The 109912-nt window shown below is 68.9% G+C and carries 112 protein-coding genes (2 of these 112 cut by a window edge); 53 read left to right on the top strand and 59 right to left on the bottom strand.

Annotated features, from left to right (window positions below; translation table 11 throughout):
- Positions 1-104 carry the 5' end (the start) of a sensor domain-containing protein gene (locus AB0E56_RS02135; protein ID WP_359796427.1) on the bottom strand. Its footprint begins 1129 nt before the window's first position, so only the first 104 of its 1233 coding nucleotides appear in the window; it begins with the start codon at positions 102-104; its stop codon lies off the left edge, out of view.
- Between the two features lie 108 nt (positions 105-212).
- On the opposite strand from AB0E56_RS02135, the gene AB0E56_RS02130 reads away from it, so the two are divergent.
- Together AB0E56_RS02130 and AB0E56_RS02125 are read left to right on the top strand one after the other, a co-directional pair.
- A complete protein-coding gene (locus AB0E56_RS02130) occupies positions 213-980 on the top strand; it encodes an ABC transporter ATP-binding protein (RefSeq protein WP_359796426.1) in 768 nt (255 codons plus the stop codon).
- Positions 980-3517: an FtsX-like permease family protein gene (locus AB0E56_RS02125; RefSeq protein WP_359796425.1), complete on the top strand. Its 2538-nt coding sequence runs from the start codon at positions 980-982 to the stop codon at positions 3515-3517. Before AB0E56_RS02130 ends, AB0E56_RS02125 begins: the two co-directional genes overlap by 1 nt.
- 10 nt (positions 3518-3527) lie before the next feature.
- Here the strand turns inward: AB0E56_RS02125 and AB0E56_RS02120 are convergent, their stop codons facing one another.
- The 4 genes from AB0E56_RS02120 to AB0E56_RS02105 form a co-directional block, all read right to left on the bottom strand.
- The gene (locus AB0E56_RS02120; protein ID WP_359796424.1) at positions 3528-4856 is read right to left on the bottom strand and encodes a threonine/serine exporter family protein; all 1329 of its coding nucleotides are present in this window, start codon (positions 4854-4856) and stop codon (positions 3528-3530) included.
- Positions 4857-4873: 17 nt separating this feature from the next.
- Positions 4874-6229, bottom strand: a complete 1356-nt coding sequence (locus AB0E56_RS02115) for an anaerobic C4-dicarboxylate transporter family protein (RefSeq protein ID WP_359796423.1) — start codon at positions 6227-6229, stop codon at positions 4874-4876.
- Positions 6226-6966 carry a peptidase E gene (locus AB0E56_RS02110; protein ID WP_183151514.1) on the bottom strand — a complete coding sequence of 247 codons (741 nt, stop codon included), beginning with the start codon at positions 6964-6966 and terminating at the stop codon, positions 6226-6228. Before AB0E56_RS02110 ends, AB0E56_RS02115 begins: the two co-directional genes overlap by 4 nt.
- A 412-nt stretch (positions 6967-7378) precedes the next feature.
- A complete protein-coding gene (locus AB0E56_RS02105; protein WP_359796422.1) occupies positions 7379-8116 on the bottom strand; it encodes an SGNH/GDSL hydrolase family protein in 738 nt (245 codons plus the stop codon).
- A gap of 183 nt (positions 8117-8299) precedes the next feature.
- Here AB0E56_RS02105 and AB0E56_RS02100 point away from each other — a divergent pair, with 183 nt between their 5' ends.
- Genes AB0E56_RS02100 through AB0E56_RS02090 form a run of 3 tightly spaced genes read left to right on the top strand, consistent with a single transcriptional unit; the run spans position 8300 to position 10461 of the window.
- Positions 8300-9433: an MFS transporter gene (locus tag AB0E56_RS02100; protein WP_359796421.1), complete on the top strand. Its 1134-nt coding sequence runs from the start codon at positions 8300-8302 to the stop codon at positions 9431-9433.
- A 37-nt stretch (positions 9434-9470) separates the two neighbouring features.
- Positions 9471-10010 carry a cytochrome C5 gene (locus tag AB0E56_RS02095; protein ID WP_359796420.1) on the top strand — a complete coding sequence of 180 codons (540 nt, stop codon included), beginning with the start codon at positions 9471-9473 and terminating at the stop codon, positions 10008-10010.
- Positions 10011-10041: 31 nt separating this feature from the next.
- Positions 10042-10461: a hypothetical protein gene (locus AB0E56_RS02090; protein WP_359796419.1), complete on the top strand. Its 420-nt coding sequence runs from the start codon at positions 10042-10044 to the stop codon at positions 10459-10461.
- Here AB0E56_RS02090 and AB0E56_RS02085 read toward each other — a convergent pair.
- On the bottom strand, positions 10409-10687 hold the full coding sequence (locus tag AB0E56_RS02085; protein ID WP_359796418.1) for a hypothetical protein: 279 nt from the start codon (positions 10685-10687) through the stop codon (positions 10409-10411). The genes AB0E56_RS02090 and AB0E56_RS02085 overlap by 53 nt on opposite strands.
- Positions 10688-10825: 138 nt before the next feature.
- The gene (locus tag AB0E56_RS02080; RefSeq protein ID WP_359796417.1) at positions 10826-11161 is read right to left on the bottom strand and encodes a hypothetical protein; all 336 of its coding nucleotides are present in this window, start codon (positions 11159-11161) and stop codon (positions 10826-10828) included.
- Between the two features lie 146 nt (positions 11162-11307).
- Between AB0E56_RS02080 and AB0E56_RS02075 the strand changes: the two genes are divergently transcribed.
- The 3 genes from AB0E56_RS02075 to AB0E56_RS02065 are packed head-to-tail and all read left to right on the top strand — an operon-like array spanning position 11308 to position 14327.
- Positions 11308-11601 (top strand): hypothetical protein, encoded by a 294-nt coding sequence (locus tag AB0E56_RS02075; protein WP_359796416.1) that lies wholly within the window; start codon positions 11308-11310, stop codon positions 11599-11601.
- A gap of 32 nt (positions 11602-11633) precedes the next feature.
- Positions 11634-13103: an FAD/NAD(P)-binding protein gene (locus AB0E56_RS02070; protein WP_359796415.1), complete on the top strand. Its 1470-nt coding sequence runs from the start codon at positions 11634-11636 to the stop codon at positions 13101-13103.
- Positions 13104-13136: 33 nt separating this feature from the next.
- Positions 13137-14327 (top strand): MFS transporter, encoded by a 1191-nt coding sequence (locus AB0E56_RS02065; protein ID WP_359796414.1) that lies wholly within the window; start codon positions 13137-13139, stop codon positions 14325-14327.
- On the opposite strand, the gene AB0E56_RS02060 is transcribed toward AB0E56_RS02065, so the two are convergent.
- From AB0E56_RS02060 to AB0E56_RS02025, 8 genes are all read right to left on the bottom strand, one after another.
- Complete coding sequence (locus tag AB0E56_RS02060) at positions 14305-15309, bottom strand: magnesium and cobalt transport protein CorA (protein WP_359796413.1); 1005 nt, start codon at positions 15307-15309, stop codon at positions 14305-14307. The two genes, AB0E56_RS02065 and AB0E56_RS02060, sit on opposite strands and share 23 nt — an antisense overlap.
- Positions 15310-15736: 427 nt before the next feature.
- A complete protein-coding gene (locus AB0E56_RS02055) occupies positions 15737-16531 on the bottom strand; it encodes an SDR family oxidoreductase (protein ID WP_359796412.1) in 795 nt (264 codons plus the stop codon).
- Positions 16532-16610: 79 nt separating this feature from the next.
- Entirely contained in the window at positions 16611-17411 is an 801-nt protein-coding gene (locus tag AB0E56_RS02050) for an amidohydrolase family protein (protein ID WP_359796411.1), read from the bottom strand.
- Positions 17408-18157 (bottom strand): amidohydrolase family protein, encoded by a 750-nt coding sequence (locus AB0E56_RS02045; protein WP_359796410.1) that lies wholly within the window; start codon positions 18155-18157, stop codon positions 17408-17410. Before AB0E56_RS02045 ends, AB0E56_RS02050 begins: the two co-directional genes overlap by 4 nt.
- Positions 18154-19371, bottom strand: coding sequence for an aminotransferase class III-fold pyridoxal phosphate-dependent enzyme (locus AB0E56_RS02040; RefSeq protein WP_359796409.1), 1218 nt, complete (start codon positions 19369-19371; stop codon positions 18154-18156). Before AB0E56_RS02040 ends, AB0E56_RS02045 begins: the two co-directional genes overlap by 4 nt.
- Before the next feature lie 38 nt (positions 19372-19409).
- Positions 19410-20435 carry a Gfo/Idh/MocA family oxidoreductase gene (locus AB0E56_RS02035; RefSeq protein ID WP_359796408.1) on the bottom strand — a complete coding sequence of 342 codons (1026 nt, stop codon included), beginning with the start codon at positions 20433-20435 and terminating at the stop codon, positions 19410-19412.
- Positions 20432-21451 (bottom strand): Gfo/Idh/MocA family oxidoreductase, encoded by a 1020-nt coding sequence (locus AB0E56_RS02030; protein ID WP_359796407.1) that lies wholly within the window; start codon positions 21449-21451, stop codon positions 20432-20434. Before AB0E56_RS02030 ends, AB0E56_RS02035 begins: the two co-directional genes overlap by 4 nt.
- Positions 21448-22623: an ROK family protein gene (locus tag AB0E56_RS02025; RefSeq protein ID WP_359796406.1), complete on the bottom strand. Its 1176-nt coding sequence runs from the start codon at positions 22621-22623 to the stop codon at positions 21448-21450. Before AB0E56_RS02025 ends, AB0E56_RS02030 begins: the two co-directional genes overlap by 4 nt.
- A gap of 189 nt (positions 22624-22812) precedes the next feature.
- Between AB0E56_RS02025 and AB0E56_RS02020 the strand changes: the two genes are divergently transcribed.
- The 8 genes from AB0E56_RS02020 to AB0E56_RS01985 all read left to right on the top strand — a co-directional run bounded on the left by AB0E56_RS02020 (position 22813) and on the right by AB0E56_RS01985 (position 32301).
- Positions 22813-24054 carry a sugar ABC transporter substrate-binding protein gene (locus AB0E56_RS02020; protein ID WP_359796405.1) on the top strand — a complete coding sequence of 414 codons (1242 nt, stop codon included), beginning with the start codon at positions 22813-22815 and terminating at the stop codon, positions 24052-24054.
- A gap of 74 nt (positions 24055-24128) precedes the next feature.
- Positions 24129-25034 (top strand): sugar ABC transporter permease, encoded by a 906-nt coding sequence (locus AB0E56_RS02015; RefSeq protein WP_359796404.1) that lies wholly within the window; start codon positions 24129-24131, stop codon positions 25032-25034.
- Positions 25031-25939, top strand: a complete 909-nt coding sequence (locus AB0E56_RS02010; protein ID WP_183151531.1) for a carbohydrate ABC transporter permease — start codon at positions 25031-25033, stop codon at positions 25937-25939. Before AB0E56_RS02015 ends, AB0E56_RS02010 begins: the two co-directional genes overlap by 4 nt.
- 19 nt (positions 25940-25958) lie before the next feature.
- On the top strand, positions 25959-27011 hold the full coding sequence (locus tag AB0E56_RS02005) for an epimerase (protein ID WP_359796403.1): 1053 nt from the start codon (positions 25959-25961) through the stop codon (positions 27009-27011).
- Entirely contained in the window at positions 27011-28096 is a 1086-nt protein-coding gene (locus AB0E56_RS02000) for a dihydrodipicolinate synthase family protein (RefSeq protein WP_359796402.1), read from the top strand. Before AB0E56_RS02005 ends, AB0E56_RS02000 begins: the two co-directional genes overlap by 1 nt.
- Positions 28093-29106: a hydroxyacid dehydrogenase gene (locus tag AB0E56_RS01995; RefSeq protein WP_359796401.1), complete on the top strand. Its 1014-nt coding sequence runs from the start codon at positions 28093-28095 to the stop codon at positions 29104-29106. The genes AB0E56_RS02000 and AB0E56_RS01995 overlap by 4 nt, the downstream gene beginning before the upstream one ends.
- Before the next feature lie 11 nt (positions 29107-29117).
- Complete coding sequence (locus tag AB0E56_RS01990; protein WP_359796400.1) at positions 29118-30044, top strand: GNAT family N-acetyltransferase; 927 nt, start codon at positions 29118-29120, stop codon at positions 30042-30044.
- Between the two features lie 103 nt (positions 30045-30147).
- The gene (locus AB0E56_RS01985; RefSeq protein ID WP_359796399.1) at positions 30148-32301 is read left to right on the top strand and encodes a peptidase C14; all 2154 of its coding nucleotides are present in this window, start codon (positions 30148-30150) and stop codon (positions 32299-32301) included.
- Positions 32302-32472: 171 nt separating this feature from the next.
- Here the strand turns inward: AB0E56_RS01985 and AB0E56_RS01980 are convergent, their stop codons facing one another.
- The 3 genes from AB0E56_RS01980 to AB0E56_RS01970 form a co-directional block, all read right to left on the bottom strand.
- Positions 32473-33906 carry an amino acid permease gene (locus AB0E56_RS01980; protein WP_359796398.1) on the bottom strand — a complete coding sequence of 478 codons (1434 nt, stop codon included), beginning with the start codon at positions 33904-33906 and terminating at the stop codon, positions 32473-32475.
- 215 nt (positions 33907-34121) lie between these two features.
- Entirely contained in the window at positions 34122-34955 is an 834-nt protein-coding gene (locus tag AB0E56_RS01975) for an SDR family NAD(P)-dependent oxidoreductase (RefSeq protein WP_359796397.1), read from the bottom strand.
- Positions 34956-34965: 10 nt separating this feature from the next.
- The gene (locus tag AB0E56_RS01970; protein WP_359796396.1) at positions 34966-35679 is read right to left on the bottom strand and encodes a GntR family transcriptional regulator; all 714 of its coding nucleotides are present in this window, start codon (positions 35677-35679) and stop codon (positions 34966-34968) included.
- 170 nt (positions 35680-35849) lie between these two features.
- Between AB0E56_RS01970 and AB0E56_RS01965 the strand changes: the two genes are divergently transcribed.
- The 7 genes from AB0E56_RS01965 to AB0E56_RS01935 are packed head-to-tail and all read left to right on the top strand — an operon-like array spanning position 35850 to position 45405.
- Entirely contained in the window at positions 35850-37388 is a 1539-nt protein-coding gene (locus AB0E56_RS01965) for an ABC transporter substrate-binding protein (RefSeq protein ID WP_359796395.1), read from the top strand.
- A gap of 1 nt (position 37389) precedes the next feature.
- Entirely contained in the window at positions 37390-38352 is a 963-nt protein-coding gene (locus AB0E56_RS01960; RefSeq protein ID WP_359796394.1) for an ABC transporter permease, read from the top strand.
- Complete coding sequence (locus tag AB0E56_RS01955; RefSeq protein WP_359796393.1) at positions 38345-39193, top strand: ABC transporter permease; 849 nt, start codon at positions 38345-38347, stop codon at positions 39191-39193. The genes AB0E56_RS01960 and AB0E56_RS01955 overlap by 8 nt, the downstream gene beginning before the upstream one ends.
- Positions 39190-40938, top strand: coding sequence for an ABC transporter ATP-binding protein (locus AB0E56_RS01950; RefSeq protein ID WP_359796392.1), 1749 nt, complete (start codon positions 39190-39192; stop codon positions 40936-40938). Before AB0E56_RS01955 ends, AB0E56_RS01950 begins: the two co-directional genes overlap by 4 nt.
- A 13-nt stretch (positions 40939-40951) precedes the next feature.
- A complete protein-coding gene (locus tag AB0E56_RS01945) occupies positions 40952-43171 on the top strand; it encodes a peptidase C14 (protein ID WP_359796391.1) in 2220 nt (739 codons plus the stop codon).
- A 34-nt stretch (positions 43172-43205) separates the two neighbouring features.
- Entirely contained in the window at positions 43206-44597 is a 1392-nt protein-coding gene (locus tag AB0E56_RS01940) for a hypothetical protein (protein WP_359796390.1), read from the top strand.
- Between the two features lie 52 nt (positions 44598-44649).
- On the top strand, positions 44650-45405 hold the full coding sequence (locus tag AB0E56_RS01935) for an SDR family oxidoreductase (RefSeq protein ID WP_359796389.1): 756 nt from the start codon (positions 44650-44652) through the stop codon (positions 45403-45405).
- Between the two features lie 37 nt (positions 45406-45442).
- Here the strand turns inward: AB0E56_RS01935 and AB0E56_RS01930 are convergent, their stop codons facing one another.
- On the bottom strand, positions 45443-46273 hold the full coding sequence (locus AB0E56_RS01930; protein WP_359796388.1) for a zinc-ribbon domain-containing protein: 831 nt from the start codon (positions 46271-46273) through the stop codon (positions 45443-45445).
- Positions 46274-46365: 92 nt separating this feature from the next.
- On the opposite strand from AB0E56_RS01930, the gene dinB reads away from it, so the two are divergent.
- Genes dinB through AB0E56_RS01915 form a run of 3 tightly spaced genes read left to right on the top strand, consistent with a single transcriptional unit; the run spans position 46366 to position 48165 of the window.
- The gene (gene dinB / locus AB0E56_RS01925; RefSeq protein ID WP_359798251.1) at positions 46366-47562 is read left to right on the top strand and encodes a DNA polymerase IV; all 1197 of its coding nucleotides are present in this window, start codon (positions 46366-46368) and stop codon (positions 47560-47562) included.
- A 52-nt stretch (positions 47563-47614) separates the two neighbouring features.
- Positions 47615-47890, top strand: coding sequence for a type II toxin-antitoxin system Phd/YefM family antitoxin (locus AB0E56_RS01920; protein ID WP_359796387.1), 276 nt, complete (start codon positions 47615-47617; stop codon positions 47888-47890).
- Positions 47887-48165 (top strand): type II toxin-antitoxin system RelE/ParE family toxin, encoded by a 279-nt coding sequence (locus AB0E56_RS01915; RefSeq protein ID WP_359796386.1) that lies wholly within the window; start codon positions 47887-47889, stop codon positions 48163-48165. The genes AB0E56_RS01920 and AB0E56_RS01915 overlap by 4 nt, the downstream gene beginning before the upstream one ends.
- A 16-nt stretch (positions 48166-48181) precedes the next feature.
- Here the strand turns inward: AB0E56_RS01915 and AB0E56_RS01910 are convergent, their stop codons facing one another.
- Both AB0E56_RS01910 and AB0E56_RS01905 read right to left on the bottom strand, forming a co-directional pair.
- Positions 48182-48532 carry a nuclear transport factor 2 family protein gene (locus tag AB0E56_RS01910; protein WP_359796385.1) on the bottom strand — a complete coding sequence of 117 codons (351 nt, stop codon included), beginning with the start codon at positions 48530-48532 and terminating at the stop codon, positions 48182-48184.
- On the bottom strand, positions 48525-49271 hold the full coding sequence (locus AB0E56_RS01905) for an SDR family oxidoreductase (RefSeq protein WP_359796384.1): 747 nt from the start codon (positions 49269-49271) through the stop codon (positions 48525-48527). The genes AB0E56_RS01910 and AB0E56_RS01905 overlap by 8 nt, the downstream gene beginning before the upstream one ends.
- A 67-nt stretch (positions 49272-49338) precedes the next feature.
- On the opposite strand from AB0E56_RS01905, the gene AB0E56_RS01900 reads away from it, so the two are divergent.
- On the top strand, positions 49339-50313 hold the full coding sequence (locus AB0E56_RS01900) for a C-terminal binding protein (protein ID WP_359796383.1): 975 nt from the start codon (positions 49339-49341) through the stop codon (positions 50311-50313).
- 199 nt (positions 50314-50512) lie between these two features.
- On the opposite strand, the gene AB0E56_RS01895 is transcribed toward AB0E56_RS01900, so the two are convergent.
- The 7 genes from AB0E56_RS01895 to AB0E56_RS01865 all read right to left on the bottom strand — a co-directional run bounded on the left by AB0E56_RS01895 (position 50513) and on the right by AB0E56_RS01865 (position 56942).
- A complete protein-coding gene (locus AB0E56_RS01895; protein ID WP_359796382.1) occupies positions 50513-51361 on the bottom strand; it encodes an SMP-30/gluconolactonase/LRE family protein in 849 nt (282 codons plus the stop codon).
- On the bottom strand, positions 51358-52233 hold the full coding sequence (locus AB0E56_RS01890; protein ID WP_359796381.1) for a hypothetical protein: 876 nt from the start codon (positions 52231-52233) through the stop codon (positions 51358-51360). The genes AB0E56_RS01895 and AB0E56_RS01890 overlap by 4 nt, the downstream gene beginning before the upstream one ends.
- A 102-nt stretch (positions 52234-52335) precedes the next feature.
- The gene (locus tag AB0E56_RS01885; protein ID WP_359796380.1) at positions 52336-53211 is read right to left on the bottom strand and encodes a haloalkane dehalogenase; all 876 of its coding nucleotides are present in this window, start codon (positions 53209-53211) and stop codon (positions 52336-52338) included.
- On the bottom strand, positions 53204-53686 hold the full coding sequence (locus tag AB0E56_RS01880; protein ID WP_359796379.1) for a MarR family transcriptional regulator: 483 nt from the start codon (positions 53684-53686) through the stop codon (positions 53204-53206). The genes AB0E56_RS01885 and AB0E56_RS01880 overlap by 8 nt, the downstream gene beginning before the upstream one ends.
- Positions 53687-53743: 57 nt before the next feature.
- Positions 53744-54982 (bottom strand): D-mannonate dehydratase ManD, encoded by a 1239-nt coding sequence (manD, locus tag AB0E56_RS01875; RefSeq protein ID WP_359796378.1) that lies wholly within the window; start codon positions 54980-54982, stop codon positions 53744-53746.
- Entirely contained in the window at positions 54979-56166 is a 1188-nt protein-coding gene (locus tag AB0E56_RS01870; RefSeq protein ID WP_359796377.1) for an amidohydrolase family protein, read from the bottom strand. The genes manD and AB0E56_RS01870 overlap by 4 nt, the downstream gene beginning before the upstream one ends.
- On the bottom strand, positions 56163-56942 hold the full coding sequence (locus AB0E56_RS01865; protein WP_359796376.1) for a 6-phosphogluconolactonase: 780 nt from the start codon (positions 56940-56942) through the stop codon (positions 56163-56165). The genes AB0E56_RS01870 and AB0E56_RS01865 overlap by 4 nt, the downstream gene beginning before the upstream one ends.
- A gap of 138 nt (positions 56943-57080) precedes the next feature.
- On the opposite strand from AB0E56_RS01865, the gene AB0E56_RS01860 reads away from it, so the two are divergent.
- From AB0E56_RS01860 to AB0E56_RS01830, 7 genes are all read left to right on the top strand, one after another.
- Positions 57081-58100, top strand: a complete 1020-nt coding sequence (locus tag AB0E56_RS01860) for a LacI family DNA-binding transcriptional regulator (protein WP_359796375.1) — start codon at positions 57081-57083, stop codon at positions 58098-58100.
- Between the two features lie 44 nt (positions 58101-58144).
- The gene (locus AB0E56_RS01855; protein ID WP_359796374.1) at positions 58145-59146 is read left to right on the top strand and encodes a Gfo/Idh/MocA family oxidoreductase; all 1002 of its coding nucleotides are present in this window, start codon (positions 58145-58147) and stop codon (positions 59144-59146) included.
- Positions 59147-59188: 42 nt separating this feature from the next.
- Complete coding sequence (locus AB0E56_RS01850) at positions 59189-60220, top strand: Gfo/Idh/MocA family oxidoreductase (RefSeq protein WP_359796373.1); 1032 nt, start codon at positions 59189-59191, stop codon at positions 60218-60220.
- 15 nt (positions 60221-60235) lie between these two features.
- Positions 60236-61099, top strand: coding sequence for a Gfo/Idh/MocA family oxidoreductase (locus AB0E56_RS01845; RefSeq protein WP_359796372.1), 864 nt, complete (start codon positions 60236-60238; stop codon positions 61097-61099).
- A gap of 233 nt (positions 61100-61332) precedes the next feature.
- Positions 61333-62613 carry an extracellular solute-binding protein gene (locus tag AB0E56_RS01840; protein ID WP_359796371.1) on the top strand — a complete coding sequence of 427 codons (1281 nt, stop codon included), beginning with the start codon at positions 61333-61335 and terminating at the stop codon, positions 62611-62613.
- Positions 62613-63593, top strand: a complete 981-nt coding sequence (locus AB0E56_RS01835; RefSeq protein ID WP_244632306.1) for a sugar ABC transporter permease — start codon at positions 62613-62615, stop codon at positions 63591-63593. The genes AB0E56_RS01840 and AB0E56_RS01835 overlap by 1 nt, the downstream gene beginning before the upstream one ends.
- Positions 63590-64495 (top strand): carbohydrate ABC transporter permease, encoded by a 906-nt coding sequence (locus AB0E56_RS01830; RefSeq protein ID WP_359796370.1) that lies wholly within the window; start codon positions 63590-63592, stop codon positions 64493-64495. Before AB0E56_RS01835 ends, AB0E56_RS01830 begins: the two co-directional genes overlap by 4 nt.
- 57 nt (positions 64496-64552) lie before the next feature.
- Here the strand turns inward: AB0E56_RS01830 and AB0E56_RS01825 are convergent, their stop codons facing one another.
- Both AB0E56_RS01825 and AB0E56_RS01820 read right to left on the bottom strand, forming a co-directional pair.
- Entirely contained in the window at positions 64553-65962 is a 1410-nt protein-coding gene (locus AB0E56_RS01825; protein ID WP_359796369.1) for a mannitol dehydrogenase family protein, read from the bottom strand.
- 66 nt (positions 65963-66028) lie between these two features.
- Positions 66029-67135: a substrate-binding domain-containing protein gene (locus AB0E56_RS01820; protein ID WP_359796368.1), complete on the bottom strand. Its 1107-nt coding sequence runs from the start codon at positions 67133-67135 to the stop codon at positions 66029-66031.
- Between the two features lie 222 nt (positions 67136-67357).
- Here AB0E56_RS01820 and AB0E56_RS01815 point away from each other — a divergent pair, with 222 nt between their 5' ends.
- The 4 genes from AB0E56_RS01815 to AB0E56_RS01800 all read left to right on the top strand — a co-directional run bounded on the left by AB0E56_RS01815 (position 67358) and on the right by AB0E56_RS01800 (position 69640).
- A complete protein-coding gene (locus AB0E56_RS01815) occupies positions 67358-68683 on the top strand; it encodes a hypothetical protein (RefSeq protein WP_359796367.1) in 1326 nt (441 codons plus the stop codon).
- Entirely contained in the window at positions 68640-69014 is a 375-nt protein-coding gene (locus tag AB0E56_RS01810; RefSeq protein ID WP_359796366.1) for a hypothetical protein, read from the top strand. The genes AB0E56_RS01815 and AB0E56_RS01810 overlap by 44 nt, the downstream gene beginning before the upstream one ends.
- A 102-nt stretch (positions 69015-69116) precedes the next feature.
- Complete coding sequence (locus AB0E56_RS01805; RefSeq protein WP_359796365.1) at positions 69117-69377, top strand: type II toxin-antitoxin system prevent-host-death family antitoxin; 261 nt, start codon at positions 69117-69119, stop codon at positions 69375-69377.
- Positions 69374-69640, top strand: a complete 267-nt coding sequence (locus AB0E56_RS01800; RefSeq protein ID WP_359796364.1) for a type II toxin-antitoxin system RelE/ParE family toxin — start codon at positions 69374-69376, stop codon at positions 69638-69640. Before AB0E56_RS01805 ends, AB0E56_RS01800 begins: the two co-directional genes overlap by 4 nt.
- A 14-nt stretch (positions 69641-69654) precedes the next feature.
- On the opposite strand, the gene AB0E56_RS01795 is transcribed toward AB0E56_RS01800, so the two are convergent.
- From AB0E56_RS01795 to AB0E56_RS01785, 3 genes are all read right to left on the bottom strand, one after another.
- Positions 69655-70092: a VOC family protein gene (locus AB0E56_RS01795; protein ID WP_359796363.1), complete on the bottom strand. Its 438-nt coding sequence runs from the start codon at positions 70090-70092 to the stop codon at positions 69655-69657.
- Between the two features lie 38 nt (positions 70093-70130).
- Positions 70131-70481, bottom strand: coding sequence for a TraR/DksA C4-type zinc finger protein (locus AB0E56_RS01790; RefSeq protein WP_359796362.1), 351 nt, complete (start codon positions 70479-70481; stop codon positions 70131-70133).
- Positions 70482-70586: 105 nt separating this feature from the next.
- Entirely contained in the window at positions 70587-73127 is a 2541-nt protein-coding gene (locus tag AB0E56_RS01785; RefSeq protein ID WP_359796361.1) for an MMPL family transporter, read from the bottom strand.
- Positions 73128-73197: 70 nt separating this feature from the next.
- On the opposite strand from AB0E56_RS01785, the gene AB0E56_RS01780 reads away from it, so the two are divergent.
- Positions 73198-73770, top strand: a complete 573-nt coding sequence (locus AB0E56_RS01780) for a TetR/AcrR family transcriptional regulator (RefSeq protein ID WP_359796360.1) — start codon at positions 73198-73200, stop codon at positions 73768-73770.
- A gap of 24 nt (positions 73771-73794) precedes the next feature.
- Here AB0E56_RS01780 and AB0E56_RS01775 read toward each other — a convergent pair whose 3' ends face one another.
- The 6 genes from AB0E56_RS01775 to AB0E56_RS01750 form a co-directional block, all read right to left on the bottom strand.
- Complete coding sequence (locus tag AB0E56_RS01775) at positions 73795-74118, bottom strand: cupin domain-containing protein (protein ID WP_359796359.1); 324 nt, start codon at positions 74116-74118, stop codon at positions 73795-73797.
- Positions 74119-74264: 146 nt separating this feature from the next.
- Entirely contained in the window at positions 74265-74408 is a 144-nt protein-coding gene (locus AB0E56_RS01770; RefSeq protein WP_017202962.1) for a hypothetical protein, read from the bottom strand.
- Positions 74408-76735: a phosphoribosylformylglycinamidine synthase subunit PurL gene (gene purL, locus AB0E56_RS01765; RefSeq protein WP_359796358.1), complete on the bottom strand. Its 2328-nt coding sequence runs from the start codon at positions 76733-76735 to the stop codon at positions 74408-74410. The genes AB0E56_RS01770 and purL overlap by 1 nt, the downstream gene beginning before the upstream one ends.
- A 102-nt stretch (positions 76736-76837) precedes the next feature.
- The gene (locus tag AB0E56_RS01760) at positions 76838-77218 is read right to left on the bottom strand and encodes a type II toxin-antitoxin system VapC family toxin (protein ID WP_359796357.1); all 381 of its coding nucleotides are present in this window, start codon (positions 77216-77218) and stop codon (positions 76838-76840) included.
- The gene (locus AB0E56_RS01755; RefSeq protein WP_359796356.1) at positions 77215-77478 is read right to left on the bottom strand and encodes a type II toxin-antitoxin system prevent-host-death family antitoxin; all 264 of its coding nucleotides are present in this window, start codon (positions 77476-77478) and stop codon (positions 77215-77217) included. Before AB0E56_RS01755 ends, AB0E56_RS01760 begins: the two co-directional genes overlap by 4 nt.
- Positions 77479-77667: 189 nt before the next feature.
- Positions 77668-78627 (bottom strand): WYL domain-containing protein, encoded by a 960-nt coding sequence (locus AB0E56_RS01750; protein WP_359796355.1) that lies wholly within the window; start codon positions 78625-78627, stop codon positions 77668-77670.
- A gap of 103 nt (positions 78628-78730) precedes the next feature.
- Between AB0E56_RS01750 and AB0E56_RS01745 the strand changes: the two genes are divergently transcribed.
- Positions 78731-79186: a VOC family protein gene (locus tag AB0E56_RS01745; RefSeq protein WP_359796354.1), complete on the top strand. Its 456-nt coding sequence runs from the start codon at positions 78731-78733 to the stop codon at positions 79184-79186.
- Between the two features lie 291 nt (positions 79187-79477).
- Here the strand turns inward: AB0E56_RS01745 and AB0E56_RS01740 are convergent, their stop codons facing one another.
- The 10 genes from AB0E56_RS01740 to AB0E56_RS01695 all read right to left on the bottom strand — a co-directional run bounded on the left by AB0E56_RS01740 (position 79478) and on the right by AB0E56_RS01695 (position 90995).
- Positions 79478-80206, bottom strand: a complete 729-nt coding sequence (locus tag AB0E56_RS01740; protein ID WP_359796353.1) for an SGNH/GDSL hydrolase family protein — start codon at positions 80204-80206, stop codon at positions 79478-79480.
- Positions 80203-81378 (bottom strand): DUF4185 domain-containing protein, encoded by a 1176-nt coding sequence (locus tag AB0E56_RS01735; protein WP_359796352.1) that lies wholly within the window; start codon positions 81376-81378, stop codon positions 80203-80205. The genes AB0E56_RS01740 and AB0E56_RS01735 overlap by 4 nt, the downstream gene beginning before the upstream one ends.
- Before the next feature lie 67 nt (positions 81379-81445).
- Positions 81446-83566, bottom strand: coding sequence for a hypothetical protein (locus tag AB0E56_RS01730; RefSeq protein WP_359796351.1), 2121 nt, complete (start codon positions 83564-83566; stop codon positions 81446-81448).
- Positions 83567-83604: 38 nt separating this feature from the next.
- Complete coding sequence (locus AB0E56_RS01725; RefSeq protein ID WP_359796350.1) at positions 83605-84417, bottom strand: carbohydrate ABC transporter permease; 813 nt, start codon at positions 84415-84417, stop codon at positions 83605-83607.
- Positions 84417-85292 (bottom strand): sugar ABC transporter permease, encoded by an 876-nt coding sequence (locus AB0E56_RS01720; protein ID WP_359796349.1) that lies wholly within the window; start codon positions 85290-85292, stop codon positions 84417-84419. Before AB0E56_RS01720 ends, AB0E56_RS01725 begins: the two co-directional genes overlap by 1 nt.
- An 8-nt stretch (positions 85293-85300) precedes the next feature.
- Positions 85301-86569 carry an extracellular solute-binding protein gene (locus AB0E56_RS01715; RefSeq protein ID WP_359796348.1) on the bottom strand — a complete coding sequence of 423 codons (1269 nt, stop codon included), beginning with the start codon at positions 86567-86569 and terminating at the stop codon, positions 85301-85303.
- 137 nt (positions 86570-86706) lie between these two features.
- Positions 86707-88545, bottom strand: coding sequence for a class I mannose-6-phosphate isomerase (locus tag AB0E56_RS01710; RefSeq protein WP_359796347.1), 1839 nt, complete (start codon positions 88543-88545; stop codon positions 86707-86709).
- Entirely contained in the window at positions 88542-89423 is an 882-nt protein-coding gene (locus AB0E56_RS01705) for an ROK family protein (protein ID WP_359796346.1), read from the bottom strand. The genes AB0E56_RS01710 and AB0E56_RS01705 overlap by 4 nt, the downstream gene beginning before the upstream one ends.
- 94 nt (positions 89424-89517) lie before the next feature.
- Complete coding sequence (locus AB0E56_RS01700; protein WP_359796345.1) at positions 89518-90540, bottom strand: LacI family DNA-binding transcriptional regulator; 1023 nt, start codon at positions 90538-90540, stop codon at positions 89518-89520.
- A 92-nt stretch (positions 90541-90632) separates the two neighbouring features.
- Positions 90633-90995 carry a hypothetical protein gene (locus tag AB0E56_RS01695; protein ID WP_359796344.1) on the bottom strand — a complete coding sequence of 121 codons (363 nt, stop codon included), beginning with the start codon at positions 90993-90995 and terminating at the stop codon, positions 90633-90635.
- A gap of 283 nt (positions 90996-91278) precedes the next feature.
- On the opposite strand from AB0E56_RS01695, the gene AB0E56_RS01690 reads away from it, so the two are divergent.
- The 4 genes from AB0E56_RS01690 to AB0E56_RS01675 all read left to right on the top strand — a co-directional run bounded on the left by AB0E56_RS01690 (position 91279) and on the right by AB0E56_RS01675 (position 93866).
- Positions 91279-92466 (top strand): aminotransferase class I/II-fold pyridoxal phosphate-dependent enzyme, encoded by a 1188-nt coding sequence (locus AB0E56_RS01690; protein WP_359796343.1) that lies wholly within the window; start codon positions 91279-91281, stop codon positions 92464-92466.
- A gap of 92 nt (positions 92467-92558) precedes the next feature.
- Positions 92559-92786: a hypothetical protein gene (locus AB0E56_RS01685; RefSeq protein ID WP_359796342.1), complete on the top strand. Its 228-nt coding sequence runs from the start codon at positions 92559-92561 to the stop codon at positions 92784-92786.
- On the top strand, positions 92783-93508 hold the full coding sequence (locus AB0E56_RS01680) for a 3-keto-5-aminohexanoate cleavage protein (protein ID WP_359796341.1): 726 nt from the start codon (positions 92783-92785) through the stop codon (positions 93506-93508). Before AB0E56_RS01685 ends, AB0E56_RS01680 begins: the two co-directional genes overlap by 4 nt.
- Before the next feature lie 67 nt (positions 93509-93575).
- Positions 93576-93866: a hypothetical protein gene (locus AB0E56_RS01675; protein ID WP_359796340.1), complete on the top strand. Its 291-nt coding sequence runs from the start codon at positions 93576-93578 to the stop codon at positions 93864-93866.
- A gap of 118 nt (positions 93867-93984) precedes the next feature.
- Here AB0E56_RS01675 and AB0E56_RS01670 read toward each other — a convergent pair whose 3' ends face one another.
- Entirely contained in the window at positions 93985-94986 is a 1002-nt protein-coding gene (locus AB0E56_RS01670; RefSeq protein WP_359796339.1) for an SDR family NAD(P)-dependent oxidoreductase, read from the bottom strand.
- Between the two features lie 75 nt (positions 94987-95061).
- On the opposite strand from AB0E56_RS01670, the gene AB0E56_RS01665 reads away from it, so the two are divergent.
- Positions 95062-95631: a TetR/AcrR family transcriptional regulator gene (locus AB0E56_RS01665; protein ID WP_359796338.1), complete on the top strand. Its 570-nt coding sequence runs from the start codon at positions 95062-95064 to the stop codon at positions 95629-95631.
- Positions 95632-95824: 193 nt separating this feature from the next.
- On the opposite strand, the gene AB0E56_RS01660 is transcribed toward AB0E56_RS01665, so the two are convergent.
- The 4 genes from AB0E56_RS01660 to AB0E56_RS01645 all read right to left on the bottom strand — a co-directional run bounded on the left by AB0E56_RS01660 (position 95825) and on the right by AB0E56_RS01645 (position 98504).
- Positions 95825-96061, bottom strand: coding sequence for a hypothetical protein (locus tag AB0E56_RS01660; RefSeq protein ID WP_359796337.1), 237 nt, complete (start codon positions 96059-96061; stop codon positions 95825-95827).
- A 400-nt stretch (positions 96062-96461) separates the two neighbouring features.
- Complete coding sequence (locus AB0E56_RS01655; RefSeq protein ID WP_359796336.1) at positions 96462-97196, bottom strand: hypothetical protein; 735 nt, start codon at positions 97194-97196, stop codon at positions 96462-96464.
- A gap of 44 nt (positions 97197-97240) precedes the next feature.
- The gene (locus tag AB0E56_RS01650; protein ID WP_359796335.1) at positions 97241-97837 is read right to left on the bottom strand and encodes a hypothetical protein; all 597 of its coding nucleotides are present in this window, start codon (positions 97835-97837) and stop codon (positions 97241-97243) included.
- Between the two features lie 157 nt (positions 97838-97994).
- Positions 97995-98504, bottom strand: a complete 510-nt coding sequence (locus tag AB0E56_RS01645) for a DUF4188 domain-containing protein (protein WP_359796334.1) — start codon at positions 98502-98504, stop codon at positions 97995-97997.
- 70 nt (positions 98505-98574) lie between these two features.
- Between AB0E56_RS01645 and AB0E56_RS01640 the strand changes: the two genes are divergently transcribed.
- Entirely contained in the window at positions 98575-99195 is a 621-nt protein-coding gene (locus tag AB0E56_RS01640; protein ID WP_359796333.1) for a MerR family transcriptional regulator, read from the top strand.
- Here AB0E56_RS01640 and AB0E56_RS01635 read toward each other — a convergent pair.
- Both AB0E56_RS01635 and AB0E56_RS01630 read right to left on the bottom strand, forming a co-directional pair.
- On the bottom strand, positions 99185-100924 hold the full coding sequence (locus AB0E56_RS01635) for a DNA/RNA helicase domain-containing protein (protein ID WP_359796332.1): 1740 nt from the start codon (positions 100922-100924) through the stop codon (positions 99185-99187). The two genes, AB0E56_RS01640 and AB0E56_RS01635, sit on opposite strands and share 11 nt — an antisense overlap.
- The gene (locus tag AB0E56_RS01630) at positions 100921-101256 is read right to left on the bottom strand and encodes a nucleotide pyrophosphohydrolase (protein WP_359796331.1); all 336 of its coding nucleotides are present in this window, start codon (positions 101254-101256) and stop codon (positions 100921-100923) included. The genes AB0E56_RS01635 and AB0E56_RS01630 overlap by 4 nt, the downstream gene beginning before the upstream one ends.
- Positions 101257-101325: 69 nt before the next feature.
- Between AB0E56_RS01630 and AB0E56_RS01625 the strand changes: the two genes are divergently transcribed.
- On the top strand, positions 101326-101736 hold the full coding sequence (locus AB0E56_RS01625; RefSeq protein WP_359796330.1) for a (deoxy)nucleoside triphosphate pyrophosphohydrolase: 411 nt from the start codon (positions 101326-101328) through the stop codon (positions 101734-101736).
- Here AB0E56_RS01625 and AB0E56_RS01620 read toward each other — a convergent pair.
- Positions 101726-102808: a hypothetical protein gene (locus AB0E56_RS01620; protein WP_359796329.1), complete on the bottom strand. Its 1083-nt coding sequence runs from the start codon at positions 102806-102808 to the stop codon at positions 101726-101728. The two genes, AB0E56_RS01625 and AB0E56_RS01620, sit on opposite strands and share 11 nt — an antisense overlap.
- A 96-nt stretch (positions 102809-102904) precedes the next feature.
- Here AB0E56_RS01620 and AB0E56_RS01615 point away from each other — a divergent pair, with 96 nt between their 5' ends.
- Positions 102905-103990, top strand: a complete 1086-nt coding sequence (locus tag AB0E56_RS01615; RefSeq protein WP_359796328.1) for a type I restriction endonuclease — start codon at positions 102905-102907, stop codon at positions 103988-103990.
- 79 nt (positions 103991-104069) lie between these two features.
- Here AB0E56_RS01615 and AB0E56_RS01610 read toward each other — a convergent pair whose 3' ends face one another.
- Positions 104070-105572, bottom strand: a complete 1503-nt coding sequence (locus AB0E56_RS01610; protein ID WP_359796327.1) for a SulP family inorganic anion transporter — start codon at positions 105570-105572, stop codon at positions 104070-104072.
- A gap of 145 nt (positions 105573-105717) precedes the next feature.
- Here AB0E56_RS01610 and AB0E56_RS01605 point away from each other — a divergent pair, with 145 nt between their 5' ends.
- Both AB0E56_RS01605 and AB0E56_RS01600 read left to right on the top strand, forming a co-directional pair.
- Entirely contained in the window at positions 105718-106227 is a 510-nt protein-coding gene (locus AB0E56_RS01605; protein WP_359796326.1) for a hypothetical protein, read from the top strand.
- A gap of 273 nt (positions 106228-106500) precedes the next feature.
- Positions 106501-107016 (top strand): hypothetical protein, encoded by a 516-nt coding sequence (locus tag AB0E56_RS01600; RefSeq protein ID WP_359796325.1) that lies wholly within the window; start codon positions 106501-106503, stop codon positions 107014-107016.
- 19 nt (positions 107017-107035) lie between these two features.
- On the opposite strand, the gene AB0E56_RS01595 is transcribed toward AB0E56_RS01600, so the two are convergent.
- Positions 107036-108265: an MFS transporter gene (locus AB0E56_RS01595; RefSeq protein WP_359796324.1), complete on the bottom strand. Its 1230-nt coding sequence runs from the start codon at positions 108263-108265 to the stop codon at positions 107036-107038.
- Positions 108266-108347: 82 nt separating this feature from the next.
- On the opposite strand from AB0E56_RS01595, the gene AB0E56_RS01590 reads away from it, so the two are divergent.
- The 3 genes from AB0E56_RS01590 to panC all read left to right on the top strand — a co-directional run.
- Positions 108348-108653, top strand: coding sequence for a transcriptional regulator (locus AB0E56_RS01590; RefSeq protein ID WP_359796323.1), 306 nt, complete (start codon positions 108348-108350; stop codon positions 108651-108653).
- 166 nt (positions 108654-108819) lie between these two features.
- On the top strand, positions 108820-109674 hold the full coding sequence (locus AB0E56_RS01585) for a DUF2520 domain-containing protein (RefSeq protein WP_359796322.1): 855 nt from the start codon (positions 108820-108822) through the stop codon (positions 109672-109674).
- Positions 109671-109912, top strand: partial view of a pantoate--beta-alanine ligase gene (panC, locus tag AB0E56_RS01580; RefSeq protein WP_359796321.1) — the 5' portion only. Its footprint extends 655 nt past the window's final position; the window shows 242 of its 897 coding nt (coding positions 1-242); its start codon is at positions 109671-109673; the stop codon falls past the right edge of the window. Before AB0E56_RS01585 ends, panC begins: the two co-directional genes overlap by 4 nt.

The raw sequence follows: 109912 nt of genomic DNA, 5'->3' as shown, positions 1-109912 counted from the left end.
ACGAGTCCGAGGCTGAGGAACACCACGGAGGCGATCGAGACGGCTGCCTCGACGGCCACGTATCCCCAAGCGCGCAGCCAGCGTCGCATCCGTCCGTCCCTCACTCTCACAGTCTGCCCGAGCGGTCGCAGCGGCACGGTATAGCCAGCACCACCATCGATGGAGCAGCGGGCGGGATGGGGCGGCGCGGCGGGCGTCCCTAGCGTCGAGTCATGACCTTCACACCACTCATCCGCGGTGGCGACGCTGGGCCCTCTGAAGCCCTGCGGCTGCACTCCGTCGTCAAGACCTACGGGTCGGGCACCAACCGCGTCTCGGCCCTCCGCGGCGTCGACCTCACCATCGCGAAGGGCTCATTCACCGCGATCATGGGCCCCTCCGGGTCGGGCAAGAGCACGCTGCTGCACAGCGCCGCCGGACTCGACCGACCGAACAGCGGCACCGTGCACCTCGGCGGCACCGAGATCTCGGGACTCACGTCGAAGAAGCTCACGGCGTTCCGCCGAGACCACGTCGGCTTCGTGTTCCAGGCCTACAACCTGCTGCCCGCCCTGAACGTCGAGGACAACGTCACCCTGCCCCTGCGTCTGGGTGGTCGTGCGCTCGAGGTTCGGTGGCTCGACTTCCTGCTCGATGCAGTGGGACTCGCCGATTTCCGTCACCGTCGTCCCTCCGAGCTCTCCGGAGGCCAGCAGCAGCGGGTCGCCATCGCGCGAGCTCTCATCACCCGGCCGCACGTCGTGTTCGGCGACGAGCCCACGGGCGCCCTCGACTCCCGCGCCGGCAAGCAGGTCCTCGATCTGCTCGCCCACACGACGAGGGAGCTGGATCAGACGGTCGTGGTCGTCACTCACGACCCGGTGGAGGCATCGCACGCCGACCGGGTGATCTTCCTGGCCGACGGCGCGTTCGCGGGTCACCTCGACGGCGCCGACCCTGCCCGGATCAACGAGCGCATGAGCGCATTGGGGGAATGGTGATGGCGACGGCACTCGGTCTCGGGAGGATCGTCCGTGCGGACCTGCGTCAACATCGCGGCAGTTTCGTCGGAGTCGCGGTCGCGGTGTTCGTCGCGAGCGCACTGGTGACGGGCCTCGGTGTGCTCGTCGAATCCGGGATGCGTGGCGGGCTGGCGCCGGAGCGCTACGTCGCGGCCGACGTGGTGGTCGGCGCCCCGCAGCAGGTGGACGTGCCGGAGGATCTTCCGGTGCCCCTGCGGGAGCGGGCGCCGCTGCGGGCTGACGCAGCGCGGGACATCGCCGGGCTTCCCGGGGTCGAGCGGGTCGTGGCCGACGTCACCGTTCCGCTCGCGCTGCAGGGTGCGGGTGCCGGGGCGGATGCGGTGGACGGCGGTGCTGCCGTCGTCGAGGCGCATCCCTGGGAGGCCACGGCGCTGACCGGCTTCGAGCTGCGCTCAGGGCGCGAGCCATCGGCCTCCGATGAGGTCGTCGTCTCCGCCGGCAGCGAGCGGGCCGTGGGTGACACCGTCGTCCTGGCCCACGGTGGCGTGCCATCGGAGTACCGCGTGGTCGGCGAGGTGTCGGCCCCGGTCGCACCGGAGCGCGGCACGCACGTGTTCCTCAGCGCGCAGCGCATCGACCAGCTCGACCCGCACGGCGGTGCCGCCCAGACGCTCGGCGTCTTCGTCTCGGGGACCGACCCCGAGCAGGCGGCCGCCGCGATCCGCGAGTCGTTCCCCGATCTGGTCGCCCGCACGGGCGATGCGCGAGGCGACGTCGAGTTCCTCGACTCGGGGGCGGCGCGTTCGATGCTCGTCGCCATCGGCAGCGCCTTCGTCGGCACGTGCATCCTGGTGGCCCTGTTCATCGTGGCGGGCACACTCTCGCTGTCGGTGCAGTCGCGACGGCGCGACTACGCGCTCCTCCGTGCCGTGGGCGCGAGTCCATCTCAGGTGCATGCGCTCGTGGCCCGCGAGGTGCTGTGGGTGGCTGCGGTCGCCGCGGTGCTGGGCATCGCGCCCGGGTACCTCCTGTCGACCGTTCTGCAGACGGCTTTCGTCGCCGGTGGTGTGATCCCGGGCGACTTCGCCCTCGCCTTCAGCCCGCTTCCCGCGGTCGGGGCGGTGCTGCTCGTGCTCGCGTCCGCCTGGGGTGCGGCGCGTATCGCGGCCTCTCGGGTCGCGAAGCTCGACCCGGTCGAGGCACTCCGAGAGTCCGCGACGGGTGCTCCGGCGATCGGTCTTCCGCGCATCATCACGGGCATCGTGCTCGCCGCTGCCGGCGTCTCGGTGTCGACGGTGCCGCTCGTGGTGCGCGGGCAGATCGCCGCCGGCGCCGCGGCAGGGGCCGCCATGCTGCTCATCATCGCGCTCGCCGTGCTCGGACCGTGGCTCGTGTCGCTGAGCGTCCGCCTGATCGGAAGCGTGCTGCGCCGGACGTCGTCGGCGGGGTTCCTCGCTTCGGCGAACGCCACGGCGAACAGCCGACGACTGGCCTCGGCGATCCTGCCGATCGCGCTCGGCATCGGGCTGGGACTCGTGCAGATCGGAGCTCCGTCGATCGTCGCCGCCGAGGCCGCGACGCAGGCCAGCGCCGGCGTCATCGCCGACCTGCGGGTGACGGCGCCGACCGGGCTCTCGCCCGCGGCGGTCGAGGCGATCCGCGAGACCCCTGGCGTGACCGAGGCCTCGGGCGTCGCGCTCAGCGCGGCGGTGGTCGACTCCCACGACATCGAAGGGAAGCTTCAGCGCGAAGAGCACGTGCTGCAGGGCATCGATCCTGAGCGGACCGCGAAGAGCCTCGACCTGCGCGTGCGGGAGGGGTCGCTCGCCGACCTCGACGGCGTCACGGCGGTGGCCGTGAGCACGGATGCCGCCCAGAGCCTCGGGGTCGACATCGGCGGCACGGTCTCCGGCCACCTCGGCGACGGTTCGCCGTGGGAGGCGACCGTGATCGCGGTGTATGAGCGCGGTCTCGGGTTCGGTGACCTGACGATGGCCGCCGACACAGTCAGGGCGCACACCACGGCGGGTCTCGATGCGTTCGCGCTCGCTTCGGTGGAGGCGGACGCCCTCGACGAGGTCCGTGCGGCACTGACAGCGCGTGGCTTCGTCGTGAGCGACGGATCGGGTCAGGAGGCGGCGGGTGCGGGTGCGCAGTCGCAGCAGGGATGGGTGAACCTCATCGCGCTGCTGGTGATCCTCGGCTACATCGCGATCGCCGTGATCAACACACTCGTGATGGCGACAGGGGAGCGCTCGAGGGAGTTCGCGCTGATGCAGCTGATCGGCTCGTCCCGCGGACAGGTGCGCTCGATGATGCGGATCGAAGCCGTGCTGGTGGCCGTCATCGGCATGGTGTTAGGCGTCGTGGTCGCCATACCGCCGCTCGTCGGCGTGAGCATGGGTATCTCGGGGCAGCCGGTGCCCGCGCTGCCGCTGCTCGGGTCCGTGGCGATCATCGGAGCGATGGGCGCGCTGGCCCTCGTCGCGCTGGGGATCGGGACGACCGCGACGATGCGGACCCGCCCGATCGACGAGATCGGGTCGCGCCAGTAGAGCCCGCGGATCAGGAGCGCCGCGTCCGTCGACGCCACGGCCCGGTGAGTCGTGCCCACAACCCCGGTCGATCCTCGGCGTCCGGGGCCTCGGGCGCGGCGACGGCGAACTGCACGAACTCCTCGGCGCCGTGATGCACGACACGGTAGAGCGCGGTGCCGATGAGCACTCCGAGGGCGATCGACATGACCGAGATGAGTGCTGAGGCGAAGTCGGCGAGTCCGCTGTCGGTCGCGACCGCTTCGGTGAGGCCCACGAGCCCTGCGGCGCCGGGCACGAGCAGCCAGAACGCGGGGAGGAAGGTCAGCTGCGAGGGGGCACCGTGACGGAGTCCCGCGATCCAGAACACGACGGGCGTCACGGCGACCGCGCCGACGAAGCCGCCGATCGTCGGGTCGATGAACTCGGTGCCCGCCCACTGTCCGACGTAGGCCACGACCAGGGCGAGCAGCACCCAGCCGAACGTCGACGCCGGCGCCGAGAAGTGGAGGTAGTTGCCGAGGGCGAACACGAGGATGCCGAGGGGTGCGACCCACCAGGGGAGGAAGGCGGAGGCGTCGAGAGCCTCGTATGAGCGCGACTCCACGCCGACGACGGCTCCGGCGGCCAGGATCCCGAACGCGAGGAGTGCGAGCTGGACGAAGCCGTACACCAGCCGTGCGGCCCCCGAGATCATCTGCCCTGCGGCGAGCTCGACGGTCGCCGTGGTCAGCACGCCGCCCGGCAGGAAGGTGACCAGCGGTGCGATCAGCAGGCGGATCGGGTCGCCGATCTCGATGCTCTCCGCGAGCAGGAACACCGCGGTCGCGCACACGAACGCCGCAGCTATGGGCAGGATCAGCTGCAGCGTGGGTGAGCGCACGAGTTTGAGCAGACCGATCCCGAAGCCGAGCACGAACGCGACGATCACCCCCTGCCAGGTCGGGGCGAGCAGGAGGGCGAGGCCCGTCGTGAGGATGGCATGCCCGAACGTCCGCGTGACCCAGCCGAGTCTCGGCCGCATGGCGCCGATCTCGTTCAGTCGGCGGATGCCGTCCAGCGGCGGGACCGATCCGGTCTTGGCCTGGTTGATCAGCTCGTACAGCGCCGCGATCTGGTCGAACCGGAACGAGGCGTTGGTCGCGGAGCGTATCGCGACTCGCGACTCGTCGCTCTCTCCCGTCTCGACGAGGATGATCGTGGGCAGCACGACGAAGTCCGTGTCGTCGCCGCCGTTCGCGACCGCGACCTCGGAGAGCGTGTCCCGGATACGGTCAACCGACTCGGCGGAGGCGTTCATCCCCTGGGCGAGCCCGAGGAGGAACTGCCGGAGCGCGGAACGATCGATGCCGTCTGTCATGGGGGACAGCGGTCAGGTCAGGTGAACAGGAACGAGAGCGGGACTCCGACGAGGATCGCGACGGCCACGTAGATCAGGTTCGGCAGCTGGAACGAGTGGTCGAAGACGAACTTGCCCATCTTGGTCGTGCCCGTCTGGTCGAACGCCACCGTCGCGACCTGGCTGCCGTTGGCGGGCAGCGTGTAGATGCCCATGGCGGACGGCCACAGTCCGACCAGCAGTGAGGCGGGCAGGCCGATCGTGATGCCGATGGGGACGATGGCGTTCGTGGCGCTGGACTGGCTCGTCGTGAGCATCGCGACGGCGAACAGGGCCAGCGCGAAGAGCAGCGCGCCGAGGAAGGCCGACGAGCCGGAGACGACGGATCCGAGCCCGTCGACGATGAGGGTCTGGTTCGCCGCGACGAACGTGTTGGCGAGCCAGGCGATTCCGAAGAGGGCGATGGCCCCGACGATGCCGGCGGGGAACGTGGGCTGCTTGGGGACGTCTGCGGCCTTCACCTTGCAGAACACGAAGATCAGGGCGGCGATGATGCCCATCGTGACCTCGATGATGACCGTGACGCTGAGGCGTACCGGGTCGCCGCCGTCATCGGTGCCGATGATCGGACGCAGATTCTCGAACAGGCCGAACAGCACGATGACACCGACGCCGGCGAGGAACAATGAGGCCGAGAGGACGGCGGTCGGAGACAGCTTGTTCTCGTGCGCGTCGGTGACCGGCGGCTTGATCTGCCCCTCGGCCAGTCGGCGCTGGAACTCCGGGTCGTCGTCGAGGTCCTTCCCGTGCCGCATCATGACGAGAGCGGCCACGAAGAGTCCGGCGATCGACGCCGGCCACATGATGAGCAGCAGGCCGCCGAGGTCGACACCCTGCGGGGCGAGCAGCACCACCATCGACGCGGTCGCCGCCGAGACGGGCGAGCAGAGGATGCCGACCTGGGAGGCCACGGCCGAGACCGACAGGGCGCGTTCCGGACGGATCTTCTGCTGATACGAGACGTCGTAGATCACGGGCAGCAGCGGGTAGAAGATGTTCCCCGTTCCGGCGCCGACCGTGAACAGGAACGACATGGCCGGCGCGAGGAACACCACGGACTTGGGCCTGCGCCTGATGACCTTCGCCGCGACCGACACCATCCAGTCGATGCCGCCTGCCGCCTGCATGGTGGACGCGGCGGTGATCACGGTGATGACGATGAAGACCGCGTCGACGGGGGCGTTGCCCGGTGCCTCGCCGAACAGGAACACCAGGACGGCGACGCCGACCAGACCCCAGACGCCGAGGCCGATCCCGCTCGTGCGGGTGCCCATGTAGATCGCCCCGATCACGACGATCAGCTGGGCGACGAGGATCCACACGTTGTCGTTCATGACGACGGCCCCTTCACGATCGGAGCGGAGCCGGTGAGCACGGTGGTCGACAGTGCGGTCTCGACGATCTTCCCGTCGATGGCCTCGACCTTGAGCGCGAGGGCATCCTCGACCGGGCTCACCGCGGTGACGAACTCGGAGTTCTCGAAGTGCAGGGACTGCAGGTTGCCCACGGCGTAGCCCGTCGAGAGCTCCCCGCTGAGAAGCGAGGCGTGGAACAGAGGACGACGCTGGTCTTCGGCGTCATAGTGCGGACAGAAGCTGCCGTGCAGGAAGCCGAGACCCTCGGGCAGCACCTGCAGTGTCGGGCCGTAGCTGTCGGTGGTGCCGCCCTCGAACCAGCAGATGCCGCCGGCGCTGCCCCCGGTGAAGACGACGTTCGAGTTGGGGTCCTCCCACATCTCGCGCATGATCTCGTCGAGTCCCTGTCGCTTCCATACATCGAGCATGTTCGCCGTGTTGCCGCCGCCGACGTGGATCACGTCGAAGCCCTTCACGAACCCGGCGAGGTCGTCCACGGCGCGGTGGAACAGCGGGAGGTGGTGGGGCGCGCACCTGTCGGAGTCGTAGGTCGAGTAGAAGCTCACGATGTACGCGGCATCGTCGCCGGTCGCCGTTCCGACGAAGAGGACCCGCGGTCGTTCTCTGCCGGTGAGTCCGAGGATGTACTCGTGCGTCGGATCGTTCCGACGCTCCATCATGGCCTTCCCGGCCCCTGTTGCGACGACGTGCGACATCGACTACCCCCCTCGACCACGGCAGATGCGCTCAACATACTGGCTCGTCATGCCCGGCGTCCACCGGTTCTGAGGGAGCAGAGAGACCGCTCTCACAGCAATCTCACATGACATGATGTAACATGTTAGCCGTCTGTTGGTTCGTCCGGTTCGCTGGGCGTGGACACTCCGCTCGTCTGGGTCGATGCGATCGATGCTGACGTCGGGCGGCGCAGGCGGCCGTGGTCTCTCCCCCTCCGCCTCGGTCGCCTGCGCTGAGAAGAGCACCCTTCTGGGGAGGGTGTGCCTCTGGGGAGGGCGTGCAGTGGGCCTGAAGGGGAAGGCCCCGCTTTCGGCATGGGGACGCGTTGCCGCGCGCCCCCATGCCGACGCACGAGACGACGCCGGCTCGGCAGCTCGGCCGTTCGGCAGCTCAGCCGTTCAGGCGCCCGCCGACGATGAGTCCTTCGAGCAGCGGCAGCGTGCGCGAGCGGGGCGCCTGCGGCCGCACACCGAGGGCGGTGGCGAGTTCGAGCGCGAGGGCAGCGTGGCCGGCGGCGTTCGGGTGGAACGGGTCGTTCATGAGTCCCCACGGGACTCCGCCTGCGCCGAGGTCGGCGAAGCGCGCGTACTGGTCGACCAGGATCACGTCCTCGCTTGCCGCGACCTGTCGCACGGCGTCCGCGAATTCGCCGATGCGGGCGCGCTCCGGGGCGTTCCGGATGTCGATCGCGGGCGGCGTCTGCAGCACCGGGACCGCGCCGAGCGCACGCACACGCGCGACGAACTCCCGCAGCGAGGCGGCGTAGTCGGCCGCGGAGATGACTTCGCGCGGCCCGCCGTCCGAGGCGTCGTTCGTACCGATCATGAGGGTGACCACATCGGGGTGCCATGAGGCGACGCGGCGGTCCCAGTCGTCGAGGAGGTCGACGATCCGGTTGCCGCTGATCGCCGTGTTGAGCACGACGTCGCGCACGCGCTCCAACTCGCCGCGGATGAGCTCGTGCAGGTGCTCCGGGTAGCTGCGGGCGCCCTGCGTGTGCACGAGTCCGTGCGTGATGGAGTCACCGGTGATGACCCAGTTCAGCGGCTCGGGAGCGGCGAGCGCGGCCGCGATCCGGCGACGGTCGGAGGTGGCGGATGCGGAGGCGGAGGAGTCGGCGTTCGGCACGGCTCCGAGCTTATCGGTCGCGCCCCGTGGGATACGGTGGACGCGTGAGCCCTGAGTCGGACAGACCGTAGATCGCGGGTCGAGCGCGCGTCGCGTGCTCCCCGCATCCTCGTCGACCCTTCCGCTCGTTCGCCGCCCGCACGCTCCCGCGTTGCCGACGGTGTCCCTTCGTCTGGATGCCTCATGCCTCTGCTCATCCCTGTCCTCGCTCTGGCGATCTTCGCCCAGGGCACCAGCGAGTTCATGCTCGCCGGTCTTCTCCTCCCCCTCTCGTTCGACCTCGGCGTCGAGCCGTCCGTCGCCGCACTGCTGACCTCGGCGTTCGCTGTCGGAATGGTGGTCGGCGCGCCGGTCATGGCGCTGTTCGGCAGCCGGTGGCGCCCGCGCCGGGCGCTGGTCTTGCTGCTCCTCCTCTTCATCGCGGCCCACGTGGTGGGGGCGCTCGCATCCTCGTTCTGGTTGCTCCTGCTCAGCCGCGTGCTCGCGGCATTGGCGAACGCCGGCTTCCTCGCGATCGCGCTCGCGACCGTGCGCGGCATCGTGGCTCCGGAACGTGTCACGCGCGCGGTCGCGGTGCTCCTCGCGGGGACGACACTCGCCACGATCGTCGGCGGTCCCGCCGGCGCCGCGCTCGCGAACGCCTTCGGCTGGCGGTCCACGTTCTGGGCGGTCGTGCTGCTGTGCCTCCCTGCGGTGATCGCGCTGCTCCTCGATCGGACGCTCGGTGCGACGCCCCATCCGCCGAAGATCCGGCTGCGGACGGAGGTCGCCGAACTGCGTCGTCCCCCGGTGCTTCTGGCCGTGGTGCTCGCCGTCCTCGTGAACGCCGCGACCTTCGGTGCGTTCACCTTTCTGGCCGTGATCGGCGCGGATGCCGGGGTGGAGGATGCGTGGATCCCGCTGCTCCTCGCCGTGTTCGGGATCGGAGCCTTCCTCGGTGTCGCCGCGACGGGGCGGTGGGCTGCGCGCGTCGGCCGCGCGTGGGTGTCGGTCGGCGCCGCGGCCGGGACGGTCGTGTGGGTGCTGTGCGCCCTGGGAGCGGGTTCTGTTCCTGCTGTCTTCCTTGGCGCGATGGTCGGTGGGATGGTGTCGTTCGCCGTCGGCGCCGCGCTGATCGCGCGCATCGTCGGCGAAGCCACGGGTGCGCCCGTGCTCGGTGGGGCCTATGCCACGGCGGCGTTGAACCTGGGTGCTGTCGCCGGACCCGCGGTCGCTGGCGTCGCGTATTCGAGCGTCGGCGCGCCCGGTGTGCTGTTCGTCTCGGCGATCCTCACGGCTGCGGCGGCGCTGCTCACGCCACTGCTGCGGGGCCGGTGATCGCCCGTGTCGTCGCCGGATGCGAAAGACTGGACGTATGACCTCGCCTGTGCTCGACAACCTCCTCGCCCGCATCGTCGAGACCGGGTTGCTCGAAGACCCGATCGCAGAGAACGGCCTCGTGTACGGCCGTGCCAGCATCGACGCGGCCGGCACCGTGGTGAACGTGAACGTCGATCCGGAACTCGAGGACGACGACGACGAGGCGGGTGAGGATGTCGATCACGAGGCGCTGATCGCGGCGCTGTCGCGCGTCCTGTCGGTCGGCGAGTCCCGGTGGCGCGCGGTGATCGATGAGGTGGCGACCGAGATCGACGACGCCGTGGACGATGAGCCCGTGATCGAGCAGATCGACCTGCGTGACGATCTGGAGGCGACGTCGGTGGTGGTGTTCGCGGATGCCGTGCTGCTGGCGTTCCTCGCCCCGAAGCAGTTCCCCGAGTCGCGGATCCTCGTGCAGCTCGACGAGGAGCTCGAGGTCGACGGCGTCGAGGTGCGCGAACTCGACGGGTCCGAGACCGTCGACTTCGACACCCTGGACGACCTGCTCGACGACATCAGCCGCGACGAGGACTGAGCGCGCCGAGCGCCCGACGCGACTGCACGGCATGCCTTCTCGATCCGTCGCCGAACCGGCACCCCGCCGCACCACGAGAGCGAACGCCTTCCTGGTCGCGCTCGCCTCGGCGGTGTTCGGCCTCGTGGGCACGTGGTGGATCACCGTCGTCCAGCGGGTTCCCGTGCACGCCGACGCCGACCTCGCCGCCGTGCGGTTCGGGTTCCCGCTCCCCTGGGTCACGCAGGATCATTCGTCGAACCCGTTCGCCGCGTATCCCAACGACGTGGTGCTGCGTCTGACCGGGCGCACCGGGATCAGCTACCCGACCGAGTACGACTGGGTGCCGTTCGTCGGCGACGTCGTCATCTGGGGCGCCGGCTTCTGGGTGGTCGCCGCGGTCGCTCTGCCCGCCGTCGTCAGGATGGCCCGGCCGACAGGCGGCGCTCGTAGTCCGCGCTCTCGTCTTTGAACTGCGCGAGGACGCGCGGTGTGAAACGCCTCACCTGCAGGCTGAGGATCGCGTCCGCTGCGACCTCGCTGACACCGAACGCCCGGCCGACTGCCGCTCTCAACTCGTCGGAGTCCCCCGAGCCGCGCGCGCAGACGCGAAGGAGCTCCTGGGGGTTCTCGAGCGCCGCGATGTATCCGTCGATGATCTCTTTGCGCATCAGCAGATTCTCTCGGTCCTCGTCCACGCGGCGATCCTATCCCGCGCCTCCCACCCCTTCATCCGTGTGAACACCCCGCGCAGTCGGGTCAACGGAAGCTGATCCCCGCGGCGGATCAGGCTGTCGCGCCGCGTGAAGACTGCGTGCTCTCGACGGCCGGTGTGCCTAACCGCGATTCAGCGCGCCGTTCATCACGAGATTCGTGATGAGAAGTGCGATCAGTGTGATGGTGATACCGGCTGCCGGGAGGATCCACGCCGAACGGAGTCGAGATCTTGTGAAGAGGTACGCGACCGTGGTGAGGGCGAAGACGATCAGGTCAGTCATCCAGAATCCGCGGGTTACGGTCTCGAGTGTCGGGTACTCGCATTGACCGGAGCAGCCCGCGATCTCGAGGGTCCGCGCCAGAACGAACAGAGCAGAGACGACCGCCACGAAGAGACTCACCCACGCCAGGTTGTCACCGATCCGCGGTGGTGCGCTGCGCTGGTCGTCCATCATGCTCCTGGGCCTAGTCTTGCGAGGTCAGCGTGTACTGGATCCAGCCGGCGACAGAGTTCGCATTCTGCGCGTGCGAGTTGTGGATAGCGTAAGTGCTGTCTGCTGCTACCAGCGAGCCATCCCCAGTCGCCGCGTACGCTGTGCGCATGGCCGGCGACGAGCGCGAAGAGATCCAGGATCTGCGACGTCGACTCGACGAGGTGCGACGACGGCAGCACGAGTCCTGGTTGAGCGGACTGAGTGTCGGAGGCGGTCTCGCCTTCCACGATCAACAGACCCGGCTGGAAGACGAGGCGCGTGCTCTCGAGTCCCGTCTGGTCGAACTCGGTGAGGGGCCGGTCAGTCGCGGCCGACCCTGGTCTTCCCCGGCGCACCCCGACGAGTCACAGCCACTTCTTGTACTTGAACACCCCGTAAAGGCCGACCGCGGACTGAATTGAAAACTACATCGTGAAATGTTACATATGACAGGGTGAGTTCTCCGAATGCCATTCGTGTCGCTGTCATCGGGGTCGGTGCCGCGGGCTTGGCGACAGCACTGACGCTGACAGATCGAAGTCCAGACACCCTGGACCTCACCCTGTTCGATCCCTCCTTCAGGGACCCAGAGCTTTCAGCGCGAGGGCTGGCATACACAGAGGATCACATCGAACCACTCCTCAATGCGCCCGCGACGATGATGTCTATCCGAGTGGAGGACGCAAGCGACTTCTCGCGATGGGTTCGACACAGCAGCATTCATCCGGGTCCGTACGTTCCTCGCTCCGTGTTCGGAGACTACCTGGCTGAGTGTTTCGAAATGCTCAAGCGTCGGTGGGTGGGTCGTGCAGGGACGCTGCATTGCGTTCCTTCACGCGTGATCTCTGTGACTCGAAATGAGCGCGACCTCTATTCGTTGAGCACCGAGACCGCACGATTCGACCAGTTCGATGTCGTCTCCCTCTGCGTCGGATGGGGCTGCCAAGACGAGACCGTCGGTGACGGGGCTCCTGCATATCCCCTGGCGGATACGATCCTTCACGCGATGGCTGCGTCTCATGTCGGCGTCATAGGCACCGGCCTGACGGCGATCGACGTTGTTCGAGGTCTTCTCTCCCACGGCTATCGCGGACGAATCACAATTGCGTCGCGCCGAGGAGTGCTTCCCGGCCCGCGAGTCACGGAGCCGATCGCCCCGGTGGTCCTGACCCGTGCGCTGCTCGCGCAGATGAAGTCCCTTGATCTGCGCCAACTCCTCCAGCTGGTTGAGCGTGAGGCGCAGGAACACGGCATCAGCCTTGAGGTTCCGATACGACTGTTGCGGCACGAGACGAGCCCAGAGGGCTCGCTCAGAACGGGGGGCGGGGCGGAAGATCGCTGGCGTGCACTGCTCGTTTCGCTGTGCGACGAGGCCATGGCGGACGCGTGGCACCTTCTCGACAACCTCAGTCGAAGAGTTTTCCGCAGGTGGCTGCATCCGTACTTCCAGGCGTGGTGCAACCCGATGCCTCCAACGACCGCCGCGATGATCGAACACGCATGGGAGTCGGGTCAAATCCAGGTTCGGTCGAGATTCCGACGCGTGGACGACGGCGCACTCGTGTTCGACAACGCTGAACGAGAAGAAGTCGACTTTCTCATTTCCGCACGGCTCGGAGCAGACGAATCGGTTGCGGACATGAACAGCCCGTTGATGCGGAGCTTGATCGAAGGTGGGCTCGCAATGTGCGACGACTTCGGCGGCCTGCGTGTGAATTACGGAAGCTGGCAAGTAGTCGGTGCGAGCGGAGCGCGCGTGTCGTTGTACGCCATCGGCAGCCTGGCGCAAGGCGCTCGATACTACGTGAACGCGCTCGACAGCATCCTCCGGACCATTCCCGAGGCGGTCGACGACGCGCTGCGACGTCATGACGCGGCGGTGCAGTCGATGTCGCCACCCGCACGCTCGTCGAATGGTCGGTGACGCGTGCGGGGCCGGAGGAAGAACCGCTGGGCCATGTTCGGTGTCGGCTTGTTCTCGCAGATGGTGTTCAGCGCGACGTTCCTCGGCTTGCCTGCTTCGTCGATCCTCCTTCGAAGTTCGCTCGATCTCTCCGCGGTCGGACTCGCTGTGGTGCTGGGTGGGGGCAGCATCGCGGTGGTGCTCACCGAGTTCCCGTGGGGGCTGGCTGCCGATCGCGTGGGCGAGCGTCGAGTTCTCCTCATCGGCGTCGTCGGCGCGGCCCTCGCTCTCGCAGCTCTCGCCGTCGTCTCCTCGAGCGCGCGACCAGCGGTATGGGTGCTCGCGAGCTTGCTGTTCATCGGCGCCGGTATGGGCGGTGCCGTCACGGGCCCCAGCGGTAGTGCCGTTCTCGGATGGTTCGGGACTCGACGTCACGGCACACTTCTGTCATTGCGGGTCGCCGCAGTCCCCGTCGGCGGCGCGGTCGGCACGCTCGCCTATTCCTGGTTGCTCACTGGGTGGGGACCCGCGGCGACCTTCGGTGTTTTCGCGGTCGCGTGCGTATCGTGTGCCCTTCTCGTCTGGGTCATCGTGTTCGACCCGCCGAAACGTGCGGAACCGACCGCCGTCGTCGCGCGGAATCCTGCGCGGTCTGCGCTTCGCAGGATCGGGGTCTGGCGGGTCGCCGCGAGCGGGCTGCTCCTCGACGTATCCCAGTTCTTCGTCTTGACGTTCGCGGCGGCGCTCCTCGCCGAGGAGCACGGGTATCCGCCGCTCGCGGGTGTGACAGCCGCCGCCATGATGCAGCTCGTCGGTGGCGCGCTCCGTGTTGCTGCGGGAGTCGGCACCGACGTCATTCGATGGATGAGCCGCGCTGCGGTTGTCCGGGCGTCGGCCATCGTGCAAGCTGTCTGCCTCGTCGTCGTCGCCCTAGGAAGCCGATTGCCCGCTTCGGCGTCGTTCACCGCTCTCGTGATCGCCGGCATCGCCAGCTGCGCGTGGCAGGGCGCTCATTTCGCCCACATCGCCACCCTCGCGGGCCCCGGCCAAGCGGGTACGGCACTCGGACTCAACAACGCAGCCACGTCGCTCGGTGCTTTCGTTCCCCAGGCGGCGGCGGGTGCGCTGGCGCTGCATCTCGGCTGGGGAAGCGCGACCCTGGTACTCGGGTTCATTCCAGCGGCGCTCGCCACACTGGTCTTCCCCGGCGCACCCCGGCGAGTCACAGCCACTTCTTGTACTTGAACACCCCGTAGAGGCCGACCGCGAAGACGGCCATCGCGCCGATGGCCATGGGGTATCCGAAGGCCCAGTGCAGCTCGGGCATCACGTCGAAGTTCATGCCGTACACCGTGCCGACCAGCGTCGGGGCGAAGATGATGGCGGCCCAGGAGGAGATCTTCTTGATCTCGTCGTTCTGAGCCAGCCCGGCCTCGGTCTGACGGCGGGCGACGAGTGCGGAGTGCACGGTCAGCGCGTTCTCGAGGATCGCGCGGAAGGAGTCGATCTTCTCGTTGACGCGGATCGTGTGGTCGAGCACGTCACGCAGCGACCGCTGGAGTTCCTCGTCGATGCGGTACTTCGCTGATCCCCGACGCAGCCACTCCAGCATCCCGGTGAGGGGGTGCACGGCCCGCTGGAAGTTGATGACCTCGCGCGAGAGCTCATAGATGCGGCGGGAGAGCGCGCTGTCGTCCGCACCGTCGCCGAAGAGCTGGTCCTCGATCTCGTCGATGTCGTTCAACAGCCCGGCGACGATCGGCTCGTAGCCGTCGACGACCTCATCGAGGATCGCGTACAGCACCGCCTCCGGTCCCATCGCGAGCAGTTCGGGGTGGGCCTCCATGCGGGCGCGCACGGCGGCGAGGTTCGGTGACTCGGCGTGCCGGATGGTCACCACGAAGTCAGGCCCGACGAAGAGGTGCAGCTCGCCGAACTCGATCGACTCCTCCTTGTCGCGGTACCGCGCCGGGCGCAGCACGGCGAACAGGGTGTCGCCGTAGCGCTCCACCTTCGAGCGCTGGTGCCCGGAGAGCGCATCCTCGACGGCGAGCGGATGCAGGTCGAATTCGCGAGCGACCGACGCCACCTCTTCGGGGCTGGGCCGATACAGGCCGATCCAGGCGATGCCGCCGGCGGCATCCAGCATCCGGTAGGTCTCGTCCAGGTTCTTGGGGGTCTCCACGCGACGTCCGTGGACGTACACGCCGTTGTCGATGAGCGCCATGATGCGGCTCCGTTCTCGCAGGTGCACGGCAGCAGAGAGCACCGTGCGCGGATTCGTCAGGGGGCGGATGACGCCGCCGACGGCTGCGGAGAAGGACGTGCGGATCGCGGACCGGGGGTCAACGCGAGAGCGCAGGGAGTCGCGACGCAGCGGTGGCGGCGTCGTTACTATCGTCGGACATCGCCATCACCGCCTTCCGGGACTCATTCGGACCGGGTCGCCCGACGTGCCAGCATACTCCCGTCGCCTGGGAGGTGCCCGCGCGAGTTCGGGGGCGGAGCACCTGTCGGACGGATGCACGCTTGCAGGCCCGACGAGCGGCGTGTCGCCCGACATCCGTCCGCTCTCCCGACATCCGTACAGCGGAGCCGGAGCGGGGGAGCCGGGGGCGGGAGGAGGGGCGCACCGGGCGGGTGTGCGCGTCCGTTCAGGGGACGATCGAGTCGATGTACCCGCCGTCGACGCGGACCGCGGCCCCGGTCGTCGCCGAGGCGAGGGGCGAGGCGAGGTAGGCGACCATGTTCGCGATCTCCTCCGGCTCGATCAGCCGTTGCAGGAGCGACTGCGGGCGGTGCAGCCGCATGAACTCGCGCTGTGCCTCGTCCCACGGGAGGTTCGGGTCGACCAGGGAGTAGACGAAGTCCTCGACCCCGCCGGTGTGCGTCGGACCGGCGAGCACCGAGTTCACGGTCACGCCCGTGCCGGCCGCCTCCTTCGCGAAGCCGCGCGACACCGCGAGGAGAGCGGTCTTTGACATGCCGTAGTGGATCATCTCCGCGGGGATCACGACCGCAGAGTCACTCGCGATGTCGAGCACCCGGCCCCAGCCGCGCTCCATCATCCCGGGCAGCGTCGCGCGGATGAGTCGGACCGCCGCGAGCACGTTCACGTCGAAGTAGCGGCGCCATTCGTCGTCGGTGATGTCCATGGCGGGGGTCGCGCCGAAGATGCCGAGGTTGTTGACGAGGATGTCGATGTCGCCGGTCGCCGCCAGCACCGTATCCGTCCCCGCCGGCGTCGTGACGTCTCCGGCAGCGGCGATCAGGTCGCGATCCGGGTTCTCGGCCCGCAGCTCGGCGATCACGGTCTCGACGGTGTCGCCTCGTCGACCGTTCACCGCGACGCGCGCACCGGCATCGGCCAGTGTCGTCGCGATCGCCCGTCCGATGCCCTGCGTCGAGCCGGTGACGAGTGCGGTCCTGCCTGTCAGATCGATGCGCATGGTGTTCCCTCCGTGACGGATGCTGCCTGCTGATGCAACCGTAACGGGGGAGTTTTCATGCCCGAGGCTCGAATGGACCTCAGGGGAGCAGGGCGGCGGCGTTGCCGGACGTGATCGCACGCAGCGTCTCGGCCGGGAGGGCGGAGGCCGCGAGCTGAAGGGCCGTCGCCTCGGGGGTCTGCACGGGGAATCCGCTGCCGAACACCCACCGCTGCGGGTCTTCGGCCAGGCGGTCGGCGACGTGGGTCGGGCCGTTCACATGCCACAGGTCGAGTCGCACCCGCTCCGGCGCGGCATCGCCGAGGTGCCGGTTCAGCTCGATCCAGTCCGCGCGGTTCAGTCCGCTGAGCAGCATCGGCAGCGTGGGGGCCTCGCGCACGAGGTCGGCGATCCGGTGCACCTCGATGTCGACCGCGGGGGAGAGCGGATGCCGAACTCTGGCATCGTCGAGCCGGGCGATCAGCTGCAGCGGGATGCCGTGTTCCCCGCAGGCTTCGAGCACGGGTCGCACGCCGGCGACGTCGTAGCGGTGGAATCCCGGGGCGACGCGCACTCCGCGCGCCCCGGAGCCGATCGCCTCGTCGAGCTGTGCGGTCCAGTCCGCATCCCGCGGATCGATCGTCACGACCACGCGGAAGAGCGGGTCGTCGGCGCAGGCGGCGAGCACGGCCTCGTTCCCCGTGCGCGTATCGAAGCCGAACAGCGACGCGAGGTGCGAGACCCAGATGGCGCGCAGCCCGAATCGCTCGGCGTGCGCGCGCAGGTCGTCGGCATCCGCGGCGGCGCCGAGCCGGTACGGCCACTGGCCAACGAAACAGGTGGTGTCGACCGCTCCGAGGTCGGCGAACGCACCGAGCATGCGCCGCGCCTGCCCGGTCATGCGGCGACCTCGGCGAGCCAGCGGGCCACGGTGCCCCCGAAGACGCGCTTCTCCGTGTCGGCGTCGAGCCCGGCCCCGAGCACCTTGCCCACGTTGGCCGCGAGGTCGATGTGGTGCAGGTCCGAACCGAAGACCACCCGGTCGGAACCGAGGCGCTGCACGGCGAGAGCGACCTCGCCAGCGCCGATGATCGTGCCCGAGGTGTCGACCGCGACGTTCGGACAAGAGCGCACCGTGTTCACCGCCGACTCCGGTTGCCCGCCCAGGTGCGCCATGAGGAATCGCACATCGGGGTGGCGGCGGGCGGCGGCGGCGATGTGGTCGGCCGTGGATTCGTAGGGGAAGCGTCCGACCGTCTTGCGCCACGCGTGCGCGAGCACGATGAGGCGGTGCTCGGCCGCGTACTCGAGGATCGGGTCGGTGACGGGGTCGTCGGCGAGCGTCGCGATCCAGAGCTTGATGCCGACCATCCCGCGGTCCTCGACGTTGCGCCGCAGATCGTCGAGGCTGTCGCGGCCGAAACGCGGGTTCACGTAGCAGTAGCCGCGCAGCCGCTCGGGGTGCTTCCGCAACTCGCCGGCCAGCACCGTGTTCATGTCCCGCACGTCGTCGAGGCTCGGGTGCGGTCGAAAGTCGCCGAGGTTGCTGCACAGGAACAGGTCGATGCCGAGCCGGTCACCGGCCACGAACACCTCGGGGTCGAAGCGACCGTCGTCGAGGTGGGTGTGGGCGTCGATGCCGATCACGCCGTCGTCTCCTGCACGACGCGCTCGACCCGGCGCAGCGTCTCGTCGATGTCGGCATCGGTGTGCGCGGCGTTGACGTACACCACGCGGTAGAACGAGAGCCCCTCCCGGAAGGATGCCCGCAGGAACTTCCGGATCTCGGCATCGGATCCCACGAACTGCGGACACGCCGGGTGGCCGACCAGTCGGAGCCCCCAGCCGCCGTGAGCGAAGAGCTCGTTCATCCCGACCTGCAATCGCATCCCCGTGGCGTGCAGCCGCGCGGTCACATCGCGGTCGCGGATCGCCGTCATCGTGGCGGTGGCCGCGGCGAGCGACAGGGTCTCGCCGCCGTAGGTCGAGGTGACGACGACGTCTCCCCGGTCGAGGACGCCCAGCACCTCGCGGCGACCGCAGTAGACGGAGAGAGGCATGCCGTTCGCGATCCCCTTGCCGAACACCGAGAGGTCGGGAAGCACCCCCGTGGCCTCGGCCATCCCTCCGATCGCCACCCGGAAGCCGGTGACCATCTCGTCGTAGGCCAGCAGGGTGCCGTGCTGGTCGGCGAGGTCGCGCAGGTACCGGTAGAAGTCCGCCGCCTCGGGGATGGACGGGTAGTCGGCGGCGACCAGGATGACCGCGATCTCGGATCCGCGTGTGAGGAACAGGCGGTCGAGGGCGCCCCGATCCTCCCAGTCGACCGCGTGATGCAGCGCCGCGAGAGCCGCCGGCACGCCCGGAACGGCATCCGAGGTCGCGCCGGGGAGCACGCGTGCGCCGGCGGCGAGGGAGTTGAGCCAGCCGTTGTAGCCGATCTGCACGACCCGGTCCCTGCCCGTGTGCGCGCGGGCGATGCGGATCACGGCGGCCAGCGCCTCGCCGCCCGTCTTGAGGAATCGCGCGGCCTCGGCGCCTGGTACGAGCGCGCAGAAGAGCTCGGCTGTCGTGGTCTCGAGCGGGTGTGGATGGCCGAAGAGGATGCCGTCGTCGAGCTGGGTGCGGATCGCCGCATCGACGGTCGGATCCGCGTATCCGAGCGTCACGGGTCCGAGCGCGCACCGGTAGTCGATGAACTCGCGCCCGCGGTCGTCCCAGACGCGGCAACCCCTCCCGCGGACGATGACCTCCGGTTCCTCCGGAAGCAGGGTCGGCGCCTTGGAGTTCGTGCTCGATCCGACCGGCATCACCGCCAGGGCGCGCTCGCGCCATCCGGTGCCCGCCGGGGGAGTGTGCATGCCTGGCCTCTCTGCCGTCGGCGTCTTCGGGGTGTGATCTAGGAGAGCGCGACGACCGCGCCGCCCCGAGCGACCGATGCCAGCGCGGCCGTGGCGATCTCGACCGTGCGGATGCCGACGCCGGCGTCGGGCTGCGGCTGCCGCCCCTCGCGCACGGCGCGGACGAACTCGGCGAGCAGCAGGGCGTCGAGATCGGCTCCCACCGGACTCCAGGTCTCGCCGTGCGCATCGTGCCCTGCCACGCCCTTGGCGAAGGGGCTGACCGTGACGGTGCCGCGCTCGGCCACGATCTGCAGCGTGAGACCGCCCCAGGTCGGTGAACTCGTCGGCCAGCTCCACGAGCAGTCGATCGTCGCGACGACGCCGCTCGGGTACTGGATCGTCACCAGGCCGCCGGTCTCGACCTCGAGCTCGCGCTGCCCGTACAGGATGCTGTTCGACACCGCGCGCACGGATCCGGCGCGCTCGCCGAGGAGCTCGTCGAGGATGTCGGCGCAGTGCACGACGTGGTCGACCAGTGCGCCGCCCCCGGCCAGCTCCGGGTCGGTGAACCAGGCGCGGTCCTGGGGGAGCGTGCCGTTGTTGATCCCGGTGACGCCGAGGATGCGCCCCAGCCGACCGCTGCGCAGCTCCGCCACCGCGTCGCGCACGCCCGGCGCGAAGCGCACGGGGTAGGCGACCATCAGGATGACGCCGGCACGCTCGCAGGCCTCGCGCATCGCGATCGCGTCGTCGACCGTCGTGGCCAGCGGCTTCTCGCACAGCACGTGCACCCCGGCGGCGGCCGCCCGCTCGACGAGACCGCGATGGCGGGAGTTCTCGGCCGCGATGACGACGGCATCCGGCTTCCAGGCGAACGCCTCGTCGTAGGTCTCGACGTACGCGACACCCAGCTCGGCGGCCAGCGCCGCACCGCGAGGGGCGTCGTCGGGCGCTGTGGCACCGTCGGGGTCGGCGGCGATCAGCTCGATCCCCGGCATCCCCTTCAGGGCGTGCACGTAGCTGAGAGCGTGCGTGTGCGCGAACGACAGCACGGCGATCCGCAGCGGGGCAGGAGCGGTCATCGGGTGGCCTCCTCGGCATCGGCGGCGGAGTCGACGGCTGCGGAGAGTGCGACCGGGGCGCCGGAGGCGATCGACGCGTACGCGGCCTCGGCGACGGCGACGGCCTCGATCCCGTCGTCAGGGCCGACCTTCGCCTCGCGTCCTTCACGGAGGGCGGCGACGAAGTCGGAGATCTCCGCGAAGTACGGACTTTCTTCGGGCGACATGGGCGGGAGGTAGTCGGTGGCGCCCGCATCGAGCACGGCATCCGTGCGAAGGGAGTGGTCCTCGGCGCTGTCGTAGCGCAGTCGCCCTTCGGTGCCCGACGCCTCGACGCTCGTGCGGAACGGCATGCCCGGAGCGACCCAGCTCGCGTGCAGATGGCTGATCACGCCGTTGCGGTGGGTCAGCACCACGTGCGCGGTGACGGGTGCGGGCACACGGTCGTCGACGGTCGGCGGGTTCTGCACGGCGTAGACCGTGGCCACGGGCCCGGCGAACCAGACCGCCTGGTCGATGTCGTGGATCATCAGATCGCGGATGACGCCGCCGCCCGTGCTCTCCCGGAAGAACCAGGGCGTCTGGGGTGCGGAGCCGGCGCGGCTGAACCGCTGCACCGCGAGCGTGCCGATGCGCCCGGCGTCGATGCCGGCCTTGATCTGCGCGTACTCGCCCATGTAGCGCACCACGTGGGCGGGGAACAGGCGGACACCGGCATCCTGCGCGGCGCGGGCGACGGCGGTCGCTGCCTCGGCGGTGGCGGCGAGGGGCTTCTCGCAGATCACGTCGCGTCCCTCGGCGATGGCTCGCAGGGCGAAGTCGGCGTGGGTGCTGCTGGGGGTCACGATGTCGACGAGGTCGACCAGCTCGATGAGCGCGTCGACGTCGGAGACGAGGTGGAAGCCGTACTCCTCGGCGATCTCCTCCGCACCCGCGAGGGACGTGACGTACCCTTCGGCGCCCAGCGCGCGCCAGGCATCGGCGTGCACGCGGGAGATGCCTCCGGCGCCGATGAGTCCGACCTTCAACGTGCTCACTGCTTCTCCTCGGTGTCTTCGTCGTCCGCTCCGGCCGATTCCAGCGGCAGGGGCGTGATGGGCGGGGCCGGCATGTCCGCGATCCCGTAGATCTCGCCGGAGTGGCGCTGGAACGCGTGGACCACGGCTCCGTGTGCCGCGGCCTCGGCCCCCAGGCGCGCCTCGGCGATCGGCACCTGGAACGGCAGTCCGAGGTGACCGGGCAGGGCGGCGCGGAGCGGGTCGAGCAGCTGTTCGTGCGCGGCGGAGAGTCCGCCCCCGATCACGATCATGGCCGGGTCGACCGTCATCGTCAGGGTCGCGATGCCGTGGGCGAGCTCGTCGATGAAGGCGTCGAGCTCCTGCTGGGCGGCCGGGTCGCCACCGCGTGCCTTCGCGAAGACCTCGGCGGCGGTCGGGGCGGTCTGCCACGAGATCTGACCGGTCTCGGTGTTCAACCCGCGGAATGCGAGGCGGCCGATGTCTCCGGCGGCGTTGTGGATGCCGCGACGTGGACGACCGCCGAGGATGAGGCCCATCGCGATGCGGTTGCCGACCGAGAGGTAGATGACGTCGTCGACGAGCTGAGCGACGCCGAGGTGGTGCTCGGCGACGGCCGCGAGCCGCACACCGTTGTCGACGGCGACCGGACAGCCGAACGCCTGGCGGAGCTGTGACCCGATGTCGATCCCCGACCACTCGGGGATAACGACCGAGGTGGTCACGCGCCCCGCATCGTCGACGATGCCGGGGAGCGAGACGCCGACGGCCCGGACCTTCGAGGGAGGTATCGAGACCGCGGCGAGGGTGCGGCGCACGTCGTCGATGACGGCGGCGAGCTTCGAGGCGCCGTCGGGCTGCGCGGCGACGCCCGAGTAGCTGCGCTGTGCGATGACGAGTCCGGCCAGGTCGGCGAGGACGACGCGCACGCTCGCCACGCCGATGTCGACGCCGACCACGGTGCCCGCGGCGGCATGGAACGAGTAGCGGCGGGCGGGACGCCCGGCGCCGCCGCCGTTCTGCACCGGTGCGTCGACGATCAATCCGGAGTCACCGAGAGCGGTCACCGCATTCTCGACCGAGGTGCGCGAGATCTCGAGGGACCGCGAGAGGTCGTTGACCGTCGCGGGACCCGCGTCGCGCAGGTGAAGCGCGGAGCGGGCGACGATCGAGAGCGGACTTGTCACGGCCATGTGCGGTCCCTTCCTCATCTCCGTCGTCGGGTGCGATCAAATTAGCACACCGGATTCTCAGATCAAGCTTTGATGTTGATCCGCAGGAAACACGCTGGAAACAACCGGCTGAGAACTTGTACTTGACGAATTATCCCATCGCAGTGTCATAATGAACCGTACTCAGCACGGTATAAGCAAAGGAGCACCATGCGCGTCAGCAAGATCACCGGCGTCGTCGCGGGAGTCGCGGCCGCCACCCTGTTGGCCGGATGTTCGGCCGGCGGAGGCAACACCGCAGAGGGTGAGCAGGACATCACGGTCTGGCTCTACCCGGTCATCGCCGACGAGGCGGTGCACAAGGACTTCTGGGACTCGACGATCGCCGACTTCGAGAAGAAGAACGAGAACATCAACGTCGACTACGAGATCTTCCCGTGGGCGAACCGCGACGAGGCCCTCCAGACCGCGATCGCGGCCGGCAAGGGACCCGACGTCGTCTACCTGATCCCCGACCAGCTCGCGGCGTACCAGAAGTCGATCGCACCGCTCAACGACCTGCTGAGCGAGGAGCGCCAGGAGGAGCTGCTGCCGAACGTCAAGGAGTCGGTCACCCTCGACGGCGACATCCTCGGCGCGCCGATCCTCACCAGCGCCCAGCCGCTCCTCTGCAACGCCGCGGCGTTCGAGGCGGCCGGCGTCACCGAGTACCCGGAGACCTGGGACGACATCGCCGAGATGGCGCCGAAGTTCGCCGAGAAGGGCATGTACGCCCTGAACTACCCGGCGTCGGCTGAGAACACCCTCAACCTCACCTACTACCCGTTGCTGTGGCAGGCGGGCGGCGAGGCCTACACGAAGGACGGCGACGTCGGCTTCGACAGCAAGGAAGGCGAGAAGGCGCTCACCTTCCTCACCGACCTGGCCGAGGCGGGAGCGCTCGACCCCGAGGCCCTCACCACCAACGTCCCGCTCGAGCAGACCGCCGTCGCTCAGGGCAAGGTCGCCTGCACGTGGAACAACGCCGTGCCCGAGGTCCTGCCCTTCTGGGGCGAGGAGAACGTCAAGGTCCTCGCGCCGCTGACCGAGAAGGAGTCCGTGGCGTACGGCACGGTCGGCTCGCTGTCGGTGCTCAAGGGATCCAAGGCGCAGGACGCCGCGGCGAAGTTCGCCGAGTACGCGACCGGTGCCGACGTGGTCGAGCCCTACCTGAAGGCCGCCGGCTTCTTCTCGGCGCTCAGCACCACCGAGCCCATGTACGCGGACGACCCGCTGCTCGGCGAGGTCGAGAAGTACGTCCCCGACACCACGGTGGGCGAACTCGACGCCTCGTCCCGTGCGCTGATGGGCGTGCTCGCGCCGGAGATCCAGGCCGCCCTCCTCGGGCAGAAGTCGCCTGAGGACGCGCTCAAGGATGCTGCGGCCGCCGCGGCACCGCTGATCAAGAAGTAACAGGATCGGGGGCGTGCGCTCACCGGCGCGCGCCCCCGGCATCCCCCTTCACTCCCCCACGTGAGGTACCACTGATGACGACGGCAACCACGGCGAAGAGGCCCGCAGGGCGGGTCACGCGGATCCTGGCACGGCGTGAGGCGCGCATCGCGTTCCTCTTCGTGCTCCCCGCGTTCCTCCTGTTCATCGCCTTCCGCTTCGGCCCGAGCATCGTCGGTGTCGCGCTGAGCTTCTTCGACTACGACATCACCGGCGAGATCGCCTGGCGTGGACTCGACCACTTCCAGCGCATGATCGCCGATCCGCTGTTCTGGCGTGCGATGGGCACCACCCTGATCTACACGGTGTTCGCGGTGCCGATCGCGCTCGTGCTCTCGACCGTGATGGCCCTCGGCGTGCGGCGCGCGTTCCGCGGTGCCCGCTTCTTCCGCTCGATCTTCTTCCTCCCCGTCATCACCTCGCTCGTGCTCGCCGGCTCGATCTTCGTCTGGATCTTCTCGGCGAACGGCCCCTGGTCGGCGCTGATGACCCCGCTCGGTCTCGGCGGATCCTGGCTCGGCAGCACCGTGCTCGTCATCCCGGCGATCGTGGTCGTCGGCGTCTGGTCCCGCTTCGGCTACGGGATGATGATCCTCATCGCCGCGCTGCAGGACGTGCCACGCGAGCTCGAGGAGGCCGCTCTGATGGACGGCGCCAACGCCTGGCAGCGCTTCCGCTACGTCATCCTCCCCGTGCTGCGGCCGACCTTCTTCTTCCTCGCGGTGATCGAGACGACCGCCGCGTTCCAGGTCTTCGACGTCATCTACGTCATGACCCAGGGCGGGCCGGCCAACGCCAGCTACTCGCTCGTCTACATGCTCTACGACCAGGGCTTCCGCTACTTCGACTACGGCTATGCCGCCGCGATCGGCGTCGCCCTGTTCATCATGACCCTCGTCGTCGCGCTCATCCAGCGCCTGGTGATCGGAAAGCAGAAATGACCGCTCTGATGCAGCCGCCGACGTCGACCGAGACGCCGAAGCCGCCGAAGACGTCGTCGAAGCAACGCCGCGCCTACCGTGCCCTTCAGCCGACCGGATGGGGCATCGTCGGGCGGTGGATCTGGCTGAGCCTCGCCGGCATCCTCAGCTTCTTCCCCTTCTACGCCATGGTCGTGCTGAGCCTGAAGCCCGGGATGGTCGTCGAACTGCCCGGGTCGCTGCTGCCGTGGACCGACATCTCCTTCGACGCCTACGAGCAGGTGCTCGCGGGACAGAACATCCTCGGATGGCTCGGCAACACGCTCATCTACTCGCTCGTCTCGGTCGTCGCGGTGCTGTTCTTCTCGGCACTGGCGGGCTACGCCTTCGCGAAGAAGCGCTTCCGTGGCAAAGAGGTGATGTTCTGGTCGTTCCTCGCGATGGTCATGGTGCCGTTCCATGTCACCCTGATCCCGACGTTCATCCTGATGGCGAACCTCGGCGGCGTCGACACCTACTGGGGCCTGATCCTGCCCTCGCTCGCGAACGCGCAGGCCGTGTTCCTGATGCGGCAGTTCATCTCGGGGCTGCCGGACGAGCTGTTCGAGGCCGCGCGCATCGACGGCGCCGGGGAGTTCCGCATCTTCCTGCGCATCGTGCTGCCGCTGTGCAAGCCGATCCTGGCGACGCTCGGCATCTTCGTCTTCCTGTGGCACTGGAACGACTTCCTGTGGCCGCTCATCATCGCGAAATCCAACTCGATGTTCACACTCACCGTCGGCATCTCGTCGCTGCAGCAGCAGAACGTCCCGCTGAGCACCATGCTCGCCGGATCCGTCGTCGCGCTGCTGCCCATCTTCCTCGCGTACCTCATCGCTCAGCGGTACGTGCAGGAGGGCGTGGCCGGTACGGGCATCAAGGGCTGAGAAGAAGGGAAAGCACCACGTGACTCAGCACCAGTTCACGACGCAGCGCCAATTCACGACGGAGGCGGAGCTCGAGGAGGCGCTCGCGACACCGAGCGCCGGCCTGATCGCCGACCTCTCCCGCGGGGCGGGAGACCTCGTGATCCTCGGGGCGGGCGGCAAGATGGGCCCGACCCTGGCGATGCTCGCGCGCCGCGGGATGGACGCCGCCGGCCGCACCGATGACGCGGTGTACGCGGTCTCGCGCTTCGGCGACGCCGCGATCCGCGAGCGCCTGGAGGCCGCGGGCGTGAAGGTCGTCTCGTTCGACCTGATCGAGAACGACGACTTCGCGTCCCTGCCGGACGCGCCCAACGTGGTCTTCATGGTCGGCGCGAAGTTCGGCGCCGCGACCAACGCGTCGTGGGCATGGGAGGTCAATGCCGCTCTGCCCGACCGTGTCGCCCGCCGCTACCGGGACAGCGCCATCTCGGTGCTCTCGACCGGCAACGTGTATCCGTTCCTTCCCGCCTCCTCGGGCGGGGCATCCGAAGAGGTCCAGCCCGCGCCGATCGGCGAGTACGCCCAGTCGTGCCTGGGCCGCGAGCGGGTGTTCGAGTTCGGCGCGCAGGAGCGCGGCACGAAGGTCGCGATCATCCGTCTGAACTACGCCGTCGATCTGCGCTACGGCGTGCTGGCCGACATCGGCAGCGCCGTGCACGCCGGGCAGCCCGTCTCGGTCGCCACGGCCAACGTGAACGTGATCTGGCAGGGCTACGCGAACGAGGTGGTGCTGCGCAGCCTCGTGCATGCGTCGACCGCGCCCTTCACGATCAACCTGACCGGTCCTGAGCTGCTGAGCGTCGAGTCGATCGCGCGTCGCTTCGGCGCGCTGTTCGACCGTGAGGTCGCGATCGTCGACGAGCCGCAGCCGACCGCTCTGCTCAGCGACGCCCGCCGGTGCATGGCGCTGTTCGGCTACCCGGCGGTCTCGGCCGAGACCCTGATCGGCATGCAGGCCGAGTGGATCACCGCCGAGCTCCCCATGATCGCGAAGCCGACCAAGTGGGCCGTGCGGGACGGGAAGTTCTGATGGCGATCTCCACAGCGCGCACCGCGACCGTGCCATCGCTGCGCCCCGAGGCCGCGGCGACCCTGGCCCGTGGCGCCGTGATCCCCGCGCATCCGCTCGCCCTCACCGCCGACCGCACACTCGACGAGCGTCGCCAGCGCGCCCTCTCGCGCTACTACCTCGACGCGGGAGCCGGTGGTCTCGCGGTCGGCGTCCACACGACCCAGTTCGAGATCCGCGACCCCGAGCACGCCCTCTTCGAGCCGGTGCTCGCGCTGGCCGCGGAGGAGATGGATGCCCGCGACGACGCGAGTCTCGTGCGCATCGCGGGCGTCGCCGGAGACACCGCACAGGCCGTGGCCGAGGCCGAGCTCGCCCGCTCGCTCGGCTACGACGCGGTGCTCGTGAGTCCTCGCGTCGCGGGCGCCGACGAGCGTGCCCTGCTCGAACGCGCCCGCGCCGTGGGCGAGGTGCTGCCGCTGGTCGGCTTCTACCTCCAGACGGCGATCGGCGGGCCGGTGCTCGACCGCGACTTCTGGCGCGAGTTCGCCGCGATCCCGTCGGTCGTCGCCGTCAAGGCCGCGCCCTTCGACCGCTACCGCACGCTCGAACTCGTGCGCGGGGTCGCCGCGTCGGGTCGGGCGGACGAGATCGCGCTCTACACCGGCAACGACGACGCGATCGTCGCAGATCTGCTCTCCGCGTTCCATGTGGACGCGCCGGACGGTCCTCGCACGCTCCGCTTCGTGGGCGGGCTGCTGGGCCAGTGGGCAGTCGGCACCAGGGCGGCGGTCGCGCTGCTGGACCGGGTCCGTCAGGCGATGGACGGCGATGCCGAGGCCTACCGTGAGCTCGGACTCCTCGCCTCCGACATGGTCGACGTCAACCAGGCCGTGTTCGATCCGGGGAACGACTTCCACGGGGTGATCGCCGGGGTGCACGAGATGCTGCGGCAACAGGGGCTGCTCGACGGCATCTGGTGCCTCGACCCGGCGGAGGGGCTCTCGGCAGGACAGGCCGAGGAGATCGAGCGGGTGCGCCACGCCTACCCCGCCCTCAACGACGACGCCTTCATCGCCGAGAACCTCGAGGACTGGCTGCGATGACCGTCTCGACGAGCGCACCGGCCGTGGTCGCGGTCGTCTCGGAAGAGCTTTTCGCTGAGTTCTTCTCTGTCGCGGACGCCGAGCGGCTCCGTGCCGCGGCCGAGCGTCTCGGCGGCGGTTTCGTGCGCGTCGACCGGCTCTCCGACGCCGAGCTCGGCGCGGCGCGCATCGTCATCACGAGCTGGGGTGTCGGGCCCTTCGACGCGGCCGTGCTCGCATCGCTGCCGAAGCTCGAGCTGATCGCGCACACCGGCGCGACGATCAAGCCCTTCGCGACCGACGAGCTTTTCGACCGCGGCGTCCTGGTCACTCAGGCCGGAGCGGGGATGGCGCGGTCGGTGGCAGAGGTGTCGCTGACCTTCACGCTCGCGCTGCTGCACCGCGTTCCCGAGATGCACGACGCGCTGCGTGCGGGCGACGGCTGGCACGACGCCGCTGCGGCGGGGGTGCAGCACGAGATCCTCGGTGCACCGATCGCCGTGATCGGGGCCTCGCGCACCGGACGGGCCTACCTGGAGCTGATCCGTGCCCTCGGGGCCGAGCCGCTGCTGGTCGACCCCACGATCGACGCCGCCGCTGCCGCCGCGCTCGGGGCCGAACTCCTCTCCCTCGACGACGCCCTCCGCCGTGCGCAGATCGTCGCCGTGCACGCCCCCACATTGCCGGAGACCCACCACCTGATCGGTCGGCGCGAGCTCGCGCTGATGCGCGACGGCGCGGGACTCGTCAACACGGCGCGCTCCTGGCTCGTCGACGAGGCCGCCCTGATCGAGGAACTGCGGCGCGGTCGGCTCAGCGCCGCGATCGACGTGTTCGACGAGGAGCCCCTCCCCGCGGACAGCCCCTTCCGTGCACTCCGCGGAGTCCTGGTCACCCCGCACCGCGCGGCCGGTACCCGAGAGGGACGACTGCGTCAGGGGCGGATCATCGCGGATGAGGTCGAAGCCTTCGTCGAGGGACGCCCGCTCGTGCACGCGGTCGACCGCGCCCAGCTGTCGTCGATGGCATGAGCCTCGAGCCGATGAGCGGGGCCACGATCCGTCCGGCCCGTGCCGAGGATCAGCCTGGGCTCACGGCTCTGTGGGCGACCGTGTTCACGCCCGCGCTGGCGCCGGATCAGTGGCTCGTCGACGCACAGCGCCTCGCGCACACGCTCGTGGCGCAAGACGACGCGGGCGTGTGCGGATCGATCTACGGCCTGCCCAAGCGGCTGCGCGAATCCGATGGCGGGGTCGCGGACGTGCACGCGATCGGCAGCGTCGCGGTCGCGGAGCGCGCTCGGGGGAAGGGACTCGCCCGCCGGCTCGTCGCCGCGACGCTGGAGACAGCGCGCGACGCCGACTGGGCCCTGCTGTTCACGGGTACGCCGGACGTGTACCGCTCCAGCGGGTTCGCGTCGTTCTCGATGCCGCGGACCCTGCGTGGCCCGTGGACCGCTCCCGCGTTCGCGGAGGCCGCGGGCCGCGTCGAGCGCGAGACCGTCGGTCTGGGAAGCCTCGGTTCTCTGGGCGGGGTCTACGAGCGCTCGCGCGCGGGTCGCGTCGTGCTCGCGCCGGTGCGCGACGACCGGGACTGGACGATGGCCGAGGTGCGGATGCGCGGGGCCCGCCTGTACCGCCGGGTCGAGGGCTCTGCGGTGCGGGGCTACGCGATCGCCGACACGGACGGCGATCTCGGCAGGCTGCTCGAGAGTGCCGTGCTCCCCGAACCCGGCGGATCTGCAGCCGTGTACCGCGAGCTGTACGCCGCGGTCGCCGCGGACTGGGCTGCGGCCGGCGTGCGTGCGTGCGAACTCGCCGTTCCCGCGCTGCCCGAGGAGGAACGGGTGGTCCACGACTTCGCGCCGCACGCCGTGCGACAGGAAGACCGCACCGGGATGGTGCGCCCGCTGCGACGCGAGGCCCGACTGCACGGCATCCGTCACTTCACGGCGGGCGACTACTTCTGAGCAGCTGCTCGGAGAGCTGGGGATGGGGAACGGATCGGAGAACGCGGTCCGGCCACAGGGCCGGACGCCTGACCGCGGCGAGGACGCCGCAAGGAGGAAGAGCATGACCCAGCTGGACAACATCGAGACCGACACCGCCGCGCTGCGCAGCCGACGCATGCTGCTCGCCGGTTTCGGCGCGGCGGCACTCGGCGGCGTCGTCGCGGTCGGTTCGCAGACCCCTGCCCAGGCGGCCGGCCCCGCGGCGCCGCTGAGCTCGTCGGGCGCGGCGAACGTCGCCAACGGCGGCACCGCGACCGAGCTCGCCACGCGCAAGGGCAAGGACGGCGACCTGGTGCGTACGACCGGGTACGCCGCGGCGGGCGACGGCGGCGACGGGCTCTATCGCTTCGTGAAGAAGGATGCCCCCGCGGCCAACGGCGGCACCGTCCTCGCGGCGCCCAAGGGTGGTGCATGGGTGCTGGTGCACGACGGCGTGGTCGACTTCCGGATGTTCGGGGTCATGGATGCGACCGTGAACGCCGACGACGCGCTCGACGCGATGGTGAAGGATGCGCGCATCCACCGGGTCGAGGCGCACAGCGACCTCAACTTCGTGCGCCGGCACACCTTCTCGCGGTCGAACATCGCGTTCGACTTCGGCGGGCACCTGATGACCACCGTCGGGATCGAGAACGCGGGCAAGGACGACCCGTTCGCCGCGGTCATGTTCTTCCGCGGTGAGGTGACGGATGCCGTGCACGAGGCGCGTCTGAACGAGGTCGTCCCCGATCTCGGCGACATCTTCCCCGTGGCCGACTCCTCGTTCTTCGCCGTCGGCTCCTGGTACGCGGCCGAGGTGAACGCGCTGTCGGGCCGGTGGGAGCGGGAACTGCAGCGGATGGTGCAGGTGACGCAGATCGTCGACGGCACGCACATCCGCATCAACTACAAGAACGGCTGGCCGCTGGGCAAGGACCGCACGATGACCTGGCGTCACGTGAAGCCGGTGCAGGACGTCACGGTGTCGAACCTCAAGTTCCTCGGCACCGGCACCGACGAGTACACGGGCTCGCACCCGCTGGCGTTCGAGTATGCGGTGCGCTGCGACGTCGACCACATCGACGGCACCGGTACGTTCTGGCCGCTCATCCAGCGACGGTGGAACACGTACTACTCGACCGTGAGTTGCACGCTGAAGAACCCGACCTCGGTCACCTGGGGCGGGGCGGGATACCTCACGCAGCAGATCTACTGCCTGTACGGATATGTGGCCAACTGCCACACCGCGAACTCCCGGCACCTGAACGACTTCACCGCGAGCGCCTACTGCCTGGTGGAGAACTGCCACGGCGACGGCGACGACCAGGGTCCGTTCGTCACCCACGGACAGTACGAGCACGACCTCACCTACACCGGCAACTCGGGGCTGATGACCTTCGCCAACTCGGGTGCGGCGTGGGGGTCGGCGGCCAAGCGCATCACGGTCCGCAAGCACGTGTGCTCGTGGTTCGTCGCGCGAGTGCGCATCACCGACCTCACGCTCGAAGACGTGCAGGTGATCGGCAAGCCGTCTCTCGCGGGCTCAGGCATGCTGTGGATCAACGCCGACGGCGCACAGTTGCGGGGGTGCACCGCATCGGACACGCTCATCATCACGCAGGCCTCGGACAACTCGGCGCGGCCGACCGTGATCGCCGACTCGCACTTCACGTTCGTCGCCCCTGGCGAGCTCACGAACGCCACCGTGAAGACCCCGGTCACCTTCGTCGACACCGTGCTCGACCGGGTCGGCGGCATGAAGATCGCGGGTTCGGGTGCGGTGACCTTCCGCGGGTCGACGTTGTCCGCTGCAGACGACGCGGCGCCCATCGCGACGTCGTCGGAGCGGTTGCGCATCGAGGGGTCGACGCTCCGGAACGCCCGTCTCGCCGCGGCCAGGAGCGAGCGTCAGGCGATCGAGATCGCCGGTTCGGATGTGGCTCTCAAGGGCGGCACCGGCGTGGCACGGACGGGTGACGGCGAACTGCACCTCACGCTGAGCGACAACACCTTCCGCGCGGACGGCGCGGCCACGCACGTCGCGGTCACGAAGGGCGTGACCCACTACCGCGCGACCGGGAACCGCTTCGAGGGTGGCGCGCTGGAGTTGGCGGATGCCGCGTTCGGCGCCTCGTCCACGCTGCTGCACACCGGCAACGTGGAGTCCGGCGTCACCCGCACGGCCTTCCCCGCCGAGGGCGACCGCGTGGTCGACACGGCCAACCTCGTGGTCTGACCCCCACCCGCCCCCGGCGCCCGTCGGGGCTGTCGGTATGCGGCATCCGTCGGGAGGATGTCCGGATGTCGGGCCGGAAACCGTGTTCCGGCCCGACATCCGTGAAGAGTCCCGACAGATGCGCGGGCGCCGGGGTGTCCGGGTGGCGGCGGACGCGAGGGAGGAGGGGGGTCAGCGTGAGTGCCGGGGGCTGTCGGGGTTCATGAGCGAGTGGTGGCGGCCGTACTCGAAGTACACGATCAGTCCGATGACGAGCCACACGCCGAAGCGCACCCACGTCTCCCAGTGCAGCTGCGAGATGAGGAAGAGCGAGAACGCGACACCGACCACCGGGACCAGCGGCATGAACGGCAGTCGGAACGTGCGCGGGGCGTCGGGCTTCGTGTAGCGGAACACGATCACAGCCACGCAGACGACGACGAAGGCTGCCAGGATGCCGATGTTGGTCAGGTCGGCGACGACCCTGATCGGGAAGACCCCCGCGAAGAACGCTGAACCGAGGCCGGCGATCCAGGTGACCCGCTGGGGCACTCCGCGCCGGTCGACCGCGGCGAACCACCCGGGCAGCAGGCCGTCGCGGCTCATGCTGAACCACACGCGCGTCGCGCCGAGCAGGAAGGTGAGCATGACGGTGAGGATCGACAGCACCGCGAACACCGAGATGATCGACGCGATCACCGGGAGTCCCACGCTGGAGAACGCCGAGGCGAACCCCGCCTTGGGGTCGATGTCCTCATAGTTCTGCATGCCGGTGAGCACAAGGGTCGCCGCGACGTAGAGCAGCATCGCGATGACGAGCGACAGGATGATCGCCTTCGGCATGTGCTTCCGGCCGTCCTTCGCCTCTTCGGCGGCCGTGCTCATGGCGTCGTAGCCGAACACCGCGAAGAAGACCGTCGCCGCACCCGTGAACACCGGGCCGAAGCCGCTCGGCATGAAGGGGTCGTAGTTGGCGGCGTCGATGTGGAACACGCCGAGTCCGACGATCGCCAGGATCAGGATGATCTTGACGGCGACAGCGACCAGCTCGAAGCGCCCGAACGTCTTCGTGCCGCGGCTGAGCAGGAACGTCACGAACAGGCAGACCACGATGGCGGGGACGTTGACCACCCCGCCGGCTTGATCGAAGGTCTCGGTGAGCGCGGTCGGAAGATGGATGCCGAACCCGGACAGGAACGCGTCGAGGTACCCCGAGATCCCGATGCCGACGACCGCGACGATCGCGACGTACTCGAGAAGGAGGTCCCACCCGATGAACCATCCGGCGAGCTCGCCGAGGGCGACGTAGCCGTAGCTGTAGGCGGAGCCCGCGCGGGGGATCATCCCGGCGAACTCGGCATACGAGAGCGCGGCCGCTGCGGACGCGAGCCCTGCGATGAGGAAGGACACCAGCACGGCCGGACCGACCGCGGGATTCTCGGCATCGCCGTGTGCGACGAGGCCCGCGAGCGAGAAGATCCCGACGCCGATGATGCCTCCGACCCCGATGGCCGTCAGCTGCCACAGCCCGAGCGACTTGAAGAGGCCGCTGTGCGCGGCATCCTCCGTCATCTCGTCGAGCGGCTTGCGCCTCCACACGGACCTGTTCTGCTTCGCTGCACTCATTCGCGGTCTCATCGCCCTTCTTGATGACAGTGACATGTTACACGTCACGAGGGTCGAGGGCTCACCCCGCCCGCCGAGTGCACGGTGTGTTCGCGAGAGCACGGGTTCTTCGCGTTGCGAAGTCGTGCACCCGACACGAAGCCGTGCGCTCGCCGGACGCGGAGCGGGAGCCGGGCGCGGGCGGGGACGGACGCGGGAGCGGGACCGCGCGAGGGCTACGGGCGGATGCCGGTGAGGGCGGCGCTGCGCTGCCAGAGCGCCTCGGCGAGCGCGGCGTCGTCCACCTGCGGGTTCACCTTCGTCGTGAGCACACGCTCGTCGTAGTACGCGCCCGAGAACCAGGTCTCATCCGGGGTCCCCTCGATGAACCACCGCAGCGTCGCCCCGCCCTTGTCCGCACCGATGAGCATGAGGTGCTTGAGCGGCGTGCGGTACAGCAGCCGCATGATGCTCGAGGAGTCCGAGGCGAAGTTGGTCTGCACGGTCCCGGGGTGGAACGCCACCGCACTGAGCCCGTCGGCGTGGAACTTCGTGTGCAGGCTCCTGGCGAACAGCACGTTGGCGAGCTTGGCATCGCCGTAGGCCTTGTTCGGGCTGAAGCGTCGAGCGTTGTCGAGGTCGTCGACGTCGAGGTGTCCGAAGAGGCGATGGGCGATGCTGGAGGTGTTGACGACCGCCCCGCGAGAGCGCAGCAGGGCGGGCAGCAGCAGGTGGGTGAGCAGGAACGGCGCCAGGTGATTGACCTGCATGGTCTTCTCGAATCCGTCGACGGTCGGCGTCGGATCCCCGAAGATGCCTCCGGCGTTGTTCGCGAGCACATCGATGCCGCTGTCGCCGACCGCATCCGTGATCTGCGCGGCGAGGGCTCGCACGTCGTCGAGGCGGGCGAAGTCGGCCGTGAACCAGGTGGCGCCGGTCTCCTCGGCGACAGCACGTGTCTTCTCGGCCGATCTGCCGACGAGGATGAGGCGGTTCGACGGTGCGGAGAGCTGGCGGGCGGCCGCTGCGCCGATGCCGTCGGATGCTCCGGTGAGGACGATGGTCTTCACGGTCGGGCGCTCACTCCGCAGGGACGGAGGGAGTGATGCGTCGGACGGCGCGCGTGACATGCTCGGCGATCACGGCGCGCGCCTGTTCCGGGTCGCCGCTGGCGATGGCGTCGACGATCTGCTGGTGACTGCGCACGTGCTCCTCCTGCTCGGTCGGATCGAGCGCGGAGTTGGCGGCCTGGATGAAACCGGTGATGCGCCCGCGAAGCTGACCGCTGAGCTCGTCGAGGAAACGGTGTTCGGCGAGGTCGGCGAGGGTCTCGTGGAAGAGGCGGTCCTGACGAAGCACCTCGGCGATGTCTCCCGGGGCGGCGTCGGACATGTCCTGGATGATCGCGCCGAGCCGGGCGGCCGACTCCTCGTTCCATCGTTCCTGCACCCGGATCGCCATGAACTGCTCGAGCACGATCCGCAGGCTCGAGATCTCCTCGAGGTCCTGTGCGCTGAGCTGCGCGACGCGCGCGCCACGACGGGGCTCTCGGGTGATCAGGCGCTCCTCTGCGAGACGGGTCAGCGCCTCGCGCACCGGGATGTGGCTGACGCCGAGCCGGTCGGCGAGCTTGCGTTCCACGAGGCGCTCCCCCGGGGCGAGCTCTCCGGAGTGGATGGCCGCGCGCAGCTCGTCCGTGACCTGTTCGGCGATGTTCTGATCCGAGACGCTGCGCACCGTGGCTCTCCTGTCTGTGCCGGAAGCCGCGGGCGGCTCTCGCACGAGTTCCTGCATCGACCGATGCTATGGCAAATCCCTCGGAGTGTCGGGATGACCGCCCGAGGGGCGTAACGAGAACGTAACCGCATTCGCCTCATTCGCACTAGACGCCGCCGCGCATTTGCTACATGCTATAGCGAAACCCTTCCTGACCCGAACGCATCACCCGACCCTTGGAGGCACCCATGTCGCGTCGTCGTGTATTGCTCGGCGGAGCAGCGCTGCTCACCGCCGTGCTCATCACCGCTGGCTGCAGCAGCACCCCTTCGTCCGACGGAGGCCAGGCGCAGGAAGGCGGCTCCCTCACCGTCGCCGCCGCGCAAGGCATCCCGCAGCTCAACCCGGCCATCCGCACGTTCGCCTGGGAGGAGGTGCTGTTCCCGCTGCTGTGGAACGGCCTCACCAAGACCGACGAGTCCGGTGAGATCGTCGGCGACCTCGCCGAGAAGTGGGAGGCATCGGAGGACCAGAAGACCTGGACCTTCACCCTGCGCGACGGCGTGACGTTCTCCAACGGCGACCCCTTCACGGCCGAGGATGCCGTGGCGTCGTTCGAGTACTACCTGGACCCGGAGACGGCGACCCAGGAGAAGAACAAGATCGACATGGTCACGGATGTCACGGCGTCCGACGAGAAGACCGTCGTCATCACCCTGTCCGAGCCGATCGCCACCTTCGCCGCCGGCATCGTGTGGGTCAAGATGCTCGACGTCGACGCGCTCGACACCATCGACAAGGAGCCGATCGGCACCGGCCCGTACATCGTCGACACCTTCACCCCCGACGACAGCCTGACCCTCGTGCCGAACCCCGAGTACTTCGGCGAGGCCCCGGCGCTCGACGAGATCACCCTCGTCAAGGCCGCGGAGTCGACAGCGGCCGTCACCGGCCTGCGCTCCGGCGACATCGACGTGCTGTGGTCCGTTCCCCAGGGCGACGTCGCCGGGCTCGAGGGCGGCGGGGACATCGCGCTCGTCAAGCCCGAGAACCCGAGCCAGTGGCCCTCGTGGGAGGTCGACACGCAGTCGGCGCCGTTCGATGACGTGCGTGCCCGTCAGGCGCTCGCCTACGCGACCGACCGTGAGGCCATCCTGGAGGCCGCGTACTACGGACAGGGCACCGTCTCGCCGACGAACAACGCGCTCGGCGAGGTCAACCCGTGGTTCGGCGGCGACCTGACCGACTACTCCTACGACCTCGACAAGGCCAAGGAGCTGTTCGCCGAAGCCGGTGTCACCGAGGGCAGCACGCTCACATGGTGGGGCGTCGCCGGGCAGTACCCCGAGTGGAACACGAGCGGTGAGATCCTGCAGGCGAGCCTGAAGGAGATCGGCATCACGCTCAAGATCGACAACAACGACATCGGCACCTGGGTCGACTCGTTCTACCCGGCGGGCAAGAGCTTCCCCGGCTACATCGTGCCGAACTTCCAGTCCACGCCTCCGGAGCCCGCGTACTCGCTGAACTTCTACCTCGAGGGCCGCTGCGAGTGCAACTGGGTCGATCCCGACTTCCAGACCGCGTTCGCCGACGCCGTCGCCGAGCCCGACGAGGCCGCACGCGCCGAGAAGTGGGGCACGGTGCAGACGATCATCAACCAGCAGGTCCCGCTGATCGTGCCGCTGCAGTCCACGGTCGTCACCGCGACCAGCACGAAGGTCGACGGCGTCTGGGTCGAGGGCGGCGGGCAGCTGCACCTCGAAGGCGCACAGCTCAAGGGCTGACGTGGCGCTGTCCATCCTTCGGCGGGTGGCGATCAGCATCGCGATGCTGATCGCCACCTCGCTTCTCGTGTTCGTCGTGCTCCGGCTGCTGCCGGGCGACCCCGTCATCACGCGCCTCGGCTCGACGCCGGGCGTGGATGCCGAGATGCTCCAGCGCCTCCGAGAGGAGGCCGGCCTCGACGCGCCGATCATCGAGCAGTACCTGCGGTGGATCGGCGGCGTGTTCACCGGCGACTTCGGCCAGTCGTACTTCAACCAGTACTCGGTGTCCGAGCTCATCGCACAGCGGCTCCCCGCCACCCTGGAGCTCACGCTGATCGGCATCCTCCTCGCGGTGATCATCGCGACACCGGCCGCCGTGATCGCCTCGCTGCGCCCGCTCGGTGTGGTCGACCGCATCCTCACCGCGATCTCGACCGCGGGCATGGCCCTGCCGCAGTTCCTGATCGGCATCGTGCTGATCGTGGTGTTCGCGGTGCAGCTCAAGGTGCTGCCCGCCCGCGGCTACACGCCCTTCAGCGAGGATCCCGGCGACAACCTCGTGCGCATGATCCTGCCGGCGCTCACGCTCGCGTTCGCCGCGGCGCCTCTGCTCATGCGGTTCCTCCGCGCTTCGATGGTCGAGGTGCTCGACGCCCCGTACATCCGCACGGCCCGCGGCAAGGGGCAGTCGGCGAGTGGCGTCGTGATCGGGCACGCACTGCGCAACGCGCTGATCCCCGGTCTCACGATGCTCGGCCTGATCGTCGGCTACACGCTCGGCGGCGTCGTGATCGTCGAGTACGTGTTCGGCGTGCCGGGCCTCGGCTCGCTCGCGATCGACGCGGTGTTCAAGCGCGACTACGCGGTGCTGCAGTCGGTCGTGCTGCTGATCTCCGCGATGTTCATCCTCACCACGCTCATCGTCGACCTCCTCTACGGCGTGCTCGACCCGCGTCTTCGTGCAAGGAGCAGCCGTGGCTGACACCCTCACCCTCGCCCTGCGCGCCGCCCGTCCGCGGCGGAGGCTCGCGCTCGCCTCGTGGATCCCGCTCGCGCTCCTCGCGGTGATCGTGCTGGCGTGCGTGCTCGCACCTGTGATCGCGCCGTTCGACCCCTCGGCACAGTCGCCCGACCGGTTCGCCGGACCGTCGGCCGTGCACCTGTTCGGCACCGACGAACTCGGCCGCGACCTGTTCAGCCGCGTGCTCTACGGCGGGCAGCTGACGATCTTCATCGCGGGCGGCGCCACCCTGGTCGCCATGGTCCTGGGTATCGCCTGGGGGATGGCGGCGGCGTTCGCCCGCGGCATCCTCGACGAGATCCTGATGCGCCTGGCCGACACGGTCATGGCGATCCCGCAGATCCTCTTCGCGCTGGTGTTCATCTCGGCGTTCGGCGCCGACCCGGTCAAGCTGGCCGTGATCATCGGCATCCTGCTCACTCCGACGACCGCGCGGCTGGTGCGTTCCTCGGTGCTGAGCGAACTGCAGGAGGACTACTTCACAGCCGCCGTGGCCTTCGGCTCGAAGCGCAGCAGGCTGCTGTTCGCCGAGGTGCTGCCGAACGCCCGAGGTCCGATCGTGGTGCAGGCGGCCATCAACGCGGCCAACGCGATCCTGCTCGAGGCGTCGATGAGCTTCGTCGGCCTCGGCATCGCGCCGCCGGAGGCGACCTGGGGCACCCTCGTGCAGCAGGGCTACCAGAAGATGTATCAGTCGATCGGGTACGTGCTCTTCCCCGCGCTGTTCATCTTCGTGACCATCTGGCTGCTCAACGTGCTCGCCGACCAGTTCGGCGGCGATCGGAAGGGGAAGGGCCGATGACGGACACCGCTCCCGTCCTGCAGGTACAGGACCTCACCGTCTCCTACGGCGATGCGATGCCGGTCAAGGGCATCTCGTTCTCGGTGCGCCCCGGTGAGCGGATCGGCCTGGTCGGCGAATCCGGCTCCGGCAAGTCGCTCACCGCCCTGTCGATCATGCGTCTGAACGACGGCGCGACGCTCGGCGGCAGCATCCGCCTGCGCGACCGCGAACTGCTCACGCTCAGCAAGCGCGAGATGACCAGGGTGCGCGGGGGCGAGATCGCGATGGTCTACCAGGACCCGATGTCGTCGCTGAACCCCGTGCGCACGATCGGTCATCAGCTCGTGGAGGCGATCCGCCTGCACGACAGGGTGTCGAAGGATGCGGCACGCGCCAGAGCCGTCGAGCTGCTGACCGAGGTCGGCGTGCCGCTGCCCGAGGAGCGCCTGACGCAGTACCCGCATGAGTTTTCGGGCGGCATGCGGCAGCGCGTCATGATCGCGATGGCCATGTCGTCGCGGCCAGCCGTGCTCATCGCCGACGAGCCCACCACGGCGCTCGACGTCGCCACACAGTCGCGCATCATCGACCTGCTCGACCGGCTGGCGGATGAGCACGGCACCGCCGTCGTGCTCATCACACACGACCTCGGCGTCGCGGCCGGCTTCTGCGAGCGCATCCATGTGATGCGGCGCGGGGCGATCATCGAGGAGCAGCCGGTCGACGCGCTGTACTCCGCCCCCGAGCACCCGTACACGAAGGCGCTGCTCGGAGCCGTGGTCGACCTCACGATCGACGTGCATCAGCCGATCCGCACCTCCGCCGAGGTGTTGGAGCGGGGCACGGAGCCGCTCGTCGAGGCCGGCTCCATCAGCGCGGTCGACCGCGCCCGCGAATCGGGGGATGTACTGGTCGACGTGCAGGGCGTGTCGAAGGTGTTCACGCTCGGCTCGGGCCGTCGGGTGACCGCGGTCGACGACGTGTCGTTCCAGATCCGCCGTGGAGAGACCGTCGGACTCGTCGGCGAGTCGGGATCGGGCAAGTCGACCGTGTCGAAGGCGGTGCTGGCCCTCGGCGGCATCGACGGCGGGACGGTCGTGTTCGACGGGCAGCGGCCGCACGAGATGCGCGGCGAGGAGCTGCGACACCTGCGTCGGCGGATGCAGATGGTGTTCCAGGATCCGTTCTCGGCGCTCAACCGGCGCCAGACCGTGTCGCAGATCATCGAGGCGCCCCTGCTCGCCCACGGCATCGGTACCAGGGCGACCCGTGCCGAGAAGGTGCGCGAGGCCATGCATCGCGTGCGGTTGGACGAGGAGTTCGCGCACCGGCTGCCCCGGTCGATGTCGGGCGGTCAGTGCCAGCGCGTGTCCATCGCACGGTCGCTCGTGCTCGAGCCGGAGTTCCTGGTGCTCGACGAGTCGGTCTCGGCTCTCGACGTGTCGATCCAGGCGCAGGTGCTCAACCTGCTGCGCGAACTGCAGGCCGAGCTGGGGCTGACGTACCTCTTCATCAGCCACGACCTCGCCGTGATCCGGTACATGTCGTCGACGGTGGCCGTGATGCAGCAGGGACGGATCGTCGAGATCGGCGCCCGCGACGCCCTGTTCGCGAATCCGCAGCACGAGTACACGCGCGGGCTCATGGCGGCGATCCCGGTGGCCGATCCGGTCTTGGAGCGCCGGCGTCGTGCCGAGGCTGCGGCGCTCTGGCAGGCGCGGGGAGCGGTCACGGGGGCCGTTCCGGCTGGAACCACCCGATGACGAAGGAGTTGTCATGACCGACCGATCGATCGCTGCGGCGGATCCGTACGCAGAGACAGTCGCACCGGAGGGCGGTGCGCGCTCCACGAGTCGGCGCGCGCTCATGGCCGGGCTCGGTGCTGTCGCGCTCGGCACGGCCGGCTCCCTCGCAGGTGCGGCATCCGCCCAGGCGGCGCCGGTCGCCATGGGCGCGAAGGACATCACCCGGGCGGAGTCCGTCGCCGAGCTGGCGAAGATCCGTGCGCGCGACGGTGAGGTGGCGATCGTCGCCGGGTACCGGAAGCCGGGCGATGCGGGGCTGCTCGTGTACGTCGGATCCGAAGATGCGAAGGTCGAGGCCAACGGCGGCACGGTGATCGCCGGCAAGCGCGACACCCGCTGGCTGCTGCAGCACGACGGCACGGTCGACTTCCGCGTCTTCGGCATCACCGGGCCGGAGACCCCCGCCGACGACGCGCTCGACGCCATGGTGAACGACACCCGTATCCGGCGCATCGAGGGGAACACGGACCTGCTGTTCCGGCGGCGGCATCGCTTCACGCGCTCGCACCTCGAGATCGACTTCGGCGGTCACCTCCTCACCACGGACGGGATCGAGGCGAACACCCACGACAACCCGTTCGGCGCCGTGATGTTCTTCACCGGGGTGTCGAAGGACGTCGTCGTCGAACATGCGCTGGCGGAGGCGTGGCCGGAGCTCACGGACGCAGTCGCCGTGCCCGACGCGTCGAAGTTCCCCGTCGGCTCCTGGTGGGCGGTGCAGTGCGATCCGGTCGCCGGGGGCGGCGCGGATGAGCGCGAGCTCCAGCGGTTCGTGCAGGTGACGCAACAGATCGACGGGAACCACATCCGGATCGACTACCTCAACGGCTGGCCGCTGGAGAAGGGCCGAAAGCTCAGCTGGCGGCAGATGGACCCGGTGGCCGGAGTGCGCATCTCGAACATGCGCTTCCTCGGCGCGGGGCCGTTCGACGGACCGACGGACGGCTCGTTCCCCGACTCCCGGGAGCTCACCGGCTCCCACCCGATCGCGTTCGAATACGCGATCCACTGCGACGTCGCGGATGTGCACGCCAGCCGCACCTGGTGGCCCGTGATCATGCGGCGCTGGAACACGCACTTCACGACCGAACGCTGCTCCGTCGAGAACCCGCCGACGGTGATGTACGGGGGCGCGGGGTATCTCACGCAGCAGATCTACAGCCTGTACGGGCGGGTGAGCGACTGCACATCCTCGAACGCACGGCACCTCAACGATCTGACCGCCAGCGCGTACTGCATCGTCGAGAACTGTCACGGCGACGGTGACGACCAGGGCGGCAACCCATTCACCACGCACGGGCAGTACGAGCACGACCTGACCTTCATCGGAAACTCGGGGCTGATGGACATCGCCAACTCCGGCGCGCAGTGGGGCACCTCCGCGAAGCGCATCACGGTGCGCGACCACGTCTGCTCGTGGTTCGTCGCCGGCACGAAGATCAGCGACCTGACGCTCGAGAACGTGCGGGTGATCGCGCGCTCGACCTTCGACCCGCAGGCGACGATGACGATCAACGCCGACGGCGCCCAGCTGCGGGGATGCACCGCCGGGCTGTTGGCCATCGGGCAGCGGTCGACTCGATCGTCGCGACCGACCGTCATCGAGGACTGCACCTTCGCCCTGCCCAAGGACCAGGTGCTCGTCCAGACGCCGGTCACCGCTCCGGTGAGCTTCGTGCGGTGCACGATCACGGGGATCGACGGAGCGAAGGCGCGCGGTTCCGGACCCGTCGAGTTCGTCGACTGCCGCCTGAGCGGTCCGGCGACGGGCGCGCCGGCGGAGTTCGGAGCCGCGAAGGTGACGATCCGCGGCGGTTCCGTGCGCGATGTGGTGCTGAGCGCGACGGCGGTGCGCGACCAGTCCGTCACGCTGGAGGGCGTCGAGCTCGGCACCGAGCGCACGGAGGGCGCCCTGCTGACCAGGGCCGCCGGTTCCGGGGTGGTCTCGTGGCGGGTGAATGGGGTGACGTCGACGGTGCCGAAGGGTGCGGCCCATATCGACATCGGTGCGGGCGTCAACCACGCCCGCGTCACCGGCAGCCAGTTCGTCGGAGGACGGCTGCGGATGGCCGGGGGGTTCGCGGAGCCGTCCACCCTGCTCTACAGCGACTGCGTCGAGCGCGGGGTCGAGGCAGACCTCTCCGAGCCCGGTGAACGCGTGCTTGTCGCCGACGTGCTCACGAGCGCGTGAGCGGCGGCATCATGGAGAACATGGAGGACCTGTCTTGAGCGACACGGTATCGACGACGCGCATCGGAGACCGCATCCGCGTCCCTCGCACTCGCGCGCGCATCGGCGTGGCCCGACGCGACATCACTCCGCCGATCGGCATCCGTGCGAAGAACTGGGGACCGGCGGACTGGGAGCGGTCGGAGGGCGCGCACCGTCCGTTCGAGCTCACCGCCCTCGCCGTGATCGCGCCCGACGACCGGCCGCGCGTGCTCCTCGCGGTCGACGGCACGTGGTGGCGTCGCGTCGCCGATGAGCAGGGTGTGCGCGGAGCGATCCTGTCAGGACTCGGACTCGAACCCGACCAGCTGATGCTCTCGCTCTCGCACACGCACGCGGGTGCGGTGCTCTGCGCGGCCGACGCGCACCTGCCGGGCGGGGAGCTCATCCCCGGATACCTCGAGGCGCTCGCCGCCGCGGGCGTCGCCGCAGGACGCGAGGCGCTCGACGGCGCGGTGCCCGGACTCATCGAATGGACGACGGGCACCTGCACGCTCGCTGCGGACCGTGAGCTCGACATCGACGGCCGGGCGCTCGTGGGGTACAACCCCGCAGCGACGGCGGACGACACCGTCACGATCGGCCGCCTCAGTGTGGATGGCGCCGTGCGGGGGACGCTCGTCAACTACGCCTGCCACCCGACCACCCTGGCCTGGCAGAACCGCGAGGTGTCGCCGGACTACGTCGGGGCGATGCGCGAGATCGTCGAAGCCGCCACCGCGGCGCCGTGCCTGTTCGTGCAGGGAGCGTCGGGCGAACTGGCCCCGCGCGAGCAGTACACCGGCGACGTCGGGGTGGCCGATCGCCACGGACGCTCTCTCGGACACGCGGTGCTCGCCGCGCTCGACGCCCTGCCCGTTCCTGGTGCGGAGCTGACGTTGAAGGGTGTCGTGGAGTCGGGCGCTCCGCTCGCGATCTGGGCCGGACGTGCCGCCTCGGGTGGGGAGGGCGCCGGGGGATCGGTGTCATCCGTGGACCTGCCGCTGCGCGACCTGCCGACGCTCGACGAGCTCGCCGAGGAGTGGAAGGACATCGACCCCCGCTCCCGCGAAGAGCGCCTCGGCCGCGCCCGCAACCTCCGCGACGGATACATCGACGGTCCGACGGTGCAGCACCCCGTGTGGGCCTGGCGGCTCGGCGACGCGGTGATCGTCGGTCACCCCGGCGAGGCGTACTCCCGCTTGCAGACCACGCTCCGCGCGCGGTTCCCCGACACGCCGATCGTGGTGATGAACCTGACGAACGGCCCCGGGTTCGTCTACCTGCCCACGCGCGACGCCTACGAACGCGGCGCGTATCAGGCGTGGCAGACCCCGCTCGCGCCCGGTGCGCTGGAGCTGCTCGAGGAGCATGCAGTCGCCGCCGTCGAGGCGCTGCTCGACCGGTGAGCCGCCCCCTACTAGACTTGCTATAGCAAAATTCCGAACCCTGAGGAGAGCAATGACCGCGCCCGTCGCCATCGTCACCGGAGGCTCCGCCGGCATCGGCTGGGAGATCGGTCAGCGCCTCGCCGCCGACGGCTACCGCGTCGTCGCCGCCGACCGCGTGCCAGGACTCACCGCGGGTGGCAACGCCGCCGGCATCCTGTGGCGCGAGCTCGACGTGACCGACCACGCCGGCGTCGACCGGGTGTTCGGCGAGATCGAGGCGGAGCTCGGTCCGATCGAGGTGCTCGTCAACAACGCGGGCATCCAGCGCCACCGCGGCATCGAAGACCTGACGTGGGACGAGTGGTCCGCCGTGGTTGATGTGAACCTGCACGGGGTGTTCGCAGCGCTGCAGGCGGCGGGCAAGCGGATGCTGGAGCGCGGCGATGGGCGCATCGTGAACATCTCGTCGATCTCCTCTCGTGGCTCCGCGGGGCGCGCGCCCTATGCCACGACCAAGGCCGCCGTGATCGGACTGACCTCGACGGCAGGTGCGGAGTGGGCGTCCCGTGGAGTGCGAGTCAACGCGGTCGCGCCCGGCTATGTCGACACGGGCGTCTTCCGTCAGGGTGTCGAGGCGGGAACCCTCAGCCTCGACACGATCCTCTCCCGCATCCCCGCGAAGCGCCTGGCCGAGGCGAGTGAGATCGCCGCCGCCGTGAGCTTCCTCGTCTCCGACCAGTCGCGCTACATGAACGGCCAGACGCTCTACGTCGACGGCGGGTTCATGGTCGACTACGGCGTGCCCCTGGCGAAGAAGCCCGACTGAGACCTGCCGCGACCTCGGGAGGCCTCCGGAGGAGGTCTCACCGCAGGTACGCGTCGACGAGGAGCGGGCCACGGATGGTGCGCAGCTCCTCAATGATGCGCGTGATGCTCGCTGCGCCGGTCGAGGAGAGCGCGAGGTCATGCGGCCCGAGGGGTTCGAGCTTCCCGGTGCGGACGCGGATGACCTCCCACCCGGCGGCGCGGAGGGCGCGGTCCTTCCGCAGGTCGGCGTCTTGCCGCTTGCCGACGTGCTCCAGGCCGTGGCGGCCGACCGTGTCGTACTCGAGCGCCACCCTGAGCTCCGGGAACACGATGTCGGGCCACACCTCGGTGTGGCGGAAGAACGGTCGAGACACCTTCACCGCGTTCACGGCCGTGTCGAACGCGATCCGCGCCGCGAGGGCGGCCCGGAGTCGACCCTCCGCCGCTGAGGCGGGGCGCGGCGCGCACGCGCTCACGAACGCGGTCCCGGTGGGCAGGTCGGGGGTCTTGGTGCAGAGCTCCGGTGCGGGGCGGCGGGGCTTCCGGGGCAGGGCCCGTGCTTCGCCGAGCACGACCGGCTGCGGACGGGCGAGCGCGGAGCAGTCCGGGCACCACGCCGAGCGGCGGCGCACCTGCCCCGGGCGTTCGCGCTGCTCCGTCGGGGTGGCGGCGAATCGGTGCCCGAGCGGGCACTCCCAGCACAGCAGCACGTCGGCCGCGAGTGGGACCTGCGACAGCGCGATCCCGTGGTTGAGCTCGGGGTGGTACTGGCGGATCAGTTCTGGGTACGCCGCCCAGCCCGCACGATACGTGCCCACCTCATACGGAACAGCGCGACCGCGGGAGAACTGCCGTCGCGCCCACCACTGCATCACCGGTTCCGGCACGCGCCGACCATACCTGCGGGCACGGACACCGCACTCGGCGGATCCCGATGTCCCCGGTCCGTGCGACGATCCGCACGTCGACGGGAGAACGGATGCGTGGGGAAGCCACGGTGCTGCACGCCGACCTCGATGCGTTCTACGCGTCGGTCGAGCAGCGTGACGCCCCCGAGCTGCGCGGTCGACCGGTCATCGTGGGCGGAGGCGTCGTGCTCGCCGCGAGCTACGAGGCGAAGGCGCGCGGGGTCCGCACGGCGATGGGCGGTCGACAGGCGCGGGAGCTGTGCCCCGACGCGATCGTCGTCCCGCCGCGGATGGAGGCCTACTCGGCCGCAAGTAAAGACGTGTTCGCGATCTTCCGAGACACGACACCGCTCGTCGAAGGGCTGTCGATCGACGAGGCCTTCCTCGAGGTCGGCGGTCTGCGGCGGATCGCCGGCACTCCGCACGAGATCGCGGTGCGATTGCGCGAACGGGTGCGGGCGGAGGCGGGGCTGGCGATCTCGGTCGGGGTCGCTCGCACCAAGTTCCTCGCCAAGGTCGCCAGCGCGGTGAGCAAACCCGACGGACTCCTGGTCGTCGAGCCCGACCGCGAGGAGCAGTTCCTCCTTCCCCTTCCCGTCGAACGGCTCTGGGGCGTGGGTGCGGTGACGGCCGAGAAACTGCACCGCTACGGCATCCGTACGGTCGGCGAGCTCGCCGAACTCGAGGCCGCGACCGCCGAGCGGATGCTGGGCAAGGCGACGGGCGCCCACGTGCACGCGCTTGCTCGGCTGCGGGATCCTCGGCCGGTCGACACCACCCGGCGACGCGGATCCATCGGGTCGCAGCGCGCGCTCGGCAGCCGTACCCGCTCGGCAGAAGAACTCGACCTCATCCTCACCCAGATCGTCGACCGGCTCGCTCGACGGCTCCGCGACGGCGGCCGCGTCTGCCGCACGGTCGTGCTGCGTCTGCGTTTCGGCGACTTCACGAGGGCCACCCGCTCGCGCACGCTTCGAGCGCCGACCGACCGCACCGCCGTCGTGCTCGCCGTGGCGCGTGCCCTGCTCGACGCCGCGCAGCCCGAGATCGCCGCGCGCGGCATCACGCTGATCGGCTTCTCACTGACGCAGCTCGACCGCGTCGGGAACGTGCAGCCCGAACTGCCGATCGACTGGGGTGACGAGGCGCGCCTCGACACCGTCCTCGACACCCTGCGCGACCGCTACGGCGCCACCTCCGTGTCGCGTGCGGCTCAGCTCGGACGCGACCCGGGGTGGTCGTCGCCCCTCCTGCCCGAGCACGAGTGAGCTTCAGGCCAGAATACTGGCCATAAATCACGCCAGACTTTAGCCTAAAATCATGGTCATGCAATCAGTGTCGGTCAGTGAAGCGAAGGACAGGTTCTCGCAGCTGGTGGAGTCGATCGACACCACACACGAGGCGGTGACGATCACGCGCCACGGACGCCCCGCGGTCGTGATGCTCAGCGTCGACGACCTGGAGGCGCTGCAGGAGACCCTCGCGCTGCTCCAGGATCCGCATCATCGCGATGAGGTGGCGGAAGCCGATGCGGACATCGCTGCGGGACGCACGCTGAGCCTTGCCGAGGTCCGCGACCAGCTGGGCCGCCGGTGACGTCGGGACCCTACGACGTCCAGCTCACCGGACCCGCCGTGCGAGCTCTGCAACGACTGGAGCCGAAGCTCGCCGACGCGGTGCTTCGCTTTCTCGATGGACCGCTGGCCGAGAACCCGATGCGCACGACCAAAGCGCTCGGCGCCGAGCTCGCGGGTCAGCGCAGTGGCTATGTCGGCATCGCGTACCGGGTCGTCGTCCGTGTCGACGAACCCGCACGGACGGTGTACGTGCTGCGTATCGCTCACCGCGCAGACGTGCACCGGAGGATGTGAGCGCCCCGACCTCGGCTCAGGCCTTGAGCATGGAGGCGCGCGCGATCAGGCCGTCCACGACGTCGAATGTCGCGATGGTCTCGGTGGCCACACCCGCGTTGATGACCTGCTCCTGCGCGACGACCCACCGCGCGCCGAAGAGCACACTCGTGTCGATGACGCACGACAACTCGGGATTCTGCAGCCGCGGCTCGTAGAACGCGCGGATCGCGGCCGACCCGACCACGGGCTCGGGTGCGACGCCGGTGATCACGGCATCCTCCGCGTAGGTCGCGACGAAGACGTCGAGGTCGTGCTCGTTGAAGGCGTCGAGCTGCGCCTGCACGGTCTCGAGAGCGGTGCGGTGGAAGACGGTGCGGTCAGTCAATGCGAACTCCTCCGTTGACGTCATACGTCGCTCCGGTGATGAAGCGCGCGCGCTCCGAGGCGAGCGATGCGATGATCCAGGCGACGTCCGCCGGCTGGCCGAACGCGCCGAGGGGGATCCCGGCCTCGAGCTTCGCGCGGCCCTCGCCCTGCAGCTGGTCGGTGATGGCGCTCGCGACCGGACCGGGGGTGACGGCGTTGACGCGGATGCCCTCCGCCGCGAGGTGGCGTGCGAAGCTGCGCGTGATCGCGAGGATCGCCCCCTTGCTCGCGGCGTAGTGGATGCCCGTCTGCAGCGCACCGACCTGACCGGCGATCGAGGCGATGTTGATCACGGAGCGGTCGCCCTCGGCGGCCCGGAGCAGGGGGAGTGCACCCCGGGTGAGGAAGAAGGTGCCGCGGGCGTTGGTCTCGAGGACCATGTCCCACTCGTCGAAGTCGATGTCGTCGTACGCGGTGTACGGGCACACGCCGCCGTTGTTGACGAGCACGTGCAGCGAACCCCAGGTGGTCGTGATCTCGCCGATCAGGGCGTCGATCGACTCGCGCTCGCGCAGATCGAGGCGGGAGACGTGCACCTCGGGCGCCCCGGCTTCGCGGCACTCCTCGGCGACGCGGGCGGCTTCGGCCTCGCGCCCCGTGTACGTGATCCAGAGGGAGACGCCCTCGCGGGCGAGGTCGAGGGCGGCGGCGGTTCCGATACCGGAACTGGCACCCGTGATCAGTGCGCGGCGAGTCATGTGCTCGATGCTATAGCAAGATTCCCATGCTGTACACGCATTTGCTAGATGCTATAGCATCGCTGTCATGACCGAGCCCTTCATCCTCGTCAGCGACTGCGACCTGCCAGGAACCGTCATCGAAGACACCCTCCGGCAGGCGGGACTCCGCGCCGACCGTGCGGCATCCGGCAGTCTCGACGACATCGCCGCCCGCGGAGCCGACGCCCAGGGGCTCGTCGTCCAGTGGGCGCAGATCACCGGTGAGGTGATGGACCGGATGCCGAACCTCCGCATCATCAGCCGCGTCGGCATCGGCTACGACATGGTGGACGTCGAGGCGGCGACCGCTCGCGGCATCGCCGTCGCGAACACCCCGAGCTACTGCATCGAAGAGGTCGCCGCCCACACGATCGCCATGATCATGACGCTGGCCCGCGGCCTCCCCGCCTACGACCGTGCGGTGCGCGGAGGCACGTGGAAGGCTGTCGACGCGCGCCCGATGGCGGTGCGCCCCTCGACGACCACCGTCTCGGTGCTCGGGTTCGGCCGCATCGGCTCGATCGTGGCCCGCGGCTGTCGCGCGCTGGGCTTCCGCGTCGTCGTCGCCGACCCGTACGCCTCCCCCGAGGCCGTGCGTGCGGCAGGATGCGAGCCCGTCGAGATCGCGGATGCCGTGGTGCGCGCCGACATCCTGACGCTCCACGTTCCGCTCACCGACGCCACGAGGCACCTGATCGACGCCGAGGCGCTCGCGACCATGAAGCAGGGCGCCGTCGTCGTGAACACCTGCCGTGGTCCGCTCATCGACGAGGACGCGCTCGCCGCCTCGCTGCGTGCCGGACACGTGGGCGCTGCCGCCCTCGACGTGTTCGCGGGTGAGCCGCTCGCCGCCGATTCTCCGCTGCGCGACCTCGACCAGGTGCTCCTCACCCCGCACGCCGCCTGGTACTCGCCCGAAGCACTGGCGGATCTGCCGGTGCACGCGGCCGACAACATCATCCGCTACCTTGCCGGCGAGTCGGTGCCGATCGTCAACCCGGCGTTCGCCGCGGCGCGCTGACCGCTCCCACCCGGCGGCCTGTGTCCGGGGCACGGTTCCTTGTGCTGAGTGCACCGTGTCCCGGGCAGAGGCCGTCGGTGGTCGCGGCGCGCCGGCTCAGGCATTCCTGCGAGATCAGGCGACATCGCTGCGAAGCGGCCTGTTCTGGCGCGATCGCCTGTGTCGGCCGCGAGTCGTGCGGCGCGAAGACCCGCGGGCGTCAGCCGGCGAACGGGGTGACCGGGATGCCGCGTGCGCCCGGCCGCACAGCGAACACCGATCCGGCCTCCGTGCCGTGGTCGGCGGGCAGACCCTGTGCCGAGGTGGTGATGTAGAGCGTGCCGAGGTCGTCGTCGCCGAACGTGCACGCCGACACCTGGGGGACTGGGAGCTCGATGGCCGCGATCTGCCGGCCGGACGCGTCGTATCCGTGCACGGCGCCGCCTCCCCACAGCGCGACCCACACGCTCCCGTCGGCCGCGACGGTGAGGCCGTCCGGCAGACCCTGCTCCTCCGGGATCACGGCGAACGACCGGCGGCCGCGGAGATCTCCCTCGACGACGTCGAACACGTCGACGCGGTGGGTCATGGTGTCGACGTAATAGGCGCGTCGGCCGTCCGGAGCGAAGCCGATCCCGTTCGACACGGTCGCCCGCGGCAGCACGGTCGAGACCTCCAGGTCGGGGTCCATCCGCAGCACGCTCCCCGCATCCGGAGTCGCGTCGTACGCCATCGATCCCGCGAGGAGGCGGCCGCGAGGGTCGCAGCATCCGTCGTTCATGCGCACCCGGGGGTCCTCGAACAGCGTCGCGACGGCATGGGTCTCGCCGTCAACGTCGTCGGCCAGGTACACGGTGCGCGCGCCGACCGCCACGAGGCCGCCGCCGGTGCGGGGCCGGGCGAAAGCCAGGTACTCGTCGTCGATGTGCTGCCTGGTCACGCCGTCGGGCCGCAGCGCGAGCAGGTCTCCTGCCTCGCCGTCGACCCAGCGGAGCCCACCCCACCCCGCCCACCACACGGGTCCTTCGGCGTGGTGCGCGACCGGACCGGTGACGTTGTCCGGGGTCATGCTTCTTCGCGGGGCTGCATGCGCGGCGGTGCGGGGCGCAACGGATCGACGATCGGCATCCGCTCAGGCTCTGCGGCGGGAGCAGGCTCCGGGGCGCGGGCGGCCTCGGCGTCGGATGCGGGAGACGCGGTGCCCTGCGCCGGCAGCTCCCGCGCGACCTGCTTCTCGAGCACGGTGACGGCGGCATCGGAGAGCAGGATGAGCCCGTCGAGCTCTTCGCGCACCCTCTTGTAGGCGACGTTGCGCTCCGCCTGTGTCGCCGACTCGTCGACCGCGACCTTGAGCAGTTGCTGCGCCCGTTCGAGTCGCTTGCGCTCCGGGCCCGTGAAGGTCGAGTCGCGCAGGCGCCTGGCGTCCTTCTCCGCGATCTCGAAAGCGACCGCGTAGTCGCCAACGGCCTGCAGGTACTCGGTGATCTGTTGCTCCGACACCTTCGCGTCCGCGGATGCCGGGCGCAGGGCGTCTGCGGTCTTCTTGGCGCGCAGGAACGCGGCGGTCAACGGCTGGCGTCCGTCGCTCATCGCGGGGAAGGCGATCAGTTTCGCGACGTCGAGCTCGTAGTCGAGCCAGCGGGCGGTGATCTCGTCGTGCTCGGCGAAAAGCCGTGCGACGAGGTCGTTAGGGACGACGGATGCCGTGGTGTCGACGACCGAGGGCCCGCGGCGCTTGGACTGCTGGGTGAGCGCGCGCGCCTCGATCTCGGCGGTCTTCAGCTGCGCTTTCATGCGGAGCGTCTCCAGGCGGCGCTCGTGGCGGCGCTTGGAACTGCGCTCCCACGACTTCGCGATACCACCGGCCATCGCCATGACGGGGAAGATGAGCCACCAGTAGTTCTGCGCGAAGGTGCCGAGGCCCCGGATGAACTCGTCCATGATGGGTTCAGCCTACTGCGCGGTCCTCTCGCATCCGGGCTCGGATCCTCGGCGCCGAAGGGTCAGACGGCGACGGGTGGGCGCCGTTCGGGGCACGGCGATTCAGCGCAGCGCATGCCTGTCCAGCCAGCGGCCGACGGCGTGCCCGATCTCGACCGGTCGATCCTCCGCGGCGTGGTGCCCGGCGGCGCCCACGTGCTTGATCTCGAGGCCGGCGAACAGCCCGCGCGCCCAGGCGGTCGCCCCCTCATCGATCAGCAGCGTGGGAGAACCCTCGAACGTCAGCAGGAGCAGAGGCAGGTCGTGCGCGGACGCGAGCCGAGCGCCCGCGTTCTCGAGCCGTTCGATGAGCTCGGCGGGCGGGGCGGCCAGCTGCCGGGCCCACGCCAGCAGCGGCCGACGGCTCTCTCGCGAGTCATACGGTGCGAGGTACGCGGCGAGGTCTGTTTGCGGCACGGGTGTCAGCACTCCGGCGGTGAAGGCCTGACGGATGGCCGCATCGGTGTCGAGGAACATCGCCTCGCCCTCGGCCGAGAGGATGAGCTCTCGACGCGCGCGGGCCTGCGCCGACAGGTGCTCCGGCCGCGGCGGGCGCAGGACCGCTTCGAACACGGCGACACCGCGCACTCTCTCGGGGAATCGGGTCGCCCGGTCGATCGCGAGAGCGCCTCCCCAATCGTGCCCGACGATCACCGCGGGTCGTTCGCCGAGGACGGCGTCGAACCAGGCATCCAGGTATCGGGCGTGATCGGCGAACGAGTAGGCCAGGTCGGGCTTGCCGGAGGCACCCATCCCGATGAGGTCGGGCGCGAGGAGTCTCCCGGGTCCGACTGCGGGAAGGACGTTGCGCCACACGTGCGAGGAGGCCGGGTTCCCGTGGAGGAAGACGATGGGCGTCGTCGCTTCTCGGTCCGACGCCCCGTCGGGGGTGTGTTCGATGAAGTGCATGCTCGAGTCGAGGACGGTCTGTTCAGGCATGGTGCTCTCCCTCGTCCGTGGTGGCGGCGAGCAGCGCACCGAGGGTGACGACGAACTCGGAGGCCGCTTCAGTGTCACGCCCGCCGAGCGGGCTGAGCATCTTCTCCAGCAGCTCCTGTACCGTCTGCATCGCCGGACCGATCGTCGTCGACGCGCGGGCGGTGAGACGCAACCGCACGATGCGGGAGTCATGATCGTCGCGGGTGCGGTGGACCATGCCGTCCGCCTCGAGCGCGCGGATCAGCCGGGAGACGTACTCGGTCTCGATGCCGGAGGCGGCGGCGAGTTCCCGCTGGCTCGGGGCTGCTTCCACCGACCCGGCGGCGTCGGTGGAAAGGGAGTGCAGCGTGGTGAGCAGCACGTACGTCGCGTGCGTGAGGCCGTGCTCTCGCACGGCGCGGTCGACGGCCGTACGCCATCGATTCGCCAGGCGCCAGACCATCGCGCCGGCCGTCGCTCCGGAAGGACCGTTCATGGTCTCACTGTACGAAGAAACAGTTGCTATGACAACTGTTTCTTCGTCGATCCGACTCTACCAGTCGTGGACGGTGCCGTCGAGAAGGCGGTTGTACGGGAGGTATGCCTGCTCGTACGGGTAGGTCCCTGCCTCGTCGACGTCGAGCTCGACCCCGAGGCCGGGCTTGTCGCCGGGGTGCAGGTAGCCGTCGGTCCAGGTGAACGACTGCTGGAAGACCTGGTCGGTGCGCGCGCCGTGTCGCATGTACTCCTGGATGCCGAAGTTGTGGATCGACAGGCCGAGGTGCATCGCGGCGGCCATGCCGACCGGGGAGATGTCGGTGGGTCCGTGCATGCCCGACTTGATCTGGTACAGCGCCGCGTAGTCGAGCGTCTTCTTCAACGCGCTGATGCCGCCCATGTGGGTGACGGCGCCTCGCACGTAGTCGATGAGCTGGTCGCGGATGATGTCCTTGAAGTCCCACACCGTGTTGAAGATCTCCCCGATGGCGAGCGGGGTGGTGGTGTGCTGACGCACGAGCCGCAGGGCTTCCTGGTTCTCTGCCGGGGTGCAGTCCTCGAGCCAGAACAGGTCGTACGGCTCGAGGTCCTTGCCCAGCCGCGCGGCCTGGATCGGGGTCATGCGGTGGTGGCCGTCGTGCAGCAGCGGGATGTCGGGGCCGAACTCGTTGCGCACCGCCTCGAACACCCCGGGGAGGTGGGTGAGGTAAGCGCGGGTGTCCCAGTCCTCTTCGACCGGCTTCGCGCCGCGGCGGGCGGGTTCGTGGTCGTAGCGCACGCTCGCGTCGCCGACATCCGCACCCTGGGCGGCGATGCCGTAGATGGCCTTGAGCGTCGGCACACCGGTCTGCACCCTGATCGCCTTGTACCCCTGCTCCTGGTGCGCGCGGATCGAGTCGAAGAGCTCGGGGAGCTCCTTGCCCGAGGCATGCCCGTAGGCCATCAGCCCGTTCCGGCTCGCGCCGCCGAGCAGTTGGTACACCGGCATCCCCGCGACCTTGCCCTTGATGTCCCACAGCGCCATGTCGACCGCGGCGATCGCCGCCATCGTGACCGGACCACGTCGCCAGTACGCGCCCCGATACAGGAACTGCCACGTGTCCTCGATGCGGGACTCGTCGGCGCCGATCAGCAGCGGCACCACGTGCTCGCGCAGATACGCCACCACGGCGAGCTCACGTCCGTTGAGAGTGGCGTCGCCCAAGCCCGTCACGCCGTCGGCGGTCGTGATCTTCAGGGTGACGAAGTTCCGGTCGGGGCTGGTGACGATCACCTCGGCCTTGTCGATGGTCATCGGTGGCCTCCTGCGGTGGCGGTCGTATCGGCGGCGGCGGTCGTCGCGGTGTCTCCGGCGAGGAGGACCTCGCGCGGAGTGATCGCCGAATCACCCGGGGCCCAGTCGAACACCAGCACGTCGGCGCGCGCCCCCGGGGTCCAGTGCGGGCCGTCGTCGAGGACGGCGGCGGGGGCCGTGCTCGCGAGCCGCACCGCGGTCGCGAGAGATCCGGTGAGACGCGCGACGGTGGCGACACCGACATCGAGCGTCTGGACGGAGCCGGCGAGGAATCCGGTGGACACGTGCCGCAGCGCGCCGTCGTCGGCGAGGTGCACGCCTCCGCCGACCGTCGACCGTCCGCCCTCGGTCAGGGCCGCAGGAGTGGCGACGGCGTCGCTGACGAGGAAGATGCCGTGGTCGCGCTTCGCGGCGATCATGGTCGCGAGCGTGCTGTCGGGCAGATGGTGGCCGTCGGCGATGACCCCGGCCGCGAGCCGGGGCTCCGCGAGCTGCGCCCAGAGATAGTTCGGGTGTCGGGGGAGCACGGCGTGCGCGCCGTTGCCGAGGTGCGTGGAGAGCGTGGCGCCGGCGTCGACCACCGCGGCGATCTCGGCATCCGTCGCGTGGGTGTGTCCGACCGCGACCCGGACACCGTGCGCGACGAGGAAGCGCGTGGCCTCGGCGGAGCCGGGGTGGTGGGGGGAGAGGGTCACCACGCGCAGGAGCCCCGGTGCGGCGTCGAGCCAGGACTGCAGCTCGGCGATCGCCGGTGGACGGATGTGCTCGAGCGGGTGCACGCCGCGGGGTCCGTCCTGGTCCGACAGGCTCGGCCCTTCGACGTGGATGCCGGCGACCGCTCGTGAGGTCGCGGTGGACGCCCGCACGGCCTCGTCGATCGCCCTGATACGCGCGAGCATGTCGGCGGGAGATGCGGTGATCACGGTCGGGAGGAACCGGGTGACGCCGTGCTGTGCGAGCGAGCGCGCCATCGCGGCGATGTGCTCGGGTGCAGGGTGCGCCGCGTTGGCGTCGCCGTCGAGGTGTCCGTTGACCTGCAGGTCCACGAGCCCAGGGCCGATCCACGGCGACCCGTCACCGGGGTCGGGGATCGTCGTGAGCGCGCTGATCCGGCCGTGCTCGACGACGACCTCCAGCCCTCCGGAGCCGAGTGCGTTGCGCCCTCGCAGTGCCCGCGCCGTCATCGCGCCGCCTGCGCGGCGGCGGGGAGCGGATGCAGCAGCGATGCCGCGTCGCGGTCGACGTGCACCTCGCAACGAGGGTGACGCCGCAGCACGGTGCACGGCCAGTGCGAGTTGATCGGCTCTTCGACCAGAGCCCGCACCGCCTCGGCCTTGCGGGCATCCGGAACCGCGCACACGAGGTGGGCGCCGCTCATGAGGGCGGGGATCGTCAGGGTCAGCGCGTGCGTGGGCACGGCGTCGAGCGTGTCGAAGCACTCGTCGTCGACCTGCTGCACACGGCTGGCGAGGTCGAGCTGCACCGTGCGCACCGGGCACGGGTCGCTCAGGTCGGCATCGGGCGGGTCATTGAACGCGATGTGGCCGTTGACGCCGATGCCGAGGCACACGAGGTCGATCGGTCCTTCGTCGAGCAGGGCGGCGTACTCGTCGGTCGCGGCCCGGGTGCCGAGCTCGGTGCGGATGGGGTGGAAGGCGGCGGGGTGCACGATGTCGACCAGATGGGTGCGGAGCCAGATGCCGAAGCGCTGCGGCGCCTCGGGGTCCAGATCGAGGTACTCGTCCATGTGCAGGATCGTGACGCGGTCCCACGGCACGTCCGGTTCCGCGGCGAGGGCGCGGTACACGTCGAGCTGGCTCGGGGCGGCTGCCGCGATCATCCGTGCGGAGCCGCGGGCGGCCACCGCTTCGCGCAGCGTTCGCGCCGCCGATCGCGCGGCGGCGGCGCCCATCGCGGTGCGGTCGGGATGGGCGTGCAGGGCGAACGTCGTCGTGCTCATGATTCGCAAGAGTAATGCAACCGCTTGCAAAGTCAAGCCTCGATTCCGGATCCGCCTGTCGCGTCCGGGGCCGGCGCCCGGCGCGCACCCGGGTCCCGGTCGCGCGCGGCCGCGGTGCACGGGCTTAGTGTGTGTGACGTGACTGGCAACAACAGGAAGACGACGTCGACGTCGGTGACGATCGGCGACATCGCGCGCGTGGCCGGTGTCTCGCGATCGACGGTGTCTCGTGCGTTCAGCCGACCGGAACTGCTCAACCCCGAGACGGTGCGACGGGTCAAGGCGGCGGCCGACGAACTCGGGTATGTCGTGAACCACGCGGCCAGGGCGCTGTCGACCGGACGCTTCGGCAACGTCGCCGTCGTCGTGCCCGACATCGCCAACCCGTTCTTCCCTCCGCTCGTGCGGCGGGTGCAGACGCTGGCGGATGCGGCAGGGTACGCGGTGTTCCTCGGCGACTCCGACGAGATCGCCGACCGCGAGGCCAATCTCACCTCACGCCTCAGCGCACAGGTCGAGGGCTTCGTGCTGGCCTCCCCTCGACTCGACGAGGAGCGCATCCGCGAGCTCGATGCGGCTCGGCCGGTCGTGCTCGTGAACCGCGACATCGACGGCCTTGCCCGGGTGCTGATAGATCCCAGCGGCGGGCTCGACGAGGCGGTCGCACACCTGCACCGCCTCGGTCACACCCGAGTCGTGTACCTCTCGGGGCCGCGGGAGTCGTGGTCGGATCAGCAGCGCAGGGCGGCCCTGGCCAGGGCCGCCGAGCGGGCGGGGCTCGACGTCATCGTGCAGGAGCTCGGCCGCCCCAGCTCGGCCGGAGGGCGCGACGCCGTCGGCGGCATCCTCGCCTCGGGGGCCACCGCCGTGATCGCCTTCGACGACGTCGTCGCGCAGGGCGTGATGGCGGGGCTGGCGCTGCGGGGGATCGAGGTCCCGCACGACATCAGCGTGATCGGATGCGACGACACCCTCGCCTCCGGCACGCATCCGGCGCTCACGACGATCTCCGCGGCGTCGGCGGCGGCGGGCGACGCGGCGGCGGAACTCCTGCTCGGCATCCTCTCCAGCGGCGAGCGCTCGGACGCCCGCGTGACGATCGCCACGCACCTCGTGATCCGGGCCACGACGGAGGCCGCTCGAACGCGGAGAGCCTGATCGACGGTTGACAGTGCAACCGGTCGCATGATTCACTGTCGCCCATGCTTCGGATCGCGATCATCGGCGCCGCCCATCCGCACGTGGACTACGTGCCAGACGAGTTGACGCGCTCCGACCGCGACGGGTTCGTGCTCGTCGGGGTGCACGACCCCGACCCTGCGGTCGCCGAGCATCACGCCGCGCGGTTCGGCGTGCCGGCGTTCGACCGCGCCGACGACCTGCTGGCCGAGGGCATCGACCTCGCGGTGATCGCCGGGGTCTACGGAGCGCGAGGCTCCGACGTCGTCGCCGCCCTGCGTGCCGGAGCACATGTGCTCGCCGACAAGCCGCTGTGCATCTCCCTGGCCGAGCTCGACGAGATCGAGGCCGCCGCGGCGGAGGCCGACCGCACCGTGAGTCTGCTGCTCGAGAAGCGCGGCTACCCCGAGACCCTCGCCGCGCTCGCCGTGGTCGAGGCGGGGGAGCTCGGCGACATCGTCGGCATCACCTCGTCGGGGCCGCACAAGCTCAACCGCGCTCAGCGCCCCGCATGGTTCTTCGACCCCGCGCAGTACGGCGGCATCCTGACAGACCTGTCGGTGCATGACCTCGATGCCGCGCTGCTCTTCGCGCCGGCCGATGAGGGGGTGATCCGCGGCGCCGTGTCCGCACCGCTCGATGCGACGCAGGGGTTCGCGCGCTACGGCGTCGCCACGCTCACCACGCCGACCGCCGTGGTCTCGAGCGAGGTGAGCTGGCTGACGCCCCAGGCGTCCGACGTGCACGGCGACTACCGCCTGCGCCTGGTCGGCACGCGTGGCACCGCCGAGATCTTCTGGGCTCGCGGACGCGTCGAGGTGACGACGGGTGACCAGCCGATGCGTGTTCTCGATCTGCCGGAAGGTCGGCGTCCTGCGCAGGAAGCACTCGACGCCTTCGCCGCCGGACGCACTCCCGAGGTCGGCACCCGCGACTCGATCGCCGTGACCAGGCTGGCCCTGCTCGCCCAGGCATCGGCGGACCGTGGCGGCGAGGCTCTCGCCTGGTCGCGCGACGCCGACTGAGCCGACACCTCCGGCACTCACCCCCCCACGACAGGAGACACCATGACCGAACCGCTGCGCATCGCGATCGTCGGAGCGGGTGTGATCGGCGCTGTGCATGCGCGCCTGGTCGCGACCCTCGGCGAAGACGGCGTGCTCGCCGCGGTCGTCGACGTGGATGAGTCCCGCGGTCGTGCGCTCGCCGAGCAGTACGGCGTGCCGTTCCATGCGTCAGCGGCAGAGGCGTACCGCACCGAGAAGATCGACATCGCGGCGATCTGCCTTCCCAGTGCGTTCCACGCGGCGGCGGTGATCGAGGCCCTCGAAGCGGGCGTGCACGTGATCGTCGAGAAGCCGATCGACGTGACGCTCGACGCCGCCGACCGTGTGCAGGCCGCCGAGCGCGCCACCGGTCGTACGGTGTCGGTCATCAGCCAGCGTCGGTTCCAGCCCGTGGCCTCGTTCATCCGTCGCTCGATCGACGAGGGTGCGCTCGGGCGTGTGACGTCCGGCGTCGTCGAGTCCGCCTTCTTCCGCGCTCAGGAGTACTACGAGTCGGGCGACTGGCGCGGCACGGCTGCCATCGACGGCGGCGGCGCCCTCATGAATCAGGGCATCCACGCCCTGGATCTGCTGCTGTGGATGCTCGGCAGGCCGGTGTCGGTCAGCGCCAAAACGGGTCGTCTCGCCCACGAGGGCATCGAGGTGGAAGACGTCGCCGGGGCCACGATCGAGTTCGAGAGCGGGGCGATCGGCCTGCTGCTCGCCAGCACCGCCGCATACCCCGGGCTCCCGGTGCGCCTGGCGGTGCACGGCTCGCAGGGCACGGCGGTCATGGAGAACGAAGGGCTGGCCTTCTTCGCCTCGGCCTCCGCACCGCAGCCCGAGCCCGACTCGTTGCTCGAGCGCGATGTGCCGGACGGCTGGCTCGACGTCGACGTGGCGCATCGCCGGCAGTACGTCGACGTGGTGGGGGCGATCCGCTCGGGGAGCCGGCCCGCGATCACCACCGACGACGGACGCCGGGCACTGCAGGTCGTGCTCGCCGTGTACGAATCGGCGCGCACCGGTCGTCCGGTCGACCTCCATGAGTGAAAGAGGATGAGAGACATGGAAACGAAGAACGTCGCGATCGTCGGCATCGAGAACAGCCACGCCGAGGAGATCATCCGCTACCTCAATGTCGAGCGTCCGGCCGCGGTGCCGGTGCGTGTGGTGGCGCTCGTCGCCGGCGAGGCTGAGCGCACGCGTGAGCTCGCGGAGCTCGGCGGCATGGAGCGGATCGTCGCGGAGTCGGGAGATCTGCTCGGCGGCGTCGACGCCCTGATCGTCACCTCGCGTGACGGCGCCCTCCACCGTGCGCACGCGGTGCCGTTCCTCGAGGCGGGTACGCCCGTCTGGGTCGACAAGCCGCTCGCGGCGAGCGTCGCGGATGCGCGGGAGATGGTCGCTGCGGCCGAGCGGGGCGGCACGGTGCTCACCTCGTCGTCCGCGCTGCGCTGGGTGGCCGACACCGACGCGATCGCCGAGAGGCTGACGTCGATCGGTGAGCTGCAGGCCGTCACCGTGACCGGTCCGGCGGATGCCACGAGTCCGTACAGCGGCATCTTCTTCTACGGCATCCACATCGCCGACGTCGCGCAGCGGCTGGTGCCCGGTCACCCAGAGGCCATCGACGTGCAGCGTCTCCCCGGCGGAGTCGTGGCCCGATACCGGGTGGGTGGGGTGCTCGTGACGCTCGAGTTCATCCGCCCGGACGGCGACGGTCAGGTGCCGTTCCGTGCGACCGCGGTCGGCGGTCACGGGGTCGTCAGCCGCGACATCGTGCTCGGCGCCGACTACGTGCAACCCGGCGTCGATGCGTTCGCGCGGATGCTCGCGACCGGCGCCGCCCCCATCCCCACCGCCCAGCTGCTCGCTCCGATCGCGGTGCTCGAGACGGTGGCGCGCGAGGGCGCAGCAATCGCCGTCTGAGCCGTGCAACGCGGTGCAGGGGCTGCGCCAAAACGTCTGCGGTTCCGCGCACCCGGCGTCGCGCACCCAACGATTTAGCCCTGGTAATCAAACAGAAACATAACCGTTACACCCTCTTCAATGAAGAAGCTATTGTAATGCAACCGTTTGCACGTTAGCGTGAGAATCGGTTGAAACACCCGTTCATCGGGCGCCTCTCGGGGCCCGTCGAGGAAGACCATGGAGGAACGAGAATGGCAAGACGCACCTTGATCGCAGCGGCCGCTTCACTCGCCGCGGTGCTGGCCGTCACCGGCTGCAGCTCCGGCGCAGGGAACGACGGAGGAGGCGACGCCGAGAGCGGAGACCTCCGCGTGTGGCTCATGCAGGATTCCGTGTCCGACGATGCGGTCGCGTGGCTCGAAGAAGAGTTCGCCGCCCAGAACCCCGGCTCCACCCTGACCGTCGAGATGCAGCCATGGGACGACATCGTCTCCCGGCTCCAGACCTCGCTCGCCAGCAAGTCCGAGACGCCGGACATCGTCGAGATCGGCAACACGAAGACGGCGACGTTCGCGAACGTCGGAGCGCTCGCCGACATCTCCGACCTGTACGACGAGGTCGGCGGCGACGACCTGATCCCGAGCTTCGTCGACCAGGCGACACTCGACGGCAAGACCTACGCCTACCCGCTGTATGCGGGAACCAGCGTCGTGTTCTACCGCACCGACCTCCTCGAGAAGGCGGGCATCGCCGCCCCCGAGACGCTCGACGACCTCGTCGCGGCAGCCGCGACGGTGCAGCAGGCGAATCCCGACGGCGTCGAGGGCTTCAAGGGCATCTACTTCCCGGTCGTCGATGTGCACGGGCTGGAGGGGTGGCTGTTCTCGCACGGTGCGAACTACGCCGAGGAGAAGGACGGCGCCTGGGTCAGCGGCCTCGACACCCCGGAGGCCAAGGCCGCGCTCGAGCAGATGCAGACGCTCTGGCAGAACTCGGCGCTCGGTGCGCTCGACGCCAAGGAGACCGCCGGCAATCCCTGGGTGCCGTACAACAACGGCGAGGTCGCGATGTTCTCGTACCGCGTCTTCGCGCAGGACAGCATCTCCGAGGACCTCGCTGGGGTCACCGGCGTGATGGCGCTGCCTCCCGTCGAAGCGGGCGGCGAGAGCCACCAGTTCCTCGGCGGGTCCAACGTGGGCATCGCGGCGAACTCCTCGCAGCAGGAACTCGCCAAGAAGGCCATGAAGCTCATCCTCAGCGAGGACTTCATGAGTCAGCTCGCCGAGGACTCCGGATGGGTACCGGGCAACACGCAGTACGCGTCCGCCATCCCCGACGGCATCGTCGACGCCGAGCTGCAGCAGCAGATCGCCGACACGAGCGCCCTCACCCCTGCCGCCCCGAACTGGGCGATCGTCGAGGGCAACAACATCCCGGTCGACCTCTACTCGGCGATCGCCAAGGGCGAGGACATCGACGACGTGGTCACGCGCATCGGCGCGAAGATCGAAGAGACCCTCAACGCCGACTGATGATGTCCACTCCCGTGATCGATGTCGAGGCCGCCCCCGAGGCGACCCCGCAGCAGCCCGCCCCCCGCACGCGCCCGCGTCGCGTGCGGGGGGCACTGCTCCCGTATCTGCTGATCACCCCGCTCCTCGTGGCGGTGCTGATCGCCCTCGGCTGGCCGCTGCTGCAGCAGTTCCTGATGTCGCTGCAGAAGTTCGGGCTCGCCCAGCAGTTCGGTGCAGAGCCGGAATGGGTCGGACTCGCCAACTACGGCAAGATCCTGACCGACCCGAACATGTGGGTCGTGTTCTTCCGCTCCGTGCTCTTCTGCGCCGTGTGCGCCTCGCTGTCGATGGTGATCGGGATGCTGATCGCCCTGCTGCTGACCAAGGTGAGCAGCTGGGCGCGCATCGCGCTGCAGGTGACGCTGCTGCTCGTGTGGGCCACACCGGCGCTGGTGACCATGGTCATCTGGCAGTGGCTGTTCGACGCCCGCTACGGGTTGGTGAACTGGATCCTCGCGCGCATCGGGTTCCCCGACATGGCCGGGTTCCCGTGGACGTCCACCCCGATGGGCGTGTTCACGATCGCTGCGATCACCGTGATCTGGGGAAGCCTGCCGCTCATCGTCTTCATGATCTACTCCGCGTTGACCCAGGTGCCCACCGAGGTGCTGGAGGCCGCCGAGCTCGACGGCGCGGGACCCTGGACGCGCTTCCGGCACGTCACGATGCCGCTCATCACACCGGCGGTCATGATCGTCGGACTCCTGCAGATCGTGTGGGACCTGCGCGTCTTCACGCAGATCTACGTGCTGCAGCAGGCGGGCGTCTCGATCGAGGAGACCAACCTCCTCGGCACCTACATCTACCGGATCGGCATCGGCCAGGGCGAGTACGGCGATGCGTCGGCACTGGCGACGATCGTGCTGATCCTGACCCTGCTGCTCACCTGGAAGTACATCGCGAAGATGTTCGCCCAGCAGAAGGAGGCCGCGGAATGAGCGTCCCGACCATGACCCGTACGACCGACATCCCCGCGGTCGTGCCCCCGCGCTCACGCCGCACCATCGGCAGCCGCAACGACGCGCGGCGGCGCACCTGGAACGGCGTCGCGGTCGCCGCCGCGTTCCTCCTGGTGTTCCCCATCTACTGGATGGTGAACACCGCCCTCTCCGACAACGAGGAGCTCTTCTCGCGCACGCCGCGGTTCTTCCCGTTCCCGCTCAGCTTCGACAGCTTCGCCGGGATCCTCGCCGACAGCGGCTTCTGGTCTGCGCTCGGCATGAGCGCAGCGGTCACCGTGGTCGTGGTCGTCGTCGCGGTGCTGTTCGGATTCTTCGCGGCCATCGCCGTGAGCCGGTTCCGCTTCAAAGGCGGCGGACTCATCATCCTGCTCGTGCTGATCGTGCAGATGATCCCCACCGAGGCGCTGTTCATCTCGCAGTTCCGCATGCTCGACGGATGGCACCTGCTCAACACGGTCGGCGGCCTGTCGCTGCTCTACATCGGCACGGTCGTCCCGTTCACGGTGTGGCTGCTGCGCGGGTTCATCCACGGCATCCCCGCCGAGCTCGAAGAGGCCGCGATGGTCGACGGGTGCAGCCGGTTCGGGGCGTTCATGCGGGTGACCCTGCCCCTGCTCGGACCCGGAATCGTGACGGCATCCGTCTTCGCGTTCCTCCAGGCCTGGAACGAGTACACGCTCGCCCTCGTCGTGATGACGAAGCCGGGCAACGCCACGCTGCCGCTGTGGCTGCAGACCTTCAGCAGCGAGCTCTCGGCCACGGACTGGGCGGGCATCATGGCGGGCGCCACGCTCATCTCGGTACCGGTCGTCATCCTGTTCCTGTTCGTGCAGGGCCGCCTCGGCGCGGGGATGATGGCCGGCGCCGTGAAGGGCTGACGCTGGAGGGGGAAGAGCGCCGGTCCTGCGGGGCCGGCGCTCTCGTGTGCGGCAGGATCAGTCGACGCGGTCGGCGAGCATCCGGCGCACCTCGGGGTCGTCGGCGAGGTCGGGGGCCAGCAGGTCGAGCAGCGCGTGGTGCGGGTCGTCGGCGGATGCCCGCGTCGCCAGGTCGGTCGCGGCCGCGTCGTCGAGCGGGCATCCGGCGACGACCTCGGCGACGACGAACTGCGTCCAGGCGGCGATCGCGGCGATGCCCGCCGCGCCCGTCTCGCCCTCGGCGCGCGCGCGGCGGACCGGGTCGACGATGCGGGCTCGCAGCTTCAGACTGCCGTCCGCGGCGATCTGGCGCAGGTGGTGCGCGATGCGCGGGTTCGCGAAGCGGGTGAGCAGGGCCTCGCGGTAGTCGGCGAGGCCGAGGTCGACGCCGGCCCGGTGCGCGGACGGCTCCAGGCGCCGCTGGGCCAGATCCCACAGGTCGTGCACCAGTGCGGCGCATTCGGTGTCGGCGATGGCCTCGGCCACGGTCTCGTGTCCGCGCAGGGCGCCGTCGTAGGCGAGGAGCGAGTGCGCGCCGTTGAGCATCCAGAGCTTGCGCTGTTCGAAGGGCTCGATGTCCGACACGAACAAGGCCCCGGCATCCTCCCAGCGTGGGCGGTCGGCGCGGATGCGTCCGCTCAGGATCCAGCTGTGGAAGGGCTCGGTGACCACAAGCGCCTCATCGTGGACGCCGGTGCGCGCCGCGATGGCATCGACGTCGGCGGCGGCGGTGCGGGGCGTGATGCGGTCGACCGAGGTGCTGACGATGTCGACGTGCGCGTCGATCCAGGCGCCCAGTAGCGGGGAGGTCACCGAGGCGAGATCACCGAGGGCTGTCCGCAGCGCTGCACCGTTGTCGTCGAGGTTGTCGCACGGGATCAGGGTGATCGTGCTGTCTGGGAGGGCGCGCCGTCGGGCGTCGAGCGCCCAGAGCAGCCGAGCGGGCAGGGACCGCAGGATGCCGTTCTCGATGGCTCCCGGCACGTCGTCGTGGTGATCGGCGAGGGCCCCCGCCAGTGCGCAGATGTCGGCGGTGACGTCGGGGTCGGCGATGTCGAGACGGCCGTCCGTCCGGCGGCGGTAGCCCTTCTCGGTGATCGTGAGCGTCACGACTGCGACCTCCGGGCGGGCGAGGTAGTCGCGCAGCGCTTCCGTGTCGCCGCCGTCGTGCGCGGCGACGATGCTCTCGACGGTCTCGAGCCGATCGCCGTCCGGGCCGCGGGTGAGCAGCGTGTAGACGTCGTCCTGCCGCTCGAGGGTCTGGGCCGCTTCGGGTGAGCGCCCGGTGAACGCGGCGATGCCCCACTCCCGACGGGCGTCCGCGTGTGCGGTGTACCAGGCCTGGTGGGCGCGGTGGAAGGCGCCGAGTCCGAGGTGCACGATGCGGACGGGCGCGCGAGGGGCGGTGCGGTGGGGACTGTCGTGCACGGGGCTCCTCGGCTCGATCGTCGACCCGGGGGAGGGCCTGCATTCAACCTATGATGCGGACGACCATCATGCAAGCGGTTGCAGCGCTCGGGTCGGGACGGGGGCGCTCGACGCCCGCTCCCGCACGACGGGCTGCAGCAGCATCCGTACCGGCGCACGGTCGCCCCCGCGCCCCATCATCCGCAGCAGCGTGCTCGCCGCGAGGCGTCCGATCTCGCGCTTCGGCGGTGACACGGCCGTGAGCGGGAGTGGCGCATCCGCGGCCTCCTCGTCGTCGAAGGCGACCAGGGCGAGATCGTCGGGAAGGGAGAGCCCCGCTCTTCGAAGGTGAGGCAGGAGCGCCGTCGCCTCGCGGTCGCCGAGGCAGACGACGCCGTCGAGCCCCGCGGAGTGCGCCCGGTGCGCGTAGTCCGCGAGTGCCGCATCGTCCCACGAGTCCCGACGCACCACCGCGCCAGGGAGGTCGACGAGGGTCAGGTCGTCGATCGCGCGACGGTAGCCACGCAGTGCGGCGTCGGCCGTCGCGGTGTCACGGCGCCCGAGGAATCCGAGGCGTCGCCGGCCCCGTCGTGCCAGGTGCCGCACGGCCGCGTACCCGCCGGCGACGACATCGGTGCATACCGCCGAGAGCCCGTCATCCGGCGGGGAATCCGCCGGCATCCGCTCCATGAGCACCACCGGCACCGGCAGGGAGCGCAGCAGGTCGAGGCGCGCCGTGGGGTCGGCCAGGTGCAGGGTGGGCGTGATCAGGAGGCCGGCGCACCCGGCGACGAGGAGCTCCCGGATGCACCGGATCTCGAGGGCGTCGTCGTACTCGCTCGAGGCGATGCGCAGGGTCGCCCCCGCCGTCCTGGCCACCTCCGTGATCCCCTCGATGACGGTGGGGAAGTAGTAGGTGCGCGACGGGACGATCACGCCGATCAGAGGGCTCGCGCGCCGGGATGCCTGCACCGACACATACGTTCCGGAGCCCTGGCGACGCACCACGACCCCCTCGTTGACGAGGCGTCCGACCGCTCGCCGCACGGTGTTGATCCCGACCGCATACGTCGCCGCCAGGGCGGCCTCGGTGGGCAGCCGCTCGCCGCCTTTCCACTCCCCGGAATCGATCCGCTCGCGGAGTTGCTGCGCGAGGCTCACAAAGAGCGGCTGCGTGTTCGGGAATGCCCCCATCACGCCCCCCTCGGCTCGATGCTCGTTCGTGCAACCGTATTCATTCTGAGCCGCACAGACAAGAGGGGTGGGCTGCGAGAACTGGCGTCCCGGACTCGCGAGCGTCCGATTCCTTCCTCCAGTCCTTCCCTCTTCGTGTCCTCGCGTTGACCGTCGGGCGCGGTACCCGTCACCGTGGCAGACACGACGACTCCGCGCCCGGCGGAGCGGAAGGAGACACCGATGAGACGCACACGCTGGCTGTCGGCGCTGGTCGCCGCCACCCTTGTCGCGGGAGGGATGGTCGCCGCCGGCGGTGCCGCCTCCGCGCAGACCGTCACGACCGACCTCACGATCACCTCGCCGAGCGACGGCGACACCGTGAGCGGCGCGACGCTCACGGTCGAGGGGACGTTCGCGAACGCCTCCGAGCTCGTGCTCGTCGTCGGGGCGCAGGAACTGGTGCCCATTCCCGTGACCGGAACCGCGGGGACGTGGAGCGTCGACCTCGACGTCTCGGACATCGACGGCCGCCTCGACCTCGCCGTCCGGGGACGCGACCTCACCACGCTCTACACGACCTGGTCGGAGTTCCTCGCCGTGGACGTGCACCGCCCCGCTGCGGCGCGCCCGGTGGTCACGATCGTCTCCCCCGCCGAAGGCGCCTATGCAGGATCGTCGCTGGATGTGGTGGTCGATGTGGACGCGCACCGAGCCCTGTCGGCCGTGGAGGTCCGGGTGAACGGCGGTGCCTGGCAGGCTGCCGTCGCCCAGGGCGGGGGCGCGTACGCGGCATCTTTCCCCGTCTCCGGGGCCGAGTTCGCGAGCATCGAGGCACGCGCGACCGACGTCAAGGGCCTGAGCGCCGAGGCGCCGACCACCTACGTCGCGCTCGGCGGGGCCACCGCCGAGACGCCCGTCGTCTACGACCAGGATCGCGCGATGTGGATCTGGGAGCGTGCCTCGTACGAGGCCGTGTTCGACACGGACGCACGTGACCGCCTCGGCGCGGTCATGGACGACACCGCGACGTTCGGATCCGACCCGATCCGCACGATCTACCTCGGGGTCGACAGGTACGGCACGACCGACATGCTGCGCGACTCGCGTGCCGAGGTCGCCGCGTTCGTGGAATGGGCGCGCCCGCGGCTACCACGTGCAGGCGACCGTCGCCGGTGGCACCCGCCCGCCCTATCTCGGGGCGTTGGAGCAGTTCGAGCACTTCGCCGTCGACGAGTTCGAGAAGGTCCTCGACTACAACCTGAGCGTGCCGGCGTCTGCGCGCTTCGACGGCATCAACGTCGACATCGAGCCCTACATCCTCAGCGACTGGAAGCTGCCGGACAGCGGCGGCCTCCCCAACCGCTGGCTGGAGATCCTCGACACCCTGATCGAACGCCGCGACGCCTCCGGGCTGCCGACGCTGGTCGGCCCGGCGATCCCGCGGTGGCTGGACTCCTCTGCCTGCTGCACCTCGATCACGTGGAATGGGCAGACCAAGCCGCTCAGCGACCACATCCAGGACATGACCGACTACATCGCGATCATGGACTACCGCGACACGGCTGATGGTAGCGCCGGCATCATCGCGCAGGCACAGCACGAGATCGACTACGCGAACCAGATCGGCAAGCCGAACTCGGTCGTGGTCGGCATCGAGACCAAAGATCTCTCCGGAACGGGCGACCCTGAGACGGTGACCTTCTGGGAGGAGGGGCGCACCTACCTGGAGGGCGAACTCGACAAGACCTACACCGCGTTCCAGGACGACGCCTCGTTCGGCGGCATCGCCATGCACCACTACGACGACCTGCTGATGCTGCCATCGGCGTGGGATGACACCCCTCCCGTGTACTACCCGGTGCCCGGTGCAGGACCCGGGGGCCCGGCGCTGCCTTAGGTCCCTCCCGTAGCGGGGCAGTCCTCTTCGGGGCTGCCCCGCTACGACAGAGGGCTTTATGTACATAATGCCTCTAATGCAACTTATGGCTACAATGTAGGCATGACCACCCTCACCCGCAGCATCCCCTCCAAGGATCTTCGCGACAGTCTCTCCGACGTGCTGGGCGGAGTCGCGTATGGGGCGGAGCGCGTCGGGGTGACGCGCCATGGCAAGCTCACTGCGGTCGTGATCAGCGTCGACGATCTCGAACTGCTGGAGGAGCTGGAAGCGGCTCGCGATGCGGCGGAGTTCCGTGCGGCGAAGGCCGCGGATGACGGCGAGCGGGTCTCGCTCGACGATCTTCGCTCCGAACTCTCGTGACGTCGTATCGCGTCGAGTTCACCGCACCGGCCGCGAAAGAGATCCGCAAGCTCGACCCGCAGGTCAGGCGCCGCATCATCGCAGGCATCACCGCGCTGGAGGAGGAGCCGCGTCCGAACGGAGTCCCTAAGCTGACCGGGTTCGACAACGCCTGGCGCATCCGGATCGGCGATCATCGCGTGTTGTACGAGGTCGTCGACGACGTCGTGCTGGTGACCGTCTTCCGGGTCGCGCACCGCCGGGACGTGTACGGCGATCTGTGAGGCGTCCTGCCAGCTCAGTTCTTCGTGAGGTCCTGGGCGAACATCACGAGGATGCCGCTCGGGCCGCGCAGGTAGGTGAGCTTGTACACGTCCTGGTAGTTCGCGACGCCGCGCAGCGGGTGGTAGCCGTGCCGGGCGGCGATCGCGAGGGACTCATCGATGTCGTCGACCGAGAAGGCGATGCGGTGCATCCCGATCTCGTTCGGCAGAGTCGGCTCCGTCTCGATCGCGTCCGGATGGATGTATTCGAACAGCTCGATCTGGCCGCGTCCGTCGGGCGTCTGCAGCACCGCGATCTTCGCGTGGTTGCCGTCGAGTCCGACCGCCGTCGACGCCCATTCCCCGCTCACCTCGTCGCGGCCGAGCACCGTGAGGCCCAGGTCGGTGAAGAAGGCGATGGTGGCTTCCAGGTCGCGGACGGCGATTCCGACGTTCTCGAGTGCGATGGGCATGGGGGGATGCTACTCGCGATCGCCGCTCACGTCAGGGGTCACCGTCCGAGCTTCTCCGCGCATGCGACGCAGTACTCCGCGAACGGTCGCACCTCCAAGCGGCCGACGGGGATCGGACGGCCGCAGTTCGCACAGATGCCGTATGTGCCGGCATCCATCCGTGCCAGTGCCTCGTCGACCTGCCGAAGTTCGTCGGTGGCAGCATCGGCAAGCCCGGTCAGGCGCGACCACTCCGACGAGAGGGTGACGCCTTCGGGATCGTGCTCGTCGTCGTCGTTCGAGCCCTCGCGGTCGTGCATGAGCTGGCCGAGGGTCGCGGCCGTTGTGCGCACACGTTCCTCGGCCTGCGCGCGCCGCTGCTCCAGCAGTGCGCGCAGGTCCGGACTCATGCGCCCCACTCTATGCACGGCCGGGGGACACTCGGCCCCGGTCGCAGATTCGCGCCGGGTTGCAGGAACCTTGCGACCCGGCTGCGGATCTGCGCCGCTGCGACCTCAGCCGCGGGCGGTCGGGACCGAGCCGGTCGTGGTCGGCACGGCCACGGCCTTCATGCCGGGGTGGTCGCGCTCGAGGGCGGCGCCCTCCATGTCGACGTTCGGCAGGATGCGGTCGAGCCAGCGCGGCAGCCACCAGGCCGAGCGCCCGAGCAGGTGCATGAGCGCGGGCATCAGCAGCATCCGCACCACGAAGGCGTCGAGCAGCACACCGAACGCGAGGCCGAAGCCGATCGACCGGATGATGGTCGACTCCGAGAAGATGAACCCGCCGAACACCGACACCATGATGAGCGCCGCGGCGATGACGACCGAGCGCCCGGCGCGGAAGCCCTGTGCCACGGCATCCCGCGCTGACGCGCCGTGCACGAACGCCTCGCGCATGCCGGAGGCGAGGAACAGCTGGTAGTCCATCGCGAGCCCGAACAGGATGCCGACGAGGATCACGGGCAGGAAGCTCAGGATCGGCCCCGTGCTGTGCAGCCCGATGATCTCGGCACCCCAGCCGAACTGGAACACGGCCACGATGAGCCCGTACGTCGCGAACAGCGAGAGCACGAACCCGCCGGTCGCGATGATCGGCACGAGCAGGGAGCGGAACACGACGATCATGATCAGCAGCGAGAGTCCGACCACCACCACGAGGTACAGCGGCAGCACCCCGGCCAGCGCTTCGGAGATGTCGATGTTGATCGCCGCCTGGCCCGCGACCCCGAGCGTGATCCCGTCGGCGATGTCGGGCATCGAGCGCAGGTCCTGCACGAGTCTCTCGGTGGAGGCGCTGTTGGGGCCTTCCTCCGGGACCACCTGGAACGCGAGGAGCGTGTTGTCGTCGGACGCCGCGATCGGCGCGACCGCCACGACGTCGTCCTGGTCGGCGATGGCCTGCGCGATCGTGACCTGCGTCGACAGCAGATCGTCGTCGCTCACCGCGTCGTCGAGGGTCGCCGTCACCAGCAGCGGACCGTTCGCGCCCTCGCCGAACTGCTCGTCGACGGTCTGGAACGCGCGGTAGCTGGTGGAGTCGCTCGGCTCGCTCGAGCCGTCGGGCAGCCCGAGGCGCATCGACATCGCGGGGATCGCGATGATCAGCAGTGCGACGACGCTCACGACCGCGGTGACGACCGCGCGCAGGGTAGACATCCGCTTCACCGGCTTTCCGGCGGCGTGCTCCTGACCGATCGTCGCGCGCGCACGGCGGCTGAGCAGCCGGGTGCCGACGAGGCCGAGGATGGCCGGGGCGAGGGTGATCGCGACGAGCACGGCCACCGCGACGCACACGGCGCCGACCGTGCCCATGAGCCCGAGGAAGGGCACTCCGGTCACGTTGAGTGCGAGCAGCGCGACGATCACGGTCGTGCCGGCGAACACAACGGCCGTGCCGGAGGTGCCGGTGGCGAGGCCGATGGATTCGCGCACAGGGACCCCGGCGAGCAGCTGCTTGCGGTGCCGGTTCACGATGAACAGGGAGTAATCGATGCCGACCGCGAGGCCGAGCATGACGCCGAGCACCGGGGTCACCGAGGCCATGTCGACCACGCCAGAGAAGGCGAGGGATGCCGTGACGCCGACGCCGACCCCGACGATCGCGGTCACGATCGGGAGGGCGGCGGCGATCAGGGAGCCGAGCATCACGATGAGGACGATGGCAGCGAACGCGAGTCCGACCGCTTCGCCGACGCCGAAGATCTCGGGAACGCCCTGCGCGATGTCGGTGCCGAAGTCGACCTCGACGCCGTCGATCGGAGCGGAGGCGAAGTGGTCGATCGCGTCCTGCTTGACCTCTTCCGAGAGTTCGAGGCGCGGGTCGACGAACGAGATGTTGACGATCGCGGTGGATCCGTCTTCCGAGACCACGCCGATGCCGTCGGCCAGCTCGAGGAGCGTCGAACCCAGCGCCACCTGGTCGGCGTTCTCGTCGAGGGTGATGCGGGACTGGTCGAGCTTCGCGTTCTGCGCCTCGAGCTCGGCGGACTGGGCGTTCAGCGCCGCCAGCTGTGCGTCGAGCTCGGCGAGCTGTTCGGGTCCGGCGCCGGCCTGCTCCGCCTGGGTGCGGGCCTCGGTGAGCTGCGTGAGTCCCGCCTCGAGCTGTGCCCTGCCGGCATCGATCTGTGCCTGCGCGGCATCCAGCTGGGTGCGCCCGTCGGCGATCTGGGTCTGGCCGTCGGCGAGCTCCTGCGCCTGATCCGCCTGCTGCTGCTGGGCGTCGAACGGATCGACCACACCGGCGACCCCGTCGAGATCCTCCGCGCTCGCGGCGAGATCGGAGATCTCCTCCTTCTGCGCATCCGTGAAGGGCTCGCCGTCGTCCGTGCGATACACGACCGTGCCGGTGCCGCCGGCGGTGTCCGGCAGCTTGTCGGCGAGAGCGTCGGTCACCTCGCCCGAGGCGGTGCCGGGGATGTCGAAGCTGTTGCTCAGCGTGCCGCCGAGGGTGAGGAAGGCGCCGACGCCGAGGCCGAGGATCAGAACCCATGACACGATCACCGTCCATGCCTTGCGCGCAGCGAACGAACCCAGACGGTAGAGCAGTGATGCCACAGTGGTCTCCTTCAGACTAAATAGAGCATACGGTACGTCTCGTCTAGCGATCTGTGGCTATCCTGAACGCATGGTGAACGAGCATCGGAGCGGGCCTGTGCGCAGCACGGCGGCGCGCGAGGCGATCCTCGATGCGACGTCCCGGCTCTTCCACGCGCAGGGGTACGACCGGCTCACGATCGAAGGCATCGCGAAGGAAGCCGGCGTCGGCAAGCAGACGATCTACCGCTGGTGGCCGACGCGCGGTGCGCTGATCGCCGACTGCCTGGTGGACGGACGCCTGATCCCGGTGGACTTCGTCGTGCCGGATACGGGCGACCTGCTCGCCGATGTCGAGGCGTGGCTGCGCTCCGTGCTCTCGATCCTGGATGCGCCCCAGGGTGATGCGCTGCTGCGCTCGCTGGTCGCGGCGGCCGCCGACGATGTCGGCGTCGGGCAGCATCTCGGCGAGAGCCTGGGGGTCGAGCAGTACCTCTCCGAGCGCTTGCGCGGCGGCATCCGAGACGGTCAGCTCGCTGTCGACGCTCCGGTGGCGCAGATCGGCAGAGCCATCCTCGGAGCGATCATCGTGGAGTCGCTGGGCCGCGAGGCGCGGGACTCCGGAGCGGTCATCGAGCTGGTCCGGTACCTCTTCACCCGCTGACCACATCGCGGGACCCGGCCGCGGCTACTCCAGCCATTCCGTGACGAAGCGGTCGTTCGCATGGATGTGCACGGCTTCGTACGTCCCGCCGTCGAGCACCTCGAAGCGGTGCGAGACGAGAGCGGGCATCACGAGGATCTGGCCACCCGCGCCGACCACCTGCTCCTCGCCGACTGTGAACAGTGCCCTGCCGCGGCGGATCACGAACGTCTCCGCGTACGGATGGCGGTGCAGACGCGGACCCCTCCCCGGCGTCGTGATGAACTCGCGCATGATGCTCACGGGCGAGCCGATCAGGTACCCCTCGATGTCTTCATCGCGGGCGACGTCCACAGGCTGGATGGTCACGGTGCCTCCGTTCCCACCCGAGGGTACGCCGTGTCCGCTCGCTCTCGCACTCGTTCCTCGCGTGAGGGGTCAGGACGCGCCGCGTGCGGAGGCGCGGATGCGGCGAATTGCGCCCCCTCGCGGCCCGCGCTGGCGCGTACGGGGGCTCAGCCGAGGAGCAGCGTCAGCACGGTCGCGCCGCCGCCGCCGAGGATGAGCGCGACGATGACGGTCCACGCGATGATGCGGATGCGCCGATTGCGCTTCTCGCCGAGATCGCCGTAGTCCTCGCTGAGGCCGTCGCCGCTCATCAGGCCACCGGCTCGGTCACGGTCGGGCCGAAGTACGAGGGGAGCGTGGCCTGCGAGCGTTCGCGCAGCTCAGCCGCCGTCACGGTGAAGACGTCCTGCACCTCGAGCTGCGGCTCGCTGTCGGTGACGCCGATGCGGGCGACCGGGTAGCCGCGTCCCTCGCAGAGGCCGCGGAACTTGACGTCGTCCTCACGCGGCACGGTCACGAGCACGCGGCCGGTCGACTCCGAGAACAGAGCGGTCGCGGCGTCCACACCGTCGCGCTCGATGATCTCGTTCAACCAGACGCGGGCGCCGACGCCGAAGCGCATGACGCCCTCGGCCAGAGCCTGGGCGAGCCCGCCCTCCGACAGGTCGTGCGCCGAGGAGATGAGCCATTCGTCGCGCGCAGCCGCGAGCAGGCCGGCGAGGCGCTTCTCCCCGGCGAGGTCGACCTTCGGCGGGCGTCCGCCGAGGTGCTGGTGCACCACGTCGGCCCAGGCCGAGCCCGAGAGCTCGGTCGCGGTGGAGCCGAGCAGGTAGATGTTCTGGCCCTCGTCCTGCCACCCGGAGGGGATGCGCCGCGAGACGTCGTCGATGATGCCGAGCACGCCGACGAGCGGGGTCGGGTGGATCGGCACATCGCCGGTCTGGTTGTAGAACGAGACGTTGCCACCCGTCACCGGGGTGCCCAGTTCGTAGCACCCGTCCGCGAGGCCGTCGACCGTCTGGCCGAACTGCCACATGACCTCGGGGTTCTCGGGAGAGCCGAAGTTCAGGCAGTCGGTGATCGCGGTCGGGGTCGCACCCGTGACGGCGACGTTGCGGTAAGCCTCGGCGAGGGCGAGCTGTGCTCCCGCGTACGGGTCGAGCTGGCAGTAGCGGCCGTTGGCGTCGGTCGCGATGGAGAAGCCGAGGCCGGACTCCTCGTCGACGCGGATCATGCCGGCGTCGTCGGGGAAGCTCAGGGCGGTGTTGCCGAGCACGTAGTAGTCGTACTGGTTGGTGATCCAGCTCGTGTCGGCAAGGTTCGGCGAGGCGACGAGCGACAGGAACTGCTCGCGCAGCACCTCAGGGTCGGAGGAGCGGGGGAGGTTCTCGGCGGCATCCGCCTGCAGGGCGTCGATCCACGTCGGGTACGCGACCGGGCGGTCGTAGACGGGGCCGTCGACCGCGACCGTCGAGGGGTCGACATCGACGATCCGCTGCCCCTGCCAGTCGATGACGAGGCGGCCGTCGCCGGTGACCTCGCCGAGCACGGAGGTCTCCACCTCCCACTTGTCGACGACGGCCATGAACGCGTCGAGCTTCTCGGGGGCGACGATCGCCATCATGCGCTCCTGCGACTCCGACATGAGGATCTCCTCGGCCGTGAGCGACGGGTCGCGCAGCAGCACGTTGTCGAGAGAGACCTTCATGCCGCTGTTGCCGTTGGCTGCGAGCTCGCTCGTCGCGCACGAGATGCCGGCGGCGCCCAGGTCCTGGATCGCCTCGACGAGCTCGCCGCGGTACAGCTCGAGGCAGCACTCGATGAGCACCTTCTCGGCGAACGGGTCGCCCACCTGCACGGCCGGGCGCTTGGTCGGGCCCGTGGAGTCGAACGAGTCGGACGCGAGGATGCTGGCGCCGCCGATGCCGTCGCCACCGGTGCGGGCGCCGAAGAGCACGACCTTGTTGCCGACGCCGGTCGCGTTGGCGAGCTTGATGTCTTCGTGACGGAGCACGCCGGCGGCGAGCGCGTTCACGAGGGGGTTGGCCTGGTACACCGCGTCGAAGACGGTCTCGCCGCCGATGTTCGGCAGGCCGAGGCAGTTGCCGTAGAAGCTGATGCCGCTGGTCACGCCGTGCACGACGCGGGCGGTGTCGGGGTGGTCGACCGCGCCGAAGCGGAGGGCGTCCATGACCGCGACGGGGCGGGCGCCCATCGAGATGATGTCGCGGACGATCCCGCCGACACCGGTGGCCGCGCCCTGGAAGGGCTCGATGAACGAGGGGTGATTGTGCGATTCGGCCTTGAAGGTGACGGCCCAGCCCTCGCCGATGTCGACGACGCCCGCGTTCTGCCCCATGCCCACCATGAGACGTTCCTTCATCTCGTCGGAGACCTTCTGGCCGAAGCGGCGCAGGTAGTTCTTCGACGACTTGTAGGAGCAGTGCTCCGACCACATGACGGAGTACATGGCGAGTTCGCCCGAGGTCGGGCGGCGTCCCAGGATCTCCTTGATGCGCTCGTACTCGTCGGGCTTGAGTCCGAGGGCGCCGTAGGGCTGCTCCTTCTCGGGCGTCGCGATCGCGTTCTCGACGGAGTCGGGGACGTGCTGGGGGGAAGGTGCAGGGGCGGTGGTCACGCGCACTCCAAAGGAAGGGGCCGGCGGGGCAGCTTCAGTCTACCGGCGCGGTCGGTGCGCCTCTCCCGCGGGCGCTTCTCCCGCAAGCCCGTGGTGCAGGCATCACGTGAGGTCTGTGAGGGCCAGGCCATGGGCGCGCGCCGCTGCAGCGAGTTCGTCGTCATACGTGAGGACGGATGTGACCACATCGCTCAGTTCGAGCGCGGTTGCCAGATGCAGGGCATCGAGGGTGCGCAGGCCGCTGCGGAGGTGGACGGCTCGAGCCATCGTGCCGTCGTCGAGGGAGACGAGCGCGACTCGATCGAGCAGGTCGTCCGCGTTCCGGTGATCGAGGGAACGTCGATCCGCCACGGCGTGCAGCTCGACGGCAAGCAGGCGAGAGGCCACGAACTCTGCTCCGGCGCCGAAAGCATCGACGATCGCCGAGGTCTCTGCTTCTTGGACGAGTGCCTTCGCCGCCGCTGAAGTGTCGAGGTAGATCACACGCGGTCCGCGCGGAGGTCGTCGAGGACTTCCGCGGTCGACATCGTGTCGAGAACCGGGGCAAGGGTGAGAGGGCCGCTCTTGGTGGGGAGCGTCACGCGCCCGCTGGCGATCATTCGTGTCCATGTCGTCTCAGCCGGCGGTGTCAGTTCCGCGATCGGACGACCACGGTCCGTCACCGTCAGGTGCTCGCCCGCGGTGACGCGCGCCAGCACCCGCGCCGTCTGCTGATTGAGTTCCGTCTTCGTCACTGTCCCCATCCTTCGACTCTACGTGCTGAGTACTAGAAGTACTAGATCTCCGCGTGCGGATTCTGGTGCGGAGCCGATCGAAGTACTTCTGGTCGACTTCAGATCCCATCTGGCCATCCAAGCGAACGACGAGGCGTGCGAGCGCCGGATAGGGAGCGTCGTTCCGAGATTTGGGGAAACGTCGCAAGAAATCCTGGATCAGGAGGAAGAGTCCGCCGCGCCCGCCGCCGCAAACCGCGTCGTCAACACTCCTGCGGCCTCGCGCAACTCCTCCGGCCTCACGACCGTGAACGGCGCATCGAAGCGCGCGACCGCGGCGAGCGCGCCGACCCACGACCAGGAGCCGACCGTCACACGGCACGAGCCGTCGGGGAGTTCTTCGAGCGCCCCGTCCTCGACCCAGGGTGCGACCTCGCGGGCGGGAAGGGCGATCACGACTGTGCCGACGCAGGGCCAGCGATCGTCGGTGGTCGAGCCCTTCGCCCGCGCCGCCAGATACGTCGCGGCGTCCGCCGCCGGCAGCGGACGTGGGGTGAACGAGGGCCCGGTCGGGATGCGCGGTCGCATCCGATCCAGGCGGAACGTGCGCCACTCGTCCGACTCGAGATCCCACGCGAGGAGGTACCACCGCCCCTCGCGGGCGACCACGGCGTGCGGTTCGGTGCGCCGGGCGGGACGATCGTGGTCGTCCCCGTACTCGAAGCGCAGCACCTGCCGGTCGCGGGCGGCGGCGCTCGCCGCCTCGAGGGTCGAGGGATCGACGCGGACATCCGCGGACGCGCCGGTGAAGCGGATGCCGTCGACGCGATGCCGCAGCCGCGAGGGCATGACCTGCCGCACCGTGGCGAGTGCCCGTGCCGCGCCCTCCTCGATGTCGACTCCGCTCGATGAGACGGTCTGCAACGCGACGGCGATCGCGACGGCCTGGTCGTCGTCGAACAGCAGCGGAGGCAGCTCCGACCCGGCGGCGAGGCGGTATCCACCGTCCGGCCCCTTAGTCGCGCCGATCCGATACCCCAGCTCGCGCAGCCGATCGACGTCGCGGCGCACGGTGCGCGGGGTGACCTCGAGCCGCTCGGCCAGCACGCGTCCTGGCCAGTCCCGCGGCGTCTGCAACAGCGACAGCAGCGCGAGCATCCGTGAGGAGCTTCCGGTCATGTTCTTCAGTGTGCCGGAAGAAGAGGACAGAAACCGACCTCTACTGTCGAGATCGTTGTCTCACGACGGCCCGAACGGCGGACCGCAGCACAAGGAGACGATCATGACCCTCACCACGACCACGCACCTCAACTTCCGCGGCACGGCTCGCGACGCCCTCGACTTCTACCGGTCGGTGTTCGGCGGCACGATCACCGCCGCCACCTACGGCCAGTTCGGCCTGCCGGAGGGTACGCCCGGCTTCGACAAGCTCGTCTTCGGGCAGCTGGAGGCTCCGGGCGGCATCCGCCTGATGGCCTACGACATCCCGGGGCAGGACGACCCCGACCCCGCGGCGACCTCGGGGACGACCACTCGCCAGAACGGCGCGACGATCACCGACCGCACGTTCTTCCAGTCCCTGCGGTCGGACTCCCTCGATGAGCTCCGGGGCCACTGGGAGGGCCTCTCCGAGGGGGCGACGGTCATCGAGCCTCTCGCGGCTTCGGCATGGTCGGCCGGCTTCGGCATGCTCACCGACCGCTTCGGCGTGACCTGGGTCCTCGACGTGCAGCCCTGACCCCGTCCGGGCTGCCGGGGACGGATGCGCGACGGGGACACGGATGCACGACGAAACCGTGCCATTGCTCGTGCACCCGTCCCGGTGTCGTGCATCCGTCCCCCGAGCCGGTGCCGCGGCGTGGTCCCCGGCGTCCCGGCTGCCGAGGACGGATGCGCGACGGGGACACGGATGCACGACGAAACCGTGCGATTGTTCGTGCACCCGTCCCGGCGTCGTGCGTCCGTCCCCCACCGGAACCGTCCCCGGAACCGTCCCCGGAGCCGTCCCCCGAACCGTCCTCGGCGGGACTCACTCGGGCGGCCACTGCGGATGCCGGGCCAGGGCCACGCGCGCCGCGAGGTCCGTGCGAACGGCGGAGCCGGGGGCGTCGAAGCCGAGCACCTCGGCGAGCCCGAGCGCGAGCAGGGCATGCCCCGCGACGCTCGGGTGGAACGCGTCGTCGAGCAGCCCCCAGGGAGTGCCCTCGTTGCCGGGACCGGTCCCCGCGGAGAACTCCGCGAACGCGGCGTGCTGGTCCACGAGCAGCACGCCCTCGCGCGCGGCCACATCACGGATCACCTGTGCGAACTCGCCGATCCGTGCACGATCAGGGGCATGCAGCAGATCGACGGTCGGCGGTGTCTGCAGCACGGGCACGGCGCCGACCTCCCTCACCCGCCGTACGAACTCCGCGACGGACGCGGCGAAGTCCGACACCTCGATCACGGGGTCGAGCCACTGCGTGGTGCAGTCGTTCGTGCCGATCATGAGCGTCACGACGGCGGGCCGCCAGTGTGCGACGCGGCGGTCGAAGTCGCCGAGGATCAGGTCCGCCCGCCATCCCGTGATCGCCGTGTTGATCACGGCATCCTGCACGCGTCCGGCATCGCCCCGGATCAACTCGTGCAGATGGTCGACGTAGTTGCGGGCGCCGCGGGTGTGGATGAGACCGTGGGTGATCGAGTCGCCCGTGAACACCCAGGTGAGCGGCGCTCCGGAGGCGAGCAGCCCCCGGAGCGCCGCACGGTCGTCCGTCATCCGGTGACCTTCAGCTGCACGTCGATGAACCGCGGACGGTAGATCGAGGCGTCGTCGTACACGTCGCCGACGTTGTCGAAGGTGTTGACGTTGTAGGAGACGACGAGGCGGTTGCCCTGACGCAGGTTCGGGTGCTCGTGCGCGTTGTACGTGAACACATCGGGGTCTCCGTAGCTGCCCAGTGCCCCGGTCTCGGGCGTGCGGTACAGCTCGACCGGGTCGGTGAACGGTCCCGTCGGCGAGCAGGAGGTGCGTGCGACGATCCGGGTGCTGAACAGCTCGGACGTGTCCTGCGTCACCAGCAGGTAGCCGTCACGGAAGGGCGCGACGCTGAACTCGTTCGCGACATACGGCACGACGGGCACGGCGTCGGTCTCGGCGGCCGACCACCCCGTGCCGTTCCAGTACGTCCAGGTGCCCTTGAGTCCGTCCGTGCCCTGCACCCTGGCGACATAGGCCGAACGGACGCCACCCGGATCGGCGATGCCGTAGATGTACGTGGTGCCGCGCTCCTCGAGCGTCCAGGAGCCCCAGTTGATGCCGGTCGCCGAGGGGAGGTCGACGATGCCCTCCAGCTGCAGCGTCTCGCCGTCGAGCGTCGCGAGCCGGTTCGCGGTCCAGGCGAAGTCCCACTGCCCGGTGCCGGTGCGGGCGAACTGCAGCAGCGGAACCTGCACCGTGCCGTGTCGTCCGGGTGTGGGGTCGCCGATCCAGTACCACTTGCCGTCGGGCTCCGGGGGGATGATGCCTGCCGGGTCGTCGGGGGTGCCGCCGGTGATGGTGGTCAGCTCGCCGCGACGGTTCTCCACCACGACCGAGTTGTTCACGAACGGGGAGTCAGTGGGGCGCGAGCCGTCGGGGTTCACCGTGCCGAGGAACGTGTCCGAGAAGAACCAGCCCGTCTTCCCCTTGCCGAGCGACAGGGAGTAGGTGCTGTCGCCGCCGGTCCATTCGCCTCCGGTGTTCCCGTAGGTGGTGAACTGTGTGGTCAGGCCCTGATCCACGGTCGAGGTCGCCGTGAGCGTCTTGTCGACCAGCGAGCACTGGCCGGGGCCGTGCCCGTTGCCGTGCCCTCCTCCGGCGGGAACCGCCGCGCTCGCCGGTGCGGCGAACAGTGTGCCGGCGCAGAGGGATGCGGCGGCCAGACCGGCCGCGATCATGCGTCTTCTCATGTCGATCACTCCTTCGTGTTCGTTGGGGTCGTGCGTTGTCGTGCGGTCCTTCGCGGTCAGGGGTGCGTCAGCGGCCGGGGGTCGCGGTGATCCCGCCCGACGCGTCGATGTCGTAGGTGCGGGTGCCGACGCGCAGACCGTGCAGCACGGCGTGCGGATCGAGTGCCGCGACGCAGCCGGCCGCGCGGACCGTGCCGTCGGCGGCGACGGAGACTCCGAAGAGGGCCTCGATCACGAGTTCGACCCAGGCGCCGGACGACGAGCACGACCAGTCGATGATGTACGGCAGCTGCGGTGGGGCCTTGCGGGCACCGCCGCCGAACCCCGGCACGGCCTCGTCCACGAAGTGCGCCTGCCCCATCGGGCCCTGGTTCGCCGTGCGGGAAAGTCCTTCGATCCAGTCGGTCAGCACGCCGGGTGCGCCGAGGGCGGCGAGAGCGCGTCCGGCGTCGGCGGGCCACGCGGGGTAGGCGCCGTTCCACTGGTGGTCGGGGCGCACGCTGTAGCTGGCATCCGGATCCCACGGCGAGAGCGCGCGCATCCAGTTCTCGGTCTGCAGCTCGCGCTGGAAGAAGCCGACCATCTCGTCGCGGATGCCCGGCGCCAGGTCGTCCGCGATCGTGGTGCCGACCACGCTGAAGTCGTAGCAGTGCCGCACCGGCAGACGCGTGCCGTCGGGCTGACCGGCGGCGAAGACCCCGGTGCCCGGAAGGTAGCGCTCGATCACGGCCGGGAGCAGCGCGTCGGCCTCGGCCCGCAACGCGGCGGATGCTGTCTCATCGCCCTGGAGCTCGACCAGGTCGGCGGCCGTACGCATGCTCCACACGTTCGCGGCGTTGAGGCCGGCGACCTCGTGGGTGTACGAGCTCACGCATTCGAGGAGGTTGTCGATCTCGCCGTAGTCGGCGAGGGGAGAGTCTCGGCGTAAGTCCTTCCATGCCATCGCCCACTCCCGTACGGCGGCGGCGACGGTGTGATCGCCGACGATCTCGTCGAGGAAGGCGACGTCTCCGGTGAAGCGCACGTAGTCGTGCACGAGCCGCGTCATGGCGTAGTCGTTGACGGAGTACCAGCGCCCGACGGGTCCGCCGGTGAGCGAGGAGGTGCCGAAGTGCGAGTGGATGTCGAGCGAGATCCAGTGCCGCACCTGATTCCGCATCTCAGCGGGGTCGAGGAGCGCATGGCTGAGGGAGCTGAGGCTGTAGTCCCAGATGAACGTGGTGGTGCCCCAGTAGTTCGGCATCAGGGTGTCGTACGACCGCCCGAGCACGTTGCCGGCGAAGTCGCGGCGGAACCAGACCACGCCCAGCACGGCCCACCAGTACAGGCGTCGCAGCGGGGCCGATGCCGTCTCGAGCACCGGCAGCGCACCCGAGAACTCGCCGTCGTCGGGGTCGAAGGCGGCCCGCAGCTGGCGGTTCCAGAACTCCTCCGCCGCGCGCACCGACCCGGGAACGTCGGCCGTGACCTGGTCGTAGGTGCGCGAGGCGTCGCGTCGGGAGATGCCGACCGCCTGCACGTATGCCGTGTGCGCTGTCTCTCCGGCCGGCACGGTGAGGGTGGTCGAGAGCTCTCCGCCACGACCGTTGCCCCCGATGCCGGTGTCGAACGCGTCGGGCAGATCGGCCACTCCGCTTAGAGCCGCCTCGCCGCCGACGAGTCCCTGCACGCTCCAGGCCTCCTCGTCCGCCGAGGCGAACACGAGGCGTTCACCGTCGACCGTCACGGTGTCGCGCTCGGACGGCGACTCCGCGTCGAGCCAGGCCTCTGCCGACCGGGTCACGCGGGCCGCGGCCGACAGGCCGATCCGCACCGCCCTCTCCTGCGCGCCGGTGTTCCGCACCGCGATGTCGATCGCCACGGCCGTCTTCCCCGCCACGCATACGGTCGTCGTCTCGATCTCGAGCCCTCCCACGGTGGCCCGCCGTACCACCCGGTCCGGCCGCCATTCGTGCGTGACGGGCGCTCCGTATGACGCGAACAGCCGGCCGTCGACGAAGAGCACCGCGGTCTGGGTGAGCCCTTGCGACACGGGTGGGAACTGCACGGCGCTGACGGCGGTGAGGTCGTGGTCGACCCGCACGGTGCCGAGCATGTTCGTCAGGCCCGACGGCGCGATCATGTCGTCGTAGTGGTGGGTGACCGCATCGGCGGACAGATCCTCGACGGTGGGGATGAGCGGATGCATGATGCCTTTCGCGGCGGAGTGACGGCGGTGGATGCGGGTCAGTACTGCCCGAGCGCGAGGCCCTTGGCGAAGAACCGCTGGGTGCACAGGAACAGGATCACGGTGGGCAGCGACACGAGCACGGCCGCTGCGAGCACGACCGACATCTGCGCGCCGCCGTAGGTGCTCTGCATGCCGGACAGGGTGGTGATGATCGGGCGGATGTCGTCGGACTGGCTGAGCGTGAGGCCGAGCAGCAGGTCGTTCCACACGAACGTGGCCTGCAGGATGAAGATCGCGACCAGGGCGCTCGATGCCATCGGCAGGTACATGCGCGAGAAGATGCGCCAGGTCGTGGCGCCGTCGAGCACCGCGGCCTCGAACACGTTGTGCGCGACGCCCGTGAAGAAGTTGCGCATCACGAACGCCGAGAACGGGATCGAGATCACGGTGTAGATGATGACCATGCCCACGCGGGTGTCGAACAGTCCGATGCGCGAGTAGGCGTCGAACAGCGGCAACAGGACCATCTGCAGCGGGAACACCGTGCCGCCGAAGATCACCACGAACCACAGGAACCCGCGCTTCAGGCGCAGCGCCACGATCGCGAATCCGGCCGCGGCCCCCACGAGCACTGCGATGGTGGGCGACACGATCGAGTAGATGAGGGTGCTCAGGATGCTGTTGCCGAGCCCGGAGAGCTCGAACGCCTGCGCGAAGTTCTCGAACAGGTGGAAGTCGGTCGGGATCCAGGACTCCTTCGAGGTGAAGGTGAGCGGGTCCTTCATCGCGTTCACGACGAGCAGGTACGCGGGCAGCAGCCACACGATCCCGAGGATGACGAGGACGGCCGTGCGGATGATCTTCGACATCACATCTCCTTCTTCGGGGAGAGCTGCTGACGCAGGTACAGCACCGACGCGACCAGGGTGATGACGGTGAGGAACACCGCGATCGCCGAGCCGAGTCCGTAGTCGCTGTTCACGAACGTCTCCTTGTACATGGTCAGCGCCAGGGTCTCCGAGACGGTGCCCGGTCCACCCTTGGTCATGCCCCACACGATGTCGAAGGTCTTCAGGCTCGCGACGATCGAGAGTCCGACGACCACCGCGGTGAGCGGGCGGAGCATCGGCCACAGGATGCTCGTGAAGAGGCGGACGCCGCCGGCGCCGTCGATGCGGGCGGCCTCGAGCGGCTCCTTCGGGATGGCCTGCAGGCCGATCGTGAACAGCAGGGCGTTCACGCCGACGCCCTGCCACGAGGAGGCGATGATCATGACGATCGTGTTGAGCGGGGCATCCAGCAGCCACCGTGGCGGATCGGCGACGCCGAAGGCCGCGAGGGCCTGGTCGAGCGCACCGCCGGAGGAGAGGATGAACGACCACACCACGCCGACGCCGATGCCGGAGAGGGCGTAGGGGATGAGGAACGGAAGGCGCAGCCAGACGCCGCCGCCGAGGTTCCAGGTCAGCAGCGCGATCGCCAGGCCGATGCCGACCGGGATGATCAGGGTGCCGATGACCCAGAGCACGGTGTTCATCGCGGAGCCCACGAAGTCGCCGTCGGTGAACATCTCGACGTAGTTGTCGAGCCCGATCCAGTCGGGGCTGCCGAGGCCGTTGTACTTCGTGAAGCTGAGGAACACCGTCCACAGCAGGGGGAGGTAGAGCAGGACCGCGACCAGGATCACGCCCGGGGCGATGAAGCCCCGGGCGGACCACTGGTACGGCGTCTTCTGGTGCGCCATCCGCCCGCTTACTCCTGCTCTGCCCAGTACTTGTCAGCCGTGGCCTGGATCTTCTCCAGGAACGGCATCGGGTCGCCGGGGTTGGCGTTGAAGGCGCCGAACTGCTCGATCGCGGTGGTCACGATCTCGGTCGGCATGGCCTCGAAGAAGCGGTCGTACAGCGAGTAGTCGTCGCCGGCGATCTGCTCGCCGAGTTCGGCCAGCGCGGGGTCTGCGACCTCGGCCTTCGGGTTGAACGCCACGTCGCCGTGCGCGTCGTTCCAGGCGGTCTGCGCGTCGGGAGACATCCACCATTCGGCGTAGGCGAGACCGAGGTCGCGCTGCTTCGAGTTCTCGGCCGTGCAGATCGGGCCCGATTCGACGGCCACCGGCGTGGTGTCGAGGCTGTCATTCACCGCGGGGATCGCGAACATCCCGTAGTCATCGGTCGTCATGCCGGCCCCCTCGAGGTTGCCCGCGAAGAACGTGCCGAAGTTGATCATGGCGTAGTCGCCCTGCTTGAGGCCGACCGCGGGGTCGGTGGTGCTTCCCGCGTCGCTGAACCAGCCGTTCTCCTGCTCTTCGAGCCACACGTTCATGACGTCGACGATCTCGGGGTCGGTGTACTTGACCTCGCCCGTGGTGAGCCCCTCGTACAGGTCGGGGTCGGTCGAGGCGACCAGGTGCTGGAACCACTGGAAGGTGAAGAGCACGCTGGTCTGGTAGTACGGGGTGACCCCGGCATCCTTCAGCGTCTCGGCGGCGGTGTTCAGCTCGTCCCAGGTGGTGGGCACCTCGACGCCGTTGTCGGCGAAGGCGGCCTTGTTGTAGAACATGATCCAGTAGGCGATGTTCATCGGCACGCAGTACTGCTTGCCGTCGAAGGTGTAGCTGTCGCGCAGGTCTTCGCTGACCCAGCCCTCGTCGACGGCCTTGCTCCAGATGTCGGTGGTCTCGGCGACCAGGCCCTCGTCGACCAGCTGCTTGAGCGAGTCGCCGGTGTGCCAGGTGAACAGGCCGGGCGACTTGTCGGTGCGGAACGACTGCTTGATGAAGGCGTCGTACTGGTTCGCGTCCGAATAGCCGGTGGTCTTGAGCGTGATGTCGATGGCATCGCCGCTCACCTCGTTGAGCGACTCGAAGTCAGGCTTCCACGCCGCCTTGTCGGTGTAGAAGTCGAGCGTGCCGGTCACCTCTCCGGAGTCTCCTGAATCGGAGTCGCCGGCGCACCCGGCGAGAGCCAGGGTGCCGAGGAGGAGACCGGCCGCGGCGGCGGCGATCGTGCGTCGCTTGATCATTCAGAACTCCCTTGTTCGTTTGGTATCGTTACCAGAAATCTGGTTTCACGCTACCAAGGTGATGAGTGCGGTGCAAGGGATTCCCGGTCGGGATCCTCGCGATGGTGCGTCATTGCTGTGATTCGGGTGCTGCGTTTTCAGTTGTCGCTCGCGCGCGATCCGCGCACGTACGCCTTGACGGTCGCGAAGCGGGTGCTCTGCGAGTTCTCGGTGCGTTCGATCCGATACGCGCCGACGGCGGCGGGGACGATGAACGTCTCGGCGTAGTGGATCACGAAGGGCGCGAAGGCGTCGGTCGGGCTGACCACCCGCACCTCGTCGCCCTCGACCAGGTTGAGCACGTTGACGGTGCCCTCCGTGTCGTGGTCGGAGCCCTGCGCGAACCAATGCCGGCGCACCTCGATGAACTCGAGCTCGTGCAGGCCCGTGCTCTCCTCGATCACGTCGCCGTCGGTGCGGATCGTCTCGACCTGGTCGAGCAGCTGGTCGCCGACCCAGGCGGTGTCACGGTCCCACTGGATGTTGCGGGCGCCGTGATCGAGGTGCACGGGACGGGGGATGCCGTCGAGGCCGACGCGGCCCCAGTCCCAGAGCTTGAACGTGAAGATGAACGGCGTCGCCGAGATCTCCAGCACCATGGAGTTCGCGCCGGAGCAGTGCACGGTGCCGGCGGGGATCGCGAAGTGGTCGTGCTTGCGGGCCGGGAAGGAGTTGATGTACTTCTCGGCGGGGAACGGGTGCTCGCCGTCCTGGGCCGTCGCCAGGTCCTGCAGCATCTCCGCGCGGTCGATGCCCTCCTTGGTGCCGAGGTACACCACCGCGTCGTCGCCGGCGTCGAGCATGTAGTAGCTCTCGTCCTGCGTGTAGTGCATGCCGAAGGTGTTCTGGATGTAGTCCGTCAGCGGGTGCACCTGCAGGCTCAGGTTGCCGCCGTCCATGGTGTCGAGGAAGTCGAAGCGGATGGGGAACTCGGCCCCGAAGCGCGAGAAGGTCTTCGCGCCGAGCAGGTCGACAGGACGGCTGAAGACGAGGTCGAGCGCGGGGATCTCGATCACGCCGCCTTCGCCCTCCAGCAGCAGCGAGTTCTCCTCCGGCACGCAGTCGAAGCACCACGCGTAGTTGTCCTTCGAGGGGTCGAGACCGATGAGGTTCTTCATCCACTGCCCGCCCCACACGCCGGGGTCGAAGAACGGCACGACGCGGAAGGGCCGGTGCGCGGCGTCCTGCAGGGCCTGACGGAACGCGGCCCCCGTGATCATGCCGGCATCCGGCGAGTCGGGGTGCTGCTCCGCCGGGGCGATCGCGTTGCCGTCGAGCACGAAGTCGACCGTGTCGAACAGGGAGCGCTTGTGCCGGTCGGCGGTGCGCCACTCGACGAAGAAGCCGCGCTTGTACTTGCGCAGGTTGTCTTCGTCGGGGTTGTCGGCGCGCCAGTTCGTGGCCCCGTTCCGCTGACGCAGCTGGATCTCCCAGCGGGCCATGTCGACGAGCACCGTGGCCGCAGGGCCGGCGAGACGCGAAGAGAGGAGCGCCGCACCCCAGCCGACCACCACGGTGGGGCTTCCGGCGATGCTGTCGGCGACGGCGTCGAGCTTCGCGGCGTCGTAGAAGTCGGTCAGCGCGAAGTGGCTCATGACGCCGAACACGCGGTCGTCGGTGAGGTTCGGGGCGATCAGCTGCTCGACCTCGGCCACCGGGAGGGCGGCGGTCTCCACGTCGACGAACGTCCAGTCCGGCAGGGCCGCGCGCACCTGGGCGGTGAGGGCGGGCACGTCGACGCCGGGGTAGGCGTCGACCAGCAGCACGGGCGCGGTGCCGGTCACGCGGGCGCAGGCCTCGGCGAGCTCGGCGGCCGCGGTCCAGCCCTCGGCGCCGCGGAGGATGCGCTCCCCCTCCGGCAGGGCCACGGTCGGCTGGGTGTCGTAGCGACCTCGGGTGGTGTGCCCTTCGTGCATGTCGCTGATCGGGGTGGTCACTGTTCCTCCTGCGGTGTGGCGGTGGGGGTGGTCGCGGTGCGGGCGAGGACGCTGAGTCCGCGGGCGACGGAGAGCTCTGGTTCGGGGGGCACGACGAAGCGCGGTGGGGTGAGCGAGGGCCACAGGTGGGCGCGGACGTACTCCTCGATGGGTGCACGGACGGCGTCGCCCGCGCGCAGGATGCCGCCCGAGAGGATCACGACGGCGGGATCGTAGGAGTGCACGAGCGAGGTGACGACGGCGCCCCACACGTGCAGGTACCGCTCCTCGATGTCGGGGTGGGCGTCGGTGGTGAAGACCTCGGTCATGGTGACGCTCGAGGGGAGGGCCCAGGTGCTCGCGATGGCCTCTCCGCATCCGATGTTGCCGCACGGGCACGCGGGTCCGTCGAGGTCGACCGTGAGGTGGCCGCCGAGAATCCCCGCGTGACCGGTGCGGCCGCGCAGGGGTGTGCCGTCGATCAGGGCCGCGGTGCCGATGCCGGTGCCGAGGGTGACGAGCACCGCATCGCGCTCGCCTGCTGCACTGCCGGATGACACCTCGCCGATCAGGGCGGCACGGGCGTCGTTCTCGACCGTCGCTGCGACGCCGAACTCGGTCAGGGACCAGGCGTTCAGGTCGAGGTCTCGGAGGAAGTCGTACTTCGCGTTGGCGTGGAGCATCCGCCCGGTGCGGGGCTCGACGACCCCTGGCACCGCGATGCCCACGGCGTCGGCAGTGCGGCCGGCTTCGGCGAGGAGTCGTCGGGCCTCGAGAGCCGCGGCGGCGAGGTCGGCGGGGCTGCCCTGCACGGCGATACGGCCAGAGGCGATGACGCGGTCGGCGTCGATCAGGGCGAGCTTGATCTCGGTGCCCCCGAAATCGATGCACAGCTCCATCCGGCCTCCTCGTCGACTCATCCGACGTCCTCGTCGATGATTGGTAACGTTATCAATGACGGTCGAGAGTGTCAACACCTGCCGGGGCGACGGGTCAGCGCACCCCGCGGAGAGAGACCGGAAGCTCCACGGCACGCGGCGCGGCGTCGCGCTCGCCGCGGTCGAGGCGGTCGAGGAGCAGCCGTGCGGCGGTGCGGCCGAGTTCCCGAGGGTCGTGGTCGATCACGCTGATCGGCACGGGGGAGAGCTCCGCCAGCTCGAAGTCGTCGAAGCTCACGATCTCGGGGAAGGCGCTCGCTGGTCGCGAGCGGGAGCCGAGTTGGGCGCTGATCTCCTTGAGCGCACCGATCGCGTTGCGGTTGTTGGCGCAGAAGATCGCGGTGGGCGGATGCGCGGCGTCGAGGAGGGCACGGGTGGCGACACGCGCCTGGTCCACGGTCTGCTGATTCGTCGCGACCAGATCGGCGTCCGGGGCGAGCCCTCGGTCGTGCAGGGCGCGCACGAACCCGGCGTAACGGCGCTCTCCTGTGAAGATCGACAGCGCATTGCCGAGGTAGCCGATGCGGGTGTGACCACGGTCGAGGAGGGCGGTCGTGCCGCGGTAGGCGCCGTCATCGTCGGCGAGCACGACGCTGTCGGCGGCGAGCCCGTCGATGCGGCGCGAGGCGAGGACCACCGGCACCCCCTGAGCCTGCGAGTGCGCGAGATGCGCGGAGCTCGTGCCGGCGGGGACGACGATGAGGCCGTCGACCCGGCGGCCGAGGAAGTCCCCGACGAGGTCGGCCTCGCGCGCGGCATCCTCCGAGGTGTTGCCGAGCAGGATCCGTCGGCCGGTGAGGGCGGCCTCCTCCTCCACGCCGAGCGCGAAGGTGCTGTAGTACGGGTTGGCGATGTTCGTGATCGCGACGCCGATCAGTCCACTCGACTGACCGGGGCGGATGCTGCGGGCGTTCTCGTTGCGGTGGTAGCCGAGTTCGGCGACCGCCTCCATGACGCGCTGCTGCACGTCGGGCTTGACGTTCACGCCACCGGAGAGCGTGCGCGAGACCGTCATGGGGCTCACGCCGGCTCGGCTCGCGACCTCCTTGACGGTCGGGCGGCGCGCTCGTTCACTCATCACTGCCCTCCGAGATGTGGTGCCGACGGTCAAGGGAACGTTACCAGCGGGCGCCGCGCAAAGGGGGTCGACGCCATGCTGACGCCGACGACTCAGGAGCGCCCCGATCGGCGGGCGTGGACGAGTCGGGACCGGCGAGCCCCTTCGGACGTCGCCGTCGCGGTCCCCGGCGGGTACCCGAGGTTCTGATACACCGTCTCGAGCTCGCGCGGGGCGAAGAGGATCGGTGCGAGCGCGCGCTCCCATTCCGCCGACGCGAAGAGGCGAGGGACCCGCAGGTTCTCGGGAGGGACGCCGGCCTCCTTGGCGGTGACACGCGCCGCGTGCTCGAGGTGCTCGGCGTGCATGGCGACCCAGTCCGCACTCATCTCGTGGTTCGGCGATGCGCGCAGGAGTCGCGCCACGGCCTCCAGGATCAGAACCGCGTCCGATGCCGCGCGATCTTCCTCAGTCATCTCATCTCCTCCAGTCCAGGCCCCCAGCGCCGCGTCGTCTGCTGATGATCACGGACACCCATCGAGGATGACACGTAACATTATACGTCGCCTGAATATGTGGTCGTCATGGAAGACAACACCTCGGCGTCATGGACGGAAACGTGGAATGCGAGGGCGAGGGGGCGTCCGTAGATTGGGTCGGACCCGCTGCGAATGGAGTTCCCCGTGCCCGAGATCCGCGCCCCGCGCCCCGCGCCCGAACTGTACCGGCGCCGTCTGCTGAACTGACGGGACCCAGATCATGACCGCGGACCACTCCACGCATCCCTTCGATGCCCGCACGCGCCTCTTCCTCGACCGCCCGCAGAGTCGCAAGTGGAGTCTGCATCCGGGGCGCATCGGGGCGTGGGTGGCGGAGATGGATTTCGGGGTCGCTCCGGAGATCGCGGGCGCGCTGCACCGGGCGATCGACGACGAGAACCTCGGGTACCTCTCTCCCCCGCAGGCGGCGGATCTGAGTGTGGCGACGGCGGACTGGATGCGCGACGAATACGGCTGGGCCGTCGATCCCGAGCGCGTGCATCCGGTGTCGGATGTCATGGCGGCTCTCGGCGTGGCGGTGCAGGAGTATGCGCCAGCCGGCTCACCCGTGATCGTGCCGACTCCGGCATATATGCCCTTTCTGACATATCTGCCGGCGGTCGGGCATCCGGTGATCGAAGCCCCCGGCGTCGTGGTCGACGGACGATGGCAGCACGACCTTCAACGGATCGACGAGGCCTTCGCGGCCGGGGCGCGGACGCTCGTGCTCTGCAACCCGCACAACCCCACGGGGACGATCGCCGGGCGCGCGGAGTTGGAGGCCATCGCCGAGGTCGTGCAGCGGCATGGCGGGCGGGTCTTCGCGGATGAGATCCATTCGCCGCTGCGGTACGAGGGTGCGCCGTTCGTCCCCTACGCCTCGGTGTCGGAGGCCACGGCGGCGCATACCGTGACGGGGACGAGTGCCTCGAAGGCGTGGAACATCCCCGGCCTCAAGACCGCCCAGCTGATCACCTCGAACGATGTGGATCAGGAGCTGTACAAGCGGTTCGGGTTCGCGGTGCAGCACGGCGCGGCCACCCTCGGCGTCGTCGCATCGACCGCGGCGTATCGCCACGGGAGGCCCTGGTTGGCAGACGTGATCGGGTATCTCGACGGGTCTCGGCGGGAACTGGCGGCCCTGGTCGACGAGCACCTGCCCGGCGCCGTGTACCGTGCGCCCGAGGCGACGTACATCGGGTGGATCGACACCGCCGCCCTGGGCATCCCCGGCCCGCCCGCCGAGTTCTTCCGGGACCGCGCCGGTGTCGTGCTCACCGAGGGGCGCCTGCTGGGCAGGGGTGCGGAGCAGTTCGTGCGGGTGGTCTTCGCCACGCCACGGCCGATCCTCGAAGAGGCCTTCGCTGCGATGGGGGCCGCGGTGCGAGAGCACGCCCGTCGCCGCTGAGCCGCATCTCGGACGGCGCGGTCGAGGGTGTCAAGGGGCTCCCCTCGCGTCGGTGGTCCGGCGTAGAAAGGAGTCCGAGTGAAAGGACTCCCATGGCCACCGGCGACATCGAGACGTTCCACCGCAACGGCATCTGGTTCAACCGCATCGAGGGCGAATCGCAGACGTTGGGCAGCAGCTTCGAAGACGAGGCCGAGGCCGTGAAAGTCGGACGCAGTGCGGCGGTCGCGCGTCAGGTCGCCCATACCGTGCGCGCCGAGGAGGGTCCGTCCGAGACGGCGAGCGTCTACGGTCTCCACCCGCGCGAACTGATCGGATGATGCTGCTGCAGGCATGTGTCAACGGTGCGCGCGATGTCGCGGAGCATCCGTGGCTGAGTGCCGACGAGACGGTGGTCGCGGCCGACGCGGCGCGCGCCGTCGCGGCCGGAGCGGGCGAGGTGCATGTGCACCCGAAGAATGCTGCCGGTCGCGACAGTCTTACGGCCGACGACGTCGCTCGTTGGGTGTGGGCCGTGCGGGCTGCGGCTCCCGGTGTTCCGGTCGGCGTCACGACAGGTGCCTGGGCGGAGCCTGATGTCGGGCGGCGACTCGCGGCGATCGAGGCGTGGACGGAGCTGCCGGACCATGCATCCGTGAACTGGCACGAGGCGGGGGCCGAAGAGGTGGCCGCGCTGCTCGTGCGTCGCGGGGTCGCGGTCGAGGCCGGGTTGTGGGACGCGGTGGGGCTCGAGGTGTGGAAACGCTCACCGCTGCGCGGCGAATGCCTTCGTGTGCTGATCGAGCTTCCGGATGAACCCGCGGAGGTGGTGCGCGACCATGCCGAGGCGATGATCGCGCACGTCGAGCTCGAGGAGCCCGACATCCCGATCCTGCTGCACGGCGAAGAGGGTTCCGCGTGGCCTGCGTTCGACCTCGCGGTGGAGCTCGGGCGGGACTCGCGCATCGGGCTCGAAGACACGCTCCTGCTGCCGGACGGCTCGACCGCTCCGGGCAACGCGGCGCTGGTGCGTGCGGCGGTCGGGCGGATGCGGGTCGTCTGACCGCGTCGGCATCCGAGAGCTCGAAGAGAATCCCGGTGCGCTGCGATCTCCCCGATAGGGTGCAGGCATGGACGCGACTCAGGATGCTTCGGAGGCGGCGACGCACGACGAGACTCAGCGCACGACCATCCGGCGTCTGTCGTGGATGCTCGCCTGGGGGCTTCCGCTCATCGCTCTGATCACCGGTATCGCCCTCACGAACACGGGGACGATCGACCAGTCGATGCCGGCCGGCGATGACATGTACGACGTCGTTCTGCTGGCCGTCTGGCCCGCGGGCCTGGTGCTGCTCGGAGTCGGTGCGCTGGGGCTGACGGCGGCGGCCCTCACGTCGGTCGTCCTCACGACGAAGCGCTGACGCCCTCGAAGCGCGCGACACCGCGCGGGCATGGCGTGCGCGCGACAGGGTCGGTGGGGACGCGAAACGCCCCCGCCGTTCGGGTCGGCGGGGGCGTCGGCTTCGCGGGTTGAGGTGCTTACTGCACCGACCATCCGCCGTCCGAGGCGAGGATGGCGCCGTTGATGTTCACGGCGTCGTCCGACAGCAGGAAGGTGATCGACGCGGCCAGGTGCTCCGCCGTGGCGACGGTCGGGATCGACTGCTGGAACGGGGCGAGACGCCCGGAGCCGTACTCCGACATGTTCGGGGGCATCGGGATGCCGGTGGCGACGCCGCCCGGGGCGACGGAGTTCACGCGGATGCCCTTCGGTCCGTACATGAAGGCCGCGGACTTCGTGACGCCGATGATGCCGTGCTTGCTGGCCGTGTAGGCGTTGCCCGAGGCGTTGCCGCGGAGGCCCGCCTCGCTCGACACGTTGAGGATCGCGCCCCGACCGGCCTTCTCCATGACGGGGATGACCGCGCGCATGAGCTTGAACGGGGCGGTCAGGTTGATCGCGATGACGCGGTCCCAGACGGCGTCCGGGGTCTCGCCGGCGGGGGAGAAGTCGTCGTTGATGCCGGCGACGTTCGCGAGGCCGTCGATGCGGTCCCCCGCAGCGGCGAGGACGGCGTCGATCGCGTCCTGCTTCGTGAGGTCGCCCGCGACCGTGACGATGTCGGCATCCGCGAGCTCGGCCTTGAGGGCGTCGAGCTTCTCGGCGGCGATGTCGCTCGCGATCACACGTCCGCCTTCGCGGGCGATGCGCGAGGCGGTGGCCTTGCCGATGCCCGAGGCAGCGCCCGTGACGATGACGGTCTTGCCGGCGAAGCGGCCGGAGGTGGTCTTCTCGGCCCAACCCTCGGAGGCGTCGTCTTCGGGGATCTCGCCGTTGTTCGCGGCGCGCACGAGGTCGTCGACGACCGACTGGGGCAGCTGGCCCTGGCTCATGGCGACGAGCTGCTGCAGAGGCAGTCCGAGCACGGGGGTGAGGAGTTCGGGGTCGGCGCCCGTCTGCTCGAAGAGTCCACGGATGAGCGGGCCGCCGGTCGGGTCGTTCATCCAGTCGCCGATGGTGGAGTGTGCGGTGAGGGCCATGCTCTTTCTCCTTGCTCGGGTTTCGCAACGGTGCGTCTACTTATGTTCCAGTGTACGCCTCTGTACGGTGGAATGGTGCCTCGTCCTCGCAGTGAGAAAGCCCGCCAGTCCGTGCTGGAGGCGATGCGGCGTGCGCTCGCCGCAGACGGGTACGAGTCGGTGACGATCGAGGGTCTCGCCGAGGCGGCCGAGGTGTCGAAGCAGACCATCTATCGGTGGTGGCCGTCGAAGGCCGCGATCCTGGGTGAGGCGCTGCTCGAGGGCTCGGTGCCCGGGTCTGACGCGACGGTGCCGATGACGTCGGATCTCGGCGCGGACCTGCGGGCGTGGTTCACGGCAGTGTCGGCGGGGCTGGCTCGGCCCGAGGGTGTGTCGTTGGCGCGCGCGCTGATCGAGGTGACGGCGGCTGATCCGGAGCTGGGACTGGTGTTGAACGAGAGGCTGGCGGCGCCGATCCGGGAGTGGGTGGCGGAGCGCGTGTCCCGCGGACGGGATGCGGGCGATGTGCGGGCGGATGTGGATGCTGCCGCCGTCGCGGACGAGTTCATCGCGATCGCGTCGTACTCCGCGCTGATCGGGCAGCCGTTGAGTGCCGAGCGCGTGGAAGACACCGTGGTGCGGTTGCTCCGGGGCATCGCGGGGTAAGCCTCGGGCGGGCCTCGTCCGCGGGATACCCCTCTTCGTGGGAACCCTCTTCGTGGGAACCCTCGCGCGGCAGCCCTGCCCGTTCCGGAGGTGTTCCGCCGTTCGGAGGTCACTTCTCCCGAATCTCTCCTCCGTATCGCGGATCTCCTCCCGACCACGGACCACCCCGACGCAGCAAGTCGAGGATGCGGCGCTAGTGTCCGCTGGAGCGTCGCTCGCGCCAGGTGACGCGCACGACCAGGGCGAGCGCGCCGAGCATGAGCGCGAGGGCCGCGAGCCAGAACACCCACACAGCGTCTTGGAACAGGGGCAGCTTCGCGACGACCGGAAGCATGCCTCCGAGGAGGACCATTGCCGCAATGCATGCGCGCTCACGTGCGGTGCCGTGGGGCTTCCCGGCAGTCGCCTGCACATCGTCTTCGCTGTGCATCTCTTCTCCTTGATCAGTCCGGGGAGGTGCTTGTGTCGAGGTCGGGCGTGCAGATGTGGAAGTGGCCGCGATCGCGCTGAGTACGATCGCGGCCACTGCCGCCCGCCCTGCTGCATTCCTGTCACGTTCCGATGGCGAAGCCCTGGGCAGCCCGCCTTTGGTCTGTGCTCTCGTCTGCTGCTCCGTGATCGACCTCATCGTCAACCATCACCATGGAAACACACGTATGAGGTTGTTATCAATATATTTGACGACATCCATCTGATGGTGATTGTGATGTGATGCGTCCCTGTCGTGCGGGCCGCGTCGACGCACAGAGTCCACACTTCGCAGTGCTCTTTTAACGGCGCGAGGAGAATCTCGCCAGCGGTCGCAAGGCGTCGTGGGGCAGCGCCCCGCTTCACCGCTGTCGTATGCGGCGGAAGTCGGCGTCGTCTATGTCTTGGAAGCCGATGGCGATGGGAGCGAAGCGAGTGCTCTTCGCCGTGCCCTCGGTGTCGGTGTAGTCGAGCGTCGGACTGATGACGTAGAAGTCCGCGTCGTTGGTGCAGGACAGCGAAATGTCGATCGCTCCGCGGTCTGGAGCGAGAGCCACATCCTCCGCGGACACATCGGAGGATCCCGTACTGAATTTGCCGACCGAGGCCAGTGGGGGCGGGACTGGGAGCTCGGCCCGGGTGCACTCCGACATGGCGGTGACTTCAGCCTTGGCGTCTGCGGTGGCGAACTCTTCGGGTCGTGCCTCAGTGAGGGTCCATGATTCGACGTCCACGTACTCCGGCTCCGTCGAGTGCGCGTAGACCAGCCCGATCGACTCGAAAGCGATGCCATCCGCGGGGATGGTGATCTCGAAGGTGATGTTCCCCAGCTGGTATCCGTCCACCACCGCGCCTCGGATGACATCGAACTCGCCGGGGCCGACCGACGCATCGCCCGGTAGTTCGACACCGGTCAGGTCGGTCCAGATGGCATCGCTCTCCGGCGCGACGAAGATGAAGTTGACGGGGTAGGGGTGACCGGCGGCGAAGACGACCTCGGCGGCCGTGAGAGCGAATGCCGGAGGGGATGCCGGTCGCGGTTCTGGTGTCGGTGCGCACGATGTGGCGCTGGTCGCGATCGCTCCGAGGGCGATCACGGCAAACGCAGCGCGCCTATTGAGGCTCACGGTACTGGCAGATGTCACTGGTAGTAAACGATGAGGAACTGGTCTTTCGTGGGGGCGTAAAGGTATCCGTAGCTCCACGAGGAACCAGCGAGTTGCTTACCGTCTTGGAAGTAGGCGGACTTGACGTAGTACCTGTTGAAGTTCGAGGCGAGACCGAGCTTGGAGTACCTCGTGCTGCTCGCCGCAATATTTACCGTGATGGAGTAGCTCTTGGTCACACTTGCTGAGACTCCGATGTTGCTGGACGCACCCGCAGCGGACATGCCAACGCTCGAGTCGATGCTGGCGCTTACGGTGGTGGATGAGCTCCAGGCATACCCTGTCGATCTGGCCCAGGCGCCCGTGAGATAGCGCACGAACTTCTTGGATATGAGGACCGGTCCGCTCAGCTTCACTGCCTTCTTGACCGGGACTCCGCAAACGATGCAGTCGGGCGAGTTCGAATCCGTTTGGGCGGCGGCATCGACAGCCGTTGTGCTCGCGCCAACGGCTCTGGTTCCGGCCGCGGCGGGCGACGTGGTGTCGGCGGACGCCGAAGTCGCGCCAGTGAGTGCTGACATCCCGAAGATCGCGGCTAGCGCCAGTGCTGCGACTGCGTTGCGGTTCTTCATAAGTCCCTCCAATAGTCGGCATCATTGCCCTGCATGGACAATGAAACGACACAAATGAGGGCAATAGAAATATATTCGAGGTCGCTGGCGCTGAGGAGTCGCCGCTAGCTTCAGTCTCACCAGGATGTGTCCAGAGGGGTGTTGAACCTCTGAATAGTTAGCGCTCCGCTACTGCCTCATCCCTCGCCTCCGTCCGCCCCTCGGCGAACCGCGCCTGCGCCCGCTCCTGACGTTTCCCGACCTCGACGAGCTCCGTCGCCTTCGGCAGTCCCATCGGCTTCGTCGAGACGTACACGCTCTCCGCGGTGTCGACGCGGAAGGTCTCGTGCCACACCCCCACAGCGCCCGGAGCCTTGCGGGCTGCGCGGTTGAAGGCTGTCCAGGCGGGGCGGTGCTGCTGGCTCGGGCTGGACGCGTAGGCGTAGAGCTTGTCGACGGATGACCAGTACTGCACCACGTAGGGTCCGCCCGAGCCGAAGAGCAGGTGGTAGCCGAGCATGCCCGAGTCGGGATCGGTGGAGAGCTCGCGCAGCATCCCCGGCATGGCGAAGAAGGCCGGCATCCACAGGTCGGGGCGCCACCAGCGGTTGATCTGCATCCCGATGTGGAACACGACGAGCTCGCCCTCGTGGCGGTGGGTCATGCGGCCCGTGATGACTTTCGACATGATGACTCCTTGGTTAGATAGCTTCACTATCCATAATGGATAGCGCTACTATCGAAGTCAAGAGGTGGCCATGAGAATTTCCGAACTGTCAGCCCAGACCGGCGTGACCGTGCCGACGATCAAGTACTACCTGCGCGAGGGACTGCTGCCCGAGGGTGAGCGGTCGTCTGCGACTCAGGCCGCGTACGTTGAGAAGCACGTGGAGCGGCTGCGGGTGATCCGGGCGTTGCTCGACGCGGGGGTGAGCATCGCCGAGACGCGGCGGGTGCTCGGGGCGCTGGATGATCCGCCGGCGAGTGCGCACGAGCTGCTGGGGGCGGCGCATGCGGCGATCACTCCGCCGGTGGATGATTCGCTGGATCTGACGGACGCTGAGGCTCTTGTCGCGGGGCTCGGGTGGAAGCCAGGTATGTGCGATGAGGCGGTGCTGTATGCGGTCGCTCGGGCGCTGCAGGGGTTGGAGCGCGTCGGGTTCACCGTTCCGGATGCGGCGATGGCGGAGTACCTCGCGAGCATGCGGCGGATTGCGGATGCGGAGATCGCGGGGGTGCCGGAGGAGTCGGCGGGGGCTGCGGTGCGGTACGTGGTGTTGGGGTCGGTGTTGGTGGAGCCGTTGTTGTTGGCGTTGCGACGGGTGGCGCAGCAGGTGAGCTCGGGGGAGCGGTTTGGGGAGGGCGAAGCTAGCGCATGAGCGCCGCGGCCAGACGCTCTCTCAGGGCCGGATCACACACGTAGACGTACGTTCCACGCATCCCGCGTGTTAGCAGCACCCCATAGATGTTTCGGATGAACGTCAATAGGTCATCGTCTCCGAACGCATCCTTCAGGTGCCCGGTGTTCTCCTTGCCCTTCTTGTCTCGATAGCTCTCGCGATCAGCGACGATCCGACCGGATGCCGGGTCGAGGTGGAGGTCGGGCCCGATGATAACGCCTGCGTAGTTCAGGTCATACCCCTGAACGGTGTGGATCGAGCCGACCTCTTCAAGCGACCCTTTCGAGTTGATCCAGTCCTTATCTGTGCCGTTCCACCGCATGCGCTCACCGTCAATCTCGATGTCGAATGCGTCTGGGTTCTTCTTCGACACCCAATCCCACGCGTACCCTGCGACGAGGCGGGAAAGGCCGACCTCAGCATCCTTCTGCCGGATGGCATCGCGCATCTCTCCGAGGTCATCGAAGAGGCGGAGTTCATACTCACCGAGGCTGGGGAGCGATGGCTCTTCATCCCGCAGAAGGGCGCGGACGAATTCGACGTAGTCTGCGCCCGCCTGTACGCGCATCTGGGTCGTCAGCCGGAAAAATCGATGCGCATCCTTCGCCTCACTGACCTCTGCATGGAGCGCCGCCGGAGAAAGGTCATGCGGCCGTACGCTCTGCTCCCCATCGACGAGCAGGAGCTGATGTTTGCTGCGAGCCTTGATCCAGTCGAGCTGGGTGTAACGAGGGTCGTCGCTTCCGAACAGAGCCTCGTTGATCTCGCGGAACTTCTTGTTCTGCACGCCTGATGCCTGGTTGGCGCGTTGGCCGAGGCGGTGGGTCTCATCGACGAGAACGAGGTCGTACGTCTCGTCCGATTCGCCGAGCTGGAATGGCGACATCACCATCGCAGCGTCAAGTTTGGGGGTCTTCTTGAAGACCTTCTGCACCGACATCCGCAGAGATTGCTGCGGGATTACGAGCGCCATACGAAAGGTCTTGAGCAGCTCTCGATTCTCCGGGACGAAGAACTCTGAGAACATCGAGTCCGGCTCGATGCCGTCGCGGTCGTCGTAGTCGCGAATGTCGGCGAGCAACTTCATCAGGAAGATCGCGATGACCGTCTTGCCGGTTCCTGGGTTGCCTTGAACGACGAGGGTTGAGCGAGCGCCGGGGTCCTGAAGATCTTCGAGCAGACCCTCCAGGATGTCCATGATCGCGATGCCCTGGTCATCGGTCAGAGCCTTGAAGGGCGAGAGCTTGAACAGGTCAGAATTCTCGATTTGCGGGATGCTCCGCGAGAAGAGTCCCTCTGCTCGCATCGCCTCGAACACGTCGCGGAAAGACTCGCGGTAGAGATCGCGATCGTAATACTGCGCGTCTGTCAGACCGTCGTTGCCATTGAGGATGCGATATCGACCGTCGCCCGAGAACCAGCGGATGAGATGAGACTCGAGGTCGAGACAGACTGACTTGTTAAACGTGTGATCCACGACGACGCGGATCGATTCAAGGGACTCGTTTTTCTTCGAACCGGCGAGGTGCTGACGCATACGTGTTGCCGCGCTTACGGTCTCGCCGACGTAGAGCCCGGGCGAACTGCGTTGGGCGTCGCCTTCGAGCACATAGACGACCGGCCAGTTGGTGTGCCGGCTGTCGTCACGCGCCCACGTATCAACAGCGTCACGGCGGAAAGGAAGGCGCTGGATGCTGAATGCTGTCACTCCGGCGCCTCGGAAAGCTTGGTGTACTTCGTCATGCGCCCCTTCGCCAGCTCGACGGGGTATTTCGCTTTCGTCGACTCCAACTTCTTCATGACGATCTCGTCGAGGTCGACGCCGATCTTGTTCGCGAGATGGATGCAGTAGCTGACGACATCCGCGAGCTCCGCTTCGACCTGTTCTTGGTCGAACTTCGGGGACCACTGGAAGCACTCGAGGAGTTCGCCGGCTTCGATCGCGATGCTCTTCGCGAGGTTCTCCGGCGAATGGAACTGGTCCCAGTCTCGTTCGGCCACGAAGGCGCGGAGGGCGGCGAGGGTCTGCGGCGACGGCATGATGCGAAGGTATCAGGGTCGGGGTACGGGCCCCGAGGACACCCCTGTTAGCTTGCTCTCGGAGGCATAGTGAGCGAGAGCCGTGTTATCGAGGTCGTTGCAGCCATCATCGAGCATGAAGGCAAGATCCTTGCGTGCCGCCGTCGGCCGGAGAAGGCGGCTGGAGGGAAATGGGAGTTCCCCGGCGGCAAACTCGAAATGGGTGAGACGCACAGCGAGGCTTTGGCGCGAGAGATACGCGAAGAGCTCAGCACTTCCATCGAGGTAACCGCGCCGCTTCGAACGGATGACACCGTGGTCGGCGAAAGCACCATCCGCCTCATCTGTCTCCGCGCCAGGTTGCTCGGAGAACCACCGACCCAGAGCCTCGATCATGATGAACTCCGCTGGGTTTGCCCTAGCGATCTGCCGGATCTCGATTGGGCCGCCCCCGACCTGCCATCTGTCGCGGAACTTGCGGCCGGGTCGCCTACTCGATGACCAAGAAGCCCTCGTCGTCGCGGACGATCAGGAGGATTCCCGACTCAGCCAACAAGGCCTCGAGATGAGCGATCGGTCGGCTGGGAAGCAAGATGACGGGAACTGCAGGCCTGCCGGACTCCCGAGCCAGCCGCGAGTAGTCGAGGACTTGCCCAATCGCGGTGCGAACGTATTCACGGGCGGGCGACTTCTTCGCTTCGACGACCCAGCCTGACTCTGAGACGTAGAGATCGGGCTCGATCGTGGCTCCTGCGGAACTCAGGCGAAGGCGCTGAGGAGTTTCACCGCGGGACTTGATCCACTGCCCGAAGTCTCTTTGCAACTCGAACTCGATTCGGGAGACGACTCGCTCAGCAGGGATGAGTGGGGCTCCGACGACGTACGACGAAAACTCGGGAGGTGCCCAAGACGAGGCCTGCGCGATTTCCGTGAGGGGCGCGGATGGCGCATCGAGTGCTTCCACATCGGCGTCAACCGGCACGAGCTTAAAGATGATTCCTTCGCGAGGGTTCCCGTCGGAGTCCGGGATTGTCTTGATTCTGAACGCTGGCTCACCAGTGGTGAACTCCCCTACGTAGGTGACGTAGGTGCCCTGTTTGGTGAACAGGCGGATGGGGCGGCCGTTTTCGGCAGCGTCTCGAAGCGCAGTGTTCCCGCGGGCGAATACTTGCGGACCGTACTGACCTTCGCCCGTGTATAGAAATGAACCGTCTCCCTGCAGCCCTTCAAAGGTGTCGTACCCGTGCCTCGCTCCGCTTTCCGGGCTAGTGATGACGAGTATGTCGGGAATTGACTTGGGCGTGATGATCCCGCCCTGCTCTTGACCCTTGTATGCAGCGTGCAACTCTCGCCGCAGCACGGTGTCGCCGATCTCCAATGTCCAGACCATCGGGTCGGTGGGTCGGAGCTGCCGATCGAACTGAGCCCGCACCGCGTCAGCCTGACTGTCCTCGAGTTCCCACCGGGCGACGCCTTCGGGCAGCCTGCCGTACTGCTCCCGGAGGAAGCTGCGGATGCGCTTCTGGCTGACGTGCAGTTCGAGCGAGAGTCGGGCCGGCGTCGTAGTGCTCACGCGACGCAGCATATCGATATGCTGCGTCGCCCGTCCTTCGCTTCAAGGTCCGCTATCGTCTGGATCAAAGCGTGTTCAAGGACGAACGGAGTAACGGTGGAGTTTTCAGAACGTCTCGATTCCCTCGCAACGAAGGTCAAGAACCAGGCGACGGCGATCGGAACCGAGGAGGCGACGAAGAATGCATTCGTCATGCCGTTCATCTCGACGATTCTTGGCTACGACGTCTTCGACCCGCTCGAGGTTGTCCCCGAGTTTACAGCCGACGTTGGCACGAAGAAGGGCGAGAAGATTGACTACGCCATCATGCGCGACAATGAGGTTCAGATCCTCATCGAGTGCAAGCCGTCGATGGGCTCGCTCAAGATCGAGCACGCTTCCCAACTGTTCCGCTACTTTGCCGTGACCAATGCGCGCATCGCTGTTCTGACGAACGGGGTCGTTTGGCACTTCTACACCGACCTCGATGCACCGAACCGGATGGATGCAAAGCCGTTCCTTGTCCTCGACTTGCTCGACATCGACGAGACACTAATCCCGGAGATTCAGAAGCTCAGCAAGGAGAGTTTCGACCTCGATTCGATCATCAGCGCAGCCGAGGAGCTCAAGTACATCGGCGCGCTCAAGCGAGAGATCGCAGGCCAGTTCCGCGAGCCAACCGACGAGTGGATCAAGTTTTTCGCGACGCGCGTGTACGACGGTTCGTACACGCAGAAGGTGCGTCAGCAATTCACGGGGCTGGTCGGCAAGGCTGCGCATCAGTTCCTGAACGAGCGGGTAAATGACCGTCTTAAGGCCGCGCTCGGGGTAAGTGGGATCGCGCACACCAGCGATCCGTCGCCGGCGACGAGCGCCGAGGTCGTTGAGGCGGATCTCGATCGAGACACCGAGATCGAGACCACTCTCGAGGAGCTTGAGGGGTATCAGATCGTCAAAGCCATCGCCTGTGGCGAGGTGAAGCCTCAGCGGGTCACCCACCGCGATGCCAAGAGCTACTTCGCCGTTCTGCTCGATGACAACAATCGAAAGCCCGTGGCTCGTCTTCATTTCAACGGGAAGCAGAAGTACCTGGGACTACTAGACGAAGACAAGGTCGAGACGCGCCACGCCATCGAGGAGCTCGACGAGATCTACTCGCATGCCGACGGAATTCGGGAAGCCGTTCGTCGGTATAAGGACTAACGCGGCCGAGACGCAGCAGCGACGTATGCCCGGTTGGGGCACGAGGGGTCCTTCTCGTGCCCCGACCGGTCGTTACGGTCTACTCGAACCCACCCGTCAACCGCCCCCGCATCCGCTGACTGCTCTCATTCATCCCGACGATCTCCACCGTCTTCCCCAACGTCGCATACTTCGTCTCAATCGCATCCAGCGCGGCAACGGTCGACGCATCCCACACATGCGACCCCGACAGATCCACGACGACCCGCGCCGGATCGTCCGAGTACGAGAACAACGTCGTCAGGTCATTGCTCGACGCGAAGAACAACTCCCCCTCCACGGCATACGTCACAACGTCACCCGCCTCAGCGAGAACGCGTGTAACTGACACGAAGTGCGCCACCCGCCGCACGAACAGCACCGACGCGACCAGCACCCCACCCACGACCCCGACGGCCAGGTTGTGCGTCACCAGCACCAACGCAACCGTCGCAACCATCACGAACGTCTCGCTCTTCGGCATGCGCTTCAATGTCGAGGGACGGATGCTGTGCCAGTCGAACGCCCCGATCGCGACCATGATCATCACGGCGACGAGCGCGGCCATCGGGATCGTGCCGACGAAGTCGCCGAAAACCACGACCAGCAGGAACAGGAAGATCCCGGCGCAGAAGGTCGAGATGCGGGTCCGCGCGCCCGAGGCCTTCACGTTGATCATGGTCTGACCGATCACGGCGCAGCCGCCCATGCCGCCGAACACGCCCGACAGCACGTTCGCGACGCCCTGCCCCCACGACTCGCGGCTCTTGTTCGAGTGGGTGTCGGTGATCTCGTCGACGAGCTTCGCGGTGAGCAGCGACTCCATCAGCCCGACGAGCGCGACACCGAGGGCGAACGGGGCGATGATCGTGAACGTCTCCCACGTGAGCGGAACGTTCGGGATGAACAGCGACGGCAGACTCCGCGGCAGTTCGCCCTGGTCGCCGACGGTGGGCACCGTGATCCCGAAGGCGAGCACGACCCCGGTCACGATGATCACCGACACGAGAGGCGCCGGCACGATCTTGGTGATCTTCGGCATCACGAGCATCACGACGATGCCGAGCGCCACCAGCGGATAGACCAGCCACGACACGTCGATCAGCTGCGGGAACTGCGAGCTGAACACGAAGATCGCCAGCGCGTTCACGAACCCGACCATGACGCTGCGGGGGATGAAACGCATGAGCTTCGCGACGCCGATCACGCCGAGGATCACCTGGAAGATGCCCGCGAGGATGATGGTCGCGATCAGATAGTCCAGCCCGTACGTCGGCGCGACCGGTGCGATCACGAGCGCCACGGCTCCGGTCGCCGCGGTCACCATCGCCGGACGTCCGCCGAGGAACGCGATCGACACCGCCATGATGAACGACGAGAACAGCCCCACCTTCGGGTCGACGCCCGCGATCACCGAGAACGCGATCGCCTCGGGGATCAGCGCGAGCCCCACGACGAGTCCGGCCAGCACCTCGCGGGTCAGCATCCGCGGATTCTTCAGCGCGGTGAGCACCGAGGGGTTGGCCCGGTAGCGGGAACGATCGTCGACCGTCGTTGCAGACATGGATGCTCCAGGGGAAGGCGCCTCGGAGGAAGAGGCAGACGTTCCAGGGTACGGCCGATATGCAGCGCCGCCGGCACGCCTGTGTCCTTCCTCTCCGACGCATCGTGCGACAGGATGAGAGCGACCGACCTCGAAGGAGACCGCCATGTCGCTCGCGCAGACCCCGTCGGAGACCTCGGCCGCCCCCGGGCTGGCCGGCGTCGTGGTGATCAGGGGAATCCGCCGCGTTCTGATCTGGTCCCTGATCATCGCGTTCCTTTACCCCGCCTTCATGAACGGCAGCAAAGGAATCTGCCCAGGCGGTATCGATGCCGACGGCGGGTTCATCGACGCATCGGGCCGTTCGGTGGACGAGGCTCCGATGTGCGTCCAGCTCACGCTCGGCCCCAGCCCGCTGGTCTACCTCGGCATCGCTCTGATCGTCCTCCTCGCGATCGGTCGCGTGATGAAGGCGACCGACGAACGCGCGGCGCTGCGCACCCTGGAATGGGCTCTGCGAGCGGTCGGCCTGTTCGCGCTCGTCGCGATCGTCGTCTCGCACGCGTGGATGATGATGATCCCGCTCGAGCAGTTCAGCTCCGAGTCCTGGTCGGTCTTCAGCCCGTTCCCGTTCGGGGTGATCGACGTCGATGTCACCCCCATGACCGTGTCCTGACCCACGGGTGCAGCCCTACTGACTACGACCCTCAACGCGGACCAGCGCACCGGAATGCCGCAGGGTGACTCCTGCCTGTCGCCGATCCGCCACTGGCCGCGGTTGTACCGTGATCGCATGCAACCCCGGGCTCCCTCGCAGACCCCGCGATCACGGCGCCTCGGGGAAGAGGCCGACGTTCGCGCGTAGAGCGGATGCCGGGTGGCGACGCCCCGCCATCACGATTCCGATACGTTCACACCCCGGATGCGCGCCTCGGGTTAGCGTTCCGTCATGACACGTTGGCGCGGCGTCGCGATCCTGCTCTTGGCGCCGACGTTGGCGTTGACGGCGTGCACGCCTGCCGTGACCGGAACACTGGGCTTGCTCAGACAGCGGGACGGTTCACTCGACGTTCTCGTGCGCCTCTGCCACGGGTCGGTGGACAGTCTCGAGCTTCGCGCCATCAACTCCTTCCCTCCGAACCAGGACGGCGATTCCGAAGGGTGGCGGAACGTCAAGGCGAAGGAGTTCGCCCTGTCGGAGCCGATCATCGGGGCAGGCGACGTGGCGATGCCGTTCCGCGAGCAGACACTCGGGAAGGACGTGCTCTTCAGCGTGACGGCGTTCGGCGAGAACGGTGAGAACGCCGTATCCGGCCACTTCGCAGCCAGCGAACTGGCGGCGGTGAAACCCGGCGAGGTGCTCACGCCGATCGGGATGTTCGCGTCCGATATCTACGATTCTTCGGATGACCCCGTTGTGAGTCCCGAAGAGTTCCAGCGGTTCGCGGACGACTTCTGCTCGTGAGGCCCCGACGCCAGGCTGCCTACCGCCACGCCCGCACCCGCAGCGTGAACGCGACCGCCGCCAGCGCGATCACCACGACCCCATACCCGACGCACACGGCCTCGAGTCCGACGACCCCGACCAGTGCTCCGGCGATCACGGCCGGGACCCCGAACGCCAGGTACGCGAGCACGTACAGCACCGCGAAGGTGTCCGCCCGCTCCGTCGCCGGGATCCGCGGGGCCAGCGACGCGACCACTCCCGAGAACGCCGTGCCGAACCCCATGCCGGTGACGGCCGCCGCGACGAGGTAGAACGGCAGGGATCCGAGGCCGAGTGCGACGAGCGAGAGCAGCGTTCCGACGGCCAGGGCAGACGTGCCGAACAGCACCATCGACCGCGCCGCGATTTTCCGCAGCACGAACGCCGTCACGGCGCCGACCCCCGCGAGCAGCACGACGCCGAGCCCCTGCCACACGTGCGCCTCGCCACCGAGCTCACCACGCACGATGTTCGCGCCGAGCGACAGGAACAGTCCACCCGTCGCCCACCCCGCGATCACGGCCGGTGCCCCACGCCAGAAGTCCGCCCGGATCGCCGAGGGGATCGACAGCCGGAAGCTCAACGACGCCCACACCCCGGGCTTGCGCGGCGCCGTCTCCGGCACGAGGAAGAACAGGGCGGCGAGCAGCACGTACGCCGAGCTCAACGGCGCGAACACGTCGAGCAGCGCCTCACCGCTGACGTCGAGCATCACGCCTGAGACCAGTGCGCCGAGCGCGAGGCCGATCCCCGGGCTCAACGCGTTCCACAGTGCTGCGGTCCCCGCGCGGCCACCCGGCGTGAAGTCGAGCACCGTCGCCGACAGCGCCGAGATGAGCAGACCGCTCGCGACACCCTGCAGCACGCGGGCGAGGAACAGCATGGCGACGGCATCCGCGTGCCAGAACAGGAACATGCTCCCCGCCAGCAGCAGGAACCCCGCGATCACGACCGGTCGCCGGCCGACATGGTCCGACAGTGATCCGGCGGTGAGGAGCGTGAGCAGCAGCGCGACGGCGTAGACGGCGAACACGGCGCTGATCACGACCGCCGGGAAGCCGATGTCGTGCGCGAGCACGGGGTAGAACGGCGACGGCGCACTCGCCCCGATCATCATCAGGATCTGCGCCACGATCGCCAGCACGAACCCGAACCGCGCGCGGGGAGCTGTGCCCTCCCGTGCTCGCTCGACGACGGCCGGGCGGACGATCGGCTCGGTGCTGGTCATGGCGTCTCCTCATAAGGTTCGAGAATCATCGAACTATCGGAGCGTACTCGCCATCCCGTCATTGTTCAACTATTATCGAACCATGCCTGGCGATCTTCCGCACCCGGAGCGCTCCGAGATCCAGCTCACGGACGTGCTCTTCGCGCTGAGCGACCCCGAGCGCCTCGCGATCACGCGTCAGCTCGCCGACGGCCCGCTCGACATGGCCTCCTGTCACGCCACCGACCCCAACCTGCCGAAGTCGACCAAGTCGCACTTCATGAAGGTGCTGCGCGAAGCCGGCGTCATTCGCAACGAACCCAACGGGCGGCGTCGGATGCTGACGCTGCGGCGCGACGACCTCGACGCCCTCTTCCCCGGACTGCTCGACTCGGTGTTGCGCGGCTGAACGAGACGTCGGAGCGATCTGCCAAGCCAAATTCTGAATCCATGATGATTCAGGTATGTCCTCAGCTCCTCCTGCATGTCATATTGCTCTCGGATTTGGAGCGGCCGGCTCGATAGGCGGATACTTCTCGCATCCGAACCACCCCCATACGGCTCGGGGAATCGACATGGAACCCGCCTCTTCGCTCGCGCCCGCAACGACCATCGCCATCGTCGGCGCCGGTCGGGTGGGTCGCGTGCTCGCCCGGGCTTTGCGTGCCGCGGGGTTCGCTGTTCTCGGACCGCTCCGACGGGAGGAGTCGATGCCAGCGGCCGACATCGCGCTGCTCTGCGTCCCCGACGCGGCGATCCCAGCCGTGGCGTTCGTCGCCCGACCGCACGTGCGCCTCGTCGGACACGTGTCCGGTGCGACCCCGCTGACTGACGTCGACTTCAGCCTCCACCCGCTGCAGACCTTCACCGGTTCGGAGACGCCCGAGGTGTTCCAGGGCATCGGCGCGGCGATCGACGGCCGCACGGACGAGGCGTTCGAGGTCGCCGATGCCCTCGTCCGCGCACTCGGCGCACGTCCGTTCGCAGTCGACGACGAGCACCGTGCGAGCTATCACGCGGCCGCATCGTTCGCGTCGAACTTCGTCCTCACCGTGCTCGATGCGGCGGAGCAGCTCGCTTCGGCCGCACGCATCCCCGAGAGCGAGGCGCGCGAACTCCTCGCGCCGCTCGTCCGGCGCACCGTCGAGAACTGGACGAGCCTCGGCGCTCAGCAGGCCCTCACCGGACCGATCGCCCGAGGCGACACAGACACGGTCGCCCGCCAGAGGTCGGCGGCGGCGGAGCTCGAACTTCAGGACCTGTTCGACGCCCTCGCCGCCGCCACGCAGACGATCGCCTCCTGCACGCCGAAGACCGGGCACGGACGTCGGGAGGGCGCACGGATGCAGGGAGAAACCCGTCCGTTCCACCCGACATCCGTACCTTCTCCCGACAAGACGAGCGCGGAGCCGAAGGAGTCCCCGGCATGAGAATCCTCCGCACGATCCCCGAGGTGCGGGCAGCCGTCGGTCACGCCCGAGGCGATGGCGCGACCGTCGGCCTCGTCCCCACGATGGGCGCCTTCCACGACGGGCACCTCTCTCTGATGCGGGAGGCGCGCGCCGCATCCGACCTCGTGATCGTGTCGCTCTTCGTCAACCCGACCCAGTTCGGTGCGAACGAGGACCTCGGCTCCTACCCGCGTGATGAAGACCGCGACGCCGCGCT

The organism is Microbacterium sp. NPDC028030 (assembly GCF_040637855.1).
Taxonomy (GTDB): domain Bacteria; phylum Actinomycetota; class Actinomycetes; order Actinomycetales; family Microbacteriaceae; genus Microbacterium.
The sequence above is the reverse complement of the archived record's forward strand: the minus strand, read 5'-3'. Positions and strand labels throughout refer to the sequence as shown.

Bases quoted from the DNA above. Each gene is read 5' to 3' on its own strand.
- AB0E56_RS01950 (WP_359796392.1), top strand. From the start codon at position 39,190: ATGACGGACACCGCTCCCGTCCTGCAGGTACAGGACCTCACCGTCTCC.
- AB0E56_RS02020 (WP_359796405.1), top strand. From the start codon at position 22,813: ATGCGCGTCAGCAAGATCACCGGCGTCGTCGCGGGAGTCGCGGCCGCC.
- AB0E56_RS01835 (WP_244632306.1), top strand. From the start codon at position 62,613: ATGATGTCCACTCCCGTGATCGATGTCGAGGCCGCCCCCGAGGCGACC.
- AB0E56_RS01945 (WP_359796391.1), top strand. From the start codon at position 40,952: ATGACCGACCGATCGATCGCTGCGGCGGATCCGTACGCAGAGACAGTC.
- AB0E56_RS02080 (WP_359796417.1), bottom strand. From the start codon at position 11,161: ATGATGGACGACCAGCGCAGCGCACCACCGCGGATCGGTGACAACCTG.
- AB0E56_RS01685 (WP_359796342.1), top strand. From the start codon at position 92,559: ATGGCCACCGGCGACATCGAGACGTTCCACCGCAACGGCATCTGGTTC.
- AB0E56_RS02095 (WP_359796420.1), top strand. From the start codon at position 9,471: ATGACCTCGCCTGTGCTCGACAACCTCCTCGCCCGCATCGTCGAGACC.
- AB0E56_RS01680 (WP_359796341.1), top strand. From the start codon at position 92,783: ATGATGCTGCTGCAGGCATGTGTCAACGGTGCGCGCGATGTCGCGGAG.
- AB0E56_RS01690 (WP_359796343.1), top strand. From the start codon at position 91,279: ATGACCGCGGACCACTCCACGCATCCCTTCGATGCCCGCACGCGCCTC.
- AB0E56_RS01605 (WP_359796326.1), top strand. From the start codon at position 105,718: ATGTCGCTCGCGCAGACCCCGTCGGAGACCTCGGCCGCCCCCGGGCTG.
- AB0E56_RS01980 (WP_359796398.1), bottom strand. From the start codon at position 33,906: ATGAGTGCAGCGAAGCAGAACAGGTCCGTGTGGAGGCGCAAGCCGCTC.
- AB0E56_RS01965 (WP_359796395.1), top strand. From the start codon at position 35,850: ATGTCGCGTCGTCGTGTATTGCTCGGCGGAGCAGCGCTGCTCACCGCC.
- AB0E56_RS02110 (WP_183151514.1), bottom strand. From the start codon at position 6,966: ATGTCGCACGTCGTCGCAACAGGGGCCGGGAAGGCCATGATGGAGCGT.
- AB0E56_RS02025 (WP_359796406.1), bottom strand. From the start codon at position 22,623: ATGGCCGTGACAAGTCCGCTCTCGATCGTCGCCCGCTCCGCGCTTCAC.
- AB0E56_RS01855 (WP_359796374.1), top strand. From the start codon at position 58,145: ATGCTTCGGATCGCGATCATCGGCGCCGCCCATCCGCACGTGGACTAC.
- AB0E56_RS01970 (WP_359796396.1), bottom strand. From the start codon at position 35,679: ATGCAGGAACTCGTGCGAGAGCCGCCCGCGGCTTCCGGCACAGACAGG.
- AB0E56_RS01990 (WP_359796400.1), top strand. From the start codon at position 29,118: ATGAGCGGGGCCACGATCCGTCCGGCCCGTGCCGAGGATCAGCCTGGG.
- AB0E56_RS01870 (WP_359796377.1), bottom strand. From the start codon at position 56,166: ATGACGGCGCGGGCACTGCGAGGGCGCAACGCACTCGGCTCCGGAGGG.
- AB0E56_RS01585 (WP_359796322.1), top strand. From the start codon at position 108,820: ATGGAACCCGCCTCTTCGCTCGCGCCCGCAACGACCATCGCCATCGTC.
- AB0E56_RS01745 (WP_359796354.1), top strand. From the start codon at position 78,731: ATGACCCTCACCACGACCACGCACCTCAACTTCCGCGGCACGGCTCGC.
- AB0E56_RS01630 (WP_359796331.1), bottom strand. From the start codon at position 101,256: ATGCCGTCGCCGCAGACCCTCGCCGCCCTCCGCGCCTTCGTGGCCGAA.
- AB0E56_RS02015 (WP_359796404.1), top strand. From the start codon at position 24,129: ATGACGACGGCAACCACGGCGAAGAGGCCCGCAGGGCGGGTCACGCGG.
- AB0E56_RS01850 (WP_359796373.1), top strand. From the start codon at position 59,189: ATGACCGAACCGCTGCGCATCGCGATCGTCGGAGCGGGTGTGATCGGC.
- AB0E56_RS02065 (WP_359796414.1), top strand. From the start codon at position 13,137: ATGTTCGGTGTCGGCTTGTTCTCGCAGATGGTGTTCAGCGCGACGTTC.
- AB0E56_RS01650 (WP_359796335.1), bottom strand. From the start codon at position 97,837: ATGAAGAACCGCAACGCAGTCGCAGCACTGGCGCTAGCCGCGATCTTC.
- AB0E56_RS02060 (WP_359796413.1), bottom strand. From the start codon at position 15,309: ATGGCGCTCATCGACAACGGCGTGTACGTCCACGGACGTCGCGTGGAG.
- AB0E56_RS01805 (WP_359796365.1), top strand. From the start codon at position 69,117: ATGACCACCCTCACCCGCAGCATCCCCTCCAAGGATCTTCGCGACAGT.
- AB0E56_RS02010 (WP_183151531.1), top strand. From the start codon at position 25,031: ATGACCGCTCTGATGCAGCCGCCGACGTCGACCGAGACGCCGAAGCCG.
- AB0E56_RS01790 (WP_359796362.1), bottom strand. From the start codon at position 70,481: ATGAGTCCGGACCTGCGCGCACTGCTGGAGCAGCGGCGCGCGCAGGCC.
- AB0E56_RS01660 (WP_359796337.1), bottom strand. From the start codon at position 96,061: ATGCACAGCGAAGACGATGTGCAGGCGACTGCCGGGAAGCCCCACGGC.
- AB0E56_RS01735 (WP_359796352.1), bottom strand. From the start codon at position 81,378: ATGAGAAGACGCATGATCGCGGCCGGTCTGGCCGCCGCATCCCTCTGC.
- AB0E56_RS01820 (WP_359796368.1), bottom strand. From the start codon at position 67,135: ATGGGGGCATTCCCGAACACGCAGCCGCTCTTTGTGAGCCTCGCGCAG.
- AB0E56_RS01780 (WP_359796360.1), top strand. From the start codon at position 73,198: ATGGTGAACGAGCATCGGAGCGGGCCTGTGCGCAGCACGGCGGCGCGC.
- AB0E56_RS01905 (WP_359796384.1), bottom strand. From the start codon at position 49,271: ATGACTCGCCGCGCACTGATCACGGGTGCCAGTTCCGGTATCGGAACC.
- AB0E56_RS01645 (WP_359796334.1), bottom strand. From the start codon at position 98,504: ATGTCGAAAGTCATCACGGGCCGCATGACCCACCGCCACGAGGGCGAG.
- AB0E56_RS02075 (WP_359796416.1), top strand. From the start codon at position 11,308: ATGGCCGGCGACGAGCGCGAAGAGATCCAGGATCTGCGACGTCGACTC.
- AB0E56_RS01985 (WP_359796399.1), top strand. From the start codon at position 30,148: ATGACCCAGCTGGACAACATCGAGACCGACACCGCCGCGCTGCGCAGC.
- AB0E56_RS01590 (WP_359796323.1), top strand. From the start codon at position 108,348: ATGCCTGGCGATCTTCCGCACCCGGAGCGCTCCGAGATCCAGCTCACG.
- AB0E56_RS01920 (WP_359796387.1), top strand. From the start codon at position 47,615: ATGGTCATGCAATCAGTGTCGGTCAGTGAAGCGAAGGACAGGTTCTCG.
- AB0E56_RS02120 (WP_359796424.1), bottom strand. From the start codon at position 4,856: ATGACAGACGGCATCGATCGTTCCGCGCTCCGGCAGTTCCTCCTCGGG.
- AB0E56_RS01795 (WP_359796363.1), bottom strand. From the start codon at position 70,092: ATGCCCATCGCACTCGAGAACGTCGGAATCGCCGTCCGCGACCTGGAA.
- AB0E56_RS02130 (WP_359796426.1), top strand. From the start codon at position 213: ATGACCTTCACACCACTCATCCGCGGTGGCGACGCTGGGCCCTCTGAA.
- AB0E56_RS02115 (WP_359796423.1), bottom strand. From the start codon at position 6,229: ATGAACGACAACGTGTGGATCCTCGTCGCCCAGCTGATCGTCGTGATC.
- AB0E56_RS01755 (WP_359796356.1), bottom strand. From the start codon at position 77,478: ATGGGGACAGTGACGAAGACGGAACTCAATCAGCAGACGGCGCGGGTG.
- AB0E56_RS01770 (WP_017202962.1), bottom strand. From the start codon at position 74,408: ATGAGCGGCGACGGCCTCAGCGAGGACTACGGCGATCTCGGCGAGAAG.
- AB0E56_RS02050 (WP_359796411.1), bottom strand. From the start codon at position 17,411: ATGACCGGGCAGGCGCGGCGCATGCTCGGTGCGTTCGCCGACCTCGGA.
- AB0E56_RS01730 (WP_359796351.1), bottom strand. From the start codon at position 83,566: ATGCATCCGCTCATCCCCACCGTCGAGGATCTGTCCGCCGATGCGGTC.
- AB0E56_RS01695 (WP_359796344.1), bottom strand. From the start codon at position 90,995: ATGACTGAGGAAGATCGCGCGGCATCGGACGCGGTTCTGATCCTGGAG.
- AB0E56_RS01845 (WP_359796372.1), top strand. From the start codon at position 60,236: ATGGAAACGAAGAACGTCGCGATCGTCGGCATCGAGAACAGCCACGCC.
- AB0E56_RS01935 (WP_359796389.1), top strand. From the start codon at position 44,650: ATGACCGCGCCCGTCGCCATCGTCACCGGAGGCTCCGCCGGCATCGGC.
- AB0E56_RS01895 (WP_359796382.1), bottom strand. From the start codon at position 51,361: ATGACCCCGGACAACGTCACCGGTCCGGTCGCGCACCACGCCGAAGGA.
- AB0E56_RS01885 (WP_359796380.1), bottom strand. From the start codon at position 53,211: ATGCCTGAACAGACCGTCCTCGACTCGAGCATGCACTTCATCGAACAC.
- AB0E56_RS01900 (WP_359796383.1), top strand. From the start codon at position 49,339: ATGACCGAGCCCTTCATCCTCGTCAGCGACTGCGACCTGCCAGGAACC.
- AB0E56_RS02040 (WP_359796409.1), bottom strand. From the start codon at position 19,371: ATGCACACTCCCCCGGCGGGCACCGGATGGCGCGAGCGCGCCCTGGCG.
- AB0E56_RS01830 (WP_359796370.1), top strand. From the start codon at position 63,590: ATGAGCGTCCCGACCATGACCCGTACGACCGACATCCCCGCGGTCGTG.
- AB0E56_RS01675 (WP_359796340.1), top strand. From the start codon at position 93,576: ATGGACGCGACTCAGGATGCTTCGGAGGCGGCGACGCACGACGAGACT.
- AB0E56_RS02035 (WP_359796408.1), bottom strand. From the start codon at position 20,435: ATGACCGCTCCTGCCCCGCTGCGGATCGCCGTGCTGTCGTTCGCGCAC.
- AB0E56_RS01810 (WP_359796366.1), top strand. From the start codon at position 68,640: ATGACCGACTACATCGCGATCATGGACTACCGCGACACGGCTGATGGT.
- AB0E56_RS01750 (WP_359796355.1), bottom strand. From the start codon at position 78,627: ATGACCGGAAGCTCCTCACGGATGCTCGCGCTGCTGTCGCTGTTGCAG.
- AB0E56_RS01840 (WP_359796371.1), top strand. From the start codon at position 61,333: ATGGCAAGACGCACCTTGATCGCAGCGGCCGCTTCACTCGCCGCGGTG.
- AB0E56_RS01720 (WP_359796349.1), bottom strand. From the start codon at position 85,292: ATGGCGCACCAGAAGACGCCGTACCAGTGGTCCGCCCGGGGCTTCATC.
- AB0E56_RS02000 (WP_359796402.1), top strand. From the start codon at position 27,011: ATGGCGATCTCCACAGCGCGCACCGCGACCGTGCCATCGCTGCGCCCC.
- AB0E56_RS02090 (WP_359796419.1), top strand. From the start codon at position 10,042: ATGCCTTCTCGATCCGTCGCCGAACCGGCACCCCGCCGCACCACGAGA.
- AB0E56_RS01740 (WP_359796353.1), bottom strand. From the start codon at position 80,206: ATGACGGACGACCGTGCGGCGCTCCGGGGGCTGCTCGCCTCCGGAGCG.
- dinB (WP_359798251.1), top strand. From the start codon at position 46,366: ATGCGTGGGGAAGCCACGGTGCTGCACGCCGACCTCGATGCGTTCTAC.
- AB0E56_RS01700 (WP_359796345.1), bottom strand. From the start codon at position 90,540: ATGAGTGAACGAGCGCGCCGCCCGACCGTCAAGGAGGTCGCGAGCCGA.
- AB0E56_RS01595 (WP_359796324.1), bottom strand. From the start codon at position 108,265: ATGACCAGCACCGAGCCGATCGTCCGCCCGGCCGTCGTCGAGCGAGCA.
- AB0E56_RS01600 (WP_359796325.1), top strand. From the start codon at position 106,501: ATGACACGTTGGCGCGGCGTCGCGATCCTGCTCTTGGCGCCGACGTTG.
- AB0E56_RS01640 (WP_359796333.1), top strand. From the start codon at position 98,575: ATGAGAATTTCCGAACTGTCAGCCCAGACCGGCGTGACCGTGCCGACG.
- AB0E56_RS02100 (WP_359796421.1), top strand. From the start codon at position 8,300: ATGCCTCTGCTCATCCCTGTCCTCGCTCTGGCGATCTTCGCCCAGGGC.
- AB0E56_RS01995 (WP_359796401.1), top strand. From the start codon at position 28,093: ATGACCGTCTCGACGAGCGCACCGGCCGTGGTCGCGGTCGTCTCGGAA.
- AB0E56_RS01715 (WP_359796348.1), bottom strand. From the start codon at position 86,569: ATGATCAAGCGACGCACGATCGCCGCCGCCGCGGCCGGTCTCCTCCTC.
- AB0E56_RS01815 (WP_359796367.1), top strand. From the start codon at position 67,358: ATGAGACGCACACGCTGGCTGTCGGCGCTGGTCGCCGCCACCCTTGTC.
- AB0E56_RS01725 (WP_359796350.1), bottom strand. From the start codon at position 84,417: ATGTCGAAGATCATCCGCACGGCCGTCCTCGTCATCCTCGGGATCGTG.
- AB0E56_RS01890 (WP_359796381.1), bottom strand. From the start codon at position 52,233: ATGGACGAGTTCATCCGGGGCCTCGGCACCTTCGCGCAGAACTACTGG.
- manD (WP_359796378.1), bottom strand. From the start codon at position 54,982: ATGACCATCGACAAGGCCGAGGTGATCGTCACCAGCCCCGACCGGAAC.
- AB0E56_RS02055 (WP_359796412.1), bottom strand. From the start codon at position 16,531: ATGCGCATCGATCTGACAGGCAGGACCGCACTCGTCACCGGCTCGACG.
- AB0E56_RS01670 (WP_359796339.1), bottom strand. From the start codon at position 94,986: ATGGCCCTCACCGCACACTCCACCATCGGCGACTGGATGAACGACCCG.
- AB0E56_RS01865 (WP_359796376.1), bottom strand. From the start codon at position 56,942: ATGAGCACGACGACGTTCGCCCTGCACGCCCATCCCGACCGCACCGCG.
- AB0E56_RS02125 (WP_359796425.1), top strand. From the start codon at position 980: ATGGCGACGGCACTCGGTCTCGGGAGGATCGTCCGTGCGGACCTGCGT.
- AB0E56_RS01880 (WP_359796379.1), bottom strand. From the start codon at position 53,686: ATGAACGGTCCTTCCGGAGCGACGGCCGGCGCGATGGTCTGGCGCCTG.
- AB0E56_RS01705 (WP_359796346.1), bottom strand. From the start codon at position 89,423: ATGGAGCTGTGCATCGATTTCGGGGGCACCGAGATCAAGCTCGCCCTG.
- AB0E56_RS01610 (WP_359796327.1), bottom strand. From the start codon at position 105,572: ATGTCTGCAACGACGGTCGACGATCGTTCCCGCTACCGGGCCAACCCC.